The organism is Oceanobacter sp. 3_MG-2023 (assembly GCF_030688925.1).
Lineage (GTDB): Bacteria > Pseudomonadota > Gammaproteobacteria > Pseudomonadales > Oceanobacteraceae > Oceanobacter.
In genome coordinates this window covers 173,014-288,356 of record NZ_JAUYVX010000001.1, presented here as the reverse complement: position 1 = coordinate 288,356, position 115,343 = coordinate 173,014, and the positions used below count along the sequence as shown (strand labels likewise).

Genomic DNA, 115,343 nt, shown 5'->3' with positions numbered 1-115,343 from the left:
TGTATATCAGCACAGAAATTGCCCAGCGAATGGCATTAAAACCCTTCCAGGAAAACTCCCACAATCCTTTTGATGGTTTATCTGAGCGAGAGATGCAAATCGCATTGATGATTGTTAATTGCCAGAAACCAGCAGCCATCGGCGAGAAATTATTCCTCAGCCCCAAAACGGTGAACAGCTACCGTTATCGGGTGTTCGAAAAGCTGGGGATCGATGGCGATGTGGAGTTGACACGTTTGGCTATTCGTCATGGACTGATCGATGCCAACAGCGGTAGCTGATGACCGAATTTGATATCCCTGCCTTTCTGAAGACACTGACCCAGCGGGCCGGTGTCTATCGGATGTACAGTGTCGACCAGCAACTGCTGTATGTCGGCAAAGCCAAAAACCTGAAAAACCGGGTTGCCAGCTATTTTCGCTCGCGAGGGCTGAACAGTAAGACCGTGGCTTTGGTCTCAGGTATTCATCATATTGAAGTGACTGTAACGGCCAGTGAAGCCGAAGCCTTGTTGTTGGAACAAACGCTGATCAAACAGCATCGGCCACCGTACAACATCCTGCTGAAAGATGATAAGTCCTACCCCTATCTGCACCTGTCCGCCCATGCTTTCCCTCTGTTGGCTTACCGCCGTGGCAAGCGGGTGAGTCGAGACGGACGCAGCGGTCAATATTTTGGCCCTTACCCCAATTCCGGGGCGGTACGAGAAGCGCTGAATTACTTGCAGCGACTGTTTTTGTTGCGGTCTTGCGAGGACAGTTACTTTAATCACCGCAGTCGCCCCTGTTTGCAATACGAAATCAAGCGTTGTTCGGCTCCCTGTGTTGGCCTGGTCTCTGAAGCCAGCTATCAGCGTGATATCCAACACGCTGTCTTGTTCTTGAATGGCGAAAACCAGCAGCTGATGCGCAACTTGCAGCAACAAATGCTTGATGCATCGGCTGAACTGGATTTTGAACGGGCCGCGGATATCCGGGATCGCATCGAGTTGCTGCGGCGAGTGCAGGAAAAACAACGGGTTGACAGTGGCAATAAAGATGCCGATGTCTGGGCGTTGTGGGAGACAGAAGATATTGTCTGTCTGCACCGCCTGGTCTTTCGGCAAGGGCGACTGGTCAGCAGTAAAAACTACTACCCAGACAACCCTGCAGGAGAGCAACCGCAGGATCTGCTACTGGGGTATATAGGGCAGTTTTATCTGTCTGGTTTTGCTGTGGAAGGCCTGCCCACCGAGCTGGTCGTGGATGTGGACCCTGCCGATATGGCGGTGGTGCAAGAAGCCGTACGATTACGCTTTGAACGTACCGTTCGACACAGCCGGGGCGTACGTGGTGAGCTGCGGCAGTGGCGCGCCATGGCAGACGATAATGCCCGTGCCGGTGCACAAACCCGTATATCCGGGCATCAGCTTGCCCATAAAAAACTGGCCTGTGTGGCTGACTTGCTGGGATTGCCCAAGCCGCCGGAGCGCATAGAATGTTTTGATATCAGTCATGCCCAGGGTGAAGCCACCTATGCATCGTGCGTGGTATTTGATCGGGAAGGATTGGCCAAGCAGCGGTATCGGCGCTTCAGTATCCGGGGTGTGACACCAGGAGATGATTATGCCGCGCTGGAACAGGCTATTACACGCCACCTGACACGATTAAAAGAACAAAATGACCTGCCGGATGTATTGATGGTTGATGGTGGCAAGGGCCAGGTGGCACGTATTGAACAGGTGTTGAGTAATCTGGAAATCTCAACAGTGGCCCTCTGGGGGATATCCAAAGGAGAAACACGCAAGTCCGGTTGGGAATTTTTATGGGAAGCCGGCGCGCTTCAACCTATAATCCCCGACGCTCATGATGATGGTTTCCGGTTATTGCAGTGGGTGCGGGATGAATCGCACCGGTTTGCTATCACCGGACACCGTAAAGCACGGGCCAAGTCCCGTAGCCAGTCGGAGCTGGACAATCTACAAGGGGTTGGCCCCAAGCGCCGACGTGCCTTGTTATTGCACTTTGGCAGTTTGAAAAATATGCGTGGTGCTCCTCGCGAAGAAATTGCGCGGGTACCCGGTGTCAGCCAGAAGCTCGCAGATCAGATCTTTGTGCAGTTACACGGCGAGTAGTGGCCTGAAGGATAAGCAGGTCGGTGGAGACGCAAGGCTGCGTACCAAGTTGAAACAGGTGTAGTGTTTATGAATGTGCCCAACATGTTGACTGTTGGCAGGATTGCGATGATTCCTCTGATGGTAGTCAGTTATTACTGGCTGGGCTGGGGAGGAAAAAGTTGGGCGGCAGGGCTGTTTGCGCTAGCGGCGATAACGGACTGGTTTGATGGATATCTTGCCCGCAAATTGAATCAGGCCACCCCGCTGGGGGCATTTCTGGATCCGGTCGCAGACAAATTGATTGTTGCAGCGGCGCTGATGGTGCTGGTAGAAGATTACGCTGTCTCCTGGATGACGATACCGGCCATGATTATTGTCGGGCGAGAAATTGTGATTTCAGCATTACGAGAATGGATGGCCGAACTGGGTAAACGCGCTAATGTGGCCGTCTCCGGTTTGGGCAAGATCAAAACAGCATTACAGATGGTCTCAATTATCATGTTGCTGGCTTCCCGGGAACACCCGATGCTGGAATGGATGGGGATTGTCTTGCTTTATGGTGCCGCGGTTTTGACCTTGTGGTCGATGCTGATCTATTTGAAAGCCGCCTGGCCTCAGTTACGAGGGTCGTAACAAGTATCGGTATGCCACCAGCGAGGGGCTTGTAACCTCTTGCCTGTTGGCTAAGTAGTTAAAATCTAACAAAAAGATTGACAGTATTTTAGCTTTGCATATAATGCGTCCCATCTTTTGCGGGAATAGCTCAGTTGGTAGAGCACGACCTTGCCAAGGTCGGGGTCGCGAGTTCGAATCTCGTTTCCCGCTCCATTTTTCCTTATGAAATATGGCCAAAAGAAAGATTGTCAGAATCAGCTGGCCTGAATAGAAGGGAGTTGGTGTCTGGTTTTTTCAGTTTCTTTATTCTTGAAGATAACTGTCAGGCGCGATAGCAAAGCGGTTATGCACTGGATTGCAAATCCACGTAGGCCGGTTCGACTCCGGCTCGCGCCTCCAAGATTTACAGATACAGGACATCGCTTGTCCATCTGTCGCCTGTTAGCCCGGGTGGTGAAATCGGTAGACACAGGAGACTTAAAATCTCCCGACCTTACGGTCGTGCCGGTTCGATTCCGGCCTCGGGCACCACTATATACAGGCCTTCCAGCGGTAGCGCTTACTAACAAAATTCCATTTCAAAATATTTCAAAAAATCCAGCCACAAGGCTTTAAAATATACCGTATGTGCAAACATGCCGTTCGTATCCTTGTTGCTTTATTTCTGCTTGATCCACCGCTTTTAGCCAACGTCGTTTGTTGAGACTTTTGCTTTCTCTGGCTATGGTTATTTCCATAAACAAGTCGTGGTCAGCATTCTATCCAACGATCTCCAGTTATCGCTGTTTTTTATGGCGGCCCTGTTGCTGTATAGGCCAATGGGTCTCGCGATATATAAAAGACGTATCAAGACAGGTGAAGAGTATGTCCTTGCAAGATTTGTCGGCACTGGCCGGTATGGTGTCGAGCGACCGTCGGCCGCCGGTGGAATTATGGCATCCGGCGCATTGTGGTGAGATTGATATCCGGATCGATCCGCAGGGTGACTGGTACCACGAAGGTGGATTGATCAAGCGTCCTGAGCTGGTGCGATTGTTTGCCAGCATTCTGCGTAAGGATGGTGATGATTATGTGCTGGTGACACCCGCCGAAAAGATGACGATCCAGGTGGATGATTTGCCTTTCCAAGTGATTTTGCTGGAGCGCGAAGCGGGAGTAATCAACGCCGTAACCAATGTTGGTGATACCTTGGTGCTGGGGCTGGAGCATCCGGTTCAGTTGTCGGAGCGTGACGGACAAAGGCTGCCCTGTGTTGAGGTCCGCTCTGGCTTGATGGCGCGTTTCTGTAGAAATACCTATTACCAGCTGGTTGACTGGGCTGAGGAGCGGGATGATGGTTATTGGGTAACCAGTGGCGATTATTCATTTAATCTGGCTGGCTGAAATGGCCTGATCGCGCTGACGGTATCATCCCCAAGGCCGATGTCCGGATCGGTTTGATAAGTATCGTTGATAAAGGTCTGATTGGTGCTGAATTTTGCTGTGCGTGCCAGGGCATTGGTTTTCAGACGCTGGTCGATCCAGAACATACCGCCAGTGGTGGCGGCAAACGGATTGAATAAATCGTTGCTGTAACGCATGCCCAGCCATGACGGCAGCTTTACCCATTGCCAGGCCAGGTATTGGCTGGCCTGTGGTTGTGTTTGATCCTGTTTGACTTCTATATGGTGTGCGGCTGGGTAATGCTGGGTCAGCCAGGCGAGGTAGTCGCTGGCATCGGCACTTTCCAGTCCGTCCAGAGTAATCCAGGCGAGTTCAAAATTTCCTGTCTTTAGCCGTTCCAGTAAGGCGTCGTGATCCAGGGCTTGACGCTGAATCTGGTACCCCTGGTTTTTGAAGGCTTCCTGCTGTTGTTGCAATAACGGACTGTTGTTGGTCACGCCTGCGTGAATCAAGGTCAGGCCGGGTTTGCGGCTGGCTGGTTGCAGTTGTTGATGGTTGATCAGGAGGGCGGTGAGGGATGGATTGCCCTGGAAATAATGGCGATAACGCGCAACCGGACGTTGGCCCAGTAGCTGAGTGATCAGCGGGCTGTTCCAGTTTTTCTGGTTGTGAAGCGGGAGAATATCTTGATCGCCACGCTGTAGTTGCAGGTAGCTGTCTTGCAGGTTTTTGCTGAAGCGGATACGGATCTGCTGGGCATTAAAGCGATGGCCAAATGCAGGCAGATTATCTCCCCACCAGGGGCGGATGCGGCTGACCAGCAGTCGCTCTGAGGGAATGACTTCGGTGAGGTGGTAAGGGCCGGAGGTTGGCTCTGGTCGCCAGTCATACTGCCGTGGCCATTGCAGGTTGGGCTGGTAGAAATGTTGGGCCATGGCCTTCAGGGCGGATATCTGTAGCAGGGATTGCGAGGTGACCGGTGTTGTGGTGATCAGACTGAAACGCTGGGTGTCATGGACCTCAATGCCCCGGATAAAATGGCTCAGGGACTGGGCTTGCCAGGGGGTCTGGTTGGCCGGATCGGAGAGAAATTGCAAAGTGAACGCAATGTCCTGGCTGGTGATCGGGATGCCATCCGACCAGCGAGCGGCATCGTGCAGCTGGTAGGTGATGCGATGATCGGCCACTGCCCAGCGAGCCGCCAGCATGGGGACCGGAGAACCGTTGTCGGGGTGGCGCGCCAACAGCGGCAGTTGCAGATCGGCCAATAACGGGCTGAGCTGGTTGGGCGTCTGCGGTCCAAAGCGGCGTAATGTGGTTGGCTTGGCGGCAATCGACAGGCGAAAAACACCACCTGGCTCTGCTGCCGGGTCACCCCAGGCGGTGATATCCGGTGCTTGCCAGGTCAGTTGTTCGGGCGCGGCAGTGTAGGTAACGGGAATGATGGCGTTGGCCTGAAGGCTCAGCAGTGCCATCACGGCTGGAATAAGCAGGCAGCGCCAGTATTGCCAGCCCAGAGCCGACAGTGCCCGGCGGTGCGTCAGTCCGTTGCGCAGGTAACCTTCGGGGTGGCGCTGGACTGGTTGTCTGAGGGCGTTGTGCAGATGGTCTGACATGGCATCTCCCTCGATGGTGACCTAGTGCACCACGTTAACATGGAGTAGCAGTTTTTGCCCCGGATACAAATACTTGTTGCGGGTGTCCTTGGGGTTCCACTTGCGAATGTCGGCAATCGTGACCCGGAAGCGACTGGCGATGCTGGCCAGGGAGTCACCACTGCGAACCCGATAGGTAACCTTGCGAATCTCTTCCCGGGCGGAGCGGGAAGGGGCCTTGCTGTCTTGTGGCACCCAAACGGTGAGTTGTTGGCCGACCCGGAGTGGGTCGCCCGGTGCCATACCGTTCCAGTGGGCGATATCGCGAGAGGTAACATTGTATTGGCGGCCAATTTTCCAGAAAGAATCACCGGCACGCACGGTGTAGGCAATTTTTCGGGTATTGCCGGGTTGGCGCTGGTTGCGAGTACGGTCCAGTCGCTGCGAGAGACTTTGCGAATAGGCCTCCTGATTTTTCAGGGCGCCAGGAATGAGCAACGTCTGGCCAACCCGTATGGTGCTACCGGTCAGGTTGTTGGCTTGTTTGATAACCTCGATCGTGGTGCGGTACGTGCGGCCGATCGATTGCAGGTTATCACCGGACTTGACGGTGTAGCGATGCCATTGCAGGCGTTTGGCGGGCGGTAAATCGACCAGGGCCTGTTGCAGTTGCTGACGCTTGTCGACCGGTACCAGTATCTGGTGGGGGCCGTCTGGGTGAGTGGCCCAGCGGTTGAAACCCGGGTTCAGGCGATAGATTTGCTCCAGGTCGGTGTCCGACATATCGGCGATCTGGGCAAGGTCGATCTGACCTCCGGTTTCTACCACGGCAAAGAATGGGGTGTTGTCAATGGGGGTGAACGGGATGTTGTATTTTTCCGGGTACTTGAGCAGTTGCGCCAATGCCAGCAGCTTGGGGACGTAGGCCTTGGTTTCCTTGGGCAGATCCAGTGACCAGAAATCGGTGGGTTTGCCGGCTTCCTTGTTGCGGCGGATTGCCCGGCTTACCGTGCCACCACCAGAGTTATAGGCCGCCAGTGCCAGGTGCCAGTCGCCATCAAAACGATTGGCCAGGTTGCTGAGGTAGTCCAGGGCGGCATTGGTGGCTGCGCGGATGTCGCGGCGACCGTCGTACCACCAGTCTTGTTTTAAACCAAAATAGGTGCCGGTTGACGGAATAAACTGCCACACCCCGGAAGCTCGCCCATGGCTGTAGGCGAAAGGGTCAAATGCACTTTCGACGATTGGCAGCAAGGCTACTTCACCGGGCATATTGCGGACTTCGATTTGTTCGGCGATGTAATAAATATACGGCTCGGCACGCTGGGACACCCGGTTGATATAGGTCGGGTGCTTGATAAACCAGTCACGTTGCAGCTTCAGGCGTGGATTGTCTATGTCCAGCTGCAGGCTGAAATTGTCCAGCAGCCTATCCCAAACATTGTCGACGCCGTCATCGACCGCTTGCGGCTGCCAATGGTCATCAACAGGGACCGCGGTGGCGGTGGCCTGGTAGCGGGTATCTTCCGGAATAACAGGCTGGCTGACACAAGCACTGAGAAAAAAGGAAGCCAGCAGAACGGGTAGAGCAGGTAGAGAGAGAGGGCGCATGTGAATACAATGTCGATAGAGTCGCGGCACAGTCTAGAGATTGCCGTATACGCTGGCAACCGGATCGCAGTGGTTACAGCCAAAGACATGGTTTATGTCTTGCAGACAGGTTTATTCCAGCGGGAGTGTTATGGGTATCCGGATCAAGTCCGAAGTGTATCAGCAGTGGATAGAGTCAGGCTCCGCCAGGCGTTTGTTGTCCCTTGAGGCTGGTTGGTTAAGAGAGGCTCTGGCCGATTTTCATGGCCATCATTTATTGTACGCCGGGATCGATAATACCCCCCGGTTCTTGAAGCGAACACGATTACGCCATTGTTTTCGTATGGCGCCGGGCTGGGCCAGGGATTCGGGCTGCGATGCGCGGATGCAAGACGATGCCTGGCCATTGGCAGATGAATCGGTTGATGTGGTGGTTTTGCAGCATGGTCTGGATTTGTCGGCCCGGCCACATCAGATGATGCGCGAGGCAGCCAGAGTGCTGGTGCCAAGCGGTTATGTGGTGGTGGTGGGGTTTTCGCCAATGAGTGTGTTTGGTCTGCTGCGACGAGGGTTTACCCTGTCGTCCCGTTTGCCCTGGGTCGTGAACTGCGTCAGTGCGCCGCGGTTGAGTGACTGGCTAACGTTGCTGGACTTCCGGGTGGAGTCGGTTACACCGGTGGCGCATCTGTGGCCATTGCGGTTGCTGTCTGAAGGGGCCAGTCGTCGTTTCGACCGGGTGCTGGCCGGTCATTCCTGGGTGCCTGCCAACGCCTATATCATGGTGGCGCGCAAGACCGTCGCCGGTGTTACGCCGATTCAACCACGGCGCTGGTTGATGAATCCTGGGTTTGGCATGGCTGTACCGGCGGCCAGGGTGGCAGGTGATACACTGCCGACAGTTAATAATCAGCTACCAACAGATTAATTTGGAATACATATATGAAAGTTGAAATCTTCACGGACGGCGCTTGCAAGGGTAATCCGGGAGCCGGCGGTTGGGGAGCGTTGCTGCGTTTTGGTGACAAAGAAAAAGAACTGTGTGGTGGCGAGCGAAATACCACCAACAATCGTATGGAGTTAATGGCCGCGATTCGGGGTCTTGAAGCGTTAACCCGGCCATGTGATGTGGTGCTGACCACGGATTCACAATATGTGAAACAAGGCATCAATCAATGGATGGCGGGCTGGAAAAAAAATGGCTGGAAGACGGCCGCCCGGCAGCCGGTTAAAAACAAGGATTTGTGGCAAGCACTGGATCAGGCCTGCCAGCAGCATCAGGTCGAATGGCAGTGGGTCAAGGGCCATGCCGGCCATGAAGGGAATGAAAAAGCCGATCAGTTAGCCAATCGTGGTGTTGAGCAGGTGATGTTATGAGACAAGTGGTACTGGATACAGAAACCACCGGTATCGGTGAAGGACACCGGATTCTGGAAATTGGTTGCGTGGAGGTGATCGAACGGAAATTGACCGGTCGTCATTATCATCGCTACATCAACCCACAACGGGAAATCGACCCGGAAGCGCAAGCCGTCCATGGCATCAGTATGGAATGGCTGGTTGAACAGGGTTGCCCGGTATTTGCTGATATCGTGGATGAATTCCGGGAGTTTATTGCCGGTGCGGAACTGGTGATTCACAACTCGGCGTTTGATATTGGCATGATGGATTACGAATTCCGCTTGTTGGGCGTGTCACCGACACTGGATTTCTGTACCACACTGGACACTCTCAAGCTGGCCCGGGAGATGTTTCCAGGAGCCCGGGCGTCACTGGATGCACTGTGCAAGCGATTTGATATCGATAACAGTCACCGGGACCTGCACGGGGCTTTGCTGGATGCGGAGATTCTGGCCGACGTTTATCTGATGATGACCGGTGGTCAGACAGATCTGATGTTATCGGTAGAGGATGACAATCGGTCTGGTGAAGGGGATGGACTGGATCTGGAAATGTTACAGGCTCTGGCAGCCAAAGCGGAGTTGCCTGTTATCCTGGCGACAGCCGATGAAGTGTCCGCGCACGAACGCATGCTGGATATGATCGATAAAAAAAGCGAGGGAGCACTCTGGCGGCAGTGATGGTTGCTCAAGGCCTGGCTGCCCGTCCAGGCGATAAAAACGACCAATCCAATAACCAACTGAAGCTATTGCAAGTCGTAATTGTCGCTGGGCAGGTAGACGGCCTGTCAGCTAGAGCCAGTAGGTGACCGCAATAAAACCGATGCCGGTCATCACGATGGTATAAGGAAGCGCCATCAAGACCATCTTGCCGTAAGACAACCGGATCAGCGGTGCCAGATTGGATGTCAGCAAGAACAGAAATGCAGCCTGGCCGTTAGGCGTTGCCACGCTGGGCAGGTTGGTTCCGGTATTGATCGCTGTTGCCAGCAGGTTGAAGTGATCACGGTCGATATGACCGGCATCCAGTGCCTCCTTGACCTCGGTGATATAGACAGTGGCAACAAAGACATTATCGCTGATCATCGACAGCACACCGTTGGCGAGAAAGAAAATGCCAGGCTGGGCGGATGGCGACACATTGTTGGTGTCGAGAATCCAGCTAATGATCGGGGTAAACAAATGCTGGCTGTGAATGACAGCCACGATACTGAAAAATACCACCAGCAACGCGGTAAATGGCAGTGCTTCTTCAAATGCCTTGCCGATTTGATGTTCTTCGATAATACCGTTAAAGGTGGTCAGCAGAATAATGACCATCAAGCCAATAAGACCTACTTCAGCCAGGTGAAACGCCAGGCCAAACACCAGTAATATGGCAACAATGCCTTGTATCACCAGTCGTGCGGTTTGTTTGGACGTCATGCGAGAGGATTGTTTGTTGTCGTAATCCTGAAGGATACGGCGTACATCATCAGGCAGCTGGGTGCCGTAACCGAATATGGCGGTTTTTTCGAGCAGGAAGCAGGTTAACAGTCCTGCGGCCAGTACCGGCATGGTCACTGGGGCCATGGTGGTGAAAAAATCAAAAAACTCCCAGCCAGCGACCTTGGCAATCAACAGGTTTTGCGGCTCACCAACCAGGGTGCAAACACCCCCCAGGGCGGTGCCGACGGCGCCATGCATCAATAAACTACGCAGAAATGCGCGGAAGGTATCAAGGTCCTGGCGATGCTGGTCTTTTAATTGTGCGTCCGAACCGTGGTCGTGGTTCTGAGACAAATTGCCGCTGGCGACCCGGTGATACACACTATAAAAGCCGACAGCCACACTGATCAGTACCGCGGTAACAGTCAGGGCATCCAGAAATGCCGACAGAATGGCCGCTACAATACAAAACAGTAAAGACAGGGTTGTTTTTGATTTTACACCTAGCAGAATCTTGGTGAAGGCATACAGCAGCAGGTCCTTCATGAAGTAGATCCCTGCGACCATAAACATCAGTAACAGAATGACGGGGAAGTTATGGAGCGCTTCTTCGTAAACCGTGTCAGCCGGTGCCATATTGAGCAAGATAGCTTCTATGGCCAGTAATCCACCGGGTTGAAGGGGGTAACACTTCAATGCCATGGCCAGTGTGAAGATAAACTCCACAATCAGGATCCAGCCGGTTATATAGGTACCCAGCGTATAAACGCTGATGATATTGAATACCAGAAAGGCAACAATGGTTTGCTTGTACCACTGGGGTGCGTTGCCCAAGAAGTTATGCCTGAATGCAGCGAGTAAGTTGACGGTCATGCGTTATTCCTTGGTTGCCTCCCTTTTGGGAGACGGGCAATGTAATGGGTTTTCAATTATTTGCAACTTGTGTCCAATACTTGGTTGGTTATCCGTGTACTATCTGCGGTAGATCGTGCTAATGCAGATAAAAAGCCTTGTATATGGTTTTATTTGGCAAGTGCATCGCCATTTGACTTCCGCGTCGCAAAACTTTCGCGATTGGTAGATGAAGTCGATAGAATGGCAATAACAAATGTTCACAAAATACGACAAACACTCATGGCAGAACTAATGATCGGAAGTGAAGAGTCAACGTTTGCAGTATCGTTGAACCTGGTAAAAGCCGAGGTGGCCAACGCACTGGATCAAGCCGCTGCACAGTTGGATATGTATTCAGAAACGGGCAGCCCGGAGCAGTTTCGCGCCTTTTTGGCCGAGGTTCAGCAAGTACGGGGCACATTCAAGATGCTCGATTTCCGTGCTGGCGAGCGTATTTGTGAGGAGTTTGCAGAAACTGGCCGGTCTGCTCGGGGTGAGCGGCTGGCGGATCAGACATTAACGGTGTTTACCCAGGCCATTGTATTCCTGAAACGGTTTGTCGATTTGCTGGGTGCCGGTTATCCATTGTCCCCCAGCTTGCTGATCCCCTCTATTAACCAGATCCGTAAAGAACGTAACGATGCGCCCCTGCCGGAAGCCTATTTCTTTCTGGTGAACCTGCGGCCTCGTGTGACGATCCCCAAGGTTGAGTCCGGCATGATGCGCTTCCCGTATCGGCGAGCGCGCCAGATGTACCAGCTGGGCTTGCTGGGCCTGATGCGTCGGCAAGGCCGGAAGGGGCCTGTGATGGTGATGTCCCGTGCCATCAGCCGTTTTGAAAAGGCGAGCCGGGGTGGTGCTTCCTGGTTGTTCTGGCATACGGTGATGGGTGCCCTGGACGCGCTGGCGCAGGAAAACTTCGAAATGACGCCGTCGCGGCTGACTCTGATGGGGCAGCTGGACAAGCAAGTGCGACATGTTCAGGACACCGAAGGCAAGGCATTTGCGGAGAAGCAGCCAGACTGGTTGCTGAAGGAATTTGTTCATATCATATCGCTGGCACAGCCGGATTCCGACCTGATTCGTACTCTGCAGGAAGAGTTCCAGATTGGCCGTGGTGTAAAAGAAGCCCAGCTGGTGGAATTCCGTAACCAGTTACGAGGCCCGGATACCGCCGCCATGGAATCACTGGCGACCGCGTTGCAGGAAGAGCTGCAAATGATCAAGGACCAGGTCGACCTGATTGAGCGTATCGACATCAGTGCTGAAGACTTCGAGGACTTGCTGGCGTCGTTGGCGCGTATCGGTGACACCCTGATGATTACCAATCAGGCGTTACCGGCAAGTCGTACCCTGGCGCTGGTTGAGCAGTTGCGGGCAGGTGGAACCCATGCCCTGAAAGATAATGTCGCCAGTGTGGCGGACAGTATCATACGTTTGGAGCAGGACTTGCGCGCGATATCGCACAGTGGCCTGGACACCAAAACCCTGGTCGATCCAATCAGCCTGAGAGAAGCCCGTATTGCTGTGGTCTCAGAATCCATGACAGCCCTGGCGATGATCAAACGGGCAATTGGCAGTTATTTGGAATCAGACGGCGACCACCTGCATATCAAAAATGTCGGTAAAAGCTTGCTCGACGTGGCCGGTGCGCTGTTGTTTCTCGATAAACGCCCGGCTCATGATGTGCTGCTGGCGCTGAATAACTTTATTACGTATCAGGTGTTGGCTGCCCGTGAACCGATAGAAGAACATAAAATGGAAGCATTTGCTGACGCTATTACGGCTATTGAGTATTTTCTCGATACCCTTAATGGCCAGACTGCCGGTGCTGATGAAGCGATTCGACTGGCACAAGAGAGTCTTGTGCATCTGCAGAGCTGACCATGATGCTGCATGATGCGCTGCTGGGATTGCTCGGCTCGATTATTGTCCTGATTCTGGTTGTGGTTGCCGTGATGTGGCTTGGGCAATCCTGGTTTATCCAATGGCTAAAGGGCACGGCCGGGATGCTGATGCTGTTTGGCGGGTTTCTGCTGGTGTATATCGCCCTGGACTTGTGGAGCTACAAACAAGCGCAGCCGGATGTACCGGAGTTGACGGTCAGTGTCTATGAAACCGGCGACCAGGTATTTGATATCAGCCTGGTGGATGAAACCGATATTGAAAAACGCTATATCCTGAATGGTGACCAGTGGCAGCTGGATGTTCGGCTGCTGACCTGGGACGGCCCGTTTCAGGCATTGAGTGCCGCACCGGTTTATCGCCTGGATCGGTTGTCGGGGCGTTTTTTATCGCTGGAGCAGGAGCGTACAGCAGAACGTACACTGTTTGAGTTATCGAGTTCAGGCATGATTGACTCGTGGAATCTGGTCAAGGATATCGGCTTCTGGCTGCAGGCGGAGATGGGAAGTGCGGTATTTATGCCATTGGTTAATGGTGCGGTGTATGCCGTTTATATTACCCCCGCTGGGGTGGTCGCTCGACCGGTTAATGATGTGGCCGAAAAAGCATTGGGTGGCGACTGGTGATTACGCCCGTTAGCCGGGCAGAAGATAAAGCATAAAAAAACGGGCACCTTGCCCGTTTTTTTATGCTTGTCGTTCAGGCTGGAAACAGTTCGCCAATCTTTGTGGCCAACATCATATCGCCTTCTACTCGTAATTGGCCCGACATAAAGGCTTGCATGCCGTCTGTTTCACCGCTGGCAATACCGGCCAGTGTTTCAGTGTTCATAACCAGAGTGACGTCTGCATCATCATTTTCGCCTTCGCCAACGGTGCAGGTGCCATCTGCGATAGCGATATAGTAGTCATCACCATCTTCGATACTGAATTGGAACGTGGCGTTCAGGTCGTTGGCTGCATCTGAATCAAAGCGCTTGTTCAGTGTATTGATAATCTCTGCGACGGAAGTCATGGGCTTGTTCCTTTATTGTTAGTGTCATGCACTGACTTTAGATGATCTGGATTGGCGTATCTAAAACGAATGGCAGGAGGTATTTAACCATAGCCACACTCTATGTGGCACATGAACAGGTGTCAACCTGGATTCAAACGACTGTATGAATATGGTGGATTATTCCTGACTGGCAACTTGTTGCGCCACCGGGTTCAGGTAGACTAGCGGTTTTACATTTAAGGAAGTGTGAGTGGAATTTGTTGCTGAGTATGGATTGTTTTTACTGAAAACAGTCACCATCGCTGGCGCTATTATCTTGTTGCTTGGGGCTGTAGCCAGCATGGGGATGCGCCACAAACCACGTTCTGAAGGTGAGTTGGTGATCAAACGCCTGAATGATGATATCGATGAATATAAAGAAGTGATCGAAGAGGCGGTGTTGGGCAAGCATGAGCTGAAAGCCCTGCACAAACAGCGCGACAAGGAAGAAAAGGCCGAGGAGAAAGCAGAGCGCAAACGGCTCAAAAGCGGAGTGGAAGAAGAACCTGCCCAAAAAAGAGTGTACGTTATTGATTTTAATGGTGATGTACGGGCCAGTGAGGTGGACTTGTTACGTCATGAAATCACCGCCATCCTGACCTCTGCACGGGCCGAAGACGAAATTGTACTGCGGCTCGAAAGTCCGGGGGGCATGGTGCACACCTATGGTCTGGCAGCATCGCAGTTGGAGCGTATTCGTAATCAAGGGGTCAAGCTGACAATCTGCGTGGATGAAGTAGCCGCGAGTGGTGGTTATATGATGGCCTGCCTGGCTGATCGCATTATTGCCGCCCCTTTTGCGCTGGTGGGTTCTATTGGGGTCATGGCGCAACTGCCCAACTTCAACAAACTGCTGACAAAACACGATGTTGACTATGAGTTGTTTACGGCAGGAGAGTACAAGCGCACTGTCACCATGTTTGGGCAAAACACTGATAAGGCCCGGGATAAGTTCCAATCGGATCTTGAGGAGACGCATGTGCTGTTCAAGCAGCATATCCAGCGTTATCGCCCCAAGCTGGATGTCGCTGCCGTGGCGAATGGCGATGTCTGGTATGGGCAGCAAGCGGTTGAGCTGGACCTGATCGATGAGCTGGGCACCAGTGATGACTATATAACCAAGGCCTGTGCTGATGCTGACGTATTCAGTGTTCGTTATGAGTACAAAAAGACCTTGCAGGAAAAAATCGGTTTTGCCGTTCAGGGTGGCATCAGTAAAGCAGTAACAACCGTACTGAATCGGGTGCAGCAGCAGTCTGTCAGTAAAAGCTGAAAATGATCAGGCTGCCCTGGTTGTTTTTGCGGTAGCCCGATATCACCGGCAGGGCCAGTTTTCTGGCCCGGCCTGTTACTGTCCTCTCTCGGTTATTGGTCTCTCGGCCGGATTTTGTTGCCTGACCCCTTTTCAGCTTCTTGCCTAATCTCGTCTTAACTTGTCACTGACCGCAATTGGGTTGGGGTAGTTAAATACCACGATGTAACTGGATATCACGAAAGTGATAATGGCGGTTGCCTGTATCAGCAATGAACCACGCTCCGACAGCAGGGAGCTTTCAACGGCAACAAAAGCGACCAGTAACGAAAATTCACTGATTTGCCCCAACCGAAAGCCGACATCCCAGGCCAGACTGGTGCGCTCGCTAAAGCCCCGCAGCAATACCCGGAATGTAATGGGTTTGAGTGCCAGGACGACGACCGCCAAGGTGATCGCACTGACCGCGACCGACGGTAGCATCGTCAGGTCAAGCCCCGCGCCCAGGGCAAAGAAAAACATAACCAGAAAAAAGTCTCGCAAGGGTTTGAGACTAATGGCGATAAACTGGGCAATGGGGCTGGTGGCCAGAGTAATACCCGCAATAAAGGCACCGATTTCATAGGTCAGGCTCGCCAGCTGTGCTGCTTCAGCCAGTGACAGACACCAGCCGATGGCAAGAATAAACAGGTATTCACGGTAGCGGTCAAAGCGGGTGATCAGAGGCAGCAAGACAAACCTGACTGCCAGGTAGGCAACACCAATCAGCAGGGGCAGGGCAATAAACGGCTGCCAGACGGGCATCTCGCTGTCGCCTTTCATTACGCCCAGAAAGATCAGTGTAAAAATGGCCAGCATGTCTTGCAGCAGTAACAGACCGATCATCAGGTTGCCCATATGTTTATGGTGCAACACCGTGGTAGGCAAGAGTTTCAGGCCAATAATGGTACTGGAGAACATCAGCGCCAGGCCAATAATAATGCTGTCCATCTGGCTGAAACCAAAGAGCCAGGTAATGGAGAAACCGGCAAGGAAAAACACCAGCGAGCTGGCCAGGCCAATGGTCGATGCCTGTTTTATTACGGCGATCAGTGAACTGGGCTGCATATCGAGGCCGAGCAGGAATAGCAGGAAAATAATGCCGATGTGCGACATGTTTTCCAGTTGCTCCGGGTGATCAATCCAGCCAACCCCAAAAGGGCCGATCAGAGTGCCGAGGGCAATATAGGCAATCAAGACAGGCTGGCGGGTATAAAGGGCAAAGGTAGCCAGTATCGAAGCGCCCGCAAAAATCAAAAAAGTCGAAAAAACAATGTCTTGCTGCATGCCTTGCTCCTTTGTTGCCGGTTTCAGATTACGATAGCGCCGCCGAGCCTGCCAGTCTGTTATGGCGCAGATTGTTGCCTATAGCGATTTATTGCGTTGAGGTCCACAAGGGCAGAGCGGTATTTTCTGGCCGGGAGGTTCTGGCCGGGAGAAACGCAACAGGCTCCCGAAGGAGCCTGTTGCTGGTGCGTCGGTACTGGCCACAAGGGTCAGCACACAGAACGATGGTTACGCAATGCTAGCGTGAAACCCGGGCGAACAATGGCCGCTGGTCATCCATCGCCGCCTGGTATGGCTGGCTGAAAGATGAAAAGGCTGCCAGTGCATGCGCTTCATTCTGGTCGTCACGCAGGGCGTAGGAGCTGAAGCCAACCCGTTTCATAAAAAACAGCTGGTCAATCAAGACATCACCCACAGCGCGTAAATCACCGGCGTAGTGGTACTGGTCACGCAGCAGACGTGCGGTGGAATAACCACGACCATCGCTGAACTTGGGGAAGTCCACGGCAATTACAGCAAAATTGCGACACTGTTCGGCCACCATCTCAGCCAGCTGGTCGCTGTTCAGATACAGCCCCAGCTTGCCCCGTGATGCCAGGGGTTGTAATTCTGCTTGTTGATGTGTCCAGCGGTCCAGCGAAATCAGACTGTATTCCGTGGCGATGGCATCGTCGTCGATACGGGTCCAGACATCGTCGGCAACAAAGGCCCCGTCTTTAATCAGCTTTGCCATATACCGCCTCCTTGAAAGTGTTATGACCAATACGTTGGTAGGTTTCGAGAAAGGATTCGCCCACATGGCGAGAGGCCACGTACAGATCGAGTACCTTGGCGACCACACCGGTCAGCTGTTCGCGGGAGAACGATGGCCCCAGAATCTTGCCCAGAGAGGCCGTACCACGTTCGCCGGAGTTGCCGCCGAGTGACACCTGATAAAATTCCTGACCTTTTTTATCAACCCCCAGGATGCCAATGTTACCGACATGGTGGTGACCGCAGGCGTTCATGCAACCGGAGATATTCAGGTCGATTTCACCCAGATCATGCAGGTAATCCAGATCGTCGAAGCGGACTTGCAAATCGTCGGCAATCGGGATCGACTTGGCGTTCGCCAGGGCGCAGAAGTCGCCTCCCGGGCAGCAAATCATGTCGGTCAGCAAGCCCAGGGTGGGTGTTGCCAAACCCAATGCTTTGGCCTGTTGCCACAGGGTAAACAGCTGGCGCTGTTCAACGTTGGCCAATACCAGGTTCTGCTGGTGGGTCGACCGTAATTCACCAAAGCTGAATTCATCGGCCAGGGTGGCAATCTGCTCCATCTGCTCGGCGGTAACATCGCCGGGTGGCGTGCCTTTCTGCTTCAGGGTCAGGGTGACTACTGCGTAACCAGACTGTTTGTGTGCCCGGACGTTACGGCCAAGCCAGCGAACAAAGGCCGGGTTTTCCGCTTTGGCAGTTTCCAGTTCGGCCGGGTTGTTATCCAGTGTGGCGTAAGCGGGGTCAACAAAGTGTTTTTTGACTCGCTCCAGCTCTGCGCTGGTCAGCCTGGCGGCAGAATCCTTGATACGGTTCCATTCCGCCTCGACCAGTTCACCCAGACGCTGAACGCCCAATGCCTTGGTCAGAATCTTGATGCGGGCCTTGTACTTGTTGTCACGACGGCCAAACTGGTTATAGACCCGAATCACGGCTTCGAGATAAGTGAGCAGGTCTTGCTCTGGCAAAAATTCCCGAATGGTTTCACCAATGATCGGTGTGCGGCCGAGGCCACCACCGACCAGAATACGGTAGCCCAGTTCGCCGGCGTCGTTACGGATAATATGAACGCCAATATCGTGAACCTTGGTGGCTGCCCGGTCTTCACCGGGAACCGAGTTGACCGCAATCTTGAATTTACGGGGCAGGAAAGCAAATTCCGGGTGGAAGGTTGACCACTGACGGATGATTTCACAATACGGACGAGGATCTACCAGTTCTTCTGCAACCACACCAGCGTATTCGTCCGTGGTGGTGTTACGAATACAGTTACCACTGGTTTGTACCGCGTGCATTTGCACTTTTGCCAAATCAGCCAGAATCTGAGGGCAGTCTTCCAGCTTGGGCCAGTTGAACTGCAGGTTCTGGCGAGTACTGAAGTGGGCATAGCCTTTATCGTAGTCGCGGGCGACCTTGGCCAGAGCGCGCATTTGCTCAGCAGTAAAGGCGCCATAAGGAATCGCGACCCGTAACATGGGGGCGTAGCGTTGCACGTAGATGCCATTCTGCAGGCGCAGTGGCAAGAACTCATCTTCAGCGATTTCCCCGGCCAGATAGCGTTCCGTCTGGCTTTTGAATTGGGCAACGCGCTCGTTCAGGATCTGCTGATCGTACTCGTCGTATTGGTACATAATCTCTCGGTTGCTTCTTCATCGGCTCATGGCCAATGGTGGTTTTTTAGTTGGGCGAACATTACCAAAGCCGCTTTATTCTTAAAACGACTATTTATCTATATCGTAATTACTTTTGTGCCTTAGATCGTTCGATAAAACCGAACAGGTTGTTTTTCAAGGCGTTGTGGCGGGATTGTCCTTTGTGACAGGTAAATCGGCTATGTCACTGAATACCGCATTGACGCCCATGGCTAACAATGAATCCGCCTGTGTCGGGTTGTTGACTGTATAGGCACGCAGGTTAAAGCCGGCATTGGCCAGTGTCCGAATCACTTCCGGGTCGGCCAGATCGGCACAAAAATGCAACCCTTCGCAGCCCAGCCTGGTCAGGCGTAACACGGCATCTGCCGGAATGGCTTCCGTCAGCAAGGCGCGTGGCACCTCGGGGAGGGCGGAGCGGGCGTACTGCAGCGATAACGGGTTAAACGAGCTGAGTAAAATCGGCACCATGCCGGTTTCAGCCAGTGTTGCCTGATATGCCATGACCAACGCCTGAACAGTTTCAGCCTCACGGCCAACCACTGCCTTGATTTCCAGATTAAGGCCGATGCTGTGCTGGCAGGCCCAGTGCAGCAAGGCCTGCAGGGTGGGGATTCGTTCGTGGCAGAAGTGATCGGCAAACCAGCTGCCAGCATCCAGCTGCTGTAATTCGATCAGGGTATGGCGCAAGAGCCAGCCATGGCCATTGGTGCAGCGGTCGAGCCGTTCGTCGTGGAAAATAACGGCCTGGCCGTCAGCACTCAGGGCAACGTCCACTTCTATCCAGTTGGCACCAGCCTGCTGGGCGAGCCGGAAGGCGGCCAGGGTATTTTCCGGTGCCAGACGACTGGCGCCGCGATGGGCAATCACTGTGCTGGTGCGCATGGTCTGGCCTCCGGTGGCTAAACAGATAAATGAACCCATTGGCGTCGTTGCCAGATCAGGCTATAGATCAGCGACAGACCGGTACGTTGGACGCCCTGCAGGATCCAGACTCCCACCAGACCAAACCCCAGTACCGGGCCAACAAAATAGGCCAGCGGCAAGAAGACACACCATTGCATGGTCAGATTGATCTTCATGATCTGGCGACTGGCACCAGCCCCCAGCAGTGCCTGGGTCAGCACCATGGCGGTGACTTCGAGGGCTATAAAGATACCGGTGATCTGCAGGGGGAGAATACCGGCCTGAATCAGTTTCGTCTCGGTGGTGAATATACCCAGAATCCATTCCGGGAACAGGCACAACGGCAAGCCCAGTAGCGCAAGAGTCAGGGTCGCGACCCTGACGACATCCCAGCCCCAGCGGTGAGCATCCTGGGGGTGGCCTGCTCCGAGCGCATGGCTGACCAGGCTGGTGGCGGCAATACCCATACCGACTGCGGGCAGAATCAGGATCAGTTGCAGGCTGATCAGGATATGACCAATGGCCTGCTCCCGGGTGCCAATCTGGCCGATAATCCAGAACAGAATGCTGATACCGAGGGCAAACAGTGTTTGTTGGGCGGAATTGGGCCAGGCCAGTCGGATCAGCTGCAGCAGGGTTGCCCGGGTAGGGAATTTGATTTGGCCCAGACGCTGGCGTTTATGGGTGAATGTCAGCCAGGACAGCAGGGCACTGCCAAACACCAGTGCCATGGCGGTACCAATACCAGAGCCAACAGCGCCCAGTCCTTGCCAGTCACCGATACCGAATACCAGCAGATAGCTGAGTGAGATATTAACCACATGCATCAGTAGCAGGACTTGTAGATAAAAGCGGGTTTCGCCAATACCACTCCAGAATCCACGGTAGACGAAATTCATCGCGACGGCGATCAGGGCAGCGGTGCGCCATTGGAAATACGGTGTGGCAATGGCAGCGACGTCACTGTTGTTGGTCAGGGACGGAATCAACGATGGCGCAAGAAAAATAAACAGCAGGGATAACGGCACCGCCAGCAAGATGGCAGAAAGCAAACCAGCCATCAGCGGCTCGTGCAGGGTGGCGGTTTTGCCCGCGCCGATACGGCGGGCTACCAGTGCCTGTACGGCCGCGGCCAGCCCCATGACAATGGAAACCATCATAAAGGAGGCGTAGCCACCAATACCAATAGCCGCCAGGGCGGCATCACCGAGGCGGCCTACCATGGCGGCATCAATCAGATTGATCAGGCTTTGTGACAGCATGGCACCGATGATTGGCAGGCCAATACCAAAAATCCGGGTCAGGCGCTGCGGTTCAATCCGCAGCAGTTTGCCAAGCCAGTGCTCAACTGACATGGCTCAGCGGTCGTAGTTGAGGTTGGGTGCCAGCCAGCGCTCCATGGTGTCAACAGTCATCCCCTTGCGGTCAGCGATGTCTTCCACCTGATCCTTGGCGATTTTTCCCAGGCCAAAATATTTGGCGTCCGGGTGTCCAAAATACCAGCCGCTGACTGAAGCCGCCGGACTCATGGCAAAGCTTTCGGTGAGGAATACATCGGTATTGGCCTCGGCGTCCAGCAGTTTGAACAAGGTGGCTTTTTCGGTGTGATCCGGACAGGCCGGGTAGCCAGGGGCTGGTCGAATCCCCTGATACTTTTCCTTGATCAGTTGTTCGTTATCCAGTTGTTCGTCCGCTGCGTAGCCCCAGATATCCTTGCGCACGATTTGGTGCATATGCTCGGCAAAGGCTTCGGCCAGACGGTCGGCCAGTGCCTTGATCATGATGCTGTTGTAATCGTCATGGTTGGCATTGTAATTCTGCGCCAGCTGCTCGGCTTCAATCCCGGCGGTGACAACAAACGCTCCCATGTAATCCTGTTTGCCATGGGTGAGCTGATCTTCTGGTGTGACAAAATCCGCCAGCGAGTAATTGGGCTGGTCGTTGGGTTTGTCGGTCTGCTGGCGCAGGTGATGCAGAATGGCCAGTTCTTCGGATGGGTTGTCCGGGTTGAAGATCACGGTGTCGTCGTTGCCCCGTTTGGCCGCAGGCCAGAGGCCAATTACAGCACGGGCGCGGAACAGCTTTTCATCGACAATGCGTTTCAGCATCGCCTGGGCGTCCTTGAACAGATTGGTGGCCGCTTCGCCGACAACGTCATCGGTGAGAATGCGGGGGTATTTTCCAGCCAGTTCCCAGGACATGAAAAACGGCGTCCAGTCGATGTAATCCACCAGTTGAGCGACATCAAAATGGTCAAACACCTGGATACCCAGTTTTTTGGGTGTCGTGGGCTGATAGTTGGCCCAGTCGCAGGTAAAACCATTGGCAACGGCTTTGGGGTACGGCAGCAAGGCCTTGGCTTTGCGGTTGGCATTACGTTCACGGACGTGGATGTATTCGTCGCGAGTGGCTTCAATAAAGGCGGGTTTGGCCGCAGGTGTCACCAGTTTTTGAGCGACCCCGACGGCACGGGAGGCATCGGCGACGTAAATGGCAATGTCGTTTTTGAACTGAGGTTCAATCTTGACCGCCGTGTGCGCCTTGGAGGTAGTGGCGCCGCCAATCATCAGTGGGATGTGGTAATCGAGTCGTTGCATTTCACGGGCAACGTGAACCATTTCATCCAGTGAGGGGGTAATCAGACCGGACAGGCCAATGATATCGACGTTTTCTTCTTTGGCGGTTTTGAGAATTTTTTCCGCCGGCACCATCACGCCGAGGTCAATCACCTCAAAGTTGTTGCACTGCAATACCACGCCAACGATGTTTTTACCGATATCGTGGACATCCCCCTTGACCGTGGCCATCAGGATTTTTCCCTGGGTTTCGGACTTGCCGTCTTTTTCTTCTTCGATATAAGGCAACAGATAGGCTACGGCCTGTTTCATTACCCGGGCGCTTTTGACTACCTGGGGCAGGAACATTTTACCGGAACCAAACAGGTCGCCGACGACGTTCATGCCGTCCATCAATGGCCCTTCGATCACTTCAATCGGCCGGGCAAATTGCTGGCGGGCCGCTTCGGTATCTTCCTCGACATAGGTATTGATGCCCTTGACGAGGGCGTGGGTCAGCCGCTCGGTAATCGGCAGGGTGCGCCATTCTTCGGTTTCTTTTTCGGCCACTGAACCATCGCCACGATAATTTTCGGCGACGGCTAACAGGCGGTCGGTGGCATCATCACGGCGATTGAGAATCACGTCTTCTACCAGGTCTTTCAGTTCTGCTGGCAGGTCATCGTAGACCGCCAGCTGGCCGGCGTTGACAATCCCCATGCTAAGGCCGTTTTTGATGGCGTAGTAGAGGAAGACCGAGTGAATGGCTTCCCGCACCGGGTTGTTGCCCCGGAACGAGAACGATACGTTGGAGACCCCGCCGGATATTTTGGCGTGAGGCAGGTTGTCGGTAATGAATTTGCAGCTGTTGATAAAATCAACGGCGTAGTTGTTGTGCTCTTCGATACCGGTGGCGACGGCAAAGATGTTCGGGTCGAAAATAATATCAGACGGATCAAAGCCGACTTCATCGACCAGAATACGGTAGGATTTTTCACAGATTTCGTTCTTTCGGGCTTCGGTGTCGGCCTGGCCCTGTTCATCAAATGCCATGACCACTACGGCGGCACCGTAACGCAAGCAACGTCTGGCCTTGTCGACAAACTCCTGCTTGCCTTCCTTGAGCGAGATGGAGTTCACCACTGCTTTGCCCTGGATACATTTCAGGCCAGCTTCGATGATATCCCACTTGGACGAGTCGACCATGATGGGGACGCGGGCAATATCCGGCTCGGCGGCAATCAGATTCAGGAAGCGTACCATCGCGGCCTTGGAATCCAGCATGCCTTCATCCATGTTGATATCGATGACCTGGGCGCCGTTCTCGACCTGCTCACGGGCGACGGTCAGGGCCTGATCGTAGTTTTCATCCACAATCAGGCGCTTGAAGACTGCCGAGCCGGTGACGTTGGCACGTTCGCCAACGTTGACGAACAGGCTGGTCTCATCAAAGTTGAATGGTTCCAGACCCGCCAGTCGGCAGGCCGGTTTGATCTCCGGGATAACCCGGGGGGTATGTTTGGCCACCGCGTCGGCGATGGCACGGATGTGCTCCGGGGTAGAACCACAGCAACCACCGAGAATATTCAGAAAACCGCTGGAGGCAAATTCTTCAACGATGGCGGCCATTTCTGCGGGAGTCTGGTCGTATTCGCCAAATTCGTTGGGCAGGCCAGCATTGGGGTGGGCTGAAACAAAGCAGTTGGCCTTGTTGCTTAATTCCTCGATATGGGGACGCAGCTCTTCGGCACCGAGGGCACAGTTCAGGCCGATGGTTAATGGCCGGGCATGGGTAAGCGAGTTGTAAAAGGCTTCTGCTGTTTGTCCGGACAGGGTACGGCCCGAGGCATCAGTGATGGTGCCGGAAATCATGATGGGCAGTGCTTCGTCGCGGGCTTCAAAAACGCCTTGTACGGCAAAAACAGCGGCCTTGGCGTTGAGGGTGTCAAAAATGGTTTCAATCAGAATCAGGTCGGCGCCGCCATCCATCAGGGCTGCAGTGGCTTCGGTGTACTCTTCGACCAGCTGGTCGAAGGTGATAGCCCGGTAGCCGGGGTCGTTGACATCCGGAGAGATGGAGCAGGTCTTGCTGGTGGGGCCGAGTACGCCCGCGACATAACGGGGAATACCTGTCTCTGCCTCGACTTCGTCGCAGACACGGCGGGCAATGGCCGCTGCTTCGCGGTTTAACTCCGGCACCAGGTCTTCGAGCTGGTAGTCGGCCTGGGAGACCCGGGTACTGTTGAAGGTGTTGGTTTCGAGTATGTCGGCCCCAGCTTCCAGGTACTGGCGATGAATGCCAGCAATAATCTCGGGTTGGGTCAGCACCAGCAGGTCGTTGTTGCCCTTGATTTCCTGGTTCAGGTCAGCAAAACGCTCACCGCGATAATCCTTTTCTTCCAGTTGATGCGACTGAATCAGGGTCCCCATGCCACCATCCAGAATATGGATGCGTTGGGTGAGATTCTCTTTCAACTGCTGAATACGGCGTTGGCGGCTGGCGTTGGGCATGGTGCTTGGACTCACTCGAATGAACTGCGGATCGACAAAAAAAGGGCCGGGATTATATCAGAGGTGCACCAGCTTGTCTTATCCAACTATATTAGTGGGGTATTTCGCTGGCTGGCGGGTTTCGCTACAATGGCGATCAGTTTTGAGGATGTGTTTATGACCGAATACGTAAAGATTACACCGGATGCCGAAGCTTACCTGGCTGAGTTGTTGAGTAAACAACCAACACCAGATATGTCTGTGCGGGTATTTATCACCCAGCCGGGCACCCGTTACGCTGAAACCTGTCTGGCTTACTGTCGCCCGGAAGAGGTGAATGAAAACGATAAGCTGCAACAGATGGAGCTGCTCCGGGTTTACGTTGAGGCGATGAGTGTGCCGTATCTGGAAGAGTCCATTATCGACTTTGCCAAGGATCGTATGGGGGGACAGCTGACGATCAAGGCTCCCAATGCCAAAATGCCCAAAGTCACTGAGGACAGCCCGGTGGAAGAGCGTATCAATTATTTGCTCTATACCGAGATCAACCCGGGCCTGGCATCCCATGGTGGTGAGGTCAGTCTGGTGGAACTCACTGATGACGGGCTGGCGATTCTCAAGTTTGGTGGTGGTTGCCAGGGTTGCAGCGCCGTGGATATGACATTAAAAGACGGTGTTGAAGCCAGTCTGATCGCCAAGATTCCTGAGGTTCAGGGTGTGCGCGATGTAACGGATCACAGCGTGACGGATAAGGCGTACTTTAAATAGCAAATAGCAGTACTACGTGGCGTCGCAGCAGGCATTCTGTTCTGCTGTTCTCGATAAGATTGACCCGTTGGCGGGCAGAATTGTGCTGCTGCGCTACCGGGTTAATTCCTCTTTTTTCTTTAACCTTTGCGGATGCCCCGATGAATATCAGGGTATGGCGCAAGGCATCTTGTCGGTATTGTCAAAAATCCTGGTGAAAAAATCAGCGGTTTGCTGTCACTTTTGGGTGGATATTTATTGGTTGTATCAAATAATACGGTTGAATGTCTTTTATATAACCAAATAATAGGCAATAGGACTGAAAAACGCCTCTAATAGCGCTTATACCACTCATTGGCCGGTGATATGTCGACAGTTTCTTCTGTGCCAATCCGTATAGTTCGATATTCACCGGTCATAGCAGCTGAGAGGGATTGCATGGCGATTCGCTTGGCGTTAGTGTTCGCATCCATATTGCCTGCCCCTGATGTCAGAGGAAAGACAGGCTGGTCCGCTATACTGGTATTAAGCCCGGTCGCTGGACTGGCTGTCGAGGCGTGACCTCTTGTTCGAAATGCTTTCTGGTGTTAGGAGATGCGAATGGCCGCGAATGTGCTGGTCATTGATGACGACCCCTCGGTGCTCGAGAGTATTGCCACATTTTTGGTGGAATACGACTATCAGGTGGTAGCGGCACCGTCCGCAGTGGCTGCCTGGAAAGAACTCGATCGTCATCATATAGATATTGTGGTCTGTGACTTGCGAATGCCCGACACTAGCGGTATTGAATGGCTGGAGCAGCTGAAACAGCGCTGGCCGTCATTACCTGTGATTGTTGTGTCCGGAGGCGGGGTTATGGACGATGTTGTCCAGGCCTTGCGTATGGGGGCGGATGATTTTCTGGTCAAGCCGATTCTTGATCTGGAAATGCTGCACCACGCCATCAAGCGGGCGCTGGAGCGGGTTGAACTGGAAACAGAAAATACCGCTTATCGGGAATATCTGGAAAAGACCAATGCCGAGTTAAGGCACGGTCTGGAAGAGTTGCGTACCGACCAGATGGCAGGGCGGCAAATCCAGATGCGCATGCTGCCCGATTCGCTGAACTATAACGGCTTGTGCTGCGATCACCGGATTTTCCCGTCGCTGATGTTAAGTGGTGATTTTCTCGACTATTTTGAGCTGGGCGAGCATCGGCTGGTGTTCTATATCGCCGATGTTTCCGGCCATGGCTCTTCGTCGGCGTTTGTCACCGTGTTGCTGAAAAACCTTACCTATCGTTTGCGGCGCAATTATCGCCGGGGCTCCAGTGATGATTTGTTGCATCCATCGCAGGTGCTCAGTCGCATGAATGACGAAATGCTGGCTACCGGGCTGGACAAGCATCTGACCATTTTTTACGGCATCCTGGATACTCGGGAGTCGGTGCTGGAATACAGCGTCGGTGGCCATTTGCCCATGCCCGCATTGCTGGATGCTTCCGGGTGTCGTTATCTTGAAGGCCAGGGGATGCCGGTTGGCCTGTTTCGCGAGGCAGAGTACACCACTCGCCACCTGGAACTGCCGTCTGCTTTCCGGTTGTTACTGTTTTCCGATGGCGTGCTGGAAATTATTACGGAAGCCAATCTGGCAGCGAAAGAAAAGGCTCTGCTCGGTATGGTTGAGGATCAGAACGGTGACCTGGACGGGCTGACATCCGTACTGGGTCTGGGGAAAGAACTGGAAGTTCCGGATGATATTGCAATGGTCTCTATTGGTCGAGGTAAGCTATGACATCGGGTCAAATTCAGGTTGCCCAGCACCATGGGGTTCAGATTGTACGTTTGATCGGGGATGTTCGACTTAATCTTTGTACTGCATTTGACCGATATATCCGTCAGGTGCTCTCCGATGGTATGTTTGCCAACGTGCTGGTGGATTTATCCTCGGCAGAGGGGGTCGACAGTACAACACTGGGTCAGCTGGCGAAAATAGCGATTGTGAGTCGGGACCGGTTCAAAATCACCCCGACAGTATTTTCTCCTGACCCCAGCATTACACGCATATTGATGAGCATGGGTTTTGACCATGTGTTCCATATTCTGGAAGAGCCGTTTGCCAATGAGGCAGAGTTTCGCGACTGGGTCGATGATACTGTTGATGAAGAAGCGGCTCGGGTACAGATTATTTCTGCGCACAAGGCGCTGATGGACCTGAACGACAGTAATCGCGATACCTTTAGCCAGTTGGTTGAAACCCTGGAATGTCATCAAACCCAATAAACACCCGTCAGGAGATTTTTTGTGGGCATCCGCACAGCAGCCATCATTGGTGGCGGCAGTTTTGGCACCGTCACAGCCAATATTCTTGCAGATAATAATATTCAGGCTATTCAGTGGCTTCGTAACCCGGAAATAGCCGAAAGCATCAATCAGTTACACGTCAATGAGCAGTATTTGCCCGGCATTGCCTTGAATTCATCACTACGGGCAACCACCACCATCGAGGAAGCGGTAGTAGGGGCTGATGTTATTTTTGTCTCTGTCCCCAGCAAGTCGGTTCGAGAGGTTATTTCCGGCTTTGCGCACCTGATCAAACCTGAGCAGGGATTGGTCAGCACCACCAAGGGAATTGAACCCGATGGCTTTTTGTTAATGAGCCAGGTGATTCGTGATGTCTTTCCTGATAACCCGGTCGGGGTGCTGAGTGGCCCCAATCTCGCCAAGGAAATTGCCCGCAAAGAGCTGGCCGGTACCGTGATTGCCAGTGAAAACAGTGATCTTCGTCGTGATATCCAAGAGGCATTAAGCTGCAATTATTTTCGCGTTTATGCATCCAATGATGTGTATGGGGTCGAGCTGGGCGGGGCGTTAAAAAATATTTACGCTATCGTGTCGGGTTTTGTCGCAGCCTTGGGGATGGGGGAAAATACCAAAAGCATGATCATTACCCGCTCCCTGGCGGAAATGAGCCGTTTTGCCGACGCCATGGGGGCCAATCCACTGACTTTTCTCGGCCTGGCCGGTGTGGGTGATCTGGTTGTTACTTGCATGTCGCCACTCAGTCGCAACTTTCGGGTTGGTTATGCCATTGGGCAGGGGAAAACCCTCGATCAGGCGACAGAAGAGCTGGGGGAAGTAGCCGAAGGTGTTAATACCTTGCGCTATGTCAGGGCTAAAGCGGAGGATTCAGGTATCTATATGCCACTGGTGATGGGTGCTTATGAATGTTTGTTTAATGGCGCCGATCCCGGAATGGTCGCTCGAGAGTTGATGACCGGTGAGCATGCGTCCGATGTAGAATTTGCCTTACCCAGGCACGAAATATAACAGGAGTTAGCTACATGTCAGACGTCAACTTTAAAACCAATGTCACCTCAGATGCTTTTTGGCTTCGAACAATTTATACCGTTATCTTTATTTTTGTAATCAGAATGCTTGATCTGGTGTTGCTGTTGTCAACATTGGTGCAATGGGTGTCACGCCTGCTGACAGGCCGCCCTCAAAAAGAATTGGGCAAATTCTGCCAGTCGCTGGGAATTTACTACCAGCAGGTTGTGTATTACCTGACCGGCTGCAATGACGACAAACCTTTTCCTTTCCGGGAGTGGCCTGTCGTTATTGTACCCGAAGACGAGCCAGATGCCGTCGTCGAACCGGCCAGTTCTGATGCCAGCAATAAAGAGACGCCTTGACCAGAAAGGCTGATGTTTTGTGAAAATCTGTATAGTTCGCCATGGTTCTGCAGTGATCGGCAGTATGGATGACCAGCACAGGGAATTGACTGAAAAAGGTCGGTTCCAGGCTCAGGCTGCCGGAGAGTGGATGGCAGAACAGGAATGGAATGACCCGGTATTATGGGTCAGCCCCTATTATCGAACACAACAAACCGCCTCACTGATTGCTGAATCCCTGCCGCTGGATACGGAAGAGCACGCTTTTTTGGTGCCTTCCTCCGACGTCAATACGGTTGTTGATGAGTTGCTATCACAAGAACGGGATATCATTCTGGTATCTCATTTGCCACTGGTTGGACGCCTTGCGGCTTATCTGGTGGAAGGGCAGGTCTTTGATCAGCCCTGGTCTCCGGCAGAGTGCTGGTTACTGTCTGGTGACGTGGCTGGCCCCGGCTGTTTGTCCGTTGAATCAGTCTGGTATCCGGTACTTTCCGGCCTCTGAGTCGTGGCACGGGCTGTACTCGTCTGAGTCTGTTGTCATAATGCCCACTCGCAACAGGTGAGTGGTGCTCAAGTTTGAAACCGATACAGTTTGATTATCCTGGTGGTCATATTGATGGCCTGGAATGGGGTGAGCCGGGTGGGTTAACGGTTATCGCTGTACATGGCTGGCTGGACAATGCGCTCAGTTTTGCTGCTTTGGCGAATCAGCTGCCGGAGATCCATCTGATTGCTCTGGATTTGCCTGGCCATGGCCTGTCTTCCTGGTCGCCGTCTGGCTATCCAATCTGGACACCAGCAGAAGCAATTCTCTGGGTTGCTGATCAACTCCCCCAATCCGTTCATTGGCTCGGTCATTCCATGGGGGCGGCTGCGCTGACGCTGGCTGCGGGCGCCTTTCCGGAGCGTTTCGCCAGTATCGTTTTGCTGGATGCTATTGGTCCGTTGGTCCAGTCTCCTGATCAGGCAGTCAGTACCTTTCGCCGTTATGCCAGTACCTCTGTACGTTCTCTCTTTTCAGGTTATTCAACTCCGGAACAAGCGATTGCTGCCCGGTTAAAAGCGACGCCGGCGGTCACTCCCACAGCGATAGCCCCTGTTATTTTGCGTAATCTTGAGCAGCGTGATCAGCGTTGGTGGTGGCGTACTGACCCGGCTTTACGGCGTCCTTCTGCTTTTCGTTTGACGGAACCCATGGTCGAGGATTTCTTGCGGGCCATGTCTGTGCCAGCACTGGCAGTTCGGGCTGGTAACGGCATGATCCCGGAGGCCATGTTCTGTGCGCGGTTCGAGTGTTTGCCAATGGCTGAGCGCCTGGATCTGGATGGCCATCATCATTTACATCTGGAATCCGCCGGGGCGGTAATTCTGGCCCGATATCTAAATGCTTTCTGGGAGCGTACCAAGTGAAATATATTCAACAGGTCGGCTGGTTTTTTGTGCTTGTGTCGGCGTTGTTATTGGCATTGTCGTTGTCGTGGTTCGGGCAGGCGGCGGCCCATTATGGTTTTGATTATTGGTATGAGTTTTATGATATTGATAACCATATTGAACGATATGGCCCGCAAAACCGCTATATCCGTGGCCTGGACAGTCTGGATAAAGCAGAACATGTACGTCTGTTTAATGCCATCAGTGAGGCGGTACATGACCATGGCGAGGGGCTGCAAGCCATCACCTTTGCTTATCGTGGCAAGACCCGGGTGTTATTGAGAAAGCCTGAGGTGGTTCACCTGCAGGATGTTGCCAATCTGATTGATGTCTTGCGCCTGGCTAGCGGGGTGTTTGCTCTGGTGGCAATTGGTGGCACCTGGTGGTTGCGGCGGCAGCGCCCACGCTGGGGAGTACAAGGTGCTTTGCTGGGTGGGTTATTGGGGTTGACGCTGGTGTCGGTGCTCCTGATTGGTCCCAAACAGGTGTTTTACCATTTGCACAAAATGATTTTCCCACCGGATCATGCCTGGTTTTTCTATTATCAGGATTCACTGATGGCGACGTTAATGAAGGCACCCGATTTGTTTGGCGGTATTGCCGTCACAATTACCGCCGGGGGCTTGCTGCTGTTCGGTTTTTATCTGGTGCTGCTGATTCGTTGGCAGCAACACCAGACAGGGGGCAAGGGCTGATCAGAACGGTGCTGGCGAGAGAATATCCATATGCTCATCCGTAGTCGGATGGCGGAAGGATAATTCTCTGGCATGCAGATGCATGGTAGGTGTTTTTTGTTCTGAATAGTCTGCGCTGTAGAACGGATCACCAATGATAGGGTGGCCAGTCTGCTGCATATGCAGGCGTAACTGATGTGATCGCCCTGTTTTGGGGTACATTTCCACCCGAGTCATCCGCTGGCCTGCGGCATCGGTGTCGACCTCCAGCTTGCGCCAGCGGGTCAGGGCATATCGACCGTCGGTATGGCTGATTTTCTGCAGTGGGCGGTTGGGCCAGTCAACAATGATCGGCAGATTAATACAGCCGCTATTACCTTTGGGCTCTCCTGTTACCAGGGCTTCGTATACCTTGCGGGTTGTCTGCTTTTCAAACTGTTGCTGAATGCAGGTCAGTGCCGGTTTGTTACGGGCGTAAACAATAATGCCGGAGGTGTCGCGATCCAGTCGATGCACAATGTGTAATTCACCCAGCAGGTCTTGCAGTCGACCAAAGGCAGAGTCTTTATCGTATAGCCCGGGAACACTGAGCAATCCACCGGGTTTGTTGAGAATGACAATTTCGCTGTCTTGGTAAAGGATTCGTTGTTTAATCATGATAGGGGTATTGGTGATTTTCCAGTATCTGCTGATAACTGCCGTCTTGTTTCATCTGTTGCAGCATCTGATTGAAGCCTTGCACAAGAACGGGAGCGTTGCTGAGTTGACGGTTAATGGCCAGATGAATGCTGGTTTTGGCGACATCACCAGGAGCCAGTACCAGGTGTTCGGCAATGGTGGGGCTATTGCTCAGTTCGGAGGTGGCAACCCATTCATCCACCAGCGCCAGGTCGAGGTTGTTATTGGCCACATCACGAAATAATTGCGAGCAGTAATCCCGGCCCTCGACCTGGAAATAACTATCGAGATTGTTCAGCCATGGGCCGTAGTTGATTTCTGAATAGACCCCCAGCTTGAGATCTGTGGCCTTGAGCTGGGCTTGGTCGACATACTGAAAATCACTGTCTTTGGGTTTGACGAAGCGTAACCGGCCGTGCAGATAAGCCTCTGACAATAACCACTGGTCGTCGTGCTGGCCTTCCCAGGTGGATAAGACGCCTTGGATCTCACCGCTTTTGATGGATTCCATAACACGCATCCAGGGCATGAATTCAACATTGACAAGATACCCGAGGTTGCTCAGGGCGGTAGTGACCAAGTCCGTCGCGATTCCATCCGCTGGCAGTTGTTTGCCGGCGTAGGGTGCCCAACTGTCGGAGCCCAGTTTGATGACCGGACGATTGTCTGGGTACTCTCTGCTCAGTTTAACCATGGCCTGACTGAATCCATGCTTCTGAATCATCGCCTGGACCTGGTCGCGGAAGCTTTTGACCAGGCTCATGCCGGCAATAATGACATCATCAACTCGCCATTGGCCGCTGTGATAAAGACGGTAGTCGACCGCCAGTGGCGGTTGTCCGGCCAGTTCGATCTGGCTGGCAACCAGCGCCTGATTGTTGCCTCGGTAACGCGTGTCGAGAAAATGGACAGGCTGGCCGTCATATGCCCGGAAGGCGCCGGCGTAGGTGGTCAGTAATTTACGCTGGAAGGCTTCCAGAAACAGGATCTGTTGATCGCTCGAAGCTCGTCGCCAGTATTTGCCAAGAACCTTTTTGCCCATTTGCCGGGTATCGATCAAGGGCATGATATTGGTCGATAACAACCGGTTCAGATAGCCAGGGTGATTGTTTATCCAGGTTTTGTCGGCCATCAGATGTTCGGTGACAAGGCCAACGGCAGATTTGACCATGCTCTCCGGGGTGTTGTCCGTATCAGCAGTTGCCCTGGTGGTGAAAAAAGAAAGGGATATCAGCAAGATAAGCGGAGTCAGATAGCAACGAATCAACATGGAAAATCCTGTAGGTTGGAAGGTTCAGTCTGGTTTATCAGCAAATATCTGGCAAGTTCCGCACCAGCATAACGTTTTTTGCAGCGGGTGTGACGACGTTAGCCGGAATACGAATGTCAACAACAAAGCCAGAGCCTGGTGCATCGTTGCGGATGATGCCCTTGCGATCCTGGATATGTTCGAGCATAAACGAAATATTTCCTTGCGGGGTCATCAATTCCAGTTGGTCACCGACCTCGAAGCGATTACGCACGTCTATACGCAGCAGGCCGTCGGCGGTTGTCCCCATGCTTTCCCCGACAAACTGCTGGCGGGTACTGGTCGAGGTGCCGCGTTCATAGTTCTGGTATTCATCATGTACATGGCGGCGGAAGAACCCTTCGGTATATCCGCGGTTGGACATGTTTTCGAGGGTATCCATCAGGGCTGGGTTGAATGTTTTGCCGCTCACGGCGTCATCAATGGCCTGACGGTAGGTCTGGGCCGTACGGGCAACGTAATAGTGGGATTTGGTTCGGCCCTCGATCTTGAGCGAGTGCACTCCCAGCTCAACCAGCTTTTCGATGTGCTGGATGGCGCGCAAATCCCGTGAGTTCATGATGTAGGTGCCGTGCTCATCTTCGAAGGCGGGCATGTATTCGTTGCTGCGGCCGGCTTCCTGTAGCAGGAAAATCTGATCGGTGGTGCTGCCACTACCGAGTGTTGGTGGTTCGGGTTGCTGCCCGGGGTTAAAAACTGGCCCGGCTGGATCAAATTCTTCCACACCTGCGGGAATAACGTCACCGGAGTCGGTTTCCCTGGCTTCGTGGGCGTCATATTTCCAGCGGCAGGCGTTGGTGCAGGTACCCTGATTCGGGTCGCGATGGTTCATGTAACCGGATAGCAGGCAGCGGCCAGAGTAGGCAATACATAACGCACCATGGACAAACACCTCAATTTCCATTTCCGGGCAGCGCTGGCGAATTTCGGCGATCTCGGTTAACGACAGCTCGCGGGACAGGATAATGCGACTGACGCCTTGGCGCCGCCAGAACTCCACCGCGGCGTAGTTCACCACGTTGGCTTGTACCGACAAGTGGATGACGGTATCTGGCCAGCGATCCTTGACCAGCATGATCAGGCCCGGATCAGACATGATCAGTGCATCGGGTTGCATCGCGATGACGGGCTCAATGTCCCTCATGTAGCTATCAACCTTGCTGTTGTGAGGGGCAATATTGCTGGCGACGTAGAATTTTTTGCCCAGCTGGTGCGCCCGGCTGATACCTTGGTTCAGGTTATCCAGGGTGAAATCGTTATTACGAACACGCAAACTGTAACGAGGCTGGCCGGCGTAAACCGCATCGGCACCATAGGCAAAGGCGTAATCCATGTTTTTGAGTGTGCCAGCGGGAGAAAGCAGTTCGGGGATGATCATGATATTGGTTCTGAGTGCCGGGTTGGATAATGGGAATAAACGCGTCATTCTAGCGCCGTTTCAAATTGCCGCATTGATCCAGCCCGTATTCCTGTTATTCCGCCACACCGAACAGACTGACATCCATATCGGATAGCCAGACAAAAAAGTCTTTCGGCAAAGGGATATGCTTCACCTCATTGAATTGACTCTGGAATTCCTGCTGGATCGACGCAAAATAATGTTTCAGTTCCGATGTTTCAGCGCCCAGTTCCGTCATCTGCTGGTAGATATCGGCAACGTATTGATTCAGCAAGATGGTGTCGTCGCAGGCGTCGTCAAAGACGCACTCGCTGGAGGCGTACAGGGCAGCATTGCACAGGTCGACAATTTGCCATCCCAGGGTGTCGGATTCAGTCAGTCCGGAGCGCCATTCACTGAACTGGGCAAAAAACCGTTCCAGATTGGCTCGGGAAGTCAGTTCTCCCTTGAGGAAGGCGGTTTGTTTGCTGAGCAACTTGGTGAATGGAGTTGTATCCAGTTGTTGATCGTCTTGCCACATCTGCAAATGGGGCAAATTGATACGTGCCAGCATCAGGCAATAGGCGCTACGGCCAGCGGCGTGTGCAGGTTTCATAGGAGGTCCTGTAGTGGGTGTCAGCATTTGGGTGTCTGGCACCAGAAGATAACAAAGCGTTGATCCGCGCTGATGCGCTGTACCTGGCTAAACAGGCGTTTGAGCAAGGGCGGGTAATTCAAATGCCGGTTGGCAACGACCAGTAAATTGCCATCGGGCTGTAATTGGCGGGCGGCATCACGGAACATGTCGTTGGCGATGTTGTTCAGCTGCTTGTGGCCATCGTGGAAAGGGGGATTACAGACGACCCAGTCCAGAGGCTCGCGAATGGTATTGAGACTATGGCCGTGATAACACGACACCTCAAGCCCGGCGTTGGCAGCGTTATGTTGAGCGGATATAACGGCTGGCAGGTAATCATCCGTCTGGATCAGCTGCAGTTCTGGCTGACGCTGCTTGAGCCACAAACCCAGGACTCCATTGCCACAACCGAGGTCACAAAGGCGGCCGCTAAAGGTCGGCAGGGCAAACCTTGTATCTTCCAGTGTGTGTAACAAAAAGGCGGTGCCGGGATCCAGGTTGCTGCGGGAAAACACGCCGGGCAACGCTTGAATGTTTAACTGCCCGACAGAGTAGCCTTGCCATGTCCGTAATCCGGGATCACTGACCGGGAGACGGATTTGCAGTAGCCGGGCTTTACGTTGGATCGGCATCTGCCGATACTCGGCACTGTGTTGTTCCAGCCAGTTTAACCAGCGCACCGGGATATGTTTGGCCATGCCTGCCAGGTACAAGGGTGTTTTATGATCCAGGTGTTGATGGCACAGCTGCAGCCAGTAACGTAATTGTTCAAAATTTTTGGGTAGCCGGATAACGACTTGTTGTACCTGGCTGTTTTGCAGGTGTGAAGCCTCGTGAATCCAGTGCTCGCCTGCCAGCTCAAGACTGTTACGCTGGCGGTTGTCGCGGCTGGCTCGTTGGGCGCAGGCGCTGTCGAGCCAGCTGACCGGTTGAGTCAGGGCGCAGGATAAAGCACCGTAGCGATCATTAAATAGCAGGGTGGGAGCATCACGATCCAGATGATCGAGCAGGTATTCATCGGCGCTGTCCCAGGGACGGGCGATTTGTTCCGGAACGGCGGGAAAACACGCCAGTTGCAAGGATGTTGCTTGCCACCAGGCCATCAATAAATATCTTTGAAATCTTTGTCTTCCAGTTGGTCGAGCAAGGAGCGTTCCGGGGCGTCAGTTTTGGGTTGACTGGCGGCGAGTGGTGCTTCTTTGGCTTCAATCTTGCGCTCGGTTTTTTTCGGGGTGGCAGCTGCTTTGTCTGTTTGTTGTTCTTTGTTTTGTGCCGCTTTGACATCAGGGTTTTCGGCCAGAAACTTTTCAAATACCGACGGAACACGGTTTTTGACTCGTTTGCCGGTTTGACGGTCATTACCCGCTTCGCGTTTGAGCTTGGCAGTGTTGCCGGTTTTTACCTTGTGGATGCGTTTGAGAGATCGGTTTTTTTTCAGACGGGTCATGTTTGGCTACATCAACAAGAGTGGTGAACGATTAGCCAATAATAACAAAGAGCCGCAGTATTTACATCTGGTGCTGGCGCGTTATTGTGTCCGGCCAGTTGGCTTTAACACATGTTCATAAATAGGGAACTACCTTTTAAATGTATTGGCAATCCTTTGTTTTTACAGGAGAAATCATACTTCCTGTATTTCTTCTTGTGGTTCTCGGTATTTTCCTGCGGCAGCGGCGGGTGATCGACGATCATTTTGTGACGGTCAGCTCCAGGCTGGTATTTACCCTGACCTTGCCGGTATTGGTGTTTCTGGCCATTGCCAAAGTACGATTTGATTCCGGTGTTCATATTGAACTGATAGTGTTTGTGGCGCTGGCAATTTTGAGTAGCTGCCTGTTCAGTTTTGTATGGGCCAGGTTTGCGGGCATCGACGAAGATGACGTCAGTGCCTTTGTGCAAGGGGCATTTCGGGGTAACTTGGGTATTATCGGCATCTCGATGGTGGTTTATGCTTTTGGCGACCAGGGTACGCAGATTGGCGCTCTGGTGCTTGCGGTCGGTGTGCCAGCGTATAATCTGTTGTCCGTTGTGGTGTTGGCCCGGGGACAAGGTGTTAACTGGTCTGGGCAGTTGTTGATGATCGCCAGAAATCCGTTGATCATTGCCATTGTACTGGCTTTGCCTTTCAGTCTGTTTGGCTGGCAGCTGCCGAAACCGCTGCACAGTGCGGCCAGTAGTCTCGGCCAGATGACGTTGCCGCTGGCCTTGATCAGCGTTGGTGGTACGCTGGACTTCGGCGCGCTGAGAAAAGCCAACTCTACCACGCTGCAAATGGCCTTGCTAAAGCTGGTGATTTTGCCAATTTTGATTGTGTCCGCCGCGATTGCCATGGGTTTTCGTGGTGTCGAGCTTGGAGTGGTTGCCCTGATGATGGCGTGCCCAACAGCCGCAGCCGCTTTTGTGATGGCCAAGGCAATGGGGGCAAATCATGTGCTGACCGCCAATGCGGTTGCAGTTAGCACTTTGGGCTCTATGTTGACGATGGGCGGAATTTTCTATGTTTTACGGATAATGTCGCTGCTATAGTGACGCTCTTAGGCTGTTTTTGACAATTTTGGGATCGGTGGTGTAAATGCCAGAGGGGAAGCGCCAGTTAGTTTACTTGGCATCTAATCAGCAGGGACTTGAGCTGGAACGTTACGAGATTGAGCGCTTGCTTGCCCGAATGGATATGACCAATGTCAGTTTTTCCTGTCGGGAAGACGGTGAGGGTTACGATTGGGATCTGGCGCGTCGACAGATTGAACTGGCTGATTTTTTTATTCTTCTGGTTGGGGATGACTATGGCCCAATGGCACCAACCGGTATCAGTTATTTGCATAGAGAGTTTGTCCATGCCAGAACGGTAGGCAAACCGGTGTTGGCATTCCTTAAAAAACTTCCGGTCGCCGGCTCACTGTCAGTCGAGCAGGGGCGATTGAAGGGTTTTTATCAGTTGGTGACTCAGCAGGTCAGTTATAAATTGTGGCATCTGCGGGATGAATTATTGTCGTTTGTTCGGGCGGCCATTGGCAGTCTTGAACTGAATGCCGATTCCGGTTGGGTTCGCTGGGCTGATGTAATGGGTGACCAGGTGTCCGATCCGGCAAGTTCCGACCTGGCGACGGCCAGTAATGCCTCCATTTCCGATCTGGCCAGCACGGCACTCTCGGTACGGGAGCGGCTGGAAATGAGTCGCAAGTCCATCAATCTGATGGTGTCGGCCAAGGTCTATCAGGGGGGCAATCTATCACGTGAAGAAATGGTGTTGCCTGCCCGTCTGGATCAGCTGTACCGGGCACTGCGCAGTTCTTTTGTCGGTAATATCAGCGAAGATCGGCTGCGTGCCTGTCTGGAAGCATTTATTGCCGAGACCGTTCGAAAACAGTTGTTGGGACGTCGACCCAATGCCCATGCAGTTGATGATATTCGGGTAAGCAAGTCCCAATTCCGCTCCATTATGGAAACCTGGGAACGGCTTGGTCAGGCAAGTCGCACGGAAAAGTCCGGTCGTTATTATTGGGTGGCCAGCGAAGAAACGCCGGTACGTACTGTCGGCGCTCCCTGAACGCCAGAACAGTCTGGCGCATTGGTTCTTTATCCCTGTCCCTTGTTGATTCCTGGCTAGCTGCGAGTGCTGGACGAATTATCCAGCAACGACTGACGCTGCTCCCACTCTTCTTTCATGCTGTCGCAAACAGTGCCGCACAAATCAAAAATGAAAGGTGCGCCGATACTGAAATACGCCATATTGCCTTCCTGGCGACGGCGGACCAAGCCATGGGTTCTCAGTGTCGACAAGTGCTTCGACACATTGGGCTGGGAGGCTCCTGTTGCGGTCACCAGTTGACCTACGGATTTTTCTCCCGGTTGCAGCTGATGCAGAATTCTCAGGCGCATGGGGTCGGATAATAAACGAAATCGCTGTGCGATCAGTTCCAGCATTTCTTCAGATAAAATTTCTTGCATAGTGATTCTCTCCTTCTTGTTGGAGAGTGTACGTCATGTTCCAGCATTCAAATATAGGCATAAAGATATGAATGATGGAATTTTTTCATTTCAGCTTATTCTTTTTTGTTATTAGGGTAAGAAAAACCAGCCCAAACTGGCAGATGGTCTGACAGATTTTGTGTCGTCCGGGTGTTAATGACCTCTGGATTGTGTGCGGATAACTGTTGGCTGTAGAACAGATAATCCAGCGTTCTGTCCGGGCCGGAGACATCCGGGTCATTCGGGTAGTGGGTAAACCATGTGGCGGCTTCGCTCTGGATGTTCTCTACGGAAGGAACGGATGGCCACTGGAGCAGTCGGCGTAACTCGGTATTTTCCTGGTACAGATAACGCTGGCTGGGTTGCAGCTGAGCCAGTTGTCCTGGCATCAGCAAGTTAAGATCACCACCCAGAATAAACGGCCGGTCCTGGCGGTCTTGCTCTTGCATCAGGCTGGCGGCGATATCCACCTGCTGCTCCATGGTATCGCTGCCTTGGGCAAAAGCGTCAAAGTGGGTGTTAAACAGTTGCCAATCCGGACCGCCCACGGTGGGCAGTCGAGCTTCCAGGATGGCCCGCTTGAGGTAAAACTGTGCGGAGACGATATCCATCGGAGGTTGTGGCAGACGGTGGCGCAGAGCATCACTGAGTTTATAACGCGACAATGTCACCAGTTTCATGCCAACACTGCCCATGATCTGAGGGTGTGGAATGTAATCCGCTTTCCAGTAATAGGTGCTGGCAATACAGGGATAACGGTTTGCTGGTAACTGCTTCAGCAACTCGGCCAGTTGATCGCCATGGTCGGTGGCGGCTGCACCATCGTGAACTTCCTGCAAAAAAACAATATCCGGTGCAGTTTCTTTCAGTAAGGCAGCAATGCCGCTGATGGTGGTGGCTATGTCCTGGCTTGATGGTCGGGTATCTGGCCCCTGGTTGTCTGGCATATCGAAATAGAAAACATACTGTTTGCCCGCAAAAAACTGCACGTTGTAGCTCATGACCGATAAAGGTCCCTGGCGGGCATCGTACTCAGGGGTTGTGGTGGGGCAAGACAGTTCTGCGGTTTCTTGTGCGGCGGGATGGTAGGTGCTGCTGTACACCCAGGCAGCAAATCCCAGTGCCAGAAGGGCAGCAAATCCTGCCAGGCTATAGATTGTTTTTTTCATCGATCCGGACTCCGTGTCAGAATGCAGGCCAGCGGTGGGCATCCAGGGCTAACTCACTGTATACTGACGCCGCCATTTCAGGGGGTGTCATGTTAAAACATTTGTTTGTTGTTCTCTTGGTAATTTTCACCGCCGCCGGGTGTAGCCAGCCGGATTCAGTCGTCAAGGTCGCAGGGCCGACCATGGGCACGCAATATCACGTCAGCTGGATCGGCCAGAACGACAGCGCCGAACAGATCCAGCATCTGATCGATCAGCGCCTGGCGGATATCAATCGCATTATGTCTACCTATGATCCTGACTCGGAGTTGTCGCAATTAAACCGGCAAACCCTGGCGCTGGATAATGTCACCTTGTCTGAAGAGTTGGCCGATGTATTGGCACAAGCACTGATGATTTATAACCAGAGTGAAGGCCGGTTTGACGTTACCGTTGGCCCTTTGGTTAATGCTTGGGGTTTTGGGCCGGGCAAACACCGCGACCAGAAGTTGTCGGAAGAAGAGGTCAACGGCCTGCTTGCCGGTATCGGCTCTGACGCTATTCATCTTGATGACCGGACCCTGTCAACCGACAAACCGCTGTATATCGATTTGTCTGCCATTGCCAAGGGATGGGCAGTTGACCAGATTGGCTATTTGTTGGAGCAGCAGGGGGTGGTCTCTTATCTGGTGGAAATTGGCGGTGAGCTGAGAGCGCGTGGTAGCAAGCCGGATGGCAGTGGTTGGCGGGTTGCCATAGAACGGCCTGCACTGGATAGTATGACGCATCAGGTACAGCTGGTTCTGGAGCCCGGTGACTCGGCGTTGGCAACCTCCGGTGACTACCGCAATTATTTTGAAGAGCAGGGGGTGCGTTATTCTCATACTATTGACCCGCACACCGGCTATCCGATTACTCACCAGCTGGCGTCAGTGACCATTCTGAATCCCAGCTGCGCCCTGGCAGATGCCTGGGCAACGGCCTTGACCGTTGCTGGCCCTGAACAGGCTGTTTTACTGGCCAACCGTTATCAGTTGACGATGTATGCCATTGTACGTACTGGAGACGGCTTTACCGAGTTGGCTTCTGATGAATTTTTACGTCGTTTTTCTGGTCTGATGCAGGGAAACGAATAACGAGGATAATCTTATGACTATGATGCTTGTGGCCTTTGCGGTCATGTTATTGATTGTGGCTGCCATGGCTGTTGGTGTGCTGATGGGACGCAAACCTATTTCCGGTTCATGCGGTGGTATGGCAGCGATCGGCATGGAATCTGCCTGCGATGTGTGCGGCGGTGACAAGAAAAAATGCGAGAAAGAAAGCAAGATTGCCGCCGCCAAATCAGTCGGCGCCGAGTTTTACGACGCGACCAAGCGCTAACAACCTTACCTGGCCATTTGCTCTAGAATATGGCCAAGATCGGAATTGAATACTCACTGGATATGGGAGCACTGTTAGATGGCAGATTACCGCTATGATGTAGTCATTATTGGCGCCGGCCCTGCGGGAGAAGGGGCAGCAATGAATGCTGCCAAACACGGCAAGAAAGTGGCCGTCATTGAAGACAAGAAGATGGTCGGCGGTAACTGTACTCATTGGGGGACCATTCCCTCCAAGGCATTACGTCACGCCGTCAAACAGATTATTCAGTTTAATACCAATAATATGTTCCGGGAGATTGGTGAGCCACGCTGGTTCTCATTTCCACAGGTATTAAAAAGTGCCGAAAAAGTCATTGGCAAGCAGGTCAAGTTGCGTACCGAGTTTTACGGTCGCAACCGTATTAACGTATACACAGGCAAAGCCCGTTTTGCAGATGCCAATACGGTAGATGTATATCAAGGTGATACCAGCAATACACGCCTGCACGCCGACCAGATTGTGGTAGCAACCGGTTCCAGCCCATGGCGTCCAAGCAGTATTGATTTTAATCACCCGCGCATTTATGACTCCGACACCATTCTGACACTGAGCCATACGCCGCGGACCATTATTATTTATGGTGCCGGTGTGATTGGTTGTGAATATGCTTCGATCTTTTCCGGGCTTGGCGTCAAGGTGGATCTGATTCACCCCGGCGACCGGTTATTGAATTTCCTTGATGATGAAATCTCCGACGCATTGAGCTATCACTTGCGTGACAAGGGGGCATTGATCCGGCACAACGAGCAGTTTGACTCCGTTGAGAGTAATGATCGTTTTGTCACCATGATCATGGCGTCTGGTAAAAAGGTCAAAGCTGATGCTTTCTTGTGGGCTGCGGGTCGAAGTGGCAACACCAAAAACCTGGGACTGGAGAATCTGGGACTGGAAGCCAATTCCCGTGGGCAAATTGAAGTCGACAAGGAATACCGCACTGCGGTACAGAACGTCTACGCCATTGGTGATGTGATTGGCTGGCCGGCGCTGGCCTCAGCAGCGTACGACCAGGGTCGTGCAGCGGCATCGGTTATTGCCTGCCCGTCTGACTTCCACTACGTGGATTCTGTGCCTACCGGTATCTACACCATTCCGGAGATCAGCTCGGTCGGTAAAACCGAGCGTCAGCTGACCGAGGAAAAAATCCCTTACGAAGTGGGGCAGGCGTTCTTCAAGAACATCGCCCGGGCGCAGATTACGGCCGAAGGGGTGGGTATGCTGAAATTGCTGTTCCATCGCCAAACGCTGGAAATCCTGGGTATTCACTGTTTTGGTGACCAGGCAGCGGAAATTGTTCATATCGGTCAGGCCATCATGAACCAGAAAGGTGAAGGCAATACCATGAACTATTTTATCAACACCACCTTTAACTACCCAACCATGGCAGAAGCCTATCGTGTTGCGGCATTAAATGGCCTGAATCGCCTGTAAATACAAGATGGCCTTGCTTGTAAATACACCGCCTCCTGGCGGTGTATTTGTCTCTGCTGCCTGATCATCAGGTCGGTGCACTCAGCGTTTTTCCATAAATACCCCGAACAGTCCCGGGTGTGTCTGATTGATGTGGTGAGCGTGGACTTTACTCATGGTGCCTTTGTGGCAGTACAGCAGGTAACGCTGCTGGCCACTGGTGTCGAGCTCTCGCAAGCGGCTTTCCAGTTCATAGAATGGAATATGTCTGACCGGGTTGTTGGCGAGTTCCAGAGGCGCGTCCGCCGCTTCGTCAGGATGGCGAATATCAATAATTTCATCACTCAGGGCGGGAGTTGTCAGCAAGGCAACATCCTCCAGACCACTGCCCGTTTCCTCTAACACCCGATCGATACGCTGATAGCTTGAACGCTGCAAGGCCCGCTCCAGTACCGTAAAGTCAAAGGCCTGTTCGGCCGCTTCCGTTTTACTGCGCTCGCCATGGGTCAGTGGATTGACCGAGATGACGCCACAATATTCCGGCATATTGGCTGCAAAGGTTTCCGTTCCGATGCGACGGGCAATGGTAATAATATCCTGCTTGTCCATCGCCGCCAGCGGCCTTAAAACCATATGCTCGGCAGCACGGTCAATAATGGCCAGATTGGAGATGGTCTGGCTGGATACCTGGGCGACGGCTTCTCCGGTAGCCAGGGCGTGCAGTTTCAGATTGTCTGCCACCTGTGAGGCGGCCCGCATCATCATACGCTTGAGCACTACCCCCATATGACCGTTATCGACCTTGGTCAGAATTTCAGCGACTACCTCTTCAAAAGGAATAGTGACAAATTTCACCCGGTGGCTTTCGCCATAACAAGACCAGAGGTAATGGGCCACTTGCTTGACGCCGATCTCGTGGGCGCTGCCACCAAGATTAAAAAAACAGAAGTGGGTTTTCAGGCCGCGCCGGGTGAGCAGATAGCTGGCGACGGTGGAGTCAAAGCCACCAGAGATCAATGACAGTACATCCCCCTGGCTACCGAGAGGAAAGCCCCCCAGGCCAGGGATACGGCGCTTGACGACCTGTACCTTGTCATTGCGCAGTTCGGCATGTACGACAACATCCGGGTTTTTCAGCGAAACACCAATGGCACCGGTTTCTTTCAGTAAACCGCCGCCCATATAAATCTCAGCGTCATGGGATGTGAAGTCGTGATTACCGGCCCGTTTGACGCGGACGCAAAAGGTTTTTCCTTCCAATACATCACGATTGGCTTCACGTACCAGCTGATAGGCCTGGTCCAGTGATTCGAACGGGTGTTCGTCAATTTCCAGCGCATAACCGATGCCGGGAGTGTGAGACAGGATCTGCACCATATGGCGGTGCGTCATGGCGATGTCTTCTGTGGCTGACAGGTTGACCTCGATGACCAGGCTATCCCAGCGGTCCTGGACATCGGCCGAAATGTTTTGTTTGCGCGTCAGAGTGCGTAGGTTGGCGCGCAAAATTTTTGTCATTTGCTTGCGCACTGACTTGGATTTAATAGTAATCTCAGGGAAGAACTTGACGACAAACTTCATGGAAGACGATGACTGGCAGAAAAAGGGCAGGAAGTATAACTCAGCTCAATGTCTCATTCATCCGAACGCATGTAAGGTGTATCTAAACGTGTCAGAGTTAACGTTTGAATCGGTGCTAGAAGACAGTATTGATGAGATGCAATAGTCTGGTCACTGACGAGTTGTAAGATGGAATGCCGCTGACAACAGCAGCTGGAAAAACAGTAAACCGAAACGCAAAAGGAGTGGAAGGATGACAAAACGTATTGCATTGGTTACCGGTGGAACTGGCGGAATAGGAACTGCCATCTGTAAGCGACTGCATGATGATGGCTATCAGGTGGTCGCTGGATACTATTCGGGAGGGTCGCATGAGAAAGCCCAGGCCTGGCAAGAAAAGCTGAAAAGCGAGGGTTATGATATTGCCCTTGGTTTTGGCAACATTACCAGCTGGGAATCTTGCGAAGCCTGTATCAACAAGATTCGCGAAGAATTTGGCTCAGTTGATGTTCTGGTCAACAACGGCGGAATTACTCGTGATGCCACATTGAAAAAAATGACCCCGGAAATGTGGCATGACGTGATCAACACCAACCTGTCATCTGTTTTTTATATGACGCGTCTGGTGATCAACGAGATGCTGGAAAAGAAATGGGGCCGGATTATTAATATTTCTTCTGTTAATGCAGAGAAAGGCCAGTTCGGGCAAGCCAACTATTCAGCAGCAAAAGCCGGTATGCATGGTTTTACCAAAGCCGTTGCCCAGGAAGTGGCTTCCAAGGGTATTACCGTGAATACGGTATCTCCTGGTTATATTGCCACCAGCATGATCATGGATGTACCGGAAGAAATCCGTAACCAGATTCTGAAAGGTATTCCGGTTGGTCGTTTTGGTCAGCCAGAAGAAATCGCCAACGTTATCAGCTTCCTTGCCGGAGATGCGTCCGCGTTTGTAACGGGCAGTAATATCTCCGCCAACGGTGGTCAGCATATGTCCTGATGGGCAGTGCCCGGGTTAATACCCGGGCTTCAGTTTTTTGTTGCGGGCGCTGGCATGGCGCTCGCGCATTTGTGTATTAATATAACGGTCGGTAGTTGCCATGCTGGCGTGGCCTGCGTCTTCCTTGACGTGTTCTTTCGGTCGAGTGCGAACATCTTCCGATATGCCGGTATGCCTTAACCAGTGTACGGTGGCAACACGTAACTCCTGGGCTTCATCGGCCAATCCTTCCTGAGTCATTCGCTCCAGCGCCGTATCAAAACAGAATTGTACCAGATAACGAATTTGCCGAGTGCTGGTTACCGGACCCCGACCTTTCAGTTTGGGAATCAGGGCGGTTTGCTCACCAGGTAGCGGCAAACGCGTCAAACCGAGATGTTCCCGATAACGCACCAACGCCGCCAGCATATCATCGGATACCGTCACCATACGGGCCTTGTTTCCTTTGCCGACCACCCGCAGCCACCAGTTACCATCCTGATCACATTGAAAATCACCCATCACCGGGGTGGATCGTTCATCGGCGACCAGCTCGGAAATCCGCAGATACATGCCAAACAGGCACAACATGATAAACAGTGAACGTTCATGCTCCCGGGGGTTGTCGTCTGCCAATTGGGTGACCGTTTCCCGAATATAATCCCACTGCAAGTTGGAGATGCGGCGAATCGGTTCGGCATAGGCGTGACGCTGCAGGTATTTGCTTTTTTGCCGAATCAGAGCGACGGGGTTGGTCTGGAGGTAATCTTCCTGAATAAGATAATTAAAGTAGCTGGATAAAACCGCAAATACCGACTGCAGGCTTTTTTGCGATAGTGCAAAGACGTCGGGGCGCGCTCCCGCCAAAGATGACTTGTCGGGTTGAATCACAAACGGCCGCCATTTGCTGTTGGGGATTCGCCCTTCAGGCGTTTTGCTGAAACGTGCAACCTGGCTGGTGCCAATCCAGCAATCAGGCGGGGACTGGCAAAAACCGATGTAGTCTTCCAGGTCGGCGCGCCGCAGCTCGCCAAGAGCGCATTGACGCACAGTAAACGTCCATTGCAACAGACGTTCGATCTCACGGCGGTAGCTGTTAAAGGTAGCGGTTGAACCATTAAAGCTGACCAGGAATTCAAAAGAATGCACCAGATCGTCAAAGCTGCCTTCGATCTCTCTCAGGGATGGCTGGCGTAACAGGACTTGGCGGGCATCTGTTAATGGGCTGCTGAGGTAATTCAGATTGTCGATAAAAGCAATGGGAGGGGCCGTGGACATGGAAAATGAACACCTTTGGGATTATCGGAAATACAGGGAGTATTTATAGCAGCCCTTGAAGGCGCAGGGTAGTCAGCATGCCGCTGTACCGGGCAGCAGCCTTTACAATAAACGGACTGATTATACGATGACCAAAAACCCAGATTTTCCAACTATTTATTGATATAGGTTGGTGTCGCTATTGGGTGGTTGGATAGAGTAAGACCGAATTTTATGTAGCAAGGAGGCAGGCATGCAGCATTCCGAAGACACCCCCCCTACGAGTCGATGGCACAACACCACAACAGAGGCAGCGCTTGAGGCGTTCGAAACCTCTGCCAGCGGTTTAAACCCGACAGATGCCACTACGCGTTTGGCGGCTCATGGCCCTAACCGCTTGCCGCAAGCACCACGGCGTCATGTGTTGCTGCGTTTTCTGCAGCATTTCCACAATGTTCTGATTTATGTACTGATTGCTTCTGCAGTGATTACTGCGCTGCTGGGCCATTGGGTCGACACTGGCGTTATTCTGGCAGTGGTCGTGGTTAATGCCATTATTGAATTTATTCAGGAAGGCAAGGCCGAGCAGGCCATGGATGCCATTCGGCATATGCTGGCCCCTCGTGCCAATGTGATTCGTAATGGTGAGCGAATTACGGTTGACGGTGAGCAGTTGGTACCGGGCGATATTGTGTTGCTGGAAGCCGGCGATAAAGTACCTGCGGATTTGCGCCTGTTGACCGCCCATGGTGCCTCGATACAGGAAGCCATTTTAACCGGTGAATCGGTGCCGGTGGAAAAAGACACCCAGGCGGTGGCTGAAGAGGCATCATTGGGCGACCGGGCTTGCATGGCGTTTTCCGGCACCCTGGTCGCCAGTGGCCAGTGCAGAGGGGTAGTGGTTGCCACTGGCCCGGACACCGAAATAGGCCGCATCAGTCGGTTGTTGTCCGGGGTTCAGACTCTGACCACACCACTGGTTGCCCAGATGGATGTCTTTGCCAAATGGCTGACTATTTTTATTCTGGTGGTGGCTACTGTCTTGCTTGTATTTGGCCATTTTGTAGCGCATTACAATTTTACCGATATGTTTATGGCTGTAGTGGGGCTGTCGGTGGCGGCGATTCCGGCAGGGCTGCCCGCAGTGTTGACCATTACCCTGGCGATTGGGGTTCAAGCCATGGCCCGGCGTAATGCGATTGTGCGGCGCTTGCCCGCCATCGAAACACTGGGATCTGTTTCAGTTATCTGTACCGACAAGACCGGCACGCTGACGCGTAATGAGATGATGGTGGCCTCGGTACTGACGCATCAGCACCTGTTTTCTCTTGATGGCAACGGTTATGAGCCAAGCGGCGTGCTCAAGTCGGGAGCTGATGAGGTGCATCCTGCCAGGCACACCATGCTTGAAGAGCTCGCCCGGGCCTCTGTGCTTTGTAACGATGCTGCCCTGCGTGAGCATGATGCCGCCTGGATTGTGGAAGGCGACCCGATGGAAGGGGCCTTGCTGGCGTTTGCTGGCAAGATGCAGCTGAACCCTCCCCAGGAGCAGGCACTCTGGACGCGTACCGATGCTATCCCTTTTGATGCCCGCCACCGCTTTATGGCGACGCTGAATCACGATCATGAGCATCAGGCGTTTATTTTTGTTAAAGGTGCGCCCGAACAAATCTTGTCGATGTGCACCAATCAACGCTGTACCGAAGGTGCAACAGAACCTCTGGACCTGGGCTACTGGAATGCACAAGCCGAATCCATTGCCGCCCTTGGCCAGCGGGTGCTGGCTTTGGCGGTCAGGCCGGTCACCGCGGAGCACACTGTGCTGGAATATGATGATGTGGCGGACTCCCTGACCTTGTTGGGTATGGTCGGGATGATGGATCCGCCTCGCACGGAAGCAATAACCGCCATTGCGGAATGCCACAGCGCGGGGATTCGGGTGAAAATGATTACCGGGGATCACACCAAAACCGCCGCCGCCATCGCCAAACAGATCGGTTTGCACAATGCAGACAAGGTACTGACAGGGGCAGATCTGGATGATTTGAATGATGCCGCTCTGAGTCAGGAGGTGCTGGACTGCGATATTTTTGCCCGAACAAGCCCGGAACATAAATTACGTTTGGTAATGGCATTACAAACCATCGGTATGCGCGTGGCCATGACGGGTGACGGAGTAAACGATGCGCCTGCACTGAAACGTGCAGACGCCGGTATCGCGATGGGGCAAAAAGGTAGCGAAGCGGCCAAGGAAGCTGCAGAGCTGGTGTTGGCGGACGATAACTTTGCCTCCATTGTCTCGGCCGTGCGCGAAGGGCGTACGGTTTATGATAACTTCAAAAAAGTCATCAGCTGGACCTTGCCCACCAACGCCGGGGAGGCAATGACCATTGTGGTGGCCTTGCTCTGGGGAATGACACTGCCGGTTACCCCCATTCAATTATTATGGGTTAACTTGATTACCGCGATTACGCTTGGTATTGCCTTGGCCTTTGAGCCAACAGAAGACAATACCATGCGCCGACCGCCACGTGCTCGCAATGAGCCGTTGCTGGGTGGCGAGCTGGTCTGGCATGTCTTGCTGGTTTCCTTTCTGTTTCTATGCGGCGTTTTTGGTATCCATCACTATGCCATCGGGCAGGGTCATTCGGTCGAACTCGCCCGGACCATTTCCCTGAATACCCTGGTGGTGATGGAAATCTTCCATTTGTTCTTTATTCGCAACATCTACAGCACGTCGTTGACCTGGAAGGCCGTTCGAGGAACCAGGGTAGTCTGGGCTGTGGTGCTGGTGATTATGGTGGCGCAACTCAGTATGACGTACTGGTCACCACTGCAAGCTATCTTTGCGACCGAAGCGATTCCGCTGCTGGAATGTGTGCTGATCTTCGGAGTCGGCGTGGCGCTGTTTACTATTATTGAAGTTGAAAAGCAGATTCGACTCGCGCTTCGGCGTATGAGAACGGCCACTGAGTCCTGACGGCTGTGAATCACCCCGGCAGCGGCATCAGCGTATTGTCGTCGAGCCGGGGCGATTGCTGATTGCTGATAGGCGGGGAAGGTAGGCAGGGAAGATTACCGTTACTGACGGTTAGTGGTTGGCATATGTAACACCGTATATGCCAACCGTTTGAAGCCCGGATTAACCGGGATGTGCCTGGTCAAGCCCTTCGAGTAACAATTCAGAGGCGCGGTCGGCGGCATCCTGGAAAGGCTCCAGAACAAGATCAACACCCAGCATATTCAGCTCTTCTGTTTCTGCCTTGCTTTGCGATACCGTAGCCAGCTTGCCTGCAAACCCTGCGGCGCGGGTTAATTGAATAATGGTTTTACGGGTATCTTCGGAGGAAACCCCGACATGGTGATGCGGAATCGTTGATACCACCCAGTGGGCTTGCCCGAGCGGCAGCTCGGTTATAAATTCTGCATCGGTCACATCGCCGTATTCGGTATCCAGCCCTAAATGATTCCAGCGCTTGATGGCTGTCGGGTTGAAGTCTAGCCCAAGCACCTTGATTCCCTGATTCTGCAGTCGTACCGCAATGGCTGTTCCCAACCGGCCCAGGCCAAAAATAATCACTGCATGCTTGGCATTGGTGTGTTGCTCTATCAGCTGCTCACGGGGAGCACCTGCGCGCTCAAACAGCCCGATCACTGGCTCGAACAGTGCGTAAAGCTGGTGAGAATAGGTGATCATATAGGTTGAGGTTGCAATGGTGACGATCCCCACAAGTGTGACCAGCCCGAGGATATCCGCTTGCACATGTCCCAGGCTGATTCCCATGGTAATAAAGATAAGAGAAAACTCACTGATCTGAGCAACGGTCAGGCCAGCCAGAAACCCGGTTCTTTTGCGATAGCCCATGGCTCCCATGATCACCAGAACAATCAGCGGATTACCAATCAAGACGAACAGCGAGAATATAATGGCGCCGGTAATATGAGAGCCGAGCAGTGACAGGTCCAGAGTGGAGCCCAGAGCAATAAAGAAAAACAGCAGTAAGAAATCACGTAATGGCGCAAGCCGCGCAGCAATGCTTTCCCGATACGGTGTTGAGGCCAGAGCGACCCCGGCCAAGAGGCCGCCCACCTCCATGCCCAGCCCGATCAGATCACCAATCGCTGCGAATAACGCTGCTTGAGCAATGGCATAGATCACCAGCAATTCGGGAGCCTGGGCCAGTTTCTCGGTCAAGGGGTTGGCGATATAGCGAACAAATATCACCACCAGTAACACCAGTCCGGTGCCTGAAATAGCGACATTCCAGATGGACGTTGTGCTGGCACTATCATGATTGGCGCCGATGCCAATGGTCGCCAGTACAATCATGGCGAGAACCACGACCAGATCCTGAACAATCAGGAAGCCCAGTGCAATTTTGCCGTGTAGCGAGTCGATTTCCCGTTTATCTGACAGCAATTTCACAATAATGATTGTGGACGAGAAGGTCAGGGCAACGGCGACATAGAGGCTGGTGATTTGATCCAGTCCGATGGCCAAACCAATGAGATACCCAATGATTGAGGTAAAGGCGACCTGGCCCAGCCCTGTCATAACCGACACACCACCAATGGAGCGGATCAGTTTTACATCCAGCTTGATGCCAACGAGAAACAACAGGATCGCGATGCCAAGCTCGGACAACAGGGTGATATGAGCGGTGGAGTGAACAATATCCAGCACGGATGGCCCGGCCACCAGACCAACGGCAATAAAACTGACAATCAGCGGTTGCCTCATTAACAGGCCAACGAACCCCATCAGCGCAGCCAGTACAAGCAGCGCTGCAATCTCTGTAAAAGATGATCGAGCGATGATCGCAAAAACATCCATATTTCTGACTCCTGTGTCTTGTTTGTTGTCTGCGCCTGCTTTGGCGCTGTGTGAATGTTTTTCTGGCGGCTACTTCTGCGGTATTCCCAACTTCAAACCAACCGACACAATATGGTCGCCCTCAATTTCCTTGACGATCAGTTTGACGCGCCCCAGTACCACATGGTCTCCAACAACGGGTTTACCATGAAACTGATGGACAATATATTGCTCGACGGTCAGGGCAGCATCAAGAGGATCAACCTCAAAGCCGTAAGCCAGGGCAACATCGGACAACCGGGCCTCGGAATGCAAGACAAACTCACCAAAGAAACGAGCCGATTCAAGCAGTGAAGACTGTGCGGCCGGGGCAAAAACGCGGCCGAGTTCTGATTTGGCGCTGCTGGTCGCCAGGATCATTACCTGATCATCACATAGCAGCTTTTGCTGGTCGGTATCCTTTATCAGTATGCCCTGACGAATCACGCCTGCGACCTGGCTGCCTTCTGTTGCTGGCAAGCGTCGAACGTTCAGGCCGACGGCACGACTGCCAGCCAGCACCGGGTAAATCAGCAACTCCTTGTCCTGTTCGTGCTTGATGGTCAGGTGTAAATGCTCCGGATCTTTTGCGGTTGGAGGCAGTTCTATCTGTAGCCACCTGGCCATCGGTGCAATGGTCCATCCTTGCAGAACCAAAGAAATCAACACAACAAAAAAGACCAGTTCAAAGTAGGTCTGGGTGTGTTCCAGGCCTGCGAGCGAGGGGAACAGTGCCAGAATAATCGGTACCGCGCCGCGCAAGCCACACCAGCCAATAAAAACCTGTTCCCGCCATGGAAAATGAAAGGGCAGTAATGACGCCGCGACGGCCAGCGGCCTTGCAATAAAGATCAGGACAAAGGCAATGGCCACGGCCGGGAAAATAATCGGTACCAGGTTGCTGGGCGTGATCAGCAACCCGAGCATTAAAAACATGCCGATCTGACTGAGCCAGGCAATACCATCGTGAAAGCGATGAATGTCATTGCTGTAGGGAAGAGGGGTATTGCCAATCATGGCTCCGGCGATAAAGATAGCCAGAAAACCGCTGCCTCCCCAGTGGGTTGTAAGGCCGAACAGACTAATGCCGCCCGCCAGTGCCAGCAGGGGATACAAGGACGAAGAGAGCGGCAAGCGCCGCAGCATTTGTACCAGTAAATAACCGCCAGCAAAACCGATGGCCAGCCCCAGCCCCATCTGGCGGAATAACTCACTGAGAATGGTCCAGATCTGATTGCCACTGCCGCTGAGTTGTATGAGGTGTACCAGAGTGATGGTCAGGAAGATGGCCATTGGGTCATTTGACCCGGACTCTATTTCAAGCGTGGCGCCGGTACGTTCCTTGAGCTCCAGACCAGCACCGCGCAGCAAGCCAAATACGGCCGCAGCATCGGTAGAGCCCACGATGGCTCCAATCAGCAAACCTTCTTGCCATGGCAGGCCAAGAATCATATGAGCGGCAAAGCCCGTTATGGATGCGGTCGCGATAACGCCAATGGTGGCGAGTGACAGTGCGGGTTTCAGGCTGACACGGAAGGTGTCCTTGCGGGTGCCAAGGCCGCCATCAAAAATAATAATTGCCAGGGCGACGTTACCAAACAGAAAGGCCAGGCTGAAGTCATCAAACTTGATGCCTCCGGGGCCATCTTCGCCGGCCAGCATGCCCAGACCAAGAAACACCAATAACACTGGAGCACCAATACGTCGGGTAAACACACTGGCGACAACGCACAGCAAGGCAAGGGCAGCTGCCCCGAATATGTATTGGTAAATCACTTCTATGGTCATATATTTCCCTGAGCTGATATCCGTCTGGTGTTATGAACGGTTTGAGCCTGCTTGATTCATCAGGCTGGTGACTTTATCCATCAGAATCTGTGACGCATTATCACTGAATTGCTGGCCTTCCTCTATGTACTCCCACACGGTGGCATCGTTCCGCCAGCCGCCCTGTTTCTTGATCAGCTCGAAGTCTATCCGTTCCCGCGCTGCGGATGTCGACAGGCCACGGCGAAAGCTATGACTACTGAGGTCGGGAGCAAAATCAAACTGACACGCCTGCGCCAGTGACTTCAACAGCGTATTGATTGCCCCCGGATTCAGCTGCCGGGGTTGAATCTGATCCCAGCGGTTGATTGGACGAAACAGCGGCCCGCTGGTAATGCTGGCCACGTCCATCCATATTTTGATGGCGCTGGCCGGGCAGCAGCTGGCATCTCCAAACGGCAAGGCCCGTACCAGTCCGGTTGCTTGCTGGTCGGTTTTTGAGCGCGGCAAGTGAATCAGTAACCCCTCTGGCTCCCAGGTCAGATCTTCAGCCTGGATGGCAACCAGTTCGCTGCGCCGGAAAGCACCAAAGAAGCCGGTCAGGACAATGGCGATATCCCGCCGCTGCCTCGGACTATCCGGTAAGCCTCTCAAATAGGACACCATCTGTGCAAGGTGCTCCAGCCGTAATGCCTTGGCCTTCTGTTTGGGGCGACCGTGGGTGCGGCGAATCCCCTCCATGATTTTCCGCACCAGTGGATCTCGTACCGGGTCGGTCATGCCCTGATAGTGGTGCCACTGACTGATGGCCGTCAGGTGTAAATCCAGGGTTCTGGGGTTAAGTACCACCGCTTTTGCCAGGAGGTAGCGCACCAGGGTGTTGTGATCGCAAGGCAGTCGACCGCCCCATTTTTCGAATTGCCGGATGGCCGATCGATACGCTTGCCGGGTGTTGTCGGAAGTTGCCTGGGACAAATAATGCTGTGCCGCGGCTTGAGACGCTGGAAGCGGAGGTGCTGAGACCAAGAGCGGCGTTTTGTTGGCATCCCCGGTTGTGGGGAGAGGATGGCTGATGAGGGTCTTGCTCATATGGTTTCTCCCGTGATGTAACTGGCCTGCTGAGGGCTGTACCGCCGGTACAGGGCTGACAGGGTACCTATACTACTATAACCAACGATAACATTTATTATCGCTGGTTATATTTTTGAATTTTTATTTTTATATTTCCAGATAAATTATGTAATATTACGTGTTACGTAATACGATTTAAAATAACAGGACAGAAGCCGGAATGCGCCGCCTGAAGCAAGTACTTCAGCCAGCTGCCGAAAAAGCCAGAGATCCAGCCGCGCAAAGGCGGTAGCCAACAGAATTAATCGCACCAACATATCGGGGGATAAAAAACAGTGGGCAGAACAGGGGTGACATACCAGGATGTTGACCAGGCCGCGGCCGCCATTACCCAGGCAGGCACCGAGCCGACAGTGGATCGGGTGCGGGAGCATCTGGGCACCGGTAGCAAGAGCACTATCGCGCCATTACTCAAGCGTTGGCGTCAGCAGCGTGACGAACACAGCAACAGCGACGGATTGCCAGCCGAATTACTCCAGGCACTCAAGCTGGTGTATGCCCAGGCTCAGGCACTGGCAGAGCAAAAGATTGAACAGATTGAAGCCGACACCCAGCAGCAGCTGCAAACCATGCAGGAAGAACTGGCCCAGGCTGTTGCGCTACAACAACAGACCAGCCTTGAAAACACCCAGCAGCAGGAACAGATAGAAAGACTCAAGGCTGAGCGCAAACAGCTCTCGCAAACCCTGGAGCAGCAAACCCTGAAGCTGGTGAAAAGCGATGCGACACTGGATGAAACTCGCCAGCAGCTGGTCGAATGCCGGGCAACCATCGCCGAATTACGCCAGGAAAATCGCGATATTCGCGACCATTTTGAACACTATCAGCAGCAAATGGCCAGCGATCGCCAGCAAGAGCGCGAGCAATTCCGGTTTTCATTACAACAGCTGGAAGACCGACAGCAGGATTTGCAGCAACAGCTGAACGCTGCCAGCACCAAAAACAACCAGCTGGACACGCTCAATATCAGCCAGGCTCAACAGCTGGAGCAGCAATCCCTGGCAATAAGCCGATTAAAACAAGCACTGGCAGAAGCCAGCCGAGCGCAACGGGAAGCTGATATTCACCTTGAGCACAGCCGCACAGCCATCGCGGACTTGCAGCAACAGAACGACACGCTGCAAGCATCACTCACCGCCAATAATCAGCAGCTGACCACAAGCCAGCACGAACAACAACGCTTGAGTCTGTTACTCGACAATGCAACACAGGTAGCGGCTGACAACCGGACGGAGTGCGACAGACTGGCCGAGGAAAACCGCCAACTGGCAGAAGCCAAAGCGATCAGCCTTGGTCAGATTCGCCAACTGGAGGCCCAGTTAGCCGGAATACAAGCAAGGTAACCAGAGAAAGCAGCCGGATGTCGGGGTTTTCGGGTGCCGGACCGGGTTATTCCTAAACTTCCGATAATATCAATTATCGGAAATATAAGAAAAATCCAACCATAAAACCACAACCCTCTGGCCATTCAGAATCACCAATAATTGCCATTGTGTGACGATGCTTCATCTCTGCCATTCCAAAATGTATTTTGGCCACAGAAACCCGCATCAAAGGCGCCATCCTCATGGCCTCACAAGCAAGCATGCGGTAGACTTCGCGCCGCTCGCGAGTGTTTGATAGCATCTGAATATCATACGCTCTGACGTCTGTCTTGTTTAAAAGCTCGGGATAAATATCACTATGTATGCAGTTGGCCAGCGTTGGATCAGCGAAGCTGAAACCGATCTCGGTTTGGGTCTTGTTCAAAGCGTCGATTTTCGTTCTGTTACTCTCTATTTCCCCTCCATTGACGATGTTCGCACTTACGCAAGCCACAATGCGCCGCTTACCCGGGTAATCTTCAAGGTCGGTGATGTCGTTCCACTTCAGGATGGCTCTGTTATCGAAGTGGATGATGTGGAGGTGATGGACGATATCGCTTTCTATTTCACCAAGGGTCGTTCGGTTTCTGAAATCCAGCTCAGTGGTGCCATTCAGCTAAACCAGCCGGCCGATCGCCTGTTTTCCGGCCAGATCGATAACAATGGCCTCTACGAATTGCGCCAGCTTTGCTTCCAGCAAATCACCAAATTACGCCAGCGGCCTTTCTATGGTTTGCTGGGTGCTCGTACCAGCCTGTTGCCACATCAGTTGTATATCGCTCAACAAGTCACCCAGGATTCCATTCCGCGGGTATTGCTTGCCGATGAAGTTGGTCTGGGCAAAACCATCGAAGCCGGTTTGATCTTGCACCGGTTATTGCTGCAGCAACGGATCCAGCGAGTATTGATACTGGTGCCGGATCACTTGCTGCACCAGTGGCTGGTCGAAATGATTCGCCGCTTCAACTTGCGCTTCAGCATCCTGCAGCAAGACGACATTGATGAAGCCATTGAAACGGGCAATACCGATTTGTTTGGTAACTCCCAGCTGCATTTGTGCCCGATGTCGATGGCCGATGAACCAGACGTCGCCGTGGCCATGATGAACACCGATTGGGACATGATTGTTGTTGACGAAGCGCATCACCTGACCTGGACACCGGAACATCAGGACCCGGCGTATCAGCTGGTCGAAGATCTGGCCGAAGCCAGTGCCGGCATCCTGTTGTTGACAGCAACACCGGAACAGCTTGGTATTGAAGGGCACTTTGCCCGTTTGCGCCTGCTGGACCCTGATCGTTACCCTTCCCTGGATCAGTTCCTTGCCGAGCAACAGGCCTACCAGCCCATTGCTGAATTGGCCGGTGCCCTGGCAGAAAACGAGCCGCTGAGTGCCGAGCAACAAGGCCAGTTGCAACAACTCTTGCCAGACCTGGCAACAGCACTGGAAGAAGACAAGGGCAACAACCGTTTGCTGGATGCCCTGATTGATCGTCGCGGCCCCGGCCGAGCCATGTTCCGGAATACCCGTCATGGTGTCTCTGGCTTCCCGGCTCGCGTCCCCCACCTGAATCAGCTGGCGATACCGGATTATGAAGCCGCGCCGGATGATATCAATGCCGTACTGTTCCCCGAACGGGGCCAGGCATTCTGGTGGCTGGATGACCCTCGGGTCAGTCACCTGCTGGAGCTGTTAAAACAAACGGGCAAGGCCAAAATGGTACTGATTTGCCATCACGCCAGCACAGTGCTCGACCTGGAAGCCTATCTGTGGGAGAAGCACGGCATGCAGGTGGCGGTATTCCATGAACATATGGATCTGGTTGAACGTGACCGTGCCGCTGCCTACTTCGCCGATCCGGAACAAGGCGCCCGCTTGCTGTTGTGCTCGGAAATCGGCAGCGAAGGCCGCAACTTCCAGTTTGCCCATCAGTTGGTGTTGTTTGACTTGCCGTTTAACTGCGACCTGATTGAACAGCGCATTGGCCGTCTTGACCGTATTGGTCAGGCCAATGAAATCCAGATTCACAGCCTGGCCTTTGAGCAACATGCCACTGGTCGTTGGCAACAGCTATTGCATCAAGGGCTGGATGTATTTACCCAGCCCAACCCGGCGGCCCAGACACTGCTGGAACGTCATCGCGAAGCCGTGCACAACGCCGTATTGACCGGTGACGGCATGGAAGCGCTGGTCGCCACTCTCAGCAGTGAACGACTGGAACTGCAACAACAGCTTGAACAAGGCCGTGACCGCTTGCTGGAATTACATTCCTGCCACTCCAAACGTTCACGTTCGCTGGCTCGGGATATGACCATTACCCATATCGAAGATGAAGCAGAGCTGAATGATTTTATTGAGCTGTTTGCCGATGCGTTTGGTGTGGAAGTGGCCGATCTGGACAACGACTGCATTGCCCTCGCCCCTGGGGACCATATGCTGGTGCCAGATTTACCGTACCTGCCAGAAGATGGCTTTATGGCCACTACTCGCCGCGAAGTGGCACTGACTCGGGATGATGTCCAGTTCCTCAGTTGGGAACATCCATTTATCGACCAGGCTCTGGAACTGGTTACCAGTGGCCCGATTGGCAACGCCTCCGTCGGCTACGTTGAGCAACATGACTATAAAACCGGCGACTGTTTTATACAGCTGCAGTTTGTGGCTTCCTGCCCGGCGCCCAAGCATTTACAGATCGAACGTTATTTGCCTGCGGATGCCATGCACCTGACCTTTACCCCCACCGGTGAACTGAAAGTGAATGAGCCGGATTTGGCCGGATTTGTCTTGCCGCTAAAACGCGGAACCGCCAAAGGCCTGGCGGAACAAAAGATGAACGAGGTCAAACCGCTGATCTACAAGCTGGAGAAACTCGGCGGCGGTCAGCTGAACAAAATGATCCAGCGTGCCACCAACAAGGCCAACGAAGCCTTTGATGATCGCCTGCAGCGATTGCAGGCACTGGCGCAGCATAACCCCAACATCCCGGAACAGCTGATCAGCGATGTCCAGCAGGAACGGCAAGCGGTATTGGCCGCTATTGAAACAGCCCAGCTACAAATGGACAGCGTGCGATTGGTGTTCTGCGGCTAAATGGTCGGAACCGGTGGGCACAGACAGTACCACCGGCCCCTGCGGTCTGTGCACCGCCCTCAGGCGGTGCCGATTCTGCAGGTCAGACTTGCCCGGATTAACGTGCCCGTGAACGCATGGTGACAAACTCTTCTGCCGCTGTCGGGTGAATCCCGATGGTGCTGTCAAACACAGACTTGGTGGCACCTGCGTTGATTGCGACGGACAACCCTTGCATGATTTCACCGGCATCCGGCCCTACCATATGTACGCCCAATACCTTGTCGGTACTGGTTTGTACCAGCAGTTTCATGAATGAGCGCTCTGGCATGCCACTGATGGTGTGTTTCATCGGTCGGAAGCTGGATTCAAACACGCTGAGATCACCCGCAAATTGCTCTGCTGCGTCGTCTTCGGTCATGCCAACAGTGGCGATATTGGGCTGGCAGAAAACAGCGGTGGCGATATTGTCGTAAGACAGTGGCTGGGTGTCGCCATCAAACTGCTGGTTAACAAACTTCATGCCTTGCGCCAGCGCTACCGGCGTCAGAGCCGGTGTGCCGATTACGTCGCCCAGTGCGTAAATGCTGGGCACTGTGGTGCGGAAAAAGTCATCGGCAACAATGGTACCGTTACGGCGGGTTTCCACGCCCAGGGCTTCCAGGTTCAAGCCGTCGGTCATCGGGCGGCGGCCGGTGGCGTACATCACGCAATCGGTAATCAGTGAGTCACCGTTGTTGAGTGTGCAGACCAGTTCGCCCTGCTCGTTTTTGCTGATCGATTGAATATCGGTCTGGGTACGAATATGAACTCCCTTGTTGGCAATCTGCTCTGCGGCAAACTCTTGCACCCCGGAGTCAAAGCCTCGCAGGATTTGCTCGCCGCGATACAGCAGTTCGGTCTCGGCACCGAGACCGTTAAAAATACCGGCAAATTCCACGGCGATATAACCACCGCCAACCACCACCACTCGCTTGGGAAATGTTTCCAGAAAGAAGGCTTCGTTTGAAGTGATCGCCAGTTCAGCACCGGGGACTTCGGGTTTGAACGGCCAGCCGCCGGTGGCAATCAGGATGCGCTCTGCGCGGTAGTCCTGACCATCGACGCTGACGGTATTGGCATCCTTGATGCTGGCGGTACCGTTGATTGTTGTAACACCAGCATTACCGAGCATATTGCCGTAGATACCGTTCAATCGTTCAATTTCACGGGTTTTGTTGTCACGCAGTGTTGGCCAGTCGAAGCTCTTGAGTTCTCCTTCGATACCAAAGCCTTTGGCTTCAGCGAATTTATCAGCGTATTCGGAGGCATAAACAAACAGTTTTTTGGGTACACAACCGACATTGACACAAGTACCACCCAGGTAACGGTTTTCTACCACGGCGACTTTTGCCCCCTTGGCGGCCGCCATGCGTGAGGCCCGTACGCCACCAGAACCGGCACCAATAACCAACAAATCAAAATCAAATGACATAACGCTTCTCCGTGAGTGACCCGCTTATTCCAGCGCTGGTCGAATAACTGCGGTCGATGCTCTGAGTATTAGCGCCGGAGCGGCTCTTCCGCAATAAAATTTGGGCTATATGCTAGCCTGTTTGGCCCGGATTGCGAAACGGCCATAGCGATACGCTATAAAGCAGCAATAGAATAGTCATCCGCCACTGCCAGCCCCTCGACTACTCGTTTTCCAGCGTTGCCCGCACATCAACCCGGCCTGGCAAGTCGGAACTGTCGACGGTAATCTGACTCACGCGAATGCCGTGACGGATTTGCAGGGATTCGACCCAGGCGATGAACATATCGAATTCAATATTATCAAGCCAGATTCGAACCCCCTGCCCGTCCTGTTCATAGCGATCCAGTTGGATGCGATCAGACCGTGCCGCTTGCGTGACCAGGGTCAGAATGGGGCCGGAGGATTTTTCCAGTGAGGCGCCACCAAATTTGCCGGCGTTCTCTGCAATCAGGTTGTAAACGTCCAGTTTTTTGTCCAGATCACGCTGTACGCGCTGGTTTTCCCGCAACAGCGGAGCAAATATCAGGACGTACACCAGTGCAGCCCCTAATAGCCAGGCCAGACCTCGCACGACCAGTCGGTCTCTGGCAGGCAAGGCACCGTACCAGTTGCTGGCAGCTTGCACCTGAGGGATGGCTGTCAGGCGCTGGCGCATTTCGGTCAGTATCTCCGTATTCATGCGGACTCCCCTATTTTAAGACGACCCTTGACCTTTTTATCCTCATTGCTGGCAGAGGCCACTTCGGCATCGAGACCGCGCTCCGACAGGGCCTGGCGCAGAGTCTGCAGCTCACTGAGATTGCTGGCTTGCACCTCTATAATCAGCTCTTGCTGGCGTTCGTTATAACGCGCTGAGTCCAGCTTGATGGTTTTGAGGTTGACGGATTGAAACGCACTGGCGGTGGTATTGATCAGATACGTAAAACCATGATTGTTGCCATGACCGCCTTCGGCCAGTCGGCCGCGAAATTCCCGCTCCAGTGCCCGTATCCGCACCCCGGGGAATAGCTGTTTGTACAGCGCCAGACTTTGCTGATAAACATATTGGCTCTGATTGGCCAGCTGCCGGTTTTGCACATACAGCGTAACCGCCATGATCAGCAGGCAAGCAGTCGCCAGTGATGCCAGAGGCCGCCACCAGGAGCGTGGTTTGTCTGCCTGGCCATGACGTACCTGAAACTGGCCAATCAGCATATTGACCGGGCGGGCATGGGAGGTGGGTAACGCTGGTGAGTCGCTGGTCGCCGAAGAAATATCGATGCGCTCGAAGGCATCTGCAAATCCGGTCTCAATAGTAGTGCGCAACAGGTTGGCTTGATCCAGCCCCGATGCGTGAATGGTTAATACACCCAGGCCTTGCTGGTCTTCCAGTACGGATTCCAGCACCGGCATTATGGCAAACTCATTGACCCAGCCTTCGAATACTCCCGGCAGCTTGACCAGCCAGCCTTGATCCTGCCAAACGGCAATGGCTGCTTCCGGTAGCAGTTGGGTTTCCGGAATCAGTTCCCGCACTGTCAGATGTAAATGCTCTGCCTGTTCCAGCAGGCGCTCGACCAGGTCACAGGCCGTTACGTAAGCCCGAGCCCGGACCCCCACTTTGCCTGCCGGTACAATCAGGTATTCACTGATATCGTTGATCAGGTTCTCTTCCAGCGCAAAAGGCAATGCCTGGGCCAGATGACGGCCTGAAACCCCCGGCAATTCGATCCAGTGGCAGCTGTAATTGGCCGCTGACAGAATCATCCGCACCGGAGTCAGGTCGGGTTGGTCAGCAGCCCAGTCTTCCAGGTTGCAGGCCGGGACAGCATCATTGCTGGGATCGCTCACCAGCCATTGGGCATCGTGCCCCTGCCAGGTCACTTTGATTGTGTTCATGCTGTTTCTCGCTGCATATCACTTACGCTGGTTGAATTTAATAAATCAAGGGGTGGTATTGGGCAGCTCAGGCAAACGCCTGGCTTCCCGGCGGGAATAGTCCCGATACAAGGTACGGAAATTACCGCTATCGGCATCGCGCTTGAGTAAAAACTCATTGGTACCAAACCAGTCTCCACTGGTGCCGATATCCACTCGCCCAAATACTTCAAAATATTCCGATTTGACGGTGAAATCGCTTTCTGTCCATTTGCTGTCGTTGCTGTTACTGCTGCCCGACACAAAACCTTTCACTTCATCCAGATCCAGAAAATCACTGACACTGGCCAGCCCGCTATCACCTCGGGCAGATACAACCGCTTGTGCGTCCGTTATGGAAAAGTTGGCATCGAGGGCTGACATTACCAGTTCAGAGGCCGTGTTGATATTCAGCTGGGTCGTCACCGGCAAGCAGGTGACATAAGGCTCCAGGGCGTAATAAGTGTCGGTATCGACCCCTTCGAGCAGCATCAGATCGGAGGTGTGCTTACAGATTTGATAAGCAGGACGATAAGGCGGCTCCAGACTCATATAGTCATTTTCTACCTGGCTTTCGGCGTCCATCCAATCGGCCAGTCGCTCTGCAATCGTGACATCCAGCCCCAGGTCGTTAAGCAAGTTATACAGCCGCTGTTGCCACACGCTCTGATTACTGGCAGCCGGAGCCAGCCAGTTGAGATTGAATTTGCCCTGGGCATCCACCATCCGAATAAATACCTGGCCTTCGTCCATCGGAAACGTGCGGTCAATGGCCCACTCTTCCAAGCCATGATCGATATCCGGGTCGTTGTCCCAGTCCATATACAGGCCGCTGCGCACCACACTATCGATGCCATGCAAAAACGCTTGTGCCTGCTGGCGTGCCAACTGGGCAGTGGTTCGTTGGATATCCTTGGCCTGGCGCTCAATCAGTACGGTGGCCAAAACACTGACCACAGCGAAAATCAGCAAGACAATCAACAGGGCAAGTCCGGATTGCTGGCGGCGCATCACAGTTCCTCACCATCATGTGCCAACGTCCAGAGCCGGGTTGCTTCACCGATGATCGGCAGGGTCATTTTCCAACGCATCCCCTGGGGGATAACCGATTCATCACTACCTTGTACAATGGGCCAGCTGTCGTACCAGGTTGAATCCGTGACTTCATCGTCGCTGTTGACGGTGTCGGCCAGTAGCGATATGTCCAGCTCCTCAATCTGGTCGAGCACCACCATGCTTCTTGGCTCGCTGTCGTAACTGCGATCCAGTACCGACCAGACATAGCGCACCAGACACTCGCCTTCTGATTCTTCTATCCCCCAGTCGGACAGACGCCGCCGGGCGGCTTCGCAGGCATCACTGTCGATGCTTTCCAGTTGATAGGCGATACGCTGCAGCTCTGAACGCGGGTCTTCAACACCGGGGCGATTACGCCAGCCGGTACGGGTTAATTCGAGCAGGTAATCCCCGTCATCCAGCAGGAGAGCATCCTGTTCATCGCCATAGGCATCCAGAATGGGACGATTGATAAACTGCTCAATATCACGACTGACAATGGCATTCAGCCGCTGCAGTGCAATCATCTGGTCCGACCGGACTTCGGTTGAATCACGGGCAACAATAATGGTGTGCAGCAATTGCACGGAGCCAACACTGATGGATGCCGTAATGGCGACGGCGACAATAACCTCCAGCAGGGTGAAGCCCTGATAGCGCGTCATCCGTGTTCACCCATAATGGTTGCCAGACTGACGAGGATATAGTCGGGTTCACTTTCGAGTGATACATCAACGGTTACCCGTACAACTCCGGGCCAGCTGGTTGATATCACGGTCGTCAGGGTTTGCCATTCGCGGGATGCCATATCAACGGTGTCCCGAGTGGTACCAACCTTGGGGGTTTCGTGACTGAGGCGAATTTCGGCGAGGCGATTTTCAGCCACCCAGGATGCCATGGTCTTGTTTTCCAGCGTCAGCAAGGTGTCGGCGGCCTGACTGGTGGTGCCACTGATAACGATGGCAATGGAAGCAAAAATAGTCAGTGCGATCATCACTTCGAGCAGCGTAAAACCATCGACCCGCCGGCAGGCATTGAAGGTATTATTGCTCATATCGAACCACCTCTTTCCACACCGGATTGAAGCCATCGCCATGAATCACAAAGGCAAAGCTGTTGTCGGCGTCATGGGTAATGGTGAGTTCAAAGGCGGTGTACTCTTCTGATGACAGAAATTGCAATGCGGGTAATGGGCCTTCGTCGTTGTCCAGCAGCTCTTCAAAGTCGACATCGTCATCATCTATCACCAACGCCATGACCATACCTTCCGGCACGGTTGGCGCATTCAGGGATGCACTGGAATACGCTTGCCAGGGGTTTTTATCGATATCACTGAGCTCTTCCACTGACAGCGTGCCCTTGGCGGCCTGCTGACGAACGTCTTGCCACGACAACAGCATCAGCTCGTCCCGGTCCATGGCCAGGCCAAGGTCCAGGTTGCGATAGGCGGCTTCTTCACGGTAGAGGTTCATGGCGATTACCAGGGTTGTGGCAAAACGCCCGGTTTCATCCTGAATCTGGGTGTCGCTGGCATTCAGGTTAACCAGCGACAACAAGCCGCCAATAATCATCAGCACAACCAGCAATTCGAGCAGAGTGAATCCTCTTTGCGGGAGCGGGAGCGGGCGCGGGCGCTGGGCTGGTAATGTCATGGGGCGAAAGGATGTCAACACAGATGTCCATCTGCCGGGTCACCCCGGCAGTCAGTAGCTTGTTATTCGGGGTAGGAAATGTCGGCGTATTCAGCTTCGCCGCCTTCCTGGCCATCAGCGCCCAGCGAAACAATTTCGTACTGTCCTTTTTCCAGGTAGTACAGAAACTCATTACCCCAGGCATCGGTTGGTACGCTGTTGCCTTTCAGGTACCCACTGCTGCGGTAGTTTTTGGGTACTGGAGACGATGACGGCTTGCTGATCAGTGCCTCGAGGCCCTGTTCGGTGGTTGGGTAGGTGAAATTATCGAGTTTGTACATATCCAGCGCGCCTTCTATCAGCTTCATCTGGCTTTTGGTGGTCTTGACCTGGGCATCGGTAGCGGAACCAATAATATTGGTGGCGACCAGCGCCATGATGCTACCAATAATGGCCAGTACAACCATCACTTCCAACAGGGTAAAGCCTTGTACGCGCTTGCGGGTTTGCATGTGTTTCTCCTAACGAACCATGTTTTGCAATTCAAGAATGGGCATCATGATAGCGGCAACAATCAGGGCAACAATCGCCCCCATGGTAAGCAGCATCATGGGCTCAAAGATTTTGACCATCGCTGAGACTGTATTTTCCAGCGTAGTTTCCTGCTGCTGCGCTGTTTTTGCCAGCATGGCATCGAGTTCACCACTGTTTTCACCGCTGGCGATCATATGCAGCATGATGGGGGCAAAGTAGCCGGTGTGATCCAGCGACTTGTGCAGGCTCCCGCCTTCGCTGACTTCCAGCGTGGCTTCGGTCAATGCTTTTTTGATCGGTATATTGTCGACGACCTGACTGGCAATACGCATGGCGTCAACCAGGGGAACCCCGGAGCTGGTCAGAATCGCCAGCGTGCTGCCAAAACGGGCGGTATTGGCGTCCTTGGCAAAACCACCGATGCCCGGTACGGCAAGCATGAAACGGTGATATTTTTCACGGAATGCCGGACTTCTCATGGCCTGGCCAAACAGTACCGCCACCGCCACTACCGCCAGTAAAATATACAGTCCGAAGTCGGTAATCAAATGACTGAGATCGAGCATGAACTGGGTCAGCCCGGGCAGTTCCTGACCGTTTTTAACAAATACATCAACAATGTCAGGTACGACGTACGTCAGCAGGCCAACCACAATCCCGATTGCCACGATACTGAGAATGATCGGATACATGGCGGCCAGCTTGATCTTCTGATCTGCCGACTGCCGCGCTTCCGTGTAATCTGCCAGCCGGTTTAACACGCCGTCCAGATGCCCGGCATGTTCACCGGCACTGACCGTCGAGCGGTACAGGTGCGGAAAGGCTCGCGGGTATTCGGCCAAGGCCTTGGCCAGCGTGTAACCTTCCAGAACCTTGGCCCTGATGGCGAGGATCATGGCCTTGATCTTGGCTTTGCCGGTTTGCTCAGACAACGCCCGCAAGGCTTCATCGATAGGCAGGCCGGCACCAATCAGGGTTGCCAGTTGGCGTGTAAGCAGTGCCAGGTCTGGTACGGACATGCCAGGGCCGCGACCACCGGAGCTGTGCTTCTGTTTGACGCTGGTGGATTCCACCGATAACGGCATCCAGCCTTTGTCGCGCAGCTTCTGCCGCACCTGTCGGGCACTGTCAGCTTCCAGTACACCTTTCAGCTGCTTGCCCTTGGCATCAAGCGCCTGGTAAAGAAATGCAGCCATAATTATCCCTTGGCAACCCGCAGCAGCTCTTCAATGGTTGTGCTGCCGCCCAGTACCTTGCGAATGCCATCCTGGGTGATGCTGGGACCAAGCCGACGGGCGTGAGCGGTCATGGCCTGCTCCCCTGCCCGGTCATGGATCAGGGTTTTCAGGCCTTCATCAACTTCAATGATTTCGTAAATCCCCTGACGACCGCGATAACCCAGCTGGTTGCATTTGTCACAGCCTTTGGCGTGGAATATTTCCGGAGGCTGATCAGGATCGACGCCGAGCAACTCGCATTCACTGGCATTGGCAATTGCCGGTACCTTGCAGTCATCACAAAGCACCCGGACCAGTCGCTGGGCCAATACGCCCACCAGACTGGAGGATAACAGGAATGACTCAACCCCCATGTCTTGCAAGCGGGTAATCGCACCAATAGCCGTATTGGTGTGCAGTGTGGACAACACCAAGTGACCGGTCAGAGAAGCCTGAATGGCAATCTCAACGGTTTCGAGATCCCGGATCTCACCAATCATGACCACGTCGGGGTCTTGACGCAAAATGGCCCGCAAGCCTTTGGCAAAGGTCATTTCAACCTTGGCATTAACCTGGGTCTGACCAATGCCGGGCAAGCTGTATTCGATCGGATCTTCTACGGTCAGGATGTTACGACTGGTGTCGTTAAGGTCACTGAGGGCGCCATACAGCGTGGTGGTTTTACCGGAACCGGTTGGGCCGGTCACCAGAATAATTCCGTGAGGTCGGCTGATGATATTACGCATGGTGCGTAAATCACGTTCCGACATGCCGAGCTGAGAAAGACTCAAGCGCCCGGCTTTTTTATCGAGCAAACGCATAACCACCCGTTCGCCGTGGCTGGATGGCATGGTCGATACCCGAACATCCACTTCCCGTCCACCGATCCGCAGGGCGATGCGGCCATCTTGTGGCACCCGTTTTTCCGCGATATCCAGCTTGGCCATGACCTTGATTCGAGAGACAAGCAAGGCGGCCAGAGCCCGCTTGGGCTGCACCACTTCGCGTAACACGCCATCAATGCGAAAGCGCACCACCAGGCGTTTTTCGTAGGTTTCGACATGGATATCCGAAGCATTTTCCTTGATTGCTTCGGTCAGCAAGGCATTGATCAGACGGATAATCGGCGCGTCACCATCCTGCTCCAGCAAATCTTCGGTTTCAGGAACGGAATCAGCCAGACTGGCGAGATCCATTTCATCGCCGAGGCCTTCCACCATTTCCATGGCTTCTGATGAGTCGGTCTGATAAGACAGCCCCAGGCGGCGATCAAATTCGTCGTCGGCCACACCTTCGAGCCGGAATGGCAAAGACAGGAAGCGCTGCACTTCCATAATGGCTTCTGCACTGACCGGCACCCGGTGTACCACCTTGAGCCCATCGGCAGCCCCTTCAACCAGCACACCAAAACGCTTGGCAAAACCGAAAGGCACGCGAGTAGCCAGCCCGGTGGAGCTATTGTTCTGGTCATTTGCCGTCGGGGTCGACGGGTCAATCAATATCGCTTCAGCACGGTCTTCGGGTTGATCTTGTACAAGGGTAGAACTCATGAATTATCCAACGTTGCGACCAAGATAAGTGGACCCAAGACTCCGTAAAACGGAGCACCTGGATCACACACCGACAATGGCCGTCAATAATAACCGGCTGTCTGCACAGCTTTCTGATAACAATAATACCTGACGGTCAACAATACAGACTCGCTGGTCACCCGGCACATCACTATCGACCCATGCATCATACTGATGGTTCGGTGGCTCCGACACTCCATCGGTAAAGTATTGCGACAAAACCGTCCGTAAATGCACTTCTTTTCGACAATACGACACTGGGGCGCAGCTTATGTCTATTTAATGACAAATCGGTGACACAAAAAAGCCCGGACTGAGCCGGGCCTTTTTAACGCCTTGATGTTAAACGAGTTTGTCCAGCTCTGGAACAGCATCAAAGAGGTCCGCAACCAGTCCGTAATCCGCTACCTGGAAAATCGGTGCTTCTTCGTCCTTGTTGATGGCCACAATCACCTTGGAGTCTTTCATGCCAGCCAGATGCTGGATTGCACCGGAGATACCAACAGCAATATACAGCTCTGGCGCAACGATTTTACCTGTTTGACCAACTTGCAGGTCATTAGGAACAAAACCGGCATCTACCGCTGCACGGGAAGCGCCGACTGCCGCTCCCATCTTGTCTGCCATATCAAACAGCATGGCAAAATTATCGCCATTTTGCATACCGCGACCACCGGCAACCACAACCTTGGCAGCTGTCAGTTCCGGACGATCGGATTTGGCCAACTCTTCACTCAAAAATACGCTTTTGCCGTAGGCGCTGACAAAATCAACAGCTTCGATAGTTGCTGAGCCACCGGTTGCGGCAACCGCATCGAAGCCAGTCGCACGAATCGTCAGTACCTTGATGGCATCGTTGCTCTGATACGTTGCCACAGCGTTACCGGCATACACCGGGCGTGAGAATGTATCAGCAGCAACCACTTCAATCACGTCGGACAACATATTGACGCCCAGCAGCGCTGCAGCACGAGGCAACAGGTCTTTGCCTGTGGTCGTGGCGGGTGCCAGAATATGGCTGTAACCTGTGCCTATGTTGGCAACCAGATCCCCCATGACTTCGCCCAGCTGGTGTTCATATACGGCGTTGTCCGCAACCAGCACCTTGGCGACCCCAGCGACTGCCGCTGCAGCATCCACGACAGCCTGACAACCAGAACCTGCAACCAGTACGTCAACATCACCGCCAATTTCAGCAGCAGCGGCGAGAACGTTCAGCGTAGCGCCTTTCAGGGTAGCGTTATCATGTTCCGCTATTACCAGAATACTCATTTCATTGACTCCTGTTTACAGCACTTTCGCTTCGTTCTTCAGTTTTTCGACCAGCTCTGCAACATCGGCCACCTTGATACCTGCCTGACGCTCTGCTGGTGGAACCACCTTCAGCAACGTCTGGGTTGACTCCATGGTGACGCCGAGATCTGCCGGTGTCATGATGGCCAACGGCTTACGCTTGGCTTTCATAATGTTTGGCAGGGTCGCATAACGGGGTTCGTTCAGACGCAGATCGGTGGTAACAATGGCGGGCAATTCAAGAGTGACAATACGCAAGCCACCGTCGACTTCCCGGGTTACCTTGACCTTGTCGCCGTCAATCGCAACATCAGAAGCAAAAGTACCTTGTGCCATACCGGTCAGAGCACCCAGCATCTGTCCAGTCTGATTGTTATCGCTGTCGATGGTTTGCTTGCCCATCAATATCAGTTGAGGCTCTTCTTTTTCGACTACCGCTTGCAGCAAGCGAGCAACAGTCAGTGATTCCAGTTTGTCTTCAGTTTCTATAAGAATGCCGCGATCAGCACCGAGAGCCATGGAAGTACGAATCTGCTCTTGTGCTACTTTAGGGCCAATGGAAACAACGACAATTTCGCTGGCGATGCCCTTTTCTTTCAGACGTACCGCTTCTTCAACAGCGATTTCGCAGAACGGGTTCATGGCCATTTTGACGTTATTCAGATCAACATCCGTATTATCCGGCTTGACGCGTACCTTGACGTTATAGTCGATGACGCGCTTTACAGCGACGAGAACCTTCATAGATTCCTCTTATCTTCAAATGATTGAAATTTTACCCCGATTTACCCAGTGGCGCGGTGATTCGGCGCTACTTTTCGGGGGCTTCAGACCAGAAGAATTATTCTGGACTTTTACCTTTACGTCAATAGTGAGGCTTGTTTGTTTCCAAAACGGCAGCATTCCCGAGCGATGCGGTTGCCTGAAACAGGCACGAACGTATAATGCTGCACCTCTATAAAGCGCTTTCTTAGTAGTTTGCTGATTATCACCAAAAAATCAAACCCGAATAGCACAGCCGTGGCCAATAACTCTAACCGTTAACAGGAGAGATCCGTATGGACCGTGATGTAATGGAGTATGACGTTGTAATTGTCGGCGCAGGCCCAGCGGGCCTCGCAGCGGCTTGCCGCATCAAGCAAGTCGCCAACGAAGCAGGCAACGAGATTTCGGTCTGCCTGGTTGAAAAAGGTTCCGAAGTCGGTGCCCATATCTTGTCTGGTGCGGTTATTGAAGACCGGGCGCTGACGGAGTTGTTCCCGGACTGGAAGGAAAACAATGCCCCTCTCACGACCCAGGTTGCCAGGGACGAAGTGTATTTTCTGCTTGGCGACAGCAAGTCGATACAGGCCCCTGGCTGGGCTGTGCCAAAACCGATGCATAACCACGGCAACTATATAGGTAGCGTTGGCAATTTGTGTCGCTGGCTGGGTCAGCAGGCAGAAGAACTCGGCGTTGAAATCTATCCGGGCTTCCCGGCGGCAGAAGTATTGCTTGAAGATGGCGTGGTCAAGGGTGTGATTACCGGGGATATGGGCGTGGATGCCGAGGGCAACCCCAAGGACAGTTACACCCCCGGAATGGAACTACGGGCCCGTTACACCCTGTTTGCAGAGGGGTGTCGTGGCCATTTGGGCAAGCGCCTGATCAATGAATATCAACTGGATGCTGGCAAGGACCCTCAGCATTACGGAATCGGCATCAAGGAATTGTGGGATATCGATCCTGCCAGGCACCAGCCTGGACTGGTGATGCACGGTACTGGCTGGCCACTGAACGAATCATCTTCATCGGGTGGTTTTTTTCTCTACCATGGGGATGACGGTCAGGTCATGGTTGGGCTGATTACCGATCTTTCCTATTCCAACCCTTATGTCAGCCCTTATGATGAATTCCAGCGTCTGAAACACCACCCTGCCATCGCACAGTATCTGGAAGGTGGCAAACGGGTGTCTTATGGTGCACGGGCCATCACCAAGGGAGGACTGAACTGCCTGCCCAAAATGACCTTTCCTGGTGGTTTGCTGATCGGCTGTGACGCCGGAACGCTGAATTTTGCCAAAATCAAAGGCGTTCATACTGCCATGAAAAGCGGCATGATTGCTGCCGAGACGGTGATTGCCGCTATCGCGGCTGATCGTTGTCACGACGAGCTGACGGAATTCACCACCGCCTTTGAGAGCAGCTGGGCCTGGCAAGAGCTGCAACGCAGCCGCAACTTTGGCCCCGCGCTTCACAAGCTGGGGACTCTGGGCGGGGCTGCTTTCAACTTTATTGATCAGAATATTCTGGCCATGCCGGTCACACTGCACGACACCACGCCAGACTACGACACTCTGCGGGCTGCCTCTGAATGCAAACCGATCATCTACCCCAAGCCAGATGGCAAATTAAGCTTCAGCAAACTGGATTCCGTGTTTATCGGCAATGTTAACCACGCCGAAGACCAGCCTTGCCATCTGAAGCTGGCCGATGCTGAAATTCCTCTGGAGATCAATCTGGTGCAGTGGGATGAGCCGGCTCAACGTTATTGCCCTGCGGGTGTTTACGAAATCACGGAAGACGAGCAAGGCAAGCACTTCCAGATCAATTCGCAAAATTGTGTTCACTGCAAAACCTGCGATATCAAGGATCCGTCCCAGAATATTGAATGGGTGACTCCAGAAGGGAGTGGTGGCCCGAACTATCCCAATATGTAATCCATCCTGAATGAAAAACAAAAAAGCCCGCAATCAATGCGGGCTTTTTTATCAACAACCAAATGGCTAATCAAATAGCCGATCAGGCACCGGGACGTTTGATCTCAATGTTGTCTTGTGCCCATTTGCGGTAGCTGGCGATATTGGCACGAGCTGCCCGATTTTCAAGCAGGCCCTTCTCTTCAGCGCTGACCGTCAGATCGGCCAGATCATCTACCTGTATATCATCGACCCGCACAACGGCAGCACCGCCCTGTACGTCCACTACTGCTACGACACCTTGCTGCAAGGCAAATGCTCTGGACTGGGCTTCGCGAGGAAGATCGGTCGTCTGGTCATAAGTGACTTCGACAGTAGTCCAGGCATCGGATTCTTGCTCTCCTGCGGCAATTTGAGCGGCAATGGTATCGGCCAGTTCTGAGGCTCTATCACGCTTGAGCAGGTTTTCAACTTGCTGGCGGACAATTTCCAGAGGCAATGTTCGGGGTTCTTCATGTTCAGATACAGCAAACACATAGACTCCCTGCTCTGTTTCAACCAGCTCACTCAACTCCCGATCCAGCAGCAGGTTTTCTGCAAACGCCTGTTGGCGCACAGCATCATTAGCGGCCAGTCCTTCACCAAAATCACGAGTAAACAAGCCCGATTCCTGAACTGTCAGACCCAGTACCGCGGCAATCTCATCCACAGAGTCTGATGAAAACGCCAGATTGCTTAATTCTTGCGTTTGCTCAGCGATACGCAGCCCGGCTTTTTCGTTACGAATGTACTCGGCCAGTTCATCGTGCTGCTGTTCAAAAGTGTCCGATTCCGACGCCTTGACATCAAGCAACTGGATAATATGGTAACCAAACTCAGTTTTTACCGGCTCGGAAATATCCCCTTGCTGCATCGCAAACAGAGCCGTTTCAAACTCCGGCACAAAGGTACCGTGACTGATATAACCCAGATCACCCCCACTGCTGCCACTGGCAATATCATCGGAACTGGTTTGTGCCAGTTCGGCAAAATCAGCACCAGCATCCAGTTCTGCTTTCAGTTCATTTGCCTTGGCCAAGGCTTCTTCACTGGAACGCTCATCACTGACTTCAACCAGAATATGACGGGAACTGCGTTGTTCCTTGGCGGATAGCTCATTCAGGTAATCATCGTAAGCGGCCTTGATTTCATCCTCAGAGACCTCTTCTGCGGCGGCCAGTGCTGCGCGGTCAAAACCGACATAACGAATACGGGCCTGCTCTGGCGACTGGAAGCGGGAACTGTTGTCATCGTAGTAGGTTTGCACGTCTTCATCAGAGAGTTCGATGTCATCCATCAGATCCTGGGCACGAATTTCAACATAGGAAACCGTGCGCAGCTCTCCGTTCAGCATGGCGCTAAGGCGAGTTTGATATGGCGTCGGAATGGACGTCATGGTCAATGCTTGCTGTGCCTGGTTTACTTTCAGATCTTCGCCCAAGCTGGCTCGAAATGTCAGCGGCGTCCAGCCGTTCATACGCAATACGCTGAGAAACTGTTCCTTGTTGAAACGGCCGTCCAGTTGAAAAGCCGGAATATTGACAATAGCCTGATCAACCACGCTGGTGGAGGCATACAGACCAAAGCGATCAGCCTGTACGGCGTCAACTCGCTGCTGGATCAGCTGATCAAGCGCTGATTCACGTAACAACTGGTCATTAAACAGGTTTTCATCAAATTGCTCGCCAAACTGGCGGCGCAAGTTGGCCTTTTGCTGCTCAATCAGTCGCTGGATATCAGGCTCCAGTATCTCGACACCACCGACTTCGGCGACTGGCGTTTCGCCAGAACCAATATTGACAATGCCTTCAACACCCCACAGGGCGAAGACAAGAATAATAAAAAATACGATGACCTTGGCAATAATGCCTTGGGCACTATTACGCATTGTTTGTAGCATGCTTCCTCCGGGTATTCGCTACAGCAACATAAAAAAAGCGCATCCAGGATGCGCTCTTTTATCTGGGTAGGTAGTACAACAAGGTAAAGACCTGCTGTAACTACCCTGTCCGGCATGCCAGACCGCCTTGCCAGTCAGTGTGTCAAATCATTCTGACAGCTTAGTTAACGGCATCCTTAAGCGCTTTCCCTGGCTTGAATCCAGGCACTTTGGCAGCCTTGATCTGAATTGGTTCACCGGTTTGAGGGTTGCGGCCTGTACGTTCTGCGCGCTCTTTCACCGAAAATGTACCGAATCCAACCAGGGCAACCTGATCACCGTCTTTTAGCGCAGTACCAACACTTTCTATCATGGCATCCAGTGCGCGACCAGCAGCTGCCTTTGGAATATCAGCTGATGCGGCAATGGCGTCGATTAATTCGGACTTATTCACACTTTTCCCCTCACTCTGTGTGCAATATTAGATTCTTGTTATGCGACTGGGCGATCGCTACAGGAAATTAAAGAGCGTCGATTTATACCAACTGGGTTATGCACCGTCAAGCAGACTCAGTGCGTCTTTGGGCGAGAACCCTCGTCCTTGCTGACGCTTGCATCATCTGTCGGAACAATTGGTGCCGAAACACCATCAGGGCTTGACTCAAGCGCCAAATCCAGAACCTCGTCGATCCAGTCTACAGCAACAACCGTCAGGTCTTGCTTGATATTTTCCGGTATATCCCTGAGGTCTTTTTCATTCTCTCGAGGAATAATAACCGTTTTGATGCCTCCACGATGCGCGGCCAGCAGCTTCTCTTTCAAGCCACCAATCGCCAGCACCTTGCCGCGCAGGGTGATCTCCCCTGTCATGGCAACTTCAGCCTTAACCGGAATGCCGGTCAATACGGATGCCAGTGCGGTTGCCATGCCGATCCCGGCACTGGGGCCGTCTTTCGGAGTAGCGCCTTCCGGTACGTGAACATGGATATCGTTCTTTTCAAAAAACTCGACATCCGCTTTCATGCCTGGGGCGCGACTTCTGACGACTGTAAGGGCCGCCTGAATGGATTCCTGCATCACGTCACCCAGCGAGCCGGTCTTGATGATCCGTCCCTTGCCAGGAGTGGCCGCCGCTTCCAGTGTCAATAATTCGCCACCGACCGATGTCCAGGCCAGTCCGGTTACTTGTCCAACTTCGTTACTGGCTCCAGCCAGGCCGTAGCTGTATTTGGTAACACCGAGGAATTCTTCCAGCAACTCTTCGGTAATCACGCAGGTAGCGGTTGTCTGGCTCAGCATATTGGTCTTGACTACACGGCGACAAAGCTTGGCCAGTTCACGTTCAAGCCCTCGCACACCCGCCTCACGGGTGTAGTGCCGGATAATGCTGCGCAACTGTGATTCTGGCAGCTCAATCTCATCGGCTTTAAGGCCGTTTTGCTTGATCTGCTTTGGCAACAGGTAGCGCTGGGCAATATTCACCTTCTCAGCCTCGGTGTACCCTGGAATACGAATGACTTCCATACGATCCAGCAAAGGCCCGGGAATATTCATGCTGTTGGATGTGCAGACAAACATGACATCCGACAGATCATAATCCACCTCAAGGTAGTGATCTGCAAATGTGTTGTTTTGTTCTGGGTCCAGCACTTCCAGCAAGGCAGAAGCCGGGTCACCGCGGTTGTCCATCCCCATTTTGTCGATTTCATCCAGCAGGAACAAGGGGTTGCGCACACCAACCTTGGTCATGCGCTGGACCAGCTTGCCTGGCATGGAGCCGATATAGGTACGGCGATGGCCACGAATTTCAGCTTCATCCCGAACACCACCCAAAGACATGCGGGTAAACTGCCGGTTGGTCGCCCGGGCAATGGACTTGCCCAACGAGGTTTTACCAACACCCGGCGGGCCCACCAGACACAGGACTGCACCTTTGACCTTTTTGACGCGATTCTGGACCGCCAGGTATTCAAGGATGCGTTCTTTGACTTCTTCCAGACCGTAATGATCGGCATCGAGGATATCCCGGGCGCGAACCAGGTCATGATTCAGTCGTGAACGTTTTTTCCACGGCAGATTCAGCAACCAGTCCAGGTAGCCCCGGACAACGGAAGCTTCAGCCGACATCGGTGACATCATGCGCAGTTTGCGTAATTCTGCTTCGGCCTTTTCCTTGGCTTCTGTGGTCAAGCCAACCTTTTCAATTTTTTCGGTCAGCTCATCAAACTCATTGCTGCCGTCTTCCAGATCACCGAGTTCTTTCTGGATGGCTTTCATTTGCTCATTCAGATAGTACTCGCGCTGGCTTTTTTCCATCTGTTTTTTAACGCGACCACGAATCCGCTTCTCGACCTTGAGCAGGTCGATTTCAGATTCCATCAATTCCATCAGGTGCTCAACCCGCTCTTTGGGGTCGAACATTTCCAGTACAGCCTGTTTCTCTTCCAGTTTGAGAGAGATATGGGCGGCAATGGTGTCACTCAGACGGCTGACATCCTCAACACCGGAGATGGTGGAAAGCACTTCACTGGGTACTTTTTTGGACAGCTGTACATACTGCTCAAAGTGCCCGGTCAAGGAGCGGGTCAGTACTTCGTTCTCGCGTTCATCCGGGATGCGTGTTCCGGCTGGTACAACCTGGCCACGGAACAAGTCACTCTCATCGATCAGACGTTCCAGTGAGGCACGCTCTTCACCTTCAACCAGCACTTTGACAGTGCCGTCAGGGAGGCGGAGTAGCTGCAGGATGGTGGCTACTGTTCCAACGCTATGGAGCCCTTCAATGCCAGGGGCATCATCAGAGGCGTCCTTCTGGGCAATAAGCATGATGCGTTTGTCGCCCGCCATCGCTTCTTCCAGAGCATTGATTGATTTTTCCCGCCCCACAAACAAGGGAATAACCATGGCGGGAAAGACCACTACGTCACGCAGTGGCAAGAGAGGTAATACTTCTTGATTCATCAGATTAGGTCTCTGCTACAAAGCAATATTCTGAGAGTGGGGGTTGTGCCCGTTAAAAACAAGCAACAAACAAATAAAAAGGAGCCAATGGCTCCTTTTTATTGTTTTTCAGGAAAGTGTTAATCGCTTTCTGAAGAGGCCATGGCGACATCGCCACTCTCATAAATCATGATGGGTTCAGCGATACCATTAATAACGCTATCTTCGATAACAATCTTGCTGATATCCGGTTCAGAAGGCACTCGATACATGGTCTGCAACAAGGCTCCTTCCAGAATCGAGCGCAATCCTCGCGCGCCGGTCTTTCTTTCCATTGCGCAATTGGCAATGGCATCGAGAGCCGAGTCGCGAATATCAAGCTCTACTGATTCCATCTCAAACAACTTCTGGAATTGACGAACCAGTGAATTTTTTGGTTCGGTCAGAATCCGGATCAAGGCATCCTTGTCGAGTTCATCCAGCGTTGCCACAACCGGCAAACGGCCAATAAACTCAGGAATCAAACCAAATTTAACCAGATCAACGGGTTCTACTTCGCGTAATGCTGCACCAATTGATTTCTGGTCTTCCTTGCCTTTAACGGTAGCCACAAAGCCAATGGAACTACGCTCAGACCGATCCCGAATAATTTGATCCAGTCCGGCAAAGGCTCCTCCGCAAATAAACAGGATATTGGAGGTGTCCACCTGTAGAAATTCTTGCTGCGGGTGTTTTCGACCACCTTGTGGCGGCACGGATGCAACAGTCCCCTCGACGAGCTTCAGTAATGCTTGCTGAACCCCCTCGCCTGATACATCACGTGTGATTGACGGGTTGTCGGATTTACGTGAAATCTTGTCAATCTCATCGATATACACAATGCCTCGCTGGGCGCGCTCAACATCGTAGTCACACTTCTGCAGTAATTTCTGAATGATGTTTTCTACATCTTCGCCCACATAACCCGCTTCTGTCAGTGTAGTGGCATCAGCAATGGTAAATGGTACATTCAGCAAGCGAGCCAGTGTTTCTGCCAGCAATGTCTTGCCGCTGCCCGTTGGGCCAATCAGCAGGATATTACTCTTGGATAGCTCAACATCGCCCTTCCCTTTGCCTTTACCTTCACCAAAGCGCAGACGCTTGTAGTGATTGTAAACCGCCACAGCCAAAACCACCTTGGCTTTATCTTGACCAATAACGTATTCATCCAGAGTCAGACGAATTTCCTGTGGCGTAGGCAGGGTGTCAGAACCGCCCTTGTTATCGGTCTCCTGGACTTCTTCACGAATAATGTCATTACACAAATCAACACATTCATCGCAAATAAACACCGAAGGCCCGGCAATCAGCTTGCGCACTTCATGCTGACTCTTACCGCAAAACGAACAGTAGAGCAGCTTGCCGCCGTCTTCGCCTTTGCCTTTAGTATCGTCGGTCATTCGACTGCCTCATTCTGGTACATAGCATTCATATATAGGTGCACAATGGTCGAGTTTCAAGCCTGTCGGCCATCGTTTGGTCAATTTTATTGACCTCGATGGGTCAAAACCTTGTCAATAAGGCCATATTCAAGTGCCATATCGGCAGTCATAAAGTTGTCGCGCTCGGTATCCGCCGCAACTGTCTCGTATTTCTGGCCAGTATGATGCGCCAGAATGCTATTGAGACGTTCCTTGGTATGCTGGATATTGCGAGCATGAATTTGAATATCCGTTGCCTGCCCCTGGGCACCACCGCTTGGCTGGTGAATCATTACCCGTGAGTTCGGCACACTGTAGCGCTTGCCTGCTGCCCCGGCAGCCAGCAGAAAGGCTCCCATGCTACAGGCCTGGCCAATAACCATGGTACTGACGTCCGGCTTGATAAACTGCATGGTGTCATAAATCGACATGCCAGCAGAAACCGAACCACCCGGTGAGTTGATATACAGGTGAATATCTTTGTCCGGATTTTCAGACTCAAGAAACAGCAGTTGAGCCACGACCAGGTTGGCCATGTGATCTTCCACAGGCCCTACCAGAAAAATCACCCGCTCCTTCAGCAAACGGGAGTAGATATCGTAAGAGCGCTCACCGCGAGCAGACTGCTCTACTACCATAGGAACCAGGGCATTCTGGATCACTTCCGATCCCTGAGTGAATTGGTCATTCATAAAATTACTCCCATACAAAACCAGTATCGAACCATCATTACAAAAACAGCCGCTATGTAGCGGCTGTTTTTGAGTGTAGCCATTGGAGACGAATCTGTCAGTCCCCAAGATACCAACTATTACATTGCTTGGTTGGCATTGGCAGCGCGAATAACGTCTTCGTACGAGGTTTCAACCACGGAAACGGTAGCAGCCGCTAACACTTTTTCGATCAATTGATCTTCCAGAGCCAATGATTGGATCTGTGATTTTTGTTCAGCATTGCTGGAGTAATACTCACGAACCTGTTCAGGGTCCTGGTAAGTAGAAGCAATTTCTTCAATCAGCTCAGCGACTTTTTCATCGGATGGCTTCATGTCGGCGGCTTCAATAGCAGCATTCATCAACAGACCAACCTTGACGCGTTGCTCAGCCTGGCCTTTGAAAATCTCGGCAGGCAGTTGTGAGGCATCCATTTGACCGCCAAACTGCTTGACTGCCTGCTGGCGCAGACGATCAATTTCCTGGTCAATCAGAGGGGTTGGTGCATCAACTTCGTTGCTGGCAACCAATGCATCGATCACTTGTTGCTTGGTCAAAGTACGCAGGGCACGTTTCAATTCGCGATCCATATTGGTGCGAATTTCAGCGCGGAACTCGGCTTCATCAGCGGTTTCTACACCGAAGGTATTGAAGAAGGCTTCGTTCATTTCAGGCAGTTCGCCCTTCTCGACTTTTTGCACAGTGATCTTGAATTGTGCCGGCTTACCCTTGAGCTCTTCCTTGTGGTAATCATCAGGGAAGTTCACATCAATGGTTTTTTCATCGCCAGCGACAAAGCCGACAATTGCAGCCTCAAAACCTGGAATCATGGAGCCAGATCCCAAAGTCAGGGTGTGGCCTTCAGCTTTGCCACCCTCGAATGCTTCACCATCGACAAAGCCTTCAAAATCGATAACAACACGATCGCCATCTTCAGCAGCGGCATCGGTTTCTGTCCAGGTGGTGTTTTGTTGACGCAGGGTCTCCACCATTTTTTCCATATCGTCATCGGATACGGTGGCTGTCTTTTGCTCAATGGACAGCTCAGCAAAATCACCCAGAGCAACTTCTGGATACACTTCGAAGGTTGCCTTGAACTCAAGATCCTTGCCGTCTTCGTTTACCACAGGTTCAAAACTGGGCATTCCTGCCAGCTTGAGCGCTTGCTCCTGCACAGCCTGAAAGAAAGACTGCTGCATTTGCTGGTAGACAGCTTCATAACGCGCTTGCTGACCAAACATACGTTTGATCACTGCAAGAGGAACCTTGCCCGGACGAAAACCATCAATGCGACGACCTTTGGCCAGCTTTTTCAGCTCTGCTGTTACTTTTGGTTCTACTTCCGCAGCAGGAACGCCAATGGTCATACAACGCTGAAGACCACTGGTTGTCTCGATGGACACTTGCATAGATGCCTCTCAGATAAAGTGTTTTTTTACGATCACTACCGGAAAATACCGGTCGCCGATTCAGAAAGCCGCGGAGTATAACGCAAGCCAGAGGACGAATAAACGAGAGAAAACAAACCACTGCAAATTGCAGAAACAAAAAAAGCAATCAGCAAGAGTGCTGGACAATAAAAATACAGAGAAAGTGCCTGAAGGCAGAAAGCATCGAAGAGCAACTGACCCAAAGGTGTCGATACGAAGAAGCAGACAGGAAGAAGAAAAGACAAAACAGACAAGACTTGAAAATGGGGTGGCCGACGGGGATCGAACCCGCGACAACAGGAATCACAATCCTGGACTCTACCAACTGAGCTACGGCCACCATATCATGCTCGGGATGCTATTGGCGCACCCGGCAGGGCTTGAACCTGCAACCCCCGGCTTAGAAGGCCGGTGCTCTATCCAATTGAGCTACGGGCGCATGTCCATCTAACCTTCGAGATTAAATGGTCGGGGTAGAGAGATTCGAACTCCCGACATCCTGGTCCCAAACCAGGCGCGCTACCAGACTGCGCTATACCCCGTCACACTACTTGCAACAGTCAGTGTTTTGCTGACCCTCCCAAGTGGCTGCGCATATTATAGATGACCTGCCAGCAGGTCAACCAGAATTTGAAAATATTTCGATAAAACAAATACTTCACTGCTTTTGGCGAGAAACTGTCTGATAACTGATCAGTCATTTAGCTGTCGCTTTGTTTTCCTTCGTGGGCGTGAGAAAATTGCAACAGATACATCTCTACAACAGGTTTTTCATTTCATGACCGCACAACTGATTGACGGTAACGCCAGAGCGGAAGCTATCCGCACGCACATCCAGCAACAGGTTACCGAGCGCCAACAGCAAGGCAAACGCCTGCCAGGGCTGGCTGTTATCCTGGTAGGAGAAGATCCCGCTTCTCAAGTGTATGTCGCCCACAAACGCCGGGACTGCGAGCAGGTTGGTATTGCCAGCAAGGCCTATGACCTGCCAGCAAGCACCACGCAACAGGAACTGCTGACACTGATTGAGCAGCTGAATGACGATGCCACCATCGATGGCATTCTGGTGCAACTCCCCCTCCCCGATGGTTTGCGAGCCGACGAGATTCTTGAACGCATCGACCCAACCAAGGATGTCGACGGCTTCCATCCGTTTAATATGGGTCGCCTTGCCCAGCGCATCCCCCTGCTCCGCCCTTGTACTCCAGCGGGTATCATTGACTTGCTCGACAGCACTGGCAAAAAACTGGCGGGCATGCACGCGGTTGTCGTGGGGGCATCCAATATCGTTGGGCGACCAATGGGGCTTGAATTATTATTACGTGGCTGCACCGTCACTACTTGCCATCGCTTTACCCAAAACCTGGAGCAACACGTACGCCAGGCCGACTTGTTGGTGGTTGCCGTTGGCAAGCCCGGTATTGTCGATAGCGAATGGATCAAGGAAGGGGCAATCGTGATTGATGTGGGCATCAATCGCACACCAGAAGGCCGCTTGATTGGTGATATTGAATTTGCCGAGGCCGCCAGCCGTGCATCATACATCACCCCGGTTCCGGGCGGTGTGGGGCCAATGACACGCGCCAAACTACTGGAAAACACCTTGTTTGCCTGCGAAAACCTGCATACCTGAGGCCGTTACAGACGCTCCCTGCCAGACAGCCCATACAGTAAACAAGAAACACAACAGCCCGGACATGCCGGGCTGTTGTATTCATCAGGATCGCTATCAGACGTGAAGGATCAACAGATCAGGCTGTGGTCGACTACTGCTTGATCCAGGTCGTTCCTTCCGGCCCATCTTTCAATACGATTCCCTTGGCTGCCAGCGTATCCCGCACCGCATCAGCCGCGGCAAAGTCCTTGGCTTTCTTGGCATCCAGTCGCTGCTGGATCATGGTTTCAATCCAGTCGGCTTCATCTCCAGCACCAGCCTGGAAAAAATCTTTCGGCTCCGACTGCAAGCACCCCAAAACCGACCCCAGATAACGTAATTGCCCGGCCAGTGCTGCCTGCTCTGCCCCCTCGGCCTTGTTAATGGCCCGCGCCAACTCAAACAGCACGGCAATTGCTTCCGGGGTGTTGAAGTCATCATCCATTGCTGCATGAAAACGTGCAGAAAAATCATTTTCCACATCTTCGATAGCACCAACCTCAACTCCATCCAGGGCATTATAGAAACGCTCCAGACGAGTGTGTGATTCCTTCAGGCTCTCTTCGCTGTAGTTGATCGCACTGCGATACTGGCTCGACAGCAGCAAAAAACGCACAACTTCAGCAGGATACTTGTCGAGAATTTCGCGGATGGTAAAAAAGTTACCCAATGACTTGGACATCTTTTCACCATCAACCCGCACCGCCCCGGCATGCATCCAGGTATTGACGTAATGCGCCCCATTGGCGGCCTCAGACTGGGCTATTTCGTTTTCATGGTGTGGGAATTTCAGATCTGGCCCACCACCATGAATATCGAAAGTATCCCCCAGGCAGCATTTGGACATGGCAGAACACTCGACATGCCAGCCAGGGCGGCCGATCCCCCAGGGTGACTTCCAATGTGGCTCGTCCGGTTTGGCTGACTTCCACAACACAAAGTCGAGAGGATCCTGCTTGTGTTCGTCAACACCGATCCGCGCACCCGCTTCCAGCTCATCCAGTACCTTGCCCGACAACTTGCCATAGCCGTCGAACTTGCGTACCGAGTAATACACATCACCATTGGCTGCAGGATAGGCAAAGCCTTTGTCAATCAGGGTCTCAATCAGGGCAACAATATCGTCGATATGGGCTGTTGCACGTGGCTCCGCATCGGGCATTTCGATCCCGAGTGATGCGGAGTCCTTATGCATCTCATCAATAAACCGCTCAGTCAGCACATTGAATGCTTCGCCATTTTCATTGGCCCGAGTGATGATCTTGTCATCAATGTCGGTGATGTTGCGAACATAGTTGACTTCAAAGCCACGATGGCGCAAATACCGCGCAATCACATCAAAGGCAATCATCACCCGGGCATGGCCCAGGTGACAGTAGTCGTAAACTGTCATGCCACAGACGTACATGCCAACCTTTCCGGGCACCAGGGGTGTAAACACCTCTTTTTGACGGGTCAGGGTGTTGTAAACGGACAATGTCATAACAGGGTTTAATCCTTTTTCAGTTCTTTGTCTTCACGCAGGCCAATCGTCAAGTTAAACACAGGCGCTGCAGCGGTATGATCTTTCTGGTCAGAAACGTAATACCCTTCACGTTCAAACTGGAAGTGCGTTTCAGGGGCAATGGATGCCAATGCCGGCTCAATCCAGCCATGCACAACCGTCAGTGATTCCGGATTGATCAACTCCATCAGGTCGCCTTCAGCCTTGTCTGGCGTTACATGAGTAAACAGCCGCTGGTACAGGCGCAATTCAGCCTGTACGCCGTGACTCGCCGAGACCCAGTGCACGACCCCTTTGGGCTTGTTGCCGTCTTCAGGGTCCACACCCAGGGTGTTTTCAATCAGTTGGGCACGTACCAATACAACCTGTCCGGCGTCGTTTTTCTCGTAATCCGTGGCTTCAATTACATAGCCATGACGCAGGCGAATGCGCTTGCCGGGGGTGAATTTCTTTTTGAACTTCTTGCTGTACTCTTCCTTGAAGTCGTCTTGATCAATAAACAACTCACGGGTAAAGGGCATTGCGCGACTGCCCAGATCCAGCTCCTGGTGGTAGTCCGCACTCAGCATTTCCAGATGATCTTCGGCAAGATTCTCAATTACCACCTTGAGTGGGTTGATCACACACATGGCTCGCGGCGCATGACGATTCAGATCATCACGCACGGCATGTTCCAGCATGGCGACGTCGACCAGACCATCGGAGCGGGTAACACCGATCATATCGCAGAAATTACGGATGGAACGCGGGGTAAAGCCACGGCGACGCATACCTGAAATGGTTGGCATGCGTGGGTCATCCCAGCCACTAACGATCTGGTTATCAACAAGTGCTTTCAGTTTACGCTTCGAGGTAACGGTATAATCAAGATTCAGGCGACCAAATTCATACTGTTTTGGCTCTACCGGTACCGGCAGATGGGCAATAAACCACTCGTACAATGGCCGGTGATCTTCAAACTCCAGCGTACAGACGGAATGCGTCACGCCTTCAATGGCGTCCGACTGACCATGGGTAAAGTCGTAGGTCGGATAAATACACCACTTGTCCCCAGTCTGATGATGGGACACCTTGCGAATACGGTAGATGATCGGGTCGCGCAAGTTCATATTGCCCGAGGCCATATCTATTTTGGCACGTAACACACAGGCGCCTTCGTCAAATTCACCCAGCCGCATTTTTTCGAACAGCGCCAGGTTTTCATCCACACTGCGCTCCCGGTACGGGCTGTTTTTACCCGCCTCTGTCAGGGTGCCGCGGTACTGGCGTGCCTCTTCTGCGCTCAAGTCACACACATAGGCATTGCCGGTGCGAATCAGATGCAGCGCCCACTCGTGCAGCTGATCAAAATAATCTGAAGCGTAGTGGATGTCGCCCTGCCATTGAAAGCCAAGCCATTGCACATCAGCCTTGATGGCATCGATAAACTCCTGGCTTTCCTTTTCCGGGTTGGTGTCATCAAAACGCAAATTGCAACCACCGCCAAACTGCTCCGCTACGCCGAAATTCAGGCAGATGGATTTTGCATGACCAACATGCAAATAGCCGTTGGGCTCGGGTGGAAAACGGGTAACCACCCGTTGTACTTTGCCACCGGCGAGATCTTCTTCAATGATTTTGGCAACGAAGTTGTTACCACGAGCAGGAGCGTCTGTCATAACCACCTTAAAGCAAAAAATAATTGGCTCGCAGGGCGCTGCAGCCACCAGAATGGCATTTCCTCATGCCAGACAAGCATTTGCAACGCTGTAAGCCCGTAAAAAAGGCGCTATTATACGCACCCGAACACGCATGTGTTACACGAATTCATACGTATCACGCTCCAGTGATTCAACAACCGGAAGACAGTTATATGATTCTGCTTAAAACCAACTTCGGCGATATCAAGATTGAGCTGAACCACGAAAAAGCCCCGATAACAGCAGCCAACTTTGAAAGCTATGTCAAAGACGGTTTTTATGACGGCCTGATTTTCCACCGTGTCATCGATAACTTTATGGTTCAGGGCGGTGGCTTTACGCCCGGCATGACCGAAAAACCGGAAGGCAAGGAACCAATCAAGAACGAAGCAGACAACGGCCTGAAAAATACCGCCGGCACACTGGCCATGGCTCGCACCATGGATCCTCACTCCGCCAGCAGCCAGTTCTTTATCAACGTCAAGGACAATGACTTCCTGAACCATACTGGCAAAAACATGCAGGGCTGGGGTTATTGCGTATTCGGCGAAGTCGTCGAAGGCATGGAAGTGGTCAACCGTATCAAGGCGGTTGAGACCACCAACAAGCTGGGCCATGGTGATGTACCAGTCGAAGACGTTTTGATCGAGAAAATGGAAATTATCGACTGATGGCTGTCTATTTCATCTCCGACCTGCACCTGACATCAGAAAAACCCGCCATTACTGCCGGTTTTTTGTCGTTCATCAACCAGTTGGTCGATGCCGAGGCCTTGTATATTCTGGGAGATTTTTTTGAGGTCTGGATCGGGGATGATATTGCTACCGGGCTGACTCGCCAGGTAGAGCAGGCGCTGGCGGCATTAAGCCAGCGCCATTGCGCCGTTTATATCATGCATGGTAATCGCGACTTCCTCATTGGTGCTGACTTCTGCCAGCGCACCGGTAGTCAGCTGCTGGATGAGTACGCCACCATCACACTGGGCAATGCACCCATCCTGTTACTTCATGGTGACAGTCTCTGTACCCGTGATCTGGAATACCAACAGGTGCGGCACATGTTCCGCAACCCGCAATGGCAACAGCAATTCCTCAGCCAGAGCATCGACGAGCGTATCGCCTTCGCCCGCCAGGCGCGCGAGCAGAGCCAGAAAAGCGGCCAAATGAAAGACAATGATATTATGGATGTCACCCTCTCCGAAGTAGACAAGGCGCTGGACGATGCCGGAGTCGATATCATGATTCATGGCCATACCCACCGCCCCGCCACCCATGAGTGGCAACACCAGGGCAAATGGCGACAACGCTGGGTACTGGGAGACTGGAGTGAACAAGATGGCTGGATGATCCGCTGGAGCGAGGACGATGGCCTGGTGCTAAAACAGTTTCCGCTACGGCTTGCTATCCAGTAACGGAACATACCCAACAGCGGTACACCTTGCCCAGCCCAAGCCTCACGCGCCGAAGATCTGCGGCTCGGGTTCCAACCTGACCCCAAAACGCCGCCATACCGAATCAACCACGGCCTGTTGCAATGCCTGCACCTGTACCAGGGTGGCGGTTTCCGGGGCAGTCAATACCAGTGCTTGCTGCTGATGCATACGGACCGGCCCCAATGATTTCCCTCTCCAGCCACACTGATCAACCAGCCACCCCGCCGCCAGTTTTCGTTGTTGTGGCAAGCGAGCGGAATAAACCGGCAAGTCTGGGTAACGGGATTTCAGACCATCAGCGACAGCGGTCGATACCAGTGGATTTTTGAAAAAAGATCCGGCATTGGGTAGCTGCGCCGGATCGGGCAAGCGGGATTGTCGAATAGCACATACTGCAGCAATCAGGTTCTCTGGCGTCATTCGACCAGCAGCACAAGCCTGCTCTGCTGCCCACTGGGCCAACGGCGCATAAGAAAGGTTGGGCGAAAACTGTCGCTTGAGTGCAAACACCACCCGTACAACAATAAAATCATTGGCCAATTCATGGCGAAAAATGGAATCCCGATAATCAAACCGGCAAGCCTGACGGGAGAGAATACGCCACTGCCGCGTACTGATCTGAAAGCCTTCAACCTGCTCGATCAATTCAGCGACTTCCACGCCATAAGCACCAATATTCTGTACCGGCGCGGCACCAACAGTACCGGGAATCAGTGCCAGATTTTCCAGCCCATGGCCAAACGTCGTACTGTTTAATACCCAGTCATGCCAATTCATGCCAGCATCAACGGCGACGGTCAGTGTCTCTTGAGTACACGTACGAACCGTGACAGCGGTCATCGCCGATTGCAATACCAGTCCATTAACTTGAGCCGGCATCAGTACATTACTGCCGCCGCCAATCATGCGAATGGGGAGCTGGTGGCTAGCCGCCCATTCCATGTGCTCCAACAGATCGGAAAGATCGCCAAAACGAGCAAAAAATTCGCTGCGCCCCGGTAAAGCCAAGGTGTTCATGGCCGACATATCCACGTTGGCGCAAATCAAGAGACAAGCCCTGTCTGCCGTCGAATCTCTGCCAGCAAGCCTCGACAGCCATCTTCAACCATGTCCAGCACCTGGTCGAAGCCATCATCTCCGCCATAATACGGATCCGGCACATCCAGCAACGGAGTATTGTGCGCAAACTGTAAAAACCGGGATGGCGTTGTCACTGCAGCGCCATCAGTCTGTAATCCTTGCTGTTCCCTGGCGAGCTGTTGCAATTCGACCAGGTTGGCACTGTCCATCGCCAACACATAGTCAAACACCTGCAGGTCTTCAGCGATCACTTGCCGTGCTTTCAGTACCGACAGGTTATACCCGCGGCCAGCCGCGGCACTGATTGCCCGCGAATCCGGACACTTGCCGATATGCCAGGCAGCCGTACCAGCTGAGTCTATGCGCACTCGATCGGATAATCCGGCGTTATCCACCATTTTCTGGAAAACGCCGTGAGCGGTCGGTGAACGACAAATATTACCCAGGCAAACAAATAGCACCGACAGTTGTGGTGTAGCCGTCACGGTCATTATGGCTGGGCAGTCGTGGCTGATTGGGATTTGTCGAGCTTTTCGTCAACCGACAGACGGCGGGCTTCACCTTCCAGCATAACCGGCACACCATCAACAATAGGGAAAGCCAGGCCATCGAAGGTGCATAACAATTCTTGTGCTTCAGCATCGTATTTCAGCTTGCCCTTGCACAGTGGGCATACCAGCATCGCCAGTAGTTGTTTATCCATGGTATTTCTCTCCCCAGGTTGTCAGCAAGGTATCCAGAGCCTGCCGGGTAGAACGGTCAGGCACTGCATCCACCGGTACGTACCAGCAATTTTCAGTTACAAAGGACCGGCATTTTACCCAGTCCTTTTCGGTCATCACCACCGGCTTGTTATCGTCAAAAGCCAGATCATTCGCAGTAAAAGGATGATGATCCGCAAACGGGTGTTCAAGGGGTGTCAGGCCCAGCTGTCGCAAGGTATTGAAAAACCGTTCCGGGTGGCCAATCCCCGCGACGGCGTGAACCTCTTCATTCGCCAAGGTTAGCAGATCCATACGCTCAGCCGTGATCGCATTAATCATCGCCAACGGTTGCAGCACGAAATCCTTGCCGTTCACAATCACCCGATCGACACTGTCGAGCCGGGTTTCAGGTTCACGTAATGGCCCGATAGGTAATAACCAGCCGTTACCAAAACCCCGTTCGCCATCAACAACAACCAGCTCGGCGACTCGTGCCATGGCGTAATGCTGCAGGCCATCATCACTCAATACCAGGTCGACCTTGCCAGCCAGATAGTCAACCGCCCGTTTGCGCTGGGGATCAACCACCACGGGGCATCCCAGGCGCTCAAACAGTAATTTTGGCTCATCGCCGCATTCACTGGCCGGGGTATCTTGCCGCACTTCCAAAGGGTAGTTGTCCGTCTCACCGCCATAACCACGACTGACAATGCCAACACGCATATTCATTTCCTGGGCGCGATTAGCCAACCAGATGATCAGAGGGGTTTTGCCAGTACCACCCACACTGATATTGCCCACCACGATCACAGGGACCGCCGATGACAGGGGTGGCAACAGCGCATAGAAAAAGCGCCGCAACGTAACGGCCAGCCAGAACAGCCCTTGCAGTGGCAACAGCCAGATATTGAATAACGGCGACCGGTACCAGTGGCGCTCGATCCAGTGCGCCAGGCCATTGGTCTGCTTTACGCCATCAGACATGCTTGCCTTCCGAGCCGAACTGCATCAGATACAGCTGCGAGTAGATGCCGCCCTGCTCCAACAGCTCCAGATGCGTGCCGTCTTCAACCACCCGCCCGCTGTCCATTACCAGAATCCGGTCGACATGTTCAATCGTACTGAGGCGATGGGCAATGACAAAGGTGGTGCGCCCTTTCATGACCTCTTCCATGGCGGCCTGGATATGGCGCTCGGAACCGGTATCCAGTGCCGAGGTGGCTTCATCCAGAATCAGCACGGGAGCATCCTTCAGAATCGCCCGGGCGATTGCAATACGTTGACGCTGGCCGCCGGACAGCAATACGCCATTTTCACCCAGGCGGGTATCGTACCCGTTGGGCAATTGCTCGATAAACTCATCCGCATGGGCTGCTCGCGCCGCCGCCAGCACCTGCTCATCGGTATACTGCCCGGCCCGGCCATAGGCAATATTGTCACGCACCGAGCCGTCAAACAAAGTGACCTGTTGGCCGACAATGGCGATTTGCCGCCGCAAGCTGTCCAGAGTCAGATCCCGCAGATCAATACCATCCAGACGAATAACGCCGTCACTGACATCATAGAAACGAGGCAGCATGTTCACCAAACTGGTTTTGCCACTGCCCGATTTACCAACAATCGCCACCGAGGTGCCCGCTGTGATATCGAGACTCACCGATTTAACCGCAGGTTCCGCCGCTCCGGCATATTGCAAGACCACGTTTTCCAGCGACATGGTGCCATTGGCCCGATCGATTGTCTGGGTGCCGGCATCGCGCTCTTCATCCGCATCCAGCACCGTGAAGATGGACTCTGCGGCAGCCAGGCCGCGCTGCACCATGGCATTGATATCGGTCAACGCCCGCAATGGTTTGGCAATCAGGGAAGCAGCAGTAATAAACTGGAAAAAGTCTGCACTGGTCATGGAGCCGGCAGCCACGCGCTGGAACATGACAAAAATCATCACCCCCAACCCGATTGATACGATCTGTTGGGTCAACGGCACACTGATGGCATTGGTCAGCTCAAACTTGAGCGCCTGCTTGCGATTGTATTCGCTGGCGGCAGTAAACCGGCTGCGTTCATAGTCAACGCCACCAAAGGTACGCACTTCGCGATAGCCCTTGATGCTGTCGTTAGTGACCTGGGTGACATCCCCTACCGACTGCTGCACCCGGCGGCTGTAACGGCGGAAAAACCGGCTCGCCAGCCCGACCACCGCAACAATAAACGGTACCAGCACCAGAAACACCAGTGTCAGGGTGTAATCCAGATAAATCAGGTAGCCCATCAGGAAAATGACCGTCAGACCTTCCTGGATCAATGTCGTCAGGGCTCTGGTTGAAGCCCCCGACACCTGATCCACATCAAAGGTGACCCTGGAGATCAGGCGGCCACTGGATTCACCATCATAAAAGGCGCTTGGCAGCCGCGTCATTTTACCAAACAGTTCGACCCGCAAGGAGTGAACAACGTTACGGCCGACAATGGCGATAAAATACTTGCCCAGAAACGTACCGACACCCCGATAAAAGAACGTCCCCATCAGCAAGCCGATCAACAGCAGGATTTTCTGCTCGGTCGGGTCACGTAAGGTTTCTTCAACCAGGCCCATCAAATGTGCCAGTACCGGTTGTGCCGAGGCGTATAATGCCAGCCCCAGCACACTGATCAGAAATGCGCCCTTGTGGGGCCAGACATAACGTAACAGGCGTTTGTAGAGTGTTTTGACGTCTTGCTGTTTCGGTGCCTTGTCCGCCGGATTACGCTCGGGATCAACTGCCATTGCTTGGCTGCCTGGTGGTAATACTGATATTAACCAATCCCAACTGCCCCGCCGCATCCATCGCCTTGACGACCGACGCATGTGTCGCGTTGGCATCGGCAGTAATAATCAGTGGTGCGGTCTTGCGGCCATCAAGCACCTTGAAAATCGCCCGTTTCAAGGTTTCCAGCTGCTGATTGATCAGCTGCTGTTCATTGACGGAATATTCGCCGGTGGCAGAGACCACGACCTCGATCGATGCCGCTGGTACAGCCTTGTCACTGGCAGCGGCTTCAGGCAAATCGATACTCAGGTGGCTTTCCTGGGTAAAGGTGGTCGACACCATAAAAAAGATCAGCAACAAAAAAACAATGTCGATCAGAGGCGTCAGGTTAACCGCCACCTCTTCTCGCTGCTGGCGTTTGAAATTCACTGACTGGCCTCTGAATTATCTACCACTTCCCGATCACCATGAAGAACATCGACCAGCTTGATGGATTCCTGCTCCATAAACACCACAATGTCATCGATTCGACGCTGCAACATGCGATGACACACCAGCGCGGGTATCGCAATCATCAGCCCGGCCGCGGTTGTCACCAGCGCCTCAGAGATACCACCGGCCAGTACACTGGCTTGCCCGGTGCCCTGGATCATGATTTCCGAAAACACCTTGATCATACCGATCACCGTACCCAGCAAACCCAGCAGCGGTGCAACCGCGGCTACCGTGCCCAGGGCATTCAGATAGCGCTCCAGAATATGAATTTCCTGGGAAGCCACTTCCTCGATGCTCTCTTTCATGATTTGACGACCATGGCGAGAATTTACCAGCCCGGCAGCCAATACCCGTCCCAGCGGGCAAGACTCCTGCAGTTCGCGAATACGCTCGGCATTCAACTGCTTGTTTTTCATCCATGACCAGATTTTGGCCAACAAATCAGGAGGCGCAACCTGTACTACACGCAGCGTCCAGAAACGCTCAACGCTGATGCCTAATGCCAGTACCGAACACAGAATGATTGGTACCATCATCCAACCACCGCTCTGGATGATCTCAAACATGCACAGTCTCTCCATAAGTCAATTTGCGCGCTACTCTAGCACAAGCCCAGAGCTTGCATAAGACCATCGCCACCACCATCACAACAGCCTGAAACCCCTGTCACATCTCCGACAGAGCATTGCCCACAGCCGAATCGAACAGTTTTTATCCAACCAGCGGATATCACCGGCAACACCAGCATCAGAGTTGACGCCAGGGCGGTGCCCAGCCATCCCGGACAGCCGTCACCGTACCGGTCTGATCCATACGGATTGCGCCACGATCAATGGTGGATAGCCAGGGGATACCCAGACGCTCCAGGCGCTCAATTACGCTGGTCGATGGATGCCGGTAACGGTTGTTGAATCCGGCAGAAATCCACACCTGCCCTGGCGCAACCTGCTGCAAAAACAACCGGGAGGAGGAACTGGCACTGCCATGGTGGGACGCAACCAGCACATCGGAGCGCAACTCGCTGCCATAACGTGCGACCAATGCCTGCTCCGCCAGCCGGGAAATATCCCCGGGCACCAGAACCCGTCGCCCGAACCACTCAAGCTGCAGCACACAAGAGGCATCATTGTCGTTATCGTGAAGGTGTTCAGCCGTACGCAAGAAACGAAAACGCACAGCCATCGGCTCGACAAAACCTGTCGACGCGGTGGTGGGAATATCCACAGACCATAAACGCCAGCGATCGTCCCCATGACAGGTTTGCACCGACGCCAGGGGCCACGTCAGCCCGGCATCCCGAATCAAGGGACGATAAGCGGCTGGCGGCTGACCCAGCCAGATACGCGCGTTATGGCCATTAAAACCACTGACGTTGTTGGCTCGCTGTTGTAACCAGATATTCAGACCGCCAGCATGATCCGAATCGCTGTGGCTCAGCACCAGGTCGGTTACTTCAGGATTCCCCAGACGCCGCAAAGATGGCAACAGCATAAATTCGGCAGCACTGAATTCAGGACCAAATGAAGCACCCAGGTCATACACCAATGCCTTGCCGCCGGCACTGACCACCAAGCTCTGCCCTTGCCCCACATCCAGCAAGCGTACCTGCGGCGGGGCCGGTGCATGCCAACCCGGGGGAGAAAACACCACCGCCAGCGCCACACTGATGACCAGAAAGGACAACCCGGGCCGCAACCCCAAATACACCAGCAGCATCAACAACAGCACTGCAGCCAATATCGTGTCAGGCAGAAACGTTACAACTGGCAAGGGCCACTCAAGCGCCTGCTCCAATCCGAGCCACCAGATAGCATCCAGCTGTTCCATTGCAGCGACAGCCCAGTCCACAGGCCAAACCAGCAACAAAAATGACAGTGGCAACATCACCAGCCCCAGTACAGGGATAGCAATTGCGTTACACAGTAAATGCACCCACCCCACCGCCTGCCCCCACCACAGCATCAAGGGTAACAAGCCCAGAAATACCAGCCATTGTGGCAGCCATAATCCCTGCCACAGATTAACCCGTCGGCCACCCAGAAATAACAATAAGGACGCCACTGCCATCATCGAAAAACCGAAACCTGCGGAGGTAAACATCAGAGGATTGACCAGCAGCACAATAACAAAGGCATAAGACAGCGCGGCCACCGGTGCCAGTCGACGGCGCAAGCCCATCACCAGCAACATAACCAGCAACATAATCCAGGCCCGCTGCAACGCGATGCCCGCCCCGGCCAACAGCGCATACACAAGACACACCGTAGCGATCCATATGCCGCTGCCCCACAAGCGTCGCCCGGCATTTATTTCATACACTGGTGCCAACAAGCGGACAACCAGACCCATCAGCAAACCACACACGCCAGCGACCAAACCCAAATGCAGACCACTCACCACCAACAGATGCAAGGTGCCGGTATCCCGGGCCAATTGCCAGTGTCGCGGACTGAACGCATCCTGAATACCAAATACCAAGCCTGCTACCCAGCGGCGGCCAGACGCTGAGGGAATATGCTGCAGTCGCTCCAGACCGTACTGCCGCCATTGTGTCAGCAAAGGCACCTCTGGTGCCGCGTTATCTATCGCTGTACCAGAGGCCGCAATCGAGCGGATATAACCACGGCCATCAATGCCCTGGCGCAACATCCAGGCTTCATAATCAAAGGGCAAGCCATTGGCAAACCCCCGAATGGCTCGTAAACGGACCTGGGCGCGCAGTGTATCGCCTACCTGCAACACAGGCTCGGCCTGGTAATAACCCAGGACCAGACGTCGTAATGGCGGCAACTGCTGATCTCCAGCCAAGCCATCCAGCGGATGCTGCTGTATTACAGCAACGGTAACTTTCTGATAACCATCAGCCGGTTTGTCATGTCTGTTTTTATCGGCGGCTGGTGACGTGGAAGCATGGCTCGATACCGTTTGCAGACTATCGCCTTCCCGGGCGATCACCTCCAGCACCAGCTCGACATCGGTACGATCCAAAGACGCAGGCAAGCGGTGCTGGAGCTGCAAAGACAACCAGAGTTGGCCATAGATACTGGCGAATGACATCACGGCCAGCGCAACCAGCCAGCGAACCGTTATTCCAGTACGACACGAATGACTCGTCCGCTGCAGAAGCCATAGAAGAATCCAGATTATCGCGAAAAAAAGACCACTCCAGGGAACCATAACCCCAAGAATGATGCCGGCACCCGCCGCGACACATAGATGTTGCATTGCCACTCCCTGGCAGAATCGGCATAATCGCCGCGCATTCAAGCAACGGCGGCTCTCATGCCAAAGAAACTTCTCAAACGCATTTTTCCGACACCGGAACAGGTCCAGACCAACAAGTCACTGCAGTTCCTGTCCCCGCTATTCGCCAAACCGAATTTATGGCACCTGAATCGTCGTTCAGTGGCCAGAGCTTTTTTGGTCGGGCTGTTTGCTGCGTTTCTGCCGTTACCATTTCAAATGGGCATTGCCGCCCTGATTGCTTTTTATGCCAATGCCAATATGCCGATTTCTGTGGGGCTGGTGTGGATCAGTAATCCGCTGACCATTCCCCCTATTTTTTACACGACCTATCTCTTTGGCACCTGGATTCTCAACACACCCTCACGAGAATTTCATATTGAGCTATCACTGGACTGGGTGCTTACTGAGCTGACCCAGGTCTGGGAACCGCTGATCGTTGGGTCACTGACCACCGGGATCGTGCTGGGTGTCGCCAGTTATTTTATTGTTGACTGGAGTTGGCGCAAGCATGTTTGGGACAACTGGAAAAAACGCGCCGCCCGAGTACCAAAAGTGGTCAAAGAGGTGGTAACCGGCCACCACGAGCATCACAACCAGCCTCCGGAACAGGACAGCGACGATCGCCGCAACAGCAACGACCAGTCTTGATATCAGCCCATCACCGGGTCCACGGATACCAGTGTCTGCTCTTTCAGCCGCAAACACCGGTCCATACGCCGCGCCAATGATTCGTCGTGGGTTACCAGCACAAACGCGGTATCCACCTGTTTAATCAACTCCAACATCACAGCTTCAACCTGGGCCGCGGTTTGCTGATCAAGATTTCCTGTCGGCTCATCCATCAACACCAGCTTTGGCCGATTGACAATCGCCCGGGCAATAGCAGTTCGCTGACGCTCACCACCGGACAATTCCGATGGCTTGTGATCACAGCGCGACGCCATTCCCAGACGCTCCAGACACTCCCGCGCCCGTTGTTCCGCAGCCGCCGTCGCCACGCCAGCCAGCAGCTGCGGCAACATCACGTTTTCCAGCGCCGAAAACTCCGGCAACAGGTGGTGAAACTGATACACAAAACCAATGCTCTGGTTACGCAAACGGGTACGGGCTGCTTCACCCAGCGCATGAACATCTTCTCCCCCCAACAGTACCTGCCCTTCATCCAGAGAATCCAGCCCACCCAATACATTCAACAAGGTGGTTTTGCCAGAGCCGGACGACCCCACAATCGCCAGGGTTTCACCGGCAGCCAGCTCAATATCCACCTGCTTCCAGACGGTGACCGACTGCGGGCCACTGGTGTAAGTCTTGCGTAACCCCTTCGCCACCAGAATCGGATTATTCATAACGTAACGCCTCCGCAGGCTGAATCCGGGACGCGCGCCAGGATGGATAGAGAGTGGCCAGAAAACTCAACAGTAACGATGCCGACACCACCACCGCAACATCACTCAACAGCAACTGGGACGGCAAATATGAGATGAAATACACATCGGAGCTGAGAATCTGAAAACCAAATAATTTTTCTGCCCAAGCGACCAGATCCGAAATGGACAACGCCGCCATCACACCCAACACGGTGCCAAGCAACACCCCCACAATACCGATCGATAACCCCTGCACCATAAAGATCGCCATCACGGTACGCGGCTTGGCACCCATGGTACGTAAAATGGCAATGTCGGCTTGTTTGTCAGTCACTACCATCACCAGTGTCGAAATAATATTAAACGCGGCCACTGCCACAATAATCAGCAGCAGCAAACCAATCATGGTCTTTTCCATGCGGATGGCTGAAAACAGATTCCCCTGGGTGCGGGTCCAGTCACTGCCGGAATAACGGCCGTCAAGATTATTGACCAGCTGCCAAATCAAATCCGGGGCATCAAACAAGTTGGTAAACTTGATGCGTAACGACTTGGCCTCACCGTCCAAACGCCCCAGTTTGGCAGCATCCTGCAAATGCACCACCGCCAGATTGGAATCCAGTTCCGCGCCCACAGAAAACAAACCAACGACCGTTAATCGCCGCACCCGTGGAATCACCCCCGCCGGGCTAAAGGTCGCTTCCGGCAGCATCAAGGTCAGCTTGTCACCGACCACCACACCGAGGCTGCGAGCCAGCAAATCACCCAGCAGCACCCCATACTCACCGGGCTGCAAATCGGTGATTGAGCCAGCGGTCATATGATCAGGCAAAATCGATACTCGTGACTCAGCCTCTGGGGCGACCCCCGTGACCATCACCCCCTTGACCCGACCATTCACTCCCATCATGCCCTGCAGTCGTGTCAGTGGTGCGCTCGCTTCAACACCGGGGTATTGCTCGACCCGAGCCGCCAGCGCTTGCCAGTCCTGAATACCACCGGCCTCATACAACACGCCATGAGGCACCATCCCGAGAATGCGTTGCCGTAACTCCCGATCAAAACCGTTCATCACCGACAGCACCAGAATCAACACCGCCACCCCCAGGGTCATACCGACCATGGAAGACGCCGAAATAAACGAAATAAAGTGATTGCGGCGCTTGGCCGACAAATAACGCAACCCAATGCCCAGTGGCAAACTGCCCGGAGACAACGACATAATTAATCTGTTCCTGTAACCCGAAAGACATCTGAAGGCGCGGCTGCCACTCAGAGAGGCGCAAGTTTGCCCGAGACCGGCGACAAAGGCGAATCTCACCCTGTACCCGACCGCAAAAGTTGCGATAATCGCGCCACTGAGAACCCGGCCAACCGCCAGAGTTCAGCCCTGTTTGCTTGCTGCCCGCCGTGGCAGTCACCCAAGAGAATCCGTCATTGAAGAAACGCATGCCCGCCGAATGGGAACCACAATCTGCCGTACAACTGACCTGGCCCACCAAAAGCAGTGACTGGGCACCCTTTTTGCCCCGTATTGAACCGGTTTTCCACGCGCTGGTGGCCTGTATCAGCCAGCAGCAACAGGTCATCATCAGCTGTGGCTCGGATCAGGATGCCAGTCGCCTGCGCCACCTTTACCAGAACCACGCCCCGGTACAGGTATTTCGAGCTGACAACAACGACACCTGGGCAAGGGACCACGGCCCGGTCAGCGTCTACCATAACGACCAGCTGACGCTGGTGGATTTCCTGTTTAATGGCTGGGGTGGCAAATACGACCACCACCACGACAACCAGATCAGCGCCACACTGCAGCAACTGGGCGCTTATGGCGAGACACCGCTGACCGCCAGCGACTGGATTCTGGAAGGTGGCAGCCTCGAAACCGATGGTCTGGGTACTCTGCTGACGACAGAAAACTGCCTGCTGAACCCGAACCGCAATCCGACCCTGACCAAAGGCATGATCGAGTCACGACTGGCTGAAGATCTCGGCATTGACCGGGTATTGTGGCTCAAGCATGGCCACCTGGAGGGTGATGACACCGATGCCCATATCGATACCCTGGCACGCTTCTGCACCCCCTCCAGCATCGCCTACTGTCAGGCTCGGCAGTCCGATGACCATTATCAATCCCTGCACGCCATGGAGCAGGAACTACAGGCTCTGCGCCAACGCAATGGCAAGCCTTACCAGCTGATTCCCTTGCCGCTCCCCAGTCCGATACGCAACACCGATGGCGAGCGCCTGCCCGCCACCTACGCCAACTTCCTGATTATCAACCACGCTGTTTTGCTGCCCGTGTACGGCGTCGCAGAAGACACCATCGCGGTTGAACGTATCATGCAGGCTTTTCCCAATCATTGGGTGCACCCGATCAACTGTCGTCCCATTGTTGAGCAGTACGGTTCGTTACACTGCCTGACCATGCAACTTCATCAGGAGACCAGCCATGTCTGATTCATCCCTGCTCGCGGTAGCTGCCATCCAGCAAGCCTGGCACGGCAGCAAAGCCGCCACCCTGGACCGCACCGAGCAACTGATCCGTGACGCCGCCGCCCAACAGGCACAACTGGTGTGTCTGCAAGAACTGCATGCCGGGCCGTATTTCTGCCAGCACCAGGCCGCCGACGTCTTTGACCTTGCAGAAACCATCGACGGCCCAACCGCCCAACGACTCGGCGCTCTGGCAGCCGAACTGCAACTGGTGATCGTTGGCTCCATTTTTGAGCGCCGTGGCAAGGGCGTTTACCACAACACCGCACTGGTTTTTGATGGCTCGGCCGAGCTGGCTGGTTTTTACCGCAAGATGCACATTCCCGACGACCCCGGCTTTTACGAAAAATATTATTTTATCCCCGGCGATGCCGATGAACCGGGTTTTCATCCTATTGCAACGTCTATCGGTAAACTGGGAGTACTGGTGTGTTGGGATCAATGGTACCCGGAAGCGGCCCGACTGATGGCTCTGGCCGATGCCGACATCCTGATCTACCCCACGGCCATTGGCTGGGACCCGACGGAACAGGCCGATGAAAACACCCGTCAGACCGACGCCTGGATCACGGTACAACGCGGCCATGCGGTGGCCAACAACCTGCCGGTGGTCGCAATCAACCGGGTTGGCCACGAAGCCGATCCGACAGCGGTAACCGATGGCATCCAGTTCTGGGGCAACAGCTTTATCTGTGGTGGCCAGGGGGAGTTTCTGGCCCAGGCAGACGCCAGTACCGAACAAGTATTGATGGCCAGCATCGACCTGGATCGTACCGAACAACTCAGACGCATTTGGCCCTACTTTCGCGATCGTCGAGTAGATGCCTATGGCGATCTGACCAAACGCTACCGCCGCTGATCAACGCAACGTTCTTGCGGGCAGCGTCGTTGGCTTATTCACTGACGCTGCACTGGCAAGGAATCAACCATGACCTTTCTGAACAGACTCTACTGTATCTCTCCGCGCCAACACCTCAACCTCAGCACACCACAAGTCGCCATACTGGTACTGGTGCTACTGTTCTGCTTACCGCTCAAACTGCAGGCAGAACCGTCCTTGAGCCCCGACCAACTGTGGCAGCAATTACAGCAGCCCGGCTATCTGTTGATGATGCGCTCCGCTCGTGCCCCCGGATTTGGTGACCCAGCCAACTTCGACCTGACCGATTGCAGCACCCAAAGGAACCTCTCCAACGAGGGGAAAGATCATGCCCGCCGCATTGGTGACGCCTTGCGCCAGCACCATATCACCGACGTACAGCTTTATAGCAGCCACTGGTGCCGGACCCAGGAAACCGCCCGGCTGCTTGATCTGGGCACTCCCACGCCGCTGGCAGCACTCGACAAACGCCCTCACAGCCACGACGCCCAGTCATCACAACCAGATGCACTGGAGCAATGGATTCAGCAACAGCCGCTCACCACGCCGGTACTGCTGGTAACACATCAGGCTAATATCACCGCCATGACGGGCATACACACTCGCTCTGGCGATCTGGTTGTTATCAGAAAAAATTCGAATGGCAGCCTGGTAGTGGCGGGCAAACTGTATATCCATTGAACAACACCCCACAGGCAGTGGGATAACGGCCAACAATCGTTGCCAGCGTCATCGCTAATAGCCCACACATGAAAAAGTCGGGTGACGTCATCGCTGCATCCGCATAAAGTAGCAGGACTGTCCGAGCAACGAAAAGTCCGTTATGACCCCGAGCCATATTTGTCCGTTTATATCCGTTTCTTTTTATTCACAGCAACGCCTTGCCTCACTGCTGGCATTGCTGGCTCTGGTACTTTGGGGTGCCCTGGGTCAACAAGCAGCGGCGGCGGAAGAAGTGGAAGCAGCGGATCAATATGAACAAAAGCTGATCAACCAGCTGCTGTGGGACAGCCTGAAGCAGTCACCTGGCTTTGTTTTGCTGATACCGACGGCCGAAGCACATGGTGATCAACGCCCAGGCAGCACGAATACAGCCGAGTGTTACCAGCGCTTTAATCTGACTGAACATGGAGAGGTACTTGCCCGACGTTTTTATAACACCCTGCGCCGTAACGGCATTCACAAGGCGCTGACCTACTCGAGCCAATGGTGCCCTGCATTGGAGACCGCTACACGACTGGGGCTGGGCTATGTACATGAGCTGGCGTTGCTGAATGAATTTCCGGATGACGTCCAGGTTATCAGCACCCTGCAAACGATCCAGCTGAAAAACTGGATCACCAGGTTGGAGTACAACCGCAAAAACCTGCTGGTTCTGGTGACGCACCCCGATATCATGGCAGCAATCAGCGGCCAGATACCTGAGCCGCAGCATATGCAGGTGATGAACTTCAACACCCGCGACCAGTTGACCTACGTTGGCAGCTTGCCGCTCAACTGACCATTCGCTCGCTTATCAGTCCATTATCAGCCCACTATCGATCCAACAGACACAGCGGCTCACATTCGCCGTAACGGCGGTAACGAATCCAGCAACAGCTTGCCATAACGGGTGGTCGTAAGGCGTCGGTCCAGAATACTGATACGGCCACTGTCGGTTTCCTTGCGAATCAGTCGGCCACAGGCCTGCACCAGCCGGATCGACGCCGCAGGCAAGGTCAGGTCCATAAACGGATTACGGCCGCGGCTTTCCAGCCATTCACTGGTGGCCGCCTGAATCGGATCATCCGGCACCGCAAAAGGAATTTTGACAATCACCACATGGGTCACGTAATGACCGGGCAAATCGATGCCCTCGGCAAAGCTGGCCAAACCAAAAATAATACTGCCTTCGCCCTTGTCGAGCCGTTCCTTGTGACGGCGTACGATTTCGCTTTTGGGTAAAAAACCCTGACACAACAAGGTTTCATACCAGTCCCGAATAAAAGTATCCCGCGTGGCTTCGAGCTGGGCACGGGAACTGAACAACACCAGCGTCCCCTGCCCCAAATCCAGTTGCGCTTTCATCCATTGCTCGATATCTGTCTGAAACTGATCACTTTTGGGGTCAGACCCCAACTGCACCACTTCCAGCTGGCCCAGATTCGGATAATCAAACGGACTGGCGACCCGGTGATACCCGGCCCAGTCCGGCAAGCCGGTTTCCCAGCTCAACTTGCCGAAGCTGTTTAGCGCCGTCAGCGTCGCCGACGTAACGACAGCCCCATGGCAGCGAGACCAGAGGTTTTTGCGCAACTGATCAGCCACCGCAATCGGTGAGGCACTGAGTTTGATATCCCAGTCTTCCCCAAACGGCGTTTTCGACAGCCAGCGCGCCACCGGGATCTCGCCTTCCTTCTCTTCTGCCGCCAACCAGGTGACGGCTTCCCATAAGGATTCCGCCCGCGCCAGCATCATACCCATGGGCGCTTGCCAGCTTTCAGCAATATCCAGACTGAACTCACCTTCACCTTTGGTATCCAGCGAGGCTTGCAACATATCGTTGAGCTTGTCGAGTCCTTGCAACAGCGGCTGCAAGGGTGCCTTGATGTTATTCAGCAGGTCCCGCAGGTTGTCCGGTATACGGCCGAACTCAAACCGCTGCCGGTCCCGTTCTCCCAACAGATCAAAAGCCAGCGGCCACAGCAGATTCAAATGGTTGTTCAACTCACGACACTGCTCCGGGGCAGCCTGCAAGGAATGCATGATCGAAGGTGGCAAACCGGTGGCCGCCACAAATTGCTCAATCCCCTGCTCCAGCTGCTTCAGCCATTGGCGCTGGGCGCGCACACCAAATTCCAGCCGGAAGTGATTCAAGGCCTTGTCGGCCAGGTGATGGCCTTCATCAAAAACATAAATGGTTTTTTCCGGGGCTGGCAGCACCGCACCACCACCCAGGCTGAGGTCGGACAACACCAGATCGTGGTTGGCAACAATAATATCGGCATCTTCCATCGCCCCCCGGGCTTTGAAAAAGGCGCAATTATCGAAGTGCGGACAACGACGGTTGGAGCATTCACGATGCGTTGCAGTAAGGTGACTCCATTGGTTATCGGCCACCTCGTCATCCCAACGATCCCGGTCGCCATCCCAGCCACCGCTGGCGTACTGGCTCAACATCAGCTCGTACAGCTCGCGATCCTGTTCTTCCGGGGTTTGTTCAAACAGATCAACCGTCGACAGAATGCCGGACAGCTGTTGCAGGGATTTATCAAGTTTCAGCAAACACAGATAACGACCACGTCCTTTGGCCAGGGCGTACTGAAACGGCATGGAAATGGTTTCTTTCAGATTGGGCAGATCCTTGTCGAGAATCTGCTCCTGCAACGCTACGGTGGCAGTCGAAATCAGCAGTTTCTTTTCCTGCTCAATGGCTACCGGCAAGGTTGCCAGCAAATACGCCAGGGTTTTACCCGTGCCTGTGCCCGCTTCCACCACCACAATGCCAGACTCGTTGTTACGCTCGCCCTTGTCATCGATGGTGATTGCCCCCAACGACTTGGCAATTTCAGCAATCATCACCCGCTGGCCATAACGGGGGGTCAGATCGAGCTTTTTGATGCACTCGCGATACAGGGCCTGAATACGCTCTTTGCTTTCTTGGCTTAACACTGCGTATTACTCCCCAATGGACTGCCAGCCGCTGTTACGGTTAATCGGAAATGGATAACCATCAACATCGAGCACCAGGCCGGATGACGTTATGGATTGCAAAAACACCCCTGGCACAATCATGTCGCCTTCGTACCACTGCCGACCGTTCATCGATACCGTGCGAGTGCTGCCATCCTGACTGTAAATATGCCCGGTAATCACCAGATCAGGGACTTTGCGTAGCGATGACAGCGGCGGCAAATGGCGGCGTTCAAGCGCTGAGGAGTCTGCCGCTGCCACTGCCGGTGGCTCCGGGGTATTGGCCTGCGTACTGACTTGCGTGGATTCTGGTGCTGCACTCTGCAGCGAAGCCTTCTCTGGCGGTGTCGCCGCTTCTACCACGACCGGTGGTGGCTGTGGTGTGACACTAACAGTGGTTGTTTCAGCCGTCTCTCTGGCTTTTGCCGGAACAAAATCGGTGGCACGAATGACTTCCGGGCGTAATTGTTGCGCTGATTCCACTGGAGGAACTGCCAACGGCGTCTCATTATTGATAGCGGCTACGACGCTGGGTTCCGATACAGAGCCTGTTGCTTCCGCAGTCGCAGGCACGGCAACGCTTTCCTCAACGTCTTCCTTAACGTTTTCCTTAACGTTAATCTCCGCCACCACAGGCTCCATTCCAGGAGCTGGCACAGGCTCCGCACCCATAAAATACAGGGCAAACGCGCCCACTACGGCCAACAGAACAATCAGCACCAGACTCAAGGGCAAACGGGCCTCAACAACCGGCGTCGCCTCGGGCGTTACCAACAACGGCGCCAGCATGGCATCGTCGATACTGTCGGCGCGCTGCTGCTGTGATTTTTTCAGCGCATCCAGAATGTACGACATTATTGCGCCTCCTGCTGAGCCTGATAGGCTCGCCGTTGCAGATACAGCAGGGTTTGTGGGCCAATAATCCGGTCGGCAGTCAGTCCTTGGGATGCCTGAAACCGGGCGACCGCGTGACCCAACAGAGGATCATAAAAGGTTTTGTCCGGCCCAGCGGCCTGGGTATCACTGCCTGACGGGCCAATTCTTTGCCAGTCACCGTGCCATTCCACCCCCAGCTGCGCTCTCACCCAGGCAACCACCTCGGCGCTAGTGCCCTGACGGACCAAGCCATGATAACCCGCCGGTGCCTGCCAGATCAGCAAGGCCTTCAGTACCCGGTCCGGGCGTATCCGGGCGCTTTCAAGGTCGGTCAACAACTGCCATTGATCGTCATAAGACACCGCCACCTGATACTGCAATGGCTGTAACTGGGAGTAAGGCCAGGCGACCCATAAACATTGCCAGCCGCGACCTTGTAACTGATCGCAGTTTCCGGCCTCCAGTCCCATCGCCTGACTCAGATGTTCGGCTGCGGCCTGGCGCGGATCAATCGGGGGATTATCGATCAACGGAAGCGGAGCGACCGTGCTCTCTGCTGCATTTGGATCTGCAACCGACTTGGCCAGCACAGGCGCTGCTTCAAGCGTTTTATCGCTATTGTTGCCGTTACCGGCCGAATCCCGTGTTCCATCCGCTGTCCCGACCGGGGTTATCCAGCGTGCCAGCGTGGCACGCCAGGACGGCTCAACAACCAGTAATCCGATAGCAATCAGGAGCACGATCATCACACCCAGAGCCCCTGCCAGCGCAGCACCGGGCAATCTCCGGGTACGGACTTTGGGTATCGCGGCTTGGCTTGTATCCCCCAACACCTCGACCAGCGCCTGACGTGCAACCGGAGCATGAACGTCGTTATCACCCCGGGCATAGGCTCCCAGCAAAGCGCGGTCAGCAACACTGTTGATCAGACGAGGAATACCGCCGCAACCCCGGCAGATAATACTCGCCGCGGCTTCATCAAACACCTGGCGCTCACACCCCGCCGTTGCCAGCCGATGGCGCAGATAAGCATAGGTTTCGGTCTGGCTCAGATGCTTGAGGTGATAACGGGCGGTAATTCGCTGGTTCAGCTGTCGCAATTCATGTCGCTGCAAGACGTCGCGCAACTCCGGCTGCCCTACCAGAATCAGCGTCAGTAATTTGTTGTCGCTGGTTTCCAGATTGGTTAACAACCGAATCTGCTCCAACGATGGCACCGGCATGGCCTGTGCCTCATCAACAACACAGATAACCCGCTTGCCCTCGGCGTACCAGGCCAGCAACGAATGATTCAGCTGTTGGTACAGGGCCTGCTGACTGGCTTCGGCGGCATAAGTAATGTCCAGCTCGTCGCACAAGGCCTGCAACAACTCCCGTTGGGACAACTGCGGATTAAACAGATAAGCCGTTTTGATATTGTCGGGAGTCTGTTCCAGAAATGCGCGACACAAGGTTGTTTTTCCGGTTCCTACATCCCCGGTCAGACAGATCAGTCCGCCGTGCCCGGTCAGCGCATAATGCAAATGCGCCAGCGCCTCCTGATGCCCGGCCGACGGGAACAGAAAAGCCGGGTCTGGGGCAATGGTGAACGGGAAACGATCTAGGCTGAAATGGTCAAGGTACATGCAACGCCCGAGGAACAATAAAAGCGCGCATGATACCGGAATCGCCCCAACAAGCGTACCAGCGTCAGCCATGACCCAATCTTGACGCGGTTTGATTAATCAGCCGGGTTCGTGCATTATAGTTCCATAATTGCAACCAATTAAAAGAAAAACAAAAGACATCCAAGCAAAAACAAGACAATCCGCTTATCTTCCCGATAGTCGTAAACTTTTTTCACGCCAGGCACTCAGTAACCCTGTCACAACGGTTGATAACTCAATACTGACAATCAACCCACTGGCCAAATAACGAGGACACCATGACCCCCAAGTTCAAAATTGCCATCAACTCTTTCCTGTTTATTTCTGCCGCGTATCTGAACGTATCCACCCAGGCACAAGAATCAGAAGCCGTGAACCAATCCCAGGCAGAAGCCAGCTTCATGTCTGAAAAGTCTGAAAAAAACGCCCAGAAAAAATCCTCCTCAAACCTGACCTCTACCGACAACTAACAATAATAATCAGCTCTTGTTCATTCAGATAATCACGACGGCCCCAGTGCAGACACAACCTGTTTCTCTTTTGATGATGTAATGCAGTTGCAGCAAAGATTGCCATAATTTATCAAAAGATAACGGTATAAAAGATACGGCCAACACCCATAAAAGATTGCTCGCCAATGCTGCGATTAATCATGGCACTTACCCTGCCCCGCAGGCACCATAAGACTTTTCTTTTCCCCAATATGGACGGTGTTATCAGAGCCGCACAAGGAGTCTTCCATGGGTACCAGCCTGATACTGGCGCTGATTGCACTGACGGCTCTGGCATGCCAATGGCTCGCCTGGCGCAGCAATCTGCCCGCCATTCTGTTTCTGTTGCTGGCGGGGTTGTTTGCAGGCCCGGTGAGTGGCGTGCTGGTACCGGACGCCATGTTTGGCGAATTGCTGTTTCCACTGGTTTCGGTCTGTGTCGCCATCATCCTGTTTGAAGGCAGCCTGACCCTCGATCTGGCTGAAATACGCTCCCAACGCACGGTCGTCCGCCGCCTGATTACTCTTGGCGCACTGGTCACCTGGATTTTGGTCGCCTGCGCCAGCCGCTGGCTGTTCGCCCTCGACTGGTCGCTTGCGGTGCTGTTTGGTGCCCTGACGGTAGTAACAGGCCCCACCGTTATTGCTCCCATGCTGCGCACTGTCAGACCCAAGGCTGAACTGGGCAAGATCTTGCGCTGGGAAGGCATCCTGATTGATCCGATCGGAGCCTTGCTCGTGGTGGTGGTGTATGAATTTATTACCGCCCAGAATCAGGCCACCAGCGTCGCACTGACCTTTATCAAGGTGCTGGTTTCCGGCACCAGTCTGGGCCTGTTGGCAGGCTGGCTGACCGGCATTGCCCTTGCCCGCCGCTGGCTCCCGGAGTATTTACAGAACCTGGCGGTATTGGCCGCGGTACTGCTGGCGTTCTCTGTTGCCAATTACCTGGCCCATGAATCCGGACTATTGGCCGTCACTCTGATGGGCATGTGGCTCGCCAACCAGAAACATTTGCGACTGGCAGAAATCCTGCACTTCAAGGAAGACCTTTCGCTGCTGTTGATCAGTGGATTATTTATTCTGCTGGCGGCACGACTGGATCTGGCAGAAGTCACCCAATTGGGCTGGGCACCATTGATATTGCTGGCCCTGATGCAGTTTGTCGCCCGACCACTCACCATCTGGGTGTCCGCTTTTGGCAGTGACCTGAGCTGGAAAGACAAAGCCCTGCTGGCCTGGATCGCACCACGAGGGATTGTTGCCGCGGCGGTTTCTGCGTTGTTTGCCATCAAGCTGCAACAACAAGGTGCGGAAGGGGCTGCCATGCTTGTTCCGCTGATGTTTTGTGTAATCTTCGGTACGGTGATTTTCCAGAGTGCGACGGCGCGCCCGGTTGCCCGCTGGCTGGGAGTGGTCGAACCGCCACCGGATGGCATCCTGATACTGGGAGCCAATCCGGTAGCCTGTGCCATTGCCAAAGAACTGGCCCGGCAGAATATCCAGGTTTTGCTGGCGGATTCCGTTTACGACAATGTTCGCCGCGCCCGTATGGCGGGGTTACCGATATTTTACGGCAGTCCAATGTCGGACTATGCCAGCTCCCGCCTCCCACTCACCGGGCTTGGCAAACTGATGGCGCTGTCGACCGACAACCATCTGAACACCATTGCCTGCATGCACTTTCGCGATGAGTTTGGCCTTGATCGGGTCTTTGCCCTGCACAGCCGGATATTGGCGCACAAGGAAATCAGCTCCAGCAAGCGGCGCCATAAAACCAAACATTACAGCGGTGAAGACCAGCGCGGCCTGCCGCTGTTTGATGCCGACCTGAGTTACAGCCAGTTTATCAACCTGCTGGCCAAGGGAGCCCGATTAAAAACCACCCGGCTGAGCAAACGTTTTACCTATGCGGATTTCAAAGCGAATCATGCCGACCGGTCTCATGTTTTGCTGGCAATCACTCCGGAAGGCAAAGTACGTATGAAACTGGCCGGTAAAACCTTGCGTCCCAAACCCGGCTGGCGAATTGTCAGCCTCTGTCTGCCGCCTTCTGAACCAGCGACAATGGCTTGAATCACCAGGGATTACCAGTGGAACTGCCAACCCAGGGAAACATCCATATCCCGGGCCAGGCTGGAGCGAATATCATCAGTCGCCACGGCCAGCCGCATCCAGCGGCTGTTTAGCGAAACGCCCACTTGCGCGGTACTGTAAACCGCCGCCCCGAGTTCAATACCCGACAGCGGCTGCCAGCGTTTCTCAAGCCCGAGCCGATCATAGTCGCCATGATGGTAGGCCAGTATCTGCCCCTGCCAGGGCAGATACTCTACCGCTACTTCGACAGTCGAACGTAACCGGGCAACATAATCTTCCTGCCCCGACTTGCCCGATGCTGTCGCCGTGCTGCTGCAAACCTGCTGCGATGGTGAATTAAAATTAATGCAGGCATCGGTATAACCGGAGTCCGCCAATTGCCAGCGGTTCAGAATATCGTGCAGTTGTACCGCCACTCGCCAGTATTCGCCATCACTCCATTCACTGGCCAGATCCAGGCTGATACCCCAGCCATTGTTGGGATCGACGTCATAATCCAGAATCTTGTCTTCGCTGAAATGATAATCCAGAGAAGCCGAGGCGGTTTCACTCTCACCGCCTTCGGCAACCCCCGACAGTGAGCCAAATTGCCATTCCGATACCCGATACACGGTGAGTGCCGGAGTCACTGACCACTGCCCTGCCAGCCCCAGTGCTGCACTGTCCAGCTGCCATTGCGCACCACTGCGTATTCCGCGGGCCACCAGCATTCGGGCATCAAGCGCCAAGACTTCATCCGCCGCCAGATCACTCCCTTGCTCCAGCGAATAATAATAACGGGACATCCCCTTGGAGAAAGACAAGTCGTAATGCCAGCGCTGCTGCCATTCGACAAAATAACGCTGCACACCGAGGTCGGCTTCACTCTGGCCAGAGCTCCAGCTCACCCCGACCTGCGCCCGGGCATCGGCATAAGCGTATTCACCGGCGCTAAATGGCCCATCCCAGCCGTTCACCATATCCAACACGGGTACCGGCTCCGAACTGGAAACCAGATCAACAGAGGAATACACAGAATCGGCGACAGCAAAGCAAGGGCCCAATAACAGCCCCGTTGTGGTCAAAACCGAGACAGCCACCGGGACAAACGAGGTAACGCGCATGAAAGAACCAAACCCTATTCGTGGAAGGAGAGGAAAAGCCGCTCATTGGAACAAACCGCGACTGATTTGAAAACGCCGTTTACACAGCGTGTGCTTTCATGATGTTTTACAACGTTCCGCCGTAACCAGTCGCAGTGACCAATTGCAAGGTCTGCCTCTGTGTCCGATCGCTACAAGGGTGTGCTCAACCGATAACCAACTCAGCCTGCCTGCCGTGCAGCGATTTTATAACTGTAGGTCTGCAAGACAGCATGAGCCAGAGTCAGATTCGGTGCCGCCACACCCATGGCCTCGGCCCGATGTAGCATATCACCCACCACGTGCTCCCCTTCTATCGGCAAACCTTGCTGCATATCCCGGTACATCGACGCCGTAAACGATGACTTGGGATTGGTCAGCATCCGCTCAATGGCTGTAATGCCTTCCGCCGCCAACGGATAACCACTGGCCGCTGCGGTATCAGTGCACTCCCGGATGGTCGCCAACGCAATCGCGCCACCAGCCTCACTTTGCATATAGTCACCTACCGACCCTTGCAGCAGGCAGTTCAAGGCTCCCAACGGAGCCATCAGGCAGAATTTATCCCACATGGACTGCAGGATATGATGACCATCTCCCAGCGTAATACCGGCATCCGCAAACAAGGCCCGAATCTCAGCAACCGCCTTGTCTTGCGCTGCCGTACGGGCACCAACCGTGACCTGACTGCCCGGACTACGCACCACAACGGTATGGGTGTCGGCCAATGTCGCCACGGTTTTGGCGATCCCGCCCAACACCTGCCCGGCACCAAAACTGGCATCCAGATCGTCCAGCTGCCGCAAGCCATTCAGCAACGGCAAAATCATCGTCTGCGCACTGACCAGCGGTCGGATATCTTTGATCACCTCCGCTAGCGAATAGGCCTTGTTGGTCAGCACAATCAGATCGAACGTCGCCGCCGATGTGGCCAATTGAGCCGCCGTGCAGCCACGCGGCTGAAAATCGAAGGTCTGATCAGGCAGTCGTACCGTCAAACCACTGGCCAATTCCAGCTGACGCTGCTGGCGAACCAGATACGTTACATCCACACCCTGGCGCTGCAACAGCCCACCGAACAAGCCTCCAACGGCCCCGGCTCCTACGATCAGTATTTTCATCGTCATCCCAATAATCGGTTATTCCATTACATATCATCACACTATACCGGCCCTCTGCCACGACACCAGCAAAGGCCAACCGATTAGCATTAGCTATCAAGTGAATTTATTTTAATTGAATGAAGTTATAAATGGCTCAACTATAGTAACGACATCAGCAAGCGCAACGAGCCGATATTTATTGTGCCCAGAACGTCCTTTGCGGCGAACCTTTCTGAGCAGCAACAGACCAATCGTCGTGAGCCTGATTTCTTTCATCCGGCGTGGTTGCCATACACCGTTGCAACCACCCACCAGCAGAACCGGAGCTTCATCATGGACAATACGCAATCATCCGCGGGCAAATGCCCGGTCATGCATGGCGCAATGACATCCAGCGGTCAGACCAACACCGACTGGTGGCCGAATGCCCTGAATCTCGACATCCTCCACCAGCACGACAGCAAGACCAATCCACTGGGTGACGACTTCGATTACGCCGAAGCGGTCAAGCAACTGGACGTTGATGCCCTGAAAAACGACTTGCGCAAACTGATGACCGACAGCCAACCCTGGTGGCCCGCCGACTGGGGCAGCTACGTCGGCTTGTTTGCCCGTGTTGCCTGGCACTCTGCCGGTTCTTATCGCCTGTCCGATGGTCGTGGTGGCGGCGGCGCCGGCAACCAGCGTTTTGCGCCATTAAACTCCTGGCCAGACAACGTCAATACAGACAAGGGCCGCCGTTTGTTGTGGCCAATCAAAAAGAAATACGGCAACAAAATTTCCTGGGCCGACCTGATGCTGCTGGCCGGTACCATTGCCTACGAAGTCGCCGGGCTAAAAACCTATGGTTTTGCCTTTGGCCGCAAAGACATCTGGCACCCGGAAAAAGACACCTATTGGGGTGCTGAAAAAGAATGGCTGGCCCCCAGTGATGGCCGTTATGGCGATCTCGACCAGCCCGACACCATGGAAAACCCGCTGGCCGCGGTACAAATGGGCCTGATCTACGTTAACCCGGAAGGGGTTAATGGCCAGCCCGATCCACTCAAGACCGCCGCCCAGATCCGTGAAACCTTCGCACGTATGGCCATGGACGACGAAGAAACCGCCGCTCTTACCGCCGGTGGCCACACCCTTGGCAAGTGTCACGGTAACGGCCGCGCCGAAGACCTCAGCCCGGACCCGGAAGCTTCCGACATTGAGGCCCAGGGCATGGGCTGGACGAACACCAAAGGCCGGGGCATTGGCCGGGATACCGTTGTCAGTGGTATCGAAGGTGCCTGGACCGCCAACCCGACAAAATGGGACATGGGCTGGTTCGAAATGCTGTTTGGCCATGAATGGGAACTGAAAAAAAGCCCGGCAGGTGCCTGGCAATGGGAACCTTCCGCCATCGATACCGCCGATATGCCGGTTGACGTGGAAGATGCCTCTATTCGTCTTAACCCGATCATGACCGATGCCGATATGGCCATGAAAGTCGACCCGACTTACCGCAAGATCTGTCAGAAGTTCATGCAAGACCCAGAGTACTTCGCTGATTGCTTTGCCCGCGCCTGGTTCAAACTGACGCACCGCGACCTGGGCCCCAAAAGCCGCTATATCGGCCCGGATGTACCAGCAGAAGACCTGGTCTGGCAAGACCCGATTCCTGCCGCCGACTACATTTTGTCAGATGCCGACATCGCCGAACTGAAAACCACGATTCTGGCCAGTGGCCTGAGCGTATCGGAGCTGGTGGCAACCGCCTGGGACAGCGCCCGCACCTACCGTGGATCTGACTACCGCGGTGGAGCCAACGGTGCCCGTATCCGTCTCGCCCCCCAAAAAGACTGGGAAGGTAACGAACCGGATCGTTTACAGAAAGTCCTCGATGTTCTGACCGGCATTCAGGCGCAATTCAGCCACCCCGTCAGCCTGGCAGACCTGATTGTACTGGGCGGCACGGCAGCGGTTGAAAAAGCAGCACAGGACGCCGGAGTCGATATCACGGTACCCTTTGCTCCAGGTCGTGGTGATGCCACCGACGACATGACCGACGCGGCATCGTTCGACGTACTGGAGCCGATCCACGATGGTTTCCGTAACTGGGTGAAAAAAGACTACACCGTCAGTGTCGAAGAACTGATGCTCGACCGCAGCCAGTTAATGGGGCTTACAGCACCGGAGATGACGGTATTGATTGGCGGCATGAGAGTACTGGACACCAATTACGCGGGTACCAGCCACGGTGTATTCACCGACCGCAAAGGCGTCTTGAGCAACGACTTTTTTGTTAACCTGACCGATATGGCATACCAGTGGAAACCTGCCGGTAAAAACCTGTACCACATGGTGGATCGCGAAACCGGCGAAGTGAAATGGACAGCCACCCGCGTCGATCTGGTGTTTGGCTCCAACTCCATCCTGCGTGCCTACGCAGAAGTGTATGCCCAGGACGACAACCAGCAGAAGTTTGTCAAAGACTTCGCCAATGCCTGGGTCAAGGTCATGAATGCCGACCGCTATGATCTGAAGTAAACTCTGGTTAGAAACAGGCGAAGTAGCCAGACAGGATTCTGATGCCAGAGAGCGCAGAATCCTGCGTCAATCCTACACCAGGGTGGTTTGATCACCTTGGGTCATTTGTATTCGCCGGTGAGCAAGATATGGGCCCATCCGAAGGGTGAGATATGCGCCAGAAGGTCGGATGAGCTTTACGCGTACCCCCTCCTGCACAGCAGGACGGGGCACGCGGTCTATCCGCCAATCCTCAACTTGCGGTATACCCGCCGTCGATAACCAGCTTCTGGCCAGTAATAAAGGAAGCCTCGTCAGACATCAGGAACACCGCCGGCTTGGCGATTTCAGCCGGAACCCCCATGCGACCGCCGAATTTCCCGCGCGGGACGATATCTGCATCTTTCACCGGATCGTTACACAGCGGGTGCAGTGCCGCCAGCTGGGTGAAATCAAAGGCATCGGTTTCCAAAGTCTTCTCGTGCGACAACTTCTCTTTGTCGGTCGTGACAGCAGCCTGGAACAACGGCGTCATGATATAGCCCGGATTCACGGTATTCACCCGAATCCCGTATTCCGCAAACTGCAGTGCGAGAGCTTTCGACAGGCCGACAACGCCGTGTTTTCCCATCGTGTACTGGATCAGGTTGAAGCGTTCGATCAGCACCTCGCCTGTCTCTGCGTTCACCACCTTCGGGCGGCCGGCGACACCATGGATGCTCGATACCAGCACGATAGAGCCCTTGGTCCCGTGCTTCATCATCAGCCGTGAGCCGTAGAGTGCGGTATTGAACACCCCATCCTCGTTGATGCTCTGGATGAATTTTTTCGACTTCAGAACCGCCTCGGGGTCCTTGTCAAAATCCTCGGCCGTCGCCACACCGGCATTGGCCATGATGGCATCAACCCGGCCATAGGTATTCTCAGTAATCTCGAAAAGCTGCTCGACATCCTTTGGATTGGACACGTCGGTATGCACGTAGAGCGCATGCCCGGCGCCATATTCCTCGTTCAGGGTCTTGGCAAACACCTCGCCCAGCTCGTCGTTGATATCGGAAATGACGACTCCCTCGGCCCCTTCGGCCAAGGCTTCGCGGACTGTTGCCGAGCCGATGGAATCGAACCCGGGAATGACCGAAACGGCCCCCGTTACCACAACAACCTTGCCAGTCAACTTACCCATCTTGAATACTCCTTTGGTTGAGATATTGGCAAATACATGCGGCGGTGTGGCCACCTTGACCCTCATCAGGTTCCGGAAGCCTCATGCAGCGCAAGGGCCTGGAACTCCCCTTTCCGCACGTTTTACCTCGGTTCTCGGCGCCTTTGCACCGACGGTCCGGATCGCCGGCCGCGGTGTTTTCTACTTGAAGACACGTCATGACCCTG

Annotated in this window: 100 protein-coding genes and 6 tRNA genes (1 of these 106 running past the window's edge); 42 read left to right on the top strand and 64 right to left on the bottom strand. The window is 53.6% G+C overall.

Going from position 1 to position 115,343, the window contains the following annotated elements; genetic code table 11:
• From uvrY to Q8W32_RS01270, 7 genes are all read left to right on the top strand, one after another.
• Positions 1-281, top strand: partial view of a UvrY/SirA/GacA family response regulator transcription factor gene (gene uvrY / locus Q8W32_RS01300; protein WP_305413333.1) — the 3' end only. Its footprint begins 367 nt before the window's first position; 281 of the gene's 648 nt are visible here — the last part of the coding sequence; the start codon falls outside the window, past its left edge; the stop codon is at positions 279-281.
• A complete protein-coding gene (uvrC, locus tag Q8W32_RS01295) occupies positions 281-2,113 on the top strand; it encodes an excinuclease ABC subunit UvrC (RefSeq protein ID WP_303431549.1) in 1,833 nt (610 codons plus the stop codon). The genes uvrY and uvrC overlap by 1 nt, the downstream gene beginning before the upstream one ends.
• 69 nt (positions 2,114-2,182) lie before the next feature.
• On the top strand, positions 2,183-2,728 hold the full coding sequence (gene pgsA, locus Q8W32_RS01290; RefSeq protein WP_303431550.1) for a CDP-diacylglycerol--glycerol-3-phosphate 3-phosphatidyltransferase: 546 nt from the start codon (positions 2,183-2,185) through the stop codon (positions 2,726-2,728).
• A gap of 119 nt (positions 2,729-2,847) precedes the next feature.
• Positions 2,848-2,923, top strand: a tRNA-Gly gene (locus Q8W32_RS01285).
• Between the two features lie 112 nt (positions 2,924-3,035).
• Positions 3,036-3,109, top strand: a tRNA-Cys gene (locus tag Q8W32_RS01280).
• A 45-nt stretch (positions 3,110-3,154) separates the two neighbouring features.
• Positions 3,155-3,241: transfer RNA gene (locus Q8W32_RS01275), tRNA-Leu, on the top strand.
• 333 nt (positions 3,242-3,574) lie between these two features.
• On the top strand, positions 3,575-4,093 hold the full coding sequence (locus Q8W32_RS01270; RefSeq protein WP_303431551.1) for a DUF1285 domain-containing protein: 519 nt from the start codon (positions 3,575-3,577) through the stop codon (positions 4,091-4,093).
• Here the strand turns inward: Q8W32_RS01270 and Q8W32_RS01265 are convergent.
• Both Q8W32_RS01265 and Q8W32_RS01260 read right to left on the bottom strand, forming a co-directional pair.
• Complete coding sequence (locus Q8W32_RS01265) at positions 4,069-5,709, bottom strand: ABC transporter substrate-binding protein (RefSeq protein WP_305413332.1); 1,641 nt, start codon at positions 5,707-5,709, stop codon at positions 4,069-4,071. The genes Q8W32_RS01270 and Q8W32_RS01265 overlap by 25 nt on opposite strands.
• Before the next feature lie 21 nt (positions 5,710-5,730).
• Positions 5,731-7,299 carry a LysM peptidoglycan-binding domain-containing protein gene (locus Q8W32_RS01260; protein WP_305413331.1) on the bottom strand — a complete coding sequence of 523 codons (1,569 nt, stop codon included), beginning with the start codon at positions 7,297-7,299 and terminating at the stop codon, positions 5,731-5,733.
• Positions 7,300-7,429: 130 nt separating this feature from the next.
• Between Q8W32_RS01260 and Q8W32_RS01255 the strand changes: the two genes are divergently transcribed.
• From Q8W32_RS01255 to dnaQ, 3 genes are read left to right on the top strand one after another with little or no spacing between them, the layout of a single operon-like run.
• Entirely contained in the window at positions 7,430-8,203 is a 774-nt protein-coding gene (locus Q8W32_RS01255; protein ID WP_303431554.1) for a class I SAM-dependent methyltransferase, read from the top strand.
• A 14-nt stretch (positions 8,204-8,217) separates the two neighbouring features.
• Positions 8,218-8,652, top strand: coding sequence for a ribonuclease HI (gene rnhA, locus Q8W32_RS01250; protein WP_303431556.1), 435 nt, complete (start codon positions 8,218-8,220; stop codon positions 8,650-8,652).
• Positions 8,649-9,356 (top strand): DNA polymerase III subunit epsilon, encoded by a 708-nt coding sequence (gene dnaQ, locus Q8W32_RS01245; protein ID WP_305413329.1) that lies wholly within the window; start codon positions 8,649-8,651, stop codon positions 9,354-9,356. The genes rnhA and dnaQ overlap by 4 nt, the downstream gene beginning before the upstream one ends.
• A 111-nt stretch (positions 9,357-9,467) precedes the next feature.
• Here the strand turns inward: dnaQ and nhaB are convergent, their stop codons facing one another.
• A complete protein-coding gene (gene nhaB, locus Q8W32_RS01240) occupies positions 9,468-10,976 on the bottom strand; it encodes a sodium/proton antiporter NhaB (protein WP_305413328.1) in 1,509 nt (502 codons plus the stop codon).
• Between the two features lie 273 nt (positions 10,977-11,249).
• On the opposite strand from nhaB, the gene Q8W32_RS01235 reads away from it, so the two are divergent.
• The gene (locus Q8W32_RS01235; protein ID WP_305413327.1) at positions 11,250-12,881 is read left to right on the top strand and encodes a hypothetical protein; all 1,632 of its coding nucleotides are present in this window, start codon (positions 11,250-11,252) and stop codon (positions 12,879-12,881) included.
• 2 nt (positions 12,882-12,883) lie between these two features.
• Positions 12,884-13,528 (top strand): hypothetical protein, encoded by a 645-nt coding sequence (locus Q8W32_RS01230; protein WP_303431560.1) that lies wholly within the window; start codon positions 12,884-12,886, stop codon positions 13,526-13,528.
• Positions 13,529-13,601: 73 nt separating this feature from the next.
• Here Q8W32_RS01230 and Q8W32_RS01225 read toward each other — a convergent pair whose 3' ends face one another.
• A complete protein-coding gene (locus Q8W32_RS01225; RefSeq protein ID WP_303431561.1) occupies positions 13,602-13,916 on the bottom strand; it encodes an SCP2 sterol-binding domain-containing protein in 315 nt (104 codons plus the stop codon).
• 232 nt (positions 13,917-14,148) lie between these two features.
• On the opposite strand from Q8W32_RS01225, the gene sohB reads away from it, so the two are divergent.
• Complete coding sequence (sohB, locus tag Q8W32_RS01220) at positions 14,149-15,210, top strand: protease SohB (RefSeq protein WP_305413325.1); 1,062 nt, start codon at positions 14,149-14,151, stop codon at positions 15,208-15,210.
• Between the two features lie 144 nt (positions 15,211-15,354).
• Here the strand turns inward: sohB and Q8W32_RS01215 are convergent, their stop codons facing one another.
• The 6 genes from Q8W32_RS01215 to metH all read right to left on the bottom strand — a co-directional run bounded on the left by Q8W32_RS01215 (position 15,355) and on the right by metH (position 24,892).
• The gene (locus Q8W32_RS01215) at positions 15,355-16,515 is read right to left on the bottom strand and encodes a cation:proton antiporter (RefSeq protein WP_305413324.1); all 1,161 of its coding nucleotides are present in this window, start codon (positions 16,513-16,515) and stop codon (positions 15,355-15,357) included.
• A 238-nt stretch (positions 16,516-16,753) separates the two neighbouring features.
• Positions 16,754-17,248: a DUF934 domain-containing protein gene (locus tag Q8W32_RS01210; protein WP_305413323.1), complete on the bottom strand. Its 495-nt coding sequence runs from the start codon at positions 17,246-17,248 to the stop codon at positions 16,754-16,756.
• Positions 17,232-18,899: a nitrite/sulfite reductase gene (locus Q8W32_RS01205; RefSeq protein WP_303431565.1), complete on the bottom strand. Its 1,668-nt coding sequence runs from the start codon at positions 18,897-18,899 to the stop codon at positions 17,232-17,234. Before Q8W32_RS01205 ends, Q8W32_RS01210 begins: the two co-directional genes overlap by 17 nt.
• 156 nt (positions 18,900-19,055) lie before the next feature.
• Positions 19,056-19,805 (bottom strand): glycerophosphodiester phosphodiesterase family protein, encoded by a 750-nt coding sequence (locus tag Q8W32_RS01200; RefSeq protein WP_305413322.1) that lies wholly within the window; start codon positions 19,803-19,805, stop codon positions 19,056-19,058.
• 17 nt (positions 19,806-19,822) lie between these two features.
• Positions 19,823-21,181, bottom strand: a complete 1,359-nt coding sequence (locus tag Q8W32_RS01195; RefSeq protein ID WP_305413321.1) for an MATE family efflux transporter — start codon at positions 21,179-21,181, stop codon at positions 19,823-19,825.
• A gap of 3 nt (positions 21,182-21,184) precedes the next feature.
• Positions 21,185-24,892 (bottom strand): methionine synthase, encoded by a 3,708-nt coding sequence (gene metH, locus Q8W32_RS01190; RefSeq protein ID WP_305413430.1) that lies wholly within the window; start codon positions 24,890-24,892, stop codon positions 21,185-21,187.
• Between the two features lie 156 nt (positions 24,893-25,048).
• Between metH and nfuA the strand changes: the two genes are divergently transcribed.
• The 8 genes from nfuA (at position 25,049) to Q8W32_RS01150 (ending at position 31,399) form a co-directional block, all read left to right on the top strand.
• The gene (gene nfuA / locus Q8W32_RS01185; protein WP_303431568.1) at positions 25,049-25,639 is read left to right on the top strand and encodes a Fe-S biogenesis protein NfuA; all 591 of its coding nucleotides are present in this window, start codon (positions 25,049-25,051) and stop codon (positions 25,637-25,639) included.
• Between the two features lie 579 nt (positions 25,640-26,218).
• Entirely contained in the window at positions 26,219-27,391 is a 1,173-nt protein-coding gene (locus tag Q8W32_RS01180; protein ID WP_303431570.1) for a SpoIIE family protein phosphatase, read from the top strand.
• On the top strand, positions 27,388-27,879 hold the full coding sequence (locus tag Q8W32_RS01175) for an STAS domain-containing protein (protein ID WP_303431571.1): 492 nt from the start codon (positions 27,388-27,390) through the stop codon (positions 27,877-27,879). The genes Q8W32_RS01180 and Q8W32_RS01175 overlap by 4 nt, the downstream gene beginning before the upstream one ends.
• A gap of 21 nt (positions 27,880-27,900) precedes the next feature.
• Positions 27,901-28,926 (top strand): NAD(P)H-dependent glycerol-3-phosphate dehydrogenase, encoded by a 1,026-nt coding sequence (locus Q8W32_RS01170; RefSeq protein ID WP_303431572.1) that lies wholly within the window; start codon positions 27,901-27,903, stop codon positions 28,924-28,926.
• A gap of 14 nt (positions 28,927-28,940) precedes the next feature.
• Positions 28,941-29,291, top strand: coding sequence for a DUF4389 domain-containing protein (locus Q8W32_RS01165; protein ID WP_305413319.1), 351 nt, complete (start codon positions 28,941-28,943; stop codon positions 29,289-29,291).
• 19 nt (positions 29,292-29,310) lie between these two features.
• Positions 29,311-29,775 carry a phosphohistidine phosphatase SixA gene (gene sixA / locus Q8W32_RS01160; protein WP_303431575.1) on the top strand — a complete coding sequence of 155 codons (465 nt, stop codon included), beginning with the start codon at positions 29,311-29,313 and terminating at the stop codon, positions 29,773-29,775.
• A gap of 74 nt (positions 29,776-29,849) precedes the next feature.
• A complete protein-coding gene (locus Q8W32_RS01155) occupies positions 29,850-30,683 on the top strand; it encodes an alpha/beta fold hydrolase (protein WP_305413317.1) in 834 nt (277 codons plus the stop codon).
• Positions 30,680-31,399, top strand: coding sequence for a DUF1461 domain-containing protein (locus Q8W32_RS01150; RefSeq protein ID WP_305413315.1), 720 nt, complete (start codon positions 30,680-30,682; stop codon positions 31,397-31,399). Before Q8W32_RS01155 ends, Q8W32_RS01150 begins: the two co-directional genes overlap by 4 nt.
• Here Q8W32_RS01150 and Q8W32_RS01145 read toward each other — a convergent pair whose 3' ends face one another.
• From Q8W32_RS01145 to Q8W32_RS01120, 6 genes are all read right to left on the bottom strand, one after another.
• On the bottom strand, positions 31,400-32,035 hold the full coding sequence (locus Q8W32_RS01145; RefSeq protein ID WP_305413314.1) for an RluA family pseudouridine synthase: 636 nt from the start codon (positions 32,033-32,035) through the stop codon (positions 31,400-31,402).
• Complete coding sequence (locus Q8W32_RS01140; RefSeq protein ID WP_305413312.1) at positions 32,028-33,227, bottom strand: ABC transporter substrate-binding protein; 1,200 nt, start codon at positions 33,225-33,227, stop codon at positions 32,028-32,030. The genes Q8W32_RS01145 and Q8W32_RS01140 overlap by 8 nt, the downstream gene beginning before the upstream one ends.
• A gap of 136 nt (positions 33,228-33,363) precedes the next feature.
• Positions 33,364-34,743 carry a tRNA 5-hydroxyuridine modification protein YegQ gene (gene yegQ / locus Q8W32_RS01135; protein ID WP_305413429.1) on the bottom strand — a complete coding sequence of 460 codons (1,380 nt, stop codon included), beginning with the start codon at positions 34,741-34,743 and terminating at the stop codon, positions 33,364-33,366.
• A 94-nt stretch (positions 34,744-34,837) separates the two neighbouring features.
• The gene (locus Q8W32_RS01130) at positions 34,838-35,359 is read right to left on the bottom strand and encodes a hypothetical protein (RefSeq protein WP_305413311.1); all 522 of its coding nucleotides are present in this window, start codon (positions 35,357-35,359) and stop codon (positions 34,838-34,840) included.
• A 20-nt stretch (positions 35,360-35,379) separates the two neighbouring features.
• Entirely contained in the window at positions 35,380-36,483 is a 1,104-nt protein-coding gene (locus Q8W32_RS01125; protein WP_305413309.1) for a methyltransferase, read from the bottom strand.
• Positions 36,483-36,827: a hypothetical protein gene (locus tag Q8W32_RS01120; protein ID WP_305413307.1), complete on the bottom strand. Its 345-nt coding sequence runs from the start codon at positions 36,825-36,827 to the stop codon at positions 36,483-36,485. Before Q8W32_RS01120 ends, Q8W32_RS01125 begins: the two co-directional genes overlap by 1 nt.
• A 140-nt stretch (positions 36,828-36,967) precedes the next feature.
• Between Q8W32_RS01120 and Q8W32_RS01115 the strand changes: the two genes are divergently transcribed.
• Together Q8W32_RS01115 and Q8W32_RS01110 are read left to right on the top strand one after the other, a co-directional pair.
• Entirely contained in the window at positions 36,968-37,906 is a 939-nt protein-coding gene (locus tag Q8W32_RS01115; RefSeq protein ID WP_303431584.1) for an AEC family transporter, read from the top strand.
• A 76-nt stretch (positions 37,907-37,982) separates the two neighbouring features.
• Positions 37,983-38,927 (top strand): DUF4062 domain-containing protein, encoded by a 945-nt coding sequence (locus tag Q8W32_RS01110; protein ID WP_305413305.1) that lies wholly within the window; start codon positions 37,983-37,985, stop codon positions 38,925-38,927.
• Between the two features lie 56 nt (positions 38,928-38,983).
• Here Q8W32_RS01110 and Q8W32_RS01105 read toward each other — a convergent pair whose 3' ends face one another.
• Both Q8W32_RS01105 and Q8W32_RS01100 read right to left on the bottom strand, forming a co-directional pair.
• Positions 38,984-39,328, bottom strand: coding sequence for a metalloregulator ArsR/SmtB family transcription factor (locus Q8W32_RS01105; protein WP_303431586.1), 345 nt, complete (start codon positions 39,326-39,328; stop codon positions 38,984-38,986).
• A 95-nt stretch (positions 39,329-39,423) separates the two neighbouring features.
• Positions 39,424-40,518, bottom strand: coding sequence for an endonuclease/exonuclease/phosphatase family protein (locus Q8W32_RS01100; RefSeq protein WP_305413303.1), 1,095 nt, complete (start codon positions 40,516-40,518; stop codon positions 39,424-39,426).
• Between the two features lie 89 nt (positions 40,519-40,607).
• Here Q8W32_RS01100 and Q8W32_RS01095 point away from each other — a divergent pair, with 89 nt between their 5' ends.
• The 3 genes from Q8W32_RS01095 to sthA all read left to right on the top strand — a co-directional run bounded on the left by Q8W32_RS01095 (position 40,608) and on the right by sthA (position 43,350).
• The gene (locus tag Q8W32_RS01095) at positions 40,608-41,633 is read left to right on the top strand and encodes an FAD:protein FMN transferase (protein WP_305413301.1); all 1,026 of its coding nucleotides are present in this window, start codon (positions 40,608-40,610) and stop codon (positions 41,631-41,633) included.
• Between the two features lie 13 nt (positions 41,634-41,646).
• Entirely contained in the window at positions 41,647-41,880 is a 234-nt protein-coding gene (gene nqrM / locus Q8W32_RS01090; RefSeq protein ID WP_303431589.1) for a (Na+)-NQR maturation NqrM, read from the top strand.
• Positions 41,881-41,958: 78 nt separating this feature from the next.
• Complete coding sequence (gene sthA, locus Q8W32_RS01085) at positions 41,959-43,350, top strand: Si-specific NAD(P)(+) transhydrogenase (RefSeq protein ID WP_303431590.1); 1,392 nt, start codon at positions 41,959-41,961, stop codon at positions 43,348-43,350.
• An 81-nt stretch (positions 43,351-43,431) separates the two neighbouring features.
• Here sthA and thiI read toward each other — a convergent pair whose 3' ends face one another.
• Positions 43,432-44,910 carry a tRNA uracil 4-sulfurtransferase ThiI gene (gene thiI, locus Q8W32_RS01080; RefSeq protein ID WP_303431591.1) on the bottom strand — a complete coding sequence of 493 codons (1,479 nt, stop codon included), beginning with the start codon at positions 44,908-44,910 and terminating at the stop codon, positions 43,432-43,434.
• Between the two features lie 232 nt (positions 44,911-45,142).
• Here thiI and phbB point away from each other — a divergent pair, with 232 nt between their 5' ends.
• Positions 45,143-45,889, top strand: coding sequence for an acetoacetyl-CoA reductase (phbB, locus tag Q8W32_RS01075; RefSeq protein ID WP_303431592.1), 747 nt, complete (start codon positions 45,143-45,145; stop codon positions 45,887-45,889).
• A gap of 15 nt (positions 45,890-45,904) precedes the next feature.
• On the opposite strand, the gene Q8W32_RS01070 is transcribed toward phbB, so the two are convergent.
• Positions 45,905-47,146, bottom strand: a complete 1,242-nt coding sequence (locus Q8W32_RS01070; protein WP_305413297.1) for a site-specific integrase — start codon at positions 47,144-47,146, stop codon at positions 45,905-45,907.
• A 232-nt stretch (positions 47,147-47,378) separates the two neighbouring features.
• Between Q8W32_RS01070 and Q8W32_RS01065 the strand changes: the two genes are divergently transcribed.
• A complete protein-coding gene (locus Q8W32_RS01065; protein ID WP_305413296.1) occupies positions 47,379-50,105 on the top strand; it encodes a cation-transporting P-type ATPase in 2,727 nt (908 codons plus the stop codon).
• 162 nt (positions 50,106-50,267) lie between these two features.
• Here the strand turns inward: Q8W32_RS01065 and Q8W32_RS01060 are convergent, their stop codons facing one another.
• The 3 genes from Q8W32_RS01060 to Q8W32_RS01050 all read right to left on the bottom strand — a co-directional run bounded on the left by Q8W32_RS01060 (position 50,268) and on the right by Q8W32_RS01050 (position 54,833).
• The gene (locus tag Q8W32_RS01060) at positions 50,268-51,959 is read right to left on the bottom strand and encodes a cation:proton antiporter (RefSeq protein ID WP_305413294.1); all 1,692 of its coding nucleotides are present in this window, start codon (positions 51,957-51,959) and stop codon (positions 50,268-50,270) included.
• Between the two features lie 69 nt (positions 51,960-52,028).
• Positions 52,029-53,765: a potassium/proton antiporter gene (locus tag Q8W32_RS01055; RefSeq protein WP_305413293.1), complete on the bottom strand. Its 1,737-nt coding sequence runs from the start codon at positions 53,763-53,765 to the stop codon at positions 52,029-52,031.
• A gap of 30 nt (positions 53,766-53,795) precedes the next feature.
• The gene (locus tag Q8W32_RS01050; RefSeq protein ID WP_305413291.1) at positions 53,796-54,833 is read right to left on the bottom strand and encodes a site-specific integrase; all 1,038 of its coding nucleotides are present in this window, start codon (positions 54,831-54,833) and stop codon (positions 53,796-53,798) included.
• A gap of 332 nt (positions 54,834-55,165) precedes the next feature.
• Between Q8W32_RS01050 and Q8W32_RS01045 the strand changes: the two genes are divergently transcribed.
• Complete coding sequence (locus tag Q8W32_RS01045) at positions 55,166-56,218, top strand: DNA-binding protein (RefSeq protein WP_305413290.1); 1,053 nt, start codon at positions 55,166-55,168, stop codon at positions 56,216-56,218.
• 73 nt (positions 56,219-56,291) lie between these two features.
• On the opposite strand, the gene Q8W32_RS01040 is transcribed toward Q8W32_RS01045, so the two are convergent.
• Complete coding sequence (locus tag Q8W32_RS01040; protein ID WP_305413288.1) at positions 56,292-56,624, bottom strand: hypothetical protein; 333 nt, start codon at positions 56,622-56,624, stop codon at positions 56,292-56,294.
• Here Q8W32_RS01040 and rapA point away from each other — a divergent pair.
• Entirely contained in the window at positions 56,610-59,330 is a 2,721-nt protein-coding gene (gene rapA, locus Q8W32_RS01035; RefSeq protein ID WP_305413286.1) for an RNA polymerase-associated protein RapA, read from the top strand. The two genes, Q8W32_RS01040 and rapA, sit on opposite strands and share 15 nt — an antisense overlap.
• Positions 59,331-59,427: 97 nt before the next feature.
• Here the strand turns inward: rapA and gorA are convergent, their stop codons facing one another.
• The 13 genes from gorA to Q8W32_RS00970 all read right to left on the bottom strand — a co-directional run bounded on the left by gorA (position 59,428) and on the right by Q8W32_RS00970 (position 70,767).
• Positions 59,428-60,783 (bottom strand): glutathione-disulfide reductase, encoded by a 1,356-nt coding sequence (gene gorA / locus Q8W32_RS01030; RefSeq protein ID WP_305413285.1) that lies wholly within the window; start codon positions 60,781-60,783, stop codon positions 59,428-59,430.
• Positions 60,784-60,985: 202 nt separating this feature from the next.
• Entirely contained in the window at positions 60,986-61,504 is a 519-nt protein-coding gene (gene gspM, locus Q8W32_RS01025) for a type II secretion system protein GspM (RefSeq protein ID WP_303431605.1), read from the bottom strand.
• Complete coding sequence (gene gspL, locus Q8W32_RS01020; RefSeq protein WP_305413283.1) at positions 61,501-62,703, bottom strand: type II secretion system protein GspL; 1,203 nt, start codon at positions 62,701-62,703, stop codon at positions 61,501-61,503. Before gspL ends, gspM begins: the two co-directional genes overlap by 4 nt.
• Before the next feature lie 45 nt (positions 62,704-62,748).
• The gene (gene gspK, locus Q8W32_RS01015) at positions 62,749-63,732 is read right to left on the bottom strand and encodes a type II secretion system minor pseudopilin GspK (protein ID WP_303431607.1); all 984 of its coding nucleotides are present in this window, start codon (positions 63,730-63,732) and stop codon (positions 62,749-62,751) included.
• Positions 63,732-64,442, bottom strand: a complete 711-nt coding sequence (gspJ, locus tag Q8W32_RS01010) for a type II secretion system minor pseudopilin GspJ (RefSeq protein ID WP_305413280.1) — start codon at positions 64,440-64,442, stop codon at positions 63,732-63,734. Before gspJ ends, gspK begins: the two co-directional genes overlap by 1 nt.
• On the bottom strand, positions 64,439-64,831 hold the full coding sequence (gene gspI / locus Q8W32_RS01005) for a type II secretion system minor pseudopilin GspI (RefSeq protein WP_305413279.1): 393 nt from the start codon (positions 64,829-64,831) through the stop codon (positions 64,439-64,441). Before gspI ends, gspJ begins: the two co-directional genes overlap by 4 nt.
• Positions 64,821-65,447 (bottom strand): type II secretion system minor pseudopilin GspH, encoded by a 627-nt coding sequence (gene gspH, locus Q8W32_RS01000; RefSeq protein ID WP_305413278.1) that lies wholly within the window; start codon positions 65,445-65,447, stop codon positions 64,821-64,823. Before gspH ends, gspI begins: the two co-directional genes overlap by 11 nt.
• 44 nt (positions 65,448-65,491) lie before the next feature.
• A complete protein-coding gene (gene gspG / locus Q8W32_RS00995) occupies positions 65,492-65,920 on the bottom strand; it encodes a type II secretion system major pseudopilin GspG (RefSeq protein ID WP_303431612.1) in 429 nt (142 codons plus the stop codon).
• A gap of 9 nt (positions 65,921-65,929) precedes the next feature.
• Positions 65,930-67,138, bottom strand: coding sequence for a type II secretion system inner membrane protein GspF (gspF, locus tag Q8W32_RS00990; RefSeq protein ID WP_303431614.1), 1,209 nt, complete (start codon positions 67,136-67,138; stop codon positions 65,930-65,932).
• A gap of 2 nt (positions 67,139-67,140) precedes the next feature.
• Positions 67,141-68,709: a type II secretion system ATPase GspE gene (gene gspE, locus Q8W32_RS00985; RefSeq protein WP_305413276.1), complete on the bottom strand. Its 1,569-nt coding sequence runs from the start codon at positions 68,707-68,709 to the stop codon at positions 67,141-67,143.
• A gap of 63 nt (positions 68,710-68,772) precedes the next feature.
• The gene (locus tag Q8W32_RS00980) at positions 68,773-68,988 is read right to left on the bottom strand and encodes a hypothetical protein (protein WP_303431616.1); all 216 of its coding nucleotides are present in this window, start codon (positions 68,986-68,988) and stop codon (positions 68,773-68,775) included.
• 84 nt (positions 68,989-69,072) lie between these two features.
• Positions 69,073-70,002: an FAD-binding protein gene (locus tag Q8W32_RS00975; RefSeq protein WP_303431617.1), complete on the bottom strand. Its 930-nt coding sequence runs from the start codon at positions 70,000-70,002 to the stop codon at positions 69,073-69,075.
• 15 nt (positions 70,003-70,017) lie between these two features.
• Positions 70,018-70,767, bottom strand: a complete 750-nt coding sequence (locus Q8W32_RS00970) for an electron transfer flavoprotein subunit beta/FixA family protein (protein WP_303431618.1) — start codon at positions 70,765-70,767, stop codon at positions 70,018-70,020.
• Positions 70,768-71,081: 314 nt separating this feature from the next.
• Here Q8W32_RS00970 and Q8W32_RS00965 point away from each other — a divergent pair, with 314 nt between their 5' ends.
• Complete coding sequence (locus Q8W32_RS00965; protein ID WP_305413275.1) at positions 71,082-72,722, top strand: electron transfer flavoprotein-ubiquinone oxidoreductase; 1,641 nt, start codon at positions 71,082-71,084, stop codon at positions 72,720-72,722.
• Positions 72,723-72,804: 82 nt separating this feature from the next.
• Here the strand turns inward: Q8W32_RS00965 and Q8W32_RS00960 are convergent, their stop codons facing one another.
• The 9 genes from Q8W32_RS00960 to Q8W32_RS00920 all read right to left on the bottom strand — a co-directional run bounded on the left by Q8W32_RS00960 (position 72,805) and on the right by Q8W32_RS00920 (position 81,704).
• A complete protein-coding gene (locus Q8W32_RS00960; protein ID WP_305413274.1) occupies positions 72,805-74,640 on the bottom strand; it encodes a SurA N-terminal domain-containing protein in 1,836 nt (611 codons plus the stop codon).
• A gap of 160 nt (positions 74,641-74,800) precedes the next feature.
• Positions 74,801-75,073 (bottom strand): HU family DNA-binding protein, encoded by a 273-nt coding sequence (locus tag Q8W32_RS00955; RefSeq protein WP_303431622.1) that lies wholly within the window; start codon positions 75,071-75,073, stop codon positions 74,801-74,803.
• Positions 75,074-75,189: 116 nt separating this feature from the next.
• A complete protein-coding gene (lon, locus tag Q8W32_RS00950; protein ID WP_303431623.1) occupies positions 75,190-77,580 on the bottom strand; it encodes an endopeptidase La in 2,391 nt (796 codons plus the stop codon).
• Positions 77,581-77,699: 119 nt separating this feature from the next.
• Positions 77,700-78,998, bottom strand: a complete 1,299-nt coding sequence (gene clpX, locus Q8W32_RS00945) for an ATP-dependent Clp protease ATP-binding subunit ClpX (protein WP_303431625.1) — start codon at positions 78,996-78,998, stop codon at positions 77,700-77,702.
• Between the two features lie 86 nt (positions 78,999-79,084).
• Entirely contained in the window at positions 79,085-79,711 is a 627-nt protein-coding gene (gene clpP / locus Q8W32_RS00940) for an ATP-dependent Clp endopeptidase proteolytic subunit ClpP (RefSeq protein ID WP_303431627.1), read from the bottom strand.
• Between the two features lie 119 nt (positions 79,712-79,830).
• The gene (tig, locus tag Q8W32_RS00935) at positions 79,831-81,141 is read right to left on the bottom strand and encodes a trigger factor (RefSeq protein WP_305413273.1); all 1,311 of its coding nucleotides are present in this window, start codon (positions 81,139-81,141) and stop codon (positions 79,831-79,833) included.
• Between the two features lie 285 nt (positions 81,142-81,426).
• A tRNA-His gene (locus Q8W32_RS00930) sits at positions 81,427-81,502 on the bottom strand.
• 22 nt (positions 81,503-81,524) lie between these two features.
• Positions 81,525-81,601: transfer RNA gene (locus Q8W32_RS00925), tRNA-Arg, on the bottom strand.
• 26 nt (positions 81,602-81,627) lie between these two features.
• Positions 81,628-81,704: transfer RNA gene (locus tag Q8W32_RS00920), tRNA-Pro, on the bottom strand.
• 236 nt (positions 81,705-81,940) lie between these two features.
• Between Q8W32_RS00920 and folD the strand changes: the two genes are divergently transcribed.
• Positions 81,941-82,795 carry a bifunctional methylenetetrahydrofolate dehydrogenase/methenyltetrahydrofolate cyclohydrolase FolD gene (folD, locus tag Q8W32_RS00915; protein WP_303431631.1) on the top strand — a complete coding sequence of 285 codons (855 nt, stop codon included), beginning with the start codon at positions 81,941-81,943 and terminating at the stop codon, positions 82,793-82,795.
• Positions 82,796-82,928: 133 nt separating this feature from the next.
• Here folD and cysS read toward each other — a convergent pair whose 3' ends face one another.
• Both cysS and Q8W32_RS00905 read right to left on the bottom strand, forming a co-directional pair.
• Positions 82,929-84,299 carry a cysteine--tRNA ligase gene (gene cysS / locus Q8W32_RS00910; protein WP_305413270.1) on the bottom strand — a complete coding sequence of 457 codons (1,371 nt, stop codon included), beginning with the start codon at positions 84,297-84,299 and terminating at the stop codon, positions 82,929-82,931.
• Positions 84,300-84,307: 8 nt separating this feature from the next.
• Positions 84,308-85,978: a glutamine--tRNA ligase/YqeY domain fusion protein gene (locus Q8W32_RS00905; protein ID WP_303431633.1), complete on the bottom strand. Its 1,671-nt coding sequence runs from the start codon at positions 85,976-85,978 to the stop codon at positions 84,308-84,310.
• Between the two features lie 194 nt (positions 85,979-86,172).
• Here Q8W32_RS00905 and Q8W32_RS00900 point away from each other — a divergent pair, with 194 nt between their 5' ends.
• Positions 86,173-86,670 (top strand): peptidylprolyl isomerase, encoded by a 498-nt coding sequence (locus tag Q8W32_RS00900; protein ID WP_305413269.1) that lies wholly within the window; start codon positions 86,173-86,175, stop codon positions 86,668-86,670.
• A complete protein-coding gene (locus Q8W32_RS00895) occupies positions 86,670-87,410 on the top strand; it encodes a UDP-2,3-diacylglucosamine diphosphatase (RefSeq protein ID WP_303431635.1) in 741 nt (246 codons plus the stop codon). Before Q8W32_RS00900 ends, Q8W32_RS00895 begins: the two co-directional genes overlap by 1 nt.
• A 42-nt stretch (positions 87,411-87,452) precedes the next feature.
• Here the strand turns inward: Q8W32_RS00895 and murB are convergent, their stop codons facing one another.
• The 8 genes from murB to Q8W32_RS00855 form a co-directional block, all read right to left on the bottom strand.
• Positions 87,453-88,457: a UDP-N-acetylmuramate dehydrogenase gene (murB, locus tag Q8W32_RS00890; protein ID WP_305413428.1), complete on the bottom strand. Its 1,005-nt coding sequence runs from the start codon at positions 88,455-88,457 to the stop codon at positions 87,453-87,455.
• Between the two features lie 17 nt (positions 88,458-88,474).
• Positions 88,475-89,002: a low molecular weight protein-tyrosine-phosphatase gene (locus Q8W32_RS00885; protein WP_305413266.1), complete on the bottom strand. Its 528-nt coding sequence runs from the start codon at positions 89,000-89,002 to the stop codon at positions 88,475-88,477.
• The gene (locus Q8W32_RS00880; protein WP_303431637.1) at positions 89,002-89,214 is read right to left on the bottom strand and encodes a Trm112 family protein; all 213 of its coding nucleotides are present in this window, start codon (positions 89,212-89,214) and stop codon (positions 89,002-89,004) included. The genes Q8W32_RS00885 and Q8W32_RS00880 overlap by 1 nt, the downstream gene beginning before the upstream one ends.
• Positions 89,207-90,199 carry a tetraacyldisaccharide 4'-kinase gene (gene lpxK, locus Q8W32_RS00875; RefSeq protein ID WP_305413264.1) on the bottom strand — a complete coding sequence of 331 codons (993 nt, stop codon included), beginning with the start codon at positions 90,197-90,199 and terminating at the stop codon, positions 89,207-89,209. The genes Q8W32_RS00880 and lpxK overlap by 8 nt, the downstream gene beginning before the upstream one ends.
• Entirely contained in the window at positions 90,192-91,982 is a 1,791-nt protein-coding gene (gene msbA, locus Q8W32_RS00870) for a lipid A export permease/ATP-binding protein MsbA (protein ID WP_305413262.1), read from the bottom strand. The genes lpxK and msbA overlap by 8 nt, the downstream gene beginning before the upstream one ends.
• Positions 91,972-92,394, bottom strand: coding sequence for a biopolymer transporter ExbD (locus Q8W32_RS00865; protein ID WP_303431641.1), 423 nt, complete (start codon positions 92,392-92,394; stop codon positions 91,972-91,974). Before Q8W32_RS00865 ends, msbA begins: the two co-directional genes overlap by 11 nt.
• On the bottom strand, positions 92,391-93,026 hold the full coding sequence (locus Q8W32_RS00860; protein ID WP_303431643.1) for a MotA/TolQ/ExbB proton channel family protein: 636 nt from the start codon (positions 93,024-93,026) through the stop codon (positions 92,391-92,393). The genes Q8W32_RS00865 and Q8W32_RS00860 overlap by 4 nt, the downstream gene beginning before the upstream one ends.
• Positions 93,027-93,207: 181 nt before the next feature.
• Positions 93,208-95,637 (bottom strand): DNA internalization-related competence protein ComEC/Rec2, encoded by a 2,430-nt coding sequence (locus tag Q8W32_RS00855; RefSeq protein ID WP_305413427.1) that lies wholly within the window; start codon positions 95,635-95,637, stop codon positions 93,208-93,210.
• Positions 95,638-95,742: 105 nt separating this feature from the next.
• Between Q8W32_RS00855 and Q8W32_RS00850 the strand changes: the two genes are divergently transcribed.
• Entirely contained in the window at positions 95,743-96,354 is a 612-nt protein-coding gene (locus Q8W32_RS00850; protein WP_305413261.1) for a DUF2062 domain-containing protein, read from the top strand.
• A gap of 2 nt (positions 96,355-96,356) precedes the next feature.
• Here the strand turns inward: Q8W32_RS00850 and Q8W32_RS00845 are convergent, their stop codons facing one another.
• Together Q8W32_RS00845 and Q8W32_RS00840 are read right to left on the bottom strand one after the other, a co-directional pair.
• The gene (locus Q8W32_RS00845; protein ID WP_305413260.1) at positions 96,357-97,052 is read right to left on the bottom strand and encodes an ABC transporter ATP-binding protein; all 696 of its coding nucleotides are present in this window, start codon (positions 97,050-97,052) and stop codon (positions 96,357-96,359) included.
• Positions 97,045-98,295, bottom strand: a complete 1,251-nt coding sequence (locus Q8W32_RS00840) for a lipoprotein-releasing ABC transporter permease subunit (RefSeq protein WP_305413258.1) — start codon at positions 98,293-98,295, stop codon at positions 97,045-97,047. The genes Q8W32_RS00845 and Q8W32_RS00840 overlap by 8 nt, the downstream gene beginning before the upstream one ends.
• 215 nt (positions 98,296-98,510) lie before the next feature.
• On the opposite strand from Q8W32_RS00840, the gene Q8W32_RS00835 reads away from it, so the two are divergent.
• The 4 genes from Q8W32_RS00835 (at position 98,511) to Q8W32_RS00820 (ending at position 101,950) form a co-directional block, all read left to right on the top strand.
• A complete protein-coding gene (locus tag Q8W32_RS00835) occupies positions 98,511-99,533 on the top strand; it encodes an agmatine deiminase family protein (RefSeq protein ID WP_303431647.1) in 1,023 nt (340 codons plus the stop codon).
• Complete coding sequence (locus Q8W32_RS00830; protein WP_303431648.1) at positions 99,526-100,428, top strand: carbon-nitrogen hydrolase; 903 nt, start codon at positions 99,526-99,528, stop codon at positions 100,426-100,428. Before Q8W32_RS00835 ends, Q8W32_RS00830 begins: the two co-directional genes overlap by 8 nt.
• Before the next feature lie 69 nt (positions 100,429-100,497).
• Positions 100,498-101,130 (top strand): histidine phosphatase family protein, encoded by a 633-nt coding sequence (locus Q8W32_RS00825; protein WP_305413256.1) that lies wholly within the window; start codon positions 100,498-100,500, stop codon positions 101,128-101,130.
• Positions 101,131-101,272: 142 nt separating this feature from the next.
• A complete protein-coding gene (locus tag Q8W32_RS00820) occupies positions 101,273-101,950 on the top strand; it encodes a hypothetical protein (RefSeq protein WP_305413254.1) in 678 nt (225 codons plus the stop codon).
• A gap of 59 nt (positions 101,951-102,009) precedes the next feature.
• Here Q8W32_RS00820 and dinG read toward each other — a convergent pair whose 3' ends face one another.
• The 3 genes from dinG to Q8W32_RS00805 are packed head-to-tail and all read right to left on the bottom strand — an operon-like array spanning position 102,010 to position 106,622.
• A complete protein-coding gene (dinG, locus tag Q8W32_RS00815) occupies positions 102,010-104,100 on the bottom strand; it encodes an ATP-dependent DNA helicase DinG (RefSeq protein WP_303431652.1) in 2,091 nt (696 codons plus the stop codon).
• Between the two features lie 6 nt (positions 104,101-104,106).
• A complete protein-coding gene (locus Q8W32_RS00810; RefSeq protein WP_305413252.1) occupies positions 104,107-104,976 on the bottom strand; it encodes a general secretion pathway protein GspB in 870 nt (289 codons plus the stop codon).
• Entirely contained in the window at positions 104,976-106,622 is a 1,647-nt protein-coding gene (locus Q8W32_RS00805) for an ExeA family protein (RefSeq protein ID WP_305413251.1), read from the bottom strand. The genes Q8W32_RS00810 and Q8W32_RS00805 overlap by 1 nt, the downstream gene beginning before the upstream one ends.
• Positions 106,623-106,921: 299 nt before the next feature.
• On the opposite strand from Q8W32_RS00805, the gene Q8W32_RS00800 reads away from it, so the two are divergent.
• Entirely contained in the window at positions 106,922-107,113 is a 192-nt protein-coding gene (locus tag Q8W32_RS00800; protein ID WP_303431656.1) for a hypothetical protein, read from the top strand.
• Between the two features lie 270 nt (positions 107,114-107,383).
• Complete coding sequence (locus Q8W32_RS00795; RefSeq protein WP_305413248.1) at positions 107,384-109,210, top strand: sodium:proton antiporter; 1,827 nt, start codon at positions 107,384-107,386, stop codon at positions 109,208-109,210.
• An 11-nt stretch (positions 109,211-109,221) separates the two neighbouring features.
• On the opposite strand, the gene Q8W32_RS00790 is transcribed toward Q8W32_RS00795, so the two are convergent.
• Together Q8W32_RS00790 and Q8W32_RS00785 are read right to left on the bottom strand one after the other, a co-directional pair.
• Positions 109,222-110,334, bottom strand: a complete 1,113-nt coding sequence (locus Q8W32_RS00790; protein WP_305413247.1) for a hypothetical protein — start codon at positions 110,332-110,334, stop codon at positions 109,222-109,224.
• Between the two features lie 200 nt (positions 110,335-110,534).
• A complete protein-coding gene (locus Q8W32_RS00785) occupies positions 110,535-111,473 on the bottom strand; it encodes a 2-dehydropantoate 2-reductase (RefSeq protein ID WP_305413246.1) in 939 nt (312 codons plus the stop codon).
• A 315-nt stretch (positions 111,474-111,788) separates the two neighbouring features.
• On the opposite strand from Q8W32_RS00785, the gene katG reads away from it, so the two are divergent.
• Complete coding sequence (katG, locus tag Q8W32_RS00780) at positions 111,789-113,975, top strand: catalase/peroxidase HPI (protein WP_305413245.1); 2,187 nt, start codon at positions 111,789-111,791, stop codon at positions 113,973-113,975.
• 232 nt (positions 113,976-114,207) lie between these two features.
• Here katG and Q8W32_RS00775 read toward each other — a convergent pair whose 3' ends face one another.
• On the bottom strand, positions 114,208-115,137 hold the full coding sequence (locus Q8W32_RS00775; RefSeq protein WP_305413244.1) for an SDR family NAD(P)-dependent oxidoreductase: 930 nt from the start codon (positions 115,135-115,137) through the stop codon (positions 114,208-114,210).
• Positions 115,138-115,343: the final 206 nt, after the last annotated feature.

What these genes read in the sequence shown, in the direction of transcription:
- uvrC (WP_303431549.1), top strand. Translation starts at nt 281, where the DNA reads ATGACCGAATTTGATATCCCTGCCTTTCTGAAGACACTGACCCAGCGG.
- pgsA (WP_303431550.1), top strand. Translation starts at nt 2,183, where the DNA reads ATGAATGTGCCCAACATGTTGACTGTTGGCAGGATTGCGATGATTCCT.
- Q8W32_RS01270 (WP_303431551.1), top strand. Translation starts at nt 3,575, where the DNA reads ATGTCCTTGCAAGATTTGTCGGCACTGGCCGGTATGGTGTCGAGCGAC.
- Q8W32_RS01265 (WP_305413332.1), bottom strand. Translation starts at nt 5,709, where the DNA reads ATGTCAGACCATCTGCACAACGCCCTCAGACAACCAGTCCAGCGCCAC.
- Q8W32_RS01260 (WP_305413331.1), bottom strand. Translation starts at nt 7,299, where the DNA reads ATGCGCCCTCTCTCTCTACCTGCTCTACCCGTTCTGCTGGCTTCCTTT.
- Q8W32_RS01255 (WP_303431554.1), top strand. Translation starts at nt 7,430, where the DNA reads ATGGGTATCCGGATCAAGTCCGAAGTGTATCAGCAGTGGATAGAGTCA.
- rnhA (WP_303431556.1), top strand. Translation starts at nt 8,218, where the DNA reads ATGAAAGTTGAAATCTTCACGGACGGCGCTTGCAAGGGTAATCCGGGA.
- dnaQ (WP_305413329.1), top strand. Translation starts at nt 8,649, where the DNA reads ATGAGACAAGTGGTACTGGATACAGAAACCACCGGTATCGGTGAAGGA.
- nhaB (WP_305413328.1), bottom strand. Translation starts at nt 10,976, where the DNA reads ATGACCGTCAACTTACTCGCTGCATTCAGGCATAACTTCTTGGGCAAC.
- Q8W32_RS01235 (WP_305413327.1), top strand. Translation starts at nt 11,250, where the DNA reads ATGATCGGAAGTGAAGAGTCAACGTTTGCAGTATCGTTGAACCTGGTA.
- Q8W32_RS01230 (WP_303431560.1), top strand. Translation starts at nt 12,884, where the DNA reads ATGATGCTGCATGATGCGCTGCTGGGATTGCTCGGCTCGATTATTGTC.
- Q8W32_RS01225 (WP_303431561.1), bottom strand. Translation starts at nt 13,916, where the DNA reads ATGACTTCCGTCGCAGAGATTATCAATACACTGAACAAGCGCTTTGAT.
- Q8W32_RS01215 (WP_305413324.1), bottom strand. Translation starts at nt 16,515, where the DNA reads ATGCAGCAAGACATTGTTTTTTCGACTTTTTTGATTTTTGCGGGCGCT.
- Q8W32_RS01210 (WP_305413323.1), bottom strand. Translation starts at nt 17,248, where the DNA reads ATGGCAAAGCTGATTAAAGACGGGGCCTTTGTTGCCGACGATGTCTGG.
- Q8W32_RS01205 (WP_303431565.1), bottom strand. Translation starts at nt 18,899, where the DNA reads ATGTACCAATACGACGAGTACGATCAGCAGATCCTGAACGAGCGCGTT.
- Q8W32_RS01200 (WP_305413322.1), bottom strand. Translation starts at nt 19,805, where the DNA reads ATGCGCACCAGCACAGTGATTGCCCATCGCGGCGCCAGTCGTCTGGCA.
- Q8W32_RS01195 (WP_305413321.1), bottom strand. Translation starts at nt 21,181, where the DNA reads ATGTCAGTTGAGCACTGGCTTGGCAAACTGCTGCGGATTGAACCGCAG.
- metH (WP_305413430.1), bottom strand. Translation starts at nt 24,892, where the DNA reads ATGCCCAACGCCAGCCGCCAACGCCGTATTCAGCAGTTGAAAGAGAAT.
- nfuA (WP_303431568.1), top strand. Translation starts at nt 25,049, where the DNA reads ATGACCGAATACGTAAAGATTACACCGGATGCCGAAGCTTACCTGGCT.
- Q8W32_RS01180 (WP_303431570.1), top strand. Translation starts at nt 26,219, where the DNA reads ATGGCCGCGAATGTGCTGGTCATTGATGACGACCCCTCGGTGCTCGAG.
- Q8W32_RS01175 (WP_303431571.1), top strand. Translation starts at nt 27,388, where the DNA reads ATGACATCGGGTCAAATTCAGGTTGCCCAGCACCATGGGGTTCAGATT.
- Q8W32_RS01165 (WP_305413319.1), top strand. Translation starts at nt 28,941, where the DNA reads ATGTCAGACGTCAACTTTAAAACCAATGTCACCTCAGATGCTTTTTGG.
- Q8W32_RS01145 (WP_305413314.1), bottom strand. Translation starts at nt 32,035, where the DNA reads ATGATTAAACAACGAATCCTTTACCAAGACAGCGAAATTGTCATTCTC.
- Q8W32_RS01140 (WP_305413312.1), bottom strand. Translation starts at nt 33,227, where the DNA reads ATGGTCAAATCTGCCGTTGGCCTTGTCACCGAACATCTGATGGCCGAC.
- yegQ (WP_305413429.1), bottom strand. Translation starts at nt 34,743, where the DNA reads ATGATCATCCCCGAACTGCTTTCTCCCGCTGGCACACTCAAAAACATG.
- Q8W32_RS01130 (WP_305413311.1), bottom strand. Translation starts at nt 35,359, where the DNA reads ATGAAACCTGCACACGCCGCTGGCCGTAGCGCCTATTGCCTGATGCTG.
- Q8W32_RS01125 (WP_305413309.1), bottom strand. Translation starts at nt 36,483, where the DNA reads ATGGCCTGGTGGCAAGCAACATCCTTGCAACTGGCGTGTTTTCCCGCC.
- Q8W32_RS01120 (WP_305413307.1), bottom strand. Translation starts at nt 36,827, where the DNA reads ATGACCCGTCTGAAAAAAAACCGATCTCTCAAACGCATCCACAAGGTA.
- Q8W32_RS01115 (WP_303431584.1), top strand. Translation starts at nt 36,968, where the DNA reads ATGTATTGGCAATCCTTTGTTTTTACAGGAGAAATCATACTTCCTGTA.
- Q8W32_RS01105 (WP_303431586.1), bottom strand. Translation starts at nt 39,328, where the DNA reads ATGCAAGAAATTTTATCTGAAGAAATGCTGGAACTGATCGCACAGCGA.
- Q8W32_RS01100 (WP_305413303.1), bottom strand. Translation starts at nt 40,518, where the DNA reads ATGAAAAAAACAATCTATAGCCTGGCAGGATTTGCTGCCCTTCTGGCA.
- Q8W32_RS01095 (WP_305413301.1), top strand. Translation starts at nt 40,608, where the DNA reads ATGTTAAAACATTTGTTTGTTGTTCTCTTGGTAATTTTCACCGCCGCC.
- nqrM (WP_303431589.1), top strand. Translation starts at nt 41,647, where the DNA reads ATGACTATGATGCTTGTGGCCTTTGCGGTCATGTTATTGATTGTGGCT.
- sthA (WP_303431590.1), top strand. Translation starts at nt 41,959, where the DNA reads ATGGCAGATTACCGCTATGATGTAGTCATTATTGGCGCCGGCCCTGCG.
- thiI (WP_303431591.1), bottom strand. Translation starts at nt 44,910, where the DNA reads ATGAAGTTTGTCGTCAAGTTCTTCCCTGAGATTACTATTAAATCCAAG.
- phbB (WP_303431592.1), top strand. Translation starts at nt 45,143, where the DNA reads ATGACAAAACGTATTGCATTGGTTACCGGTGGAACTGGCGGAATAGGA.
- Q8W32_RS01070 (WP_305413297.1), bottom strand. Translation starts at nt 47,146, where the DNA reads ATGTCCACGGCCCCTCCCATTGCTTTTATCGACAATCTGAATTACCTC.
- Q8W32_RS01065 (WP_305413296.1), top strand. Translation starts at nt 47,379, where the DNA reads ATGCAGCATTCCGAAGACACCCCCCCTACGAGTCGATGGCACAACACC.
- Q8W32_RS01060 (WP_305413294.1), bottom strand. Translation starts at nt 51,959, where the DNA reads ATGGATGTTTTTGCGATCATCGCTCGATCATCTTTTACAGAGATTGCA.
- Q8W32_RS01055 (WP_305413293.1), bottom strand. Translation starts at nt 53,765, where the DNA reads ATGACCATAGAAGTGATTTACCAATACATATTCGGGGCAGCTGCCCTT.
- Q8W32_RS01050 (WP_305413291.1), bottom strand. Translation starts at nt 54,833, where the DNA reads ATGAGCAAGACCCTCATCAGCCATCCTCTCCCCACAACCGGGGATGCC.
- gorA (WP_305413285.1), bottom strand. Translation starts at nt 60,783, where the DNA reads ATGTCATTTGATTTTGATTTGTTGGTTATTGGTGCCGGTTCTGGTGGC.
- gspM (WP_303431605.1), bottom strand. Translation starts at nt 61,504, where the DNA reads ATGAATACGGAGATACTGACCGAAATGCGCCAGCGCCTGACAGCCATC.
- gspL (WP_305413283.1), bottom strand. Translation starts at nt 62,703, where the DNA reads ATGAACACAATCAAAGTGACCTGGCAGGGGCACGATGCCCAATGGCTG.
- gspK (WP_303431607.1), bottom strand. Translation starts at nt 63,732, where the DNA reads ATGCGCCGCCAGCAATCCGGACTTGCCCTGTTGATTGTCTTGCTGATT.
- gspJ (WP_305413280.1), bottom strand. Translation starts at nt 64,442, where the DNA reads ATGACGCGCTATCAGGGCTTCACCCTGCTGGAGGTTATTGTCGCCGTC.
- gspI (WP_305413279.1), bottom strand. Translation starts at nt 64,831, where the DNA reads ATGAGCAATAATACCTTCAATGCCTGCCGGCGGGTCGATGGTTTTACG.
- gspG (WP_303431612.1), bottom strand. Translation starts at nt 65,920, where the DNA reads ATGCAAACCCGCAAGCGCGTACAAGGCTTTACCCTGTTGGAAGTGATG.
- gspF (WP_303431614.1), bottom strand. Translation starts at nt 67,138, where the DNA reads ATGGCTGCATTTCTTTACCAGGCGCTTGATGCCAAGGGCAAGCAGCTG.
- gspE (WP_305413276.1), bottom strand. Translation starts at nt 68,709, where the DNA reads ATGAGTTCTACCCTTGTACAAGATCAACCCGAAGACCGTGCTGAAGCG.
- Q8W32_RS00975 (WP_303431617.1), bottom strand. Translation starts at nt 70,002, where the DNA reads ATGAGTATTCTGGTAATAGCGGAACATGATAACGCTACCCTGAAAGGC.
- Q8W32_RS00970 (WP_303431618.1), bottom strand. Translation starts at nt 70,767, where the DNA reads ATGAAGGTTCTCGTCGCTGTAAAGCGCGTCATCGACTATAACGTCAAG.
- Q8W32_RS00965 (WP_305413275.1), top strand. Translation starts at nt 71,082, where the DNA reads ATGGACCGTGATGTAATGGAGTATGACGTTGTAATTGTCGGCGCAGGC.
- Q8W32_RS00960 (WP_305413274.1), bottom strand. Translation starts at nt 74,640, where the DNA reads ATGCTACAAACAATGCGTAATAGTGCCCAAGGCATTATTGCCAAGGTC.
- lon (WP_303431623.1), bottom strand. Translation starts at nt 77,580, where the DNA reads ATGAATCAAGAAGTATTACCTCTCTTGCCACTGCGTGACGTAGTGGTC.
- clpX (WP_303431625.1), bottom strand. Translation starts at nt 78,998, where the DNA reads ATGACCGACGATACTAAAGGCAAAGGCGAAGACGGCGGCAAGCTGCTC.
- clpP (WP_303431627.1), bottom strand. Translation starts at nt 79,711, where the DNA reads ATGAATGACCAATTCACTCAGGGATCGGAAGTGATCCAGAATGCCCTG.
- tig (WP_305413273.1), bottom strand. Translation starts at nt 81,141, where the DNA reads ATGCAAGTGTCCATCGAGACAACCAGTGGTCTTCAGCGTTGTATGACC.
- folD (WP_303431631.1), top strand. Translation starts at nt 81,941, where the DNA reads ATGACCGCACAACTGATTGACGGTAACGCCAGAGCGGAAGCTATCCGC.
- cysS (WP_305413270.1), bottom strand. Translation starts at nt 84,299, where the DNA reads ATGACATTGTCCGTTTACAACACCCTGACCCGTCAAAAAGAGGTGTTT.
- Q8W32_RS00905 (WP_303431633.1), bottom strand. Translation starts at nt 85,978, where the DNA reads ATGACAGACGCTCCTGCTCGTGGTAACAACTTCGTTGCCAAAATCATT.
- Q8W32_RS00900 (WP_305413269.1), top strand. Translation starts at nt 86,173, where the DNA reads ATGATTCTGCTTAAAACCAACTTCGGCGATATCAAGATTGAGCTGAAC.
- Q8W32_RS00895 (WP_303431635.1), top strand. Translation starts at nt 86,670, where the DNA reads ATGGCTGTCTATTTCATCTCCGACCTGCACCTGACATCAGAAAAACCC.
- murB (WP_305413428.1), bottom strand. Translation starts at nt 88,457, where the DNA reads ATGTCGGCCATGAACACCTTGGCTTTACCGGGGCGCAGCGAATTTTTT.
- Q8W32_RS00885 (WP_305413266.1), bottom strand. Translation starts at nt 89,002, where the DNA reads ATGACCGTGACGGCTACACCACAACTGTCGGTGCTATTTGTTTGCCTG.
- Q8W32_RS00880 (WP_303431637.1), bottom strand. Translation starts at nt 89,214, where the DNA reads ATGGATAAACAACTACTGGCGATGCTGGTATGCCCACTGTGCAAGGGC.
- lpxK (WP_305413264.1), bottom strand. Translation starts at nt 90,199, where the DNA reads ATGTCTGATGGCGTAAAGCAGACCAATGGCCTGGCGCACTGGATCGAG.
- msbA (WP_305413262.1), bottom strand. Translation starts at nt 91,982, where the DNA reads ATGGCAGTTGATCCCGAGCGTAATCCGGCGGACAAGGCACCGAAACAG.
- Q8W32_RS00860 (WP_303431643.1), bottom strand. Translation starts at nt 93,026, where the DNA reads ATGTTTGAGATCATCCAGAGCGGTGGTTGGATGATGGTACCAATCATT.
- Q8W32_RS00855 (WP_305413427.1), bottom strand. Translation starts at nt 95,637, where the DNA reads ATGGTTCCCTGGAGTGGTCTTTTTTTCGCGATAATCTGGATTCTTCTA.
- Q8W32_RS00850 (WP_305413261.1), top strand. Translation starts at nt 95,743, where the DNA reads ATGCCAAAGAAACTTCTCAAACGCATTTTTCCGACACCGGAACAGGTC.
- Q8W32_RS00845 (WP_305413260.1), bottom strand. Translation starts at nt 97,052, where the DNA reads ATGAATAATCCGATTCTGGTGGCGAAGGGGTTACGCAAGACTTACACC.
- Q8W32_RS00840 (WP_305413258.1), bottom strand. Translation starts at nt 98,295, where the DNA reads ATGTCGTTGTCTCCGGGCAGTTTGCCACTGGGCATTGGGTTGCGTTAT.
- Q8W32_RS00830 (WP_303431648.1), top strand. Translation starts at nt 99,526, where the DNA reads ATGTCTGATTCATCCCTGCTCGCGGTAGCTGCCATCCAGCAAGCCTGG.
- Q8W32_RS00825 (WP_305413256.1), top strand. Translation starts at nt 100,498, where the DNA reads ATGACCTTTCTGAACAGACTCTACTGTATCTCTCCGCGCCAACACCTC.
- Q8W32_RS00820 (WP_305413254.1), top strand. Translation starts at nt 101,273, where the DNA reads ATGACCCCGAGCCATATTTGTCCGTTTATATCCGTTTCTTTTTATTCA.
- Q8W32_RS00810 (WP_305413252.1), bottom strand. Translation starts at nt 104,976, where the DNA reads ATGTCGTACATTCTGGATGCGCTGAAAAAATCACAGCAGCAGCGCGCC.
- Q8W32_RS00805 (WP_305413251.1), bottom strand. Translation starts at nt 106,622, where the DNA reads ATGTACCTTGACCATTTCAGCCTAGATCGTTTCCCGTTCACCATTGCC.
- Q8W32_RS00800 (WP_303431656.1), top strand. Translation starts at nt 106,922, where the DNA reads ATGACCCCCAAGTTCAAAATTGCCATCAACTCTTTCCTGTTTATTTCT.
- Q8W32_RS00795 (WP_305413248.1), top strand. Translation starts at nt 107,384, where the DNA reads ATGGGTACCAGCCTGATACTGGCGCTGATTGCACTGACGGCTCTGGCA.
- Q8W32_RS00790 (WP_305413247.1), bottom strand. Translation starts at nt 110,334, where the DNA reads ATGCGCGTTACCTCGTTTGTCCCGGTGGCTGTCTCGGTTTTGACCACA.
- Q8W32_RS00785 (WP_305413246.1), bottom strand. Translation starts at nt 111,473, where the DNA reads ATGAAAATACTGATCGTAGGAGCCGGGGCCGTTGGAGGCTTGTTCGGT.
- katG (WP_305413245.1), top strand. Translation starts at nt 111,789, where the DNA reads ATGGACAATACGCAATCATCCGCGGGCAAATGCCCGGTCATGCATGGC.
- Q8W32_RS00775 (WP_305413244.1), bottom strand. Translation starts at nt 115,137, where the DNA reads ATGGGTAAGTTGACTGGCAAGGTTGTTGTGGTAACGGGGGCCGTTTCG.